The 115,343-nt window shown below is 45.8% G+C and carries 98 protein-coding genes, 2 tRNA genes and 1 pseudogene; 49 read left to right on the top strand and 52 right to left on the bottom strand.

Annotation, left to right across the window (positions count from 1 at the left end):
• Positions 1–178: 178 nt before the first annotated feature.
• The 4 genes from QUA99_RS04705 to QUA99_RS04690 all read right to left on the bottom strand — a co-directional run bounded on the left by QUA99_RS04705 (position 179) and on the right by QUA99_RS04690 (position 1,953).
• Positions 179–252 (bottom strand) — tRNA-Pro (locus QUA99_RS04705).
• A gap of 37 nt (positions 253–289) precedes the next feature.
• The gene (locus tag QUA99_RS04700; protein WP_333243229.1) at positions 290–658 is read right to left on the bottom strand and encodes a DUF1818 family protein; all 369 of its coding nucleotides are present in this window, start codon (positions 656–658) and stop codon (positions 290–292) included.
• A 141-nt stretch (positions 659–799) separates the two neighbouring features.
• On the bottom strand, positions 800–1,468 hold the full coding sequence (locus QUA99_RS04695) for a hypothetical protein (protein WP_333243232.1): 669 nt from the start codon (positions 1,466–1,468) through the stop codon (positions 800–802).
• A 254-nt stretch (positions 1,469–1,722) separates the two neighbouring features.
• The gene (locus QUA99_RS04690) at positions 1,723–1,953 is read right to left on the bottom strand and encodes a DNA-directed RNA polymerase subunit omega (RefSeq protein WP_172188796.1); all 231 of its coding nucleotides are present in this window, start codon (positions 1,951–1,953) and stop codon (positions 1,723–1,725) included.
• Positions 1,954–2,033: 80 nt separating this feature from the next.
• Here QUA99_RS04690 and QUA99_RS04685 point away from each other — a divergent pair, with 80 nt between their 5' ends.
• Positions 2,034–2,726, top strand: coding sequence for a GDSL-type esterase/lipase family protein (locus QUA99_RS04685; RefSeq protein ID WP_333243235.1), 693 nt, complete (start codon positions 2,034–2,036; stop codon positions 2,724–2,726).
• 320 nt (positions 2,727–3,046) lie between these two features.
• On the top strand, positions 3,047–4,300 hold the full coding sequence (locus QUA99_RS04680; RefSeq protein ID WP_333243238.1) for an S-layer homology domain-containing protein: 1,254 nt from the start codon (positions 3,047–3,049) through the stop codon (positions 4,298–4,300).
• Positions 4,301–4,566: 266 nt separating this feature from the next.
• Here the strand turns inward: QUA99_RS04680 and QUA99_RS04675 are convergent, their stop codons facing one another.
• The 7 genes from QUA99_RS04675 to QUA99_RS04645 form a co-directional block, all read right to left on the bottom strand.
• Positions 4,567–5,091 (bottom strand): pentapeptide repeat-containing protein, encoded by a 525-nt coding sequence (locus QUA99_RS04675; RefSeq protein WP_333243240.1) that lies wholly within the window; start codon positions 5,089–5,091, stop codon positions 4,567–4,569.
• Between the two features lie 20 nt (positions 5,092–5,111).
• Entirely contained in the window at positions 5,112–6,329 is a 1,218-nt protein-coding gene (locus QUA99_RS04670; RefSeq protein ID WP_445250980.1) for an LCP family protein, read from the bottom strand.
• 146 nt (positions 6,330–6,475) lie between these two features.
• Positions 6,476–6,823, bottom strand: coding sequence for a DUF6717 family protein (locus tag QUA99_RS04665; protein ID WP_015175132.1), 348 nt, complete (start codon positions 6,821–6,823; stop codon positions 6,476–6,478).
• A gap of 526 nt (positions 6,824–7,349) precedes the next feature.
• Complete coding sequence (locus QUA99_RS04660; RefSeq protein WP_333243246.1) at positions 7,350–8,525, bottom strand: aminotransferase class V-fold PLP-dependent enzyme; 1,176 nt, start codon at positions 8,523–8,525, stop codon at positions 7,350–7,352.
• Between the two features lie 77 nt (positions 8,526–8,602).
• Entirely contained in the window at positions 8,603–9,208 is a 606-nt protein-coding gene (locus QUA99_RS04655; RefSeq protein ID WP_333243249.1) for a molybdenum cofactor guanylyltransferase, read from the bottom strand.
• 298 nt (positions 9,209–9,506) lie between these two features.
• A complete protein-coding gene (locus QUA99_RS04650; protein ID WP_333235475.1) occupies positions 9,507–10,571 on the bottom strand; it encodes an anthranilate phosphoribosyltransferase family protein in 1,065 nt (354 codons plus the stop codon).
• Positions 10,572–10,767: 196 nt separating this feature from the next.
• Entirely contained in the window at positions 10,768–11,742 is a 975-nt protein-coding gene (locus QUA99_RS04645; protein WP_333235473.1) for a LysR family transcriptional regulator, read from the bottom strand.
• Positions 11,743–12,004: 262 nt separating this feature from the next.
• Here QUA99_RS04645 and QUA99_RS04640 point away from each other — a divergent pair, with 262 nt between their 5' ends.
• Positions 12,005–15,421, top strand: a complete 3,417-nt coding sequence (locus QUA99_RS04640) for a PAS domain S-box protein (protein WP_333343178.1) — start codon at positions 12,005–12,007, stop codon at positions 15,419–15,421.
• A gap of 112 nt (positions 15,422–15,533) precedes the next feature.
• Here the strand turns inward: QUA99_RS04640 and QUA99_RS04635 are convergent, their stop codons facing one another.
• The gene (locus tag QUA99_RS04635) at positions 15,534–16,850 is read right to left on the bottom strand and encodes a HEAT repeat domain-containing protein (RefSeq protein ID WP_333235471.1); all 1,317 of its coding nucleotides are present in this window, start codon (positions 16,848–16,850) and stop codon (positions 15,534–15,536) included.
• 223 nt (positions 16,851–17,073) lie between these two features.
• Here QUA99_RS04635 and QUA99_RS04630 point away from each other — a divergent pair, with 223 nt between their 5' ends.
• On the top strand, positions 17,074–17,943 hold the full coding sequence (locus tag QUA99_RS04630) for a lipid kinase (protein WP_333235470.1): 870 nt from the start codon (positions 17,074–17,076) through the stop codon (positions 17,941–17,943).
• Between the two features lie 301 nt (positions 17,944–18,244).
• Here QUA99_RS04630 and QUA99_RS04625 read toward each other — a convergent pair whose 3' ends face one another.
• The 3 genes from QUA99_RS04625 to hemW form a co-directional block, all read right to left on the bottom strand.
• Positions 18,245–19,810, bottom strand: coding sequence for an FAD-dependent oxidoreductase (locus QUA99_RS04625; RefSeq protein ID WP_333235469.1), 1,566 nt, complete (start codon positions 19,808–19,810; stop codon positions 18,245–18,247).
• Positions 19,811–20,064: 254 nt separating this feature from the next.
• On the bottom strand, positions 20,065–20,337 hold the full coding sequence (locus tag QUA99_RS04620) for a DUF1830 domain-containing protein (protein ID WP_333235468.1): 273 nt from the start codon (positions 20,335–20,337) through the stop codon (positions 20,065–20,067).
• Between the two features lie 588 nt (positions 20,338–20,925).
• Positions 20,926–22,293, bottom strand: a complete 1,368-nt coding sequence (hemW, locus tag QUA99_RS04615) for a radical SAM family heme chaperone HemW (protein ID WP_333235467.1) — start codon at positions 22,291–22,293, stop codon at positions 20,926–20,928.
• Between the two features lie 376 nt (positions 22,294–22,669).
• Here hemW and QUA99_RS04610 point away from each other — a divergent pair, with 376 nt between their 5' ends.
• From QUA99_RS04610 to QUA99_RS04595, 4 genes are all read left to right on the top strand, one after another.
• A complete protein-coding gene (locus QUA99_RS04610) occupies positions 22,670–23,749 on the top strand; it encodes a PIN/TRAM domain-containing protein (RefSeq protein WP_333235481.1) in 1,080 nt (359 codons plus the stop codon).
• Between the two features lie 506 nt (positions 23,750–24,255).
• Positions 24,256–24,399: a hypothetical protein gene (locus tag QUA99_RS04605; RefSeq protein WP_333343180.1), complete on the top strand. Its 144-nt coding sequence runs from the start codon at positions 24,256–24,258 to the stop codon at positions 24,397–24,399.
• Between the two features lie 69 nt (positions 24,400–24,468).
• Positions 24,469–24,771: a hypothetical protein gene (locus tag QUA99_RS04600; protein ID WP_333235466.1), complete on the top strand. Its 303-nt coding sequence runs from the start codon at positions 24,469–24,471 to the stop codon at positions 24,769–24,771.
• Positions 24,772–24,780: 9 nt separating this feature from the next.
• Positions 24,781–25,119 carry a hypothetical protein gene (locus tag QUA99_RS04595; protein ID WP_333343182.1) on the top strand — a complete coding sequence of 113 codons (339 nt, stop codon included), beginning with the start codon at positions 24,781–24,783 and terminating at the stop codon, positions 25,117–25,119.
• A 28-nt stretch (positions 25,120–25,147) separates the two neighbouring features.
• On the opposite strand, the gene QUA99_RS04590 is transcribed toward QUA99_RS04595, so the two are convergent.
• Positions 25,148–26,221 carry a radical SAM protein gene (locus QUA99_RS04590; RefSeq protein ID WP_333235464.1) on the bottom strand — a complete coding sequence of 358 codons (1,074 nt, stop codon included), beginning with the start codon at positions 26,219–26,221 and terminating at the stop codon, positions 25,148–25,150.
• Positions 26,222–26,669: 448 nt separating this feature from the next.
• Between QUA99_RS04590 and QUA99_RS04585 the strand changes: the two genes are divergently transcribed.
• The 3 genes from QUA99_RS04585 to QUA99_RS04575 all read left to right on the top strand — a co-directional run bounded on the left by QUA99_RS04585 (position 26,670) and on the right by QUA99_RS04575 (position 29,428).
• On the top strand, positions 26,670–27,464 hold the full coding sequence (locus QUA99_RS04585; protein ID WP_445250979.1) for an ABC transporter permease: 795 nt from the start codon (positions 26,670–26,672) through the stop codon (positions 27,462–27,464).
• 222 nt (positions 27,465–27,686) lie between these two features.
• Positions 27,687–28,550 carry an aldo/keto reductase gene (locus QUA99_RS04580; RefSeq protein ID WP_333235463.1) on the top strand — a complete coding sequence of 288 codons (864 nt, stop codon included), beginning with the start codon at positions 27,687–27,689 and terminating at the stop codon, positions 28,548–28,550.
• 113 nt (positions 28,551–28,663) lie between these two features.
• Positions 28,664–29,428, top strand: a complete 765-nt coding sequence (locus QUA99_RS04575) for a GIY-YIG nuclease family protein (protein WP_333235462.1) — start codon at positions 28,664–28,666, stop codon at positions 29,426–29,428.
• Between the two features lie 324 nt (positions 29,429–29,752).
• On the opposite strand, the gene QUA99_RS04570 is transcribed toward QUA99_RS04575, so the two are convergent.
• A complete protein-coding gene (locus QUA99_RS04570) occupies positions 29,753–30,601 on the bottom strand; it encodes a DUF3598 family protein (protein WP_333235461.1) in 849 nt (282 codons plus the stop codon).
• A gap of 18 nt (positions 30,602–30,619) precedes the next feature.
• Between QUA99_RS04570 and QUA99_RS04565 the strand changes: the two genes are divergently transcribed.
• Positions 30,620–31,429 carry an SAM-dependent chlorinase/fluorinase gene (locus QUA99_RS04565; RefSeq protein WP_333235460.1) on the top strand — a complete coding sequence of 270 codons (810 nt, stop codon included), beginning with the start codon at positions 30,620–30,622 and terminating at the stop codon, positions 31,427–31,429.
• On the opposite strand, the gene QUA99_RS04560 is transcribed toward QUA99_RS04565, so the two are convergent.
• Together QUA99_RS04560 and QUA99_RS04555 are read right to left on the bottom strand one after the other, a co-directional pair.
• The gene (locus QUA99_RS04560; protein ID WP_333235459.1) at positions 31,419–32,345 is read right to left on the bottom strand and encodes an alpha/beta hydrolase; all 927 of its coding nucleotides are present in this window, start codon (positions 32,343–32,345) and stop codon (positions 31,419–31,421) included. The two genes, QUA99_RS04565 and QUA99_RS04560, sit on opposite strands and share 11 nt — an antisense overlap.
• A gap of 71 nt (positions 32,346–32,416) precedes the next feature.
• A complete protein-coding gene (locus QUA99_RS04555) occupies positions 32,417–33,367 on the bottom strand; it encodes a site-specific DNA-methyltransferase (RefSeq protein WP_333235458.1) in 951 nt (316 codons plus the stop codon).
• Positions 33,368–33,592: 225 nt separating this feature from the next.
• Here QUA99_RS04555 and QUA99_RS04550 point away from each other — a divergent pair, with 225 nt between their 5' ends.
• Complete coding sequence (locus QUA99_RS04550; protein WP_333235457.1) at positions 33,593–34,396, top strand: helix-turn-helix domain-containing protein; 804 nt, start codon at positions 33,593–33,595, stop codon at positions 34,394–34,396.
• Between the two features lie 82 nt (positions 34,397–34,478).
• Here the strand turns inward: QUA99_RS04550 and leuS are convergent, their stop codons facing one another.
• The 3 genes from leuS to aat all read right to left on the bottom strand — a co-directional run bounded on the left by leuS (position 34,479) and on the right by aat (position 38,702).
• Positions 34,479–37,034, bottom strand: coding sequence for a leucine--tRNA ligase (gene leuS, locus QUA99_RS04545; RefSeq protein ID WP_333235456.1), 2,556 nt, complete (start codon positions 37,032–37,034; stop codon positions 34,479–34,481).
• 249 nt (positions 37,035–37,283) lie between these two features.
• Positions 37,284–38,006, bottom strand: coding sequence for a Uma2 family endonuclease (locus QUA99_RS04540; protein WP_333235455.1), 723 nt, complete (start codon positions 38,004–38,006; stop codon positions 37,284–37,286).
• A gap of 99 nt (positions 38,007–38,105) precedes the next feature.
• Positions 38,106–38,702: a leucyl/phenylalanyl-tRNA--protein transferase gene (gene aat / locus QUA99_RS04535; RefSeq protein ID WP_445250978.1), complete on the bottom strand. Its 597-nt coding sequence runs from the start codon at positions 38,700–38,702 to the stop codon at positions 38,106–38,108.
• A 46-nt stretch (positions 38,703–38,748) separates the two neighbouring features.
• Here aat and QUA99_RS04530 point away from each other — a divergent pair, with 46 nt between their 5' ends.
• On the top strand, positions 38,749–39,078 hold the full coding sequence (locus QUA99_RS04530) for a hypothetical protein (RefSeq protein WP_006633845.1): 330 nt from the start codon (positions 38,749–38,751) through the stop codon (positions 39,076–39,078).
• A 202-nt stretch (positions 39,079–39,280) separates the two neighbouring features.
• On the opposite strand, the gene rpsN is transcribed toward QUA99_RS04530, so the two are convergent.
• The 4 genes from rpsN to rseP all read right to left on the bottom strand — a co-directional run bounded on the left by rpsN (position 39,281) and on the right by rseP (position 42,808).
• Positions 39,281–39,583 carry a 30S ribosomal protein S14 gene (rpsN, locus tag QUA99_RS04525; protein WP_015175060.1) on the bottom strand — a complete coding sequence of 101 codons (303 nt, stop codon included), beginning with the start codon at positions 39,581–39,583 and terminating at the stop codon, positions 39,281–39,283.
• Between the two features lie 364 nt (positions 39,584–39,947).
• Positions 39,948–40,592 carry an endonuclease III gene (nth, locus tag QUA99_RS04520; protein WP_333235454.1) on the bottom strand — a complete coding sequence of 215 codons (645 nt, stop codon included), beginning with the start codon at positions 40,590–40,592 and terminating at the stop codon, positions 39,948–39,950.
• A gap of 35 nt (positions 40,593–40,627) precedes the next feature.
• Positions 40,628–41,386, bottom strand: a complete 759-nt coding sequence (locus QUA99_RS04515) for a Uma2 family endonuclease (RefSeq protein ID WP_333235453.1) — start codon at positions 41,384–41,386, stop codon at positions 40,628–40,630.
• Positions 41,387–41,707: 321 nt separating this feature from the next.
• Positions 41,708–42,808, bottom strand: a complete 1,101-nt coding sequence (gene rseP / locus QUA99_RS04510) for an RIP metalloprotease RseP (protein ID WP_333235452.1) — start codon at positions 42,806–42,808, stop codon at positions 41,708–41,710.
• Between the two features lie 240 nt (positions 42,809–43,048).
• On the opposite strand from rseP, the gene QUA99_RS04505 reads away from it, so the two are divergent.
• The 6 genes from QUA99_RS04505 to QUA99_RS04480 all read left to right on the top strand — a co-directional run bounded on the left by QUA99_RS04505 (position 43,049) and on the right by QUA99_RS04480 (position 50,349).
• Positions 43,049–43,726 (top strand): ATP-dependent Zn protease, encoded by a 678-nt coding sequence (locus QUA99_RS04505; RefSeq protein ID WP_333235451.1) that lies wholly within the window; start codon positions 43,049–43,051, stop codon positions 43,724–43,726.
• A gap of 120 nt (positions 43,727–43,846) precedes the next feature.
• Positions 43,847–44,401 (top strand): hypothetical protein, encoded by a 555-nt coding sequence (locus tag QUA99_RS04500; RefSeq protein ID WP_333235450.1) that lies wholly within the window; start codon positions 43,847–43,849, stop codon positions 44,399–44,401.
• 59 nt (positions 44,402–44,460) lie between these two features.
• On the top strand, positions 44,461–45,018 hold the full coding sequence (locus QUA99_RS04495; protein ID WP_333235449.1) for a Uma2 family endonuclease: 558 nt from the start codon (positions 44,461–44,463) through the stop codon (positions 45,016–45,018).
• A 499-nt stretch (positions 45,019–45,517) separates the two neighbouring features.
• Positions 45,518–46,963: an MFS transporter gene (locus QUA99_RS04490; protein WP_333235448.1), complete on the top strand. Its 1,446-nt coding sequence runs from the start codon at positions 45,518–45,520 to the stop codon at positions 46,961–46,963.
• Positions 46,964–47,515: 552 nt separating this feature from the next.
• Positions 47,516–47,662: a hypothetical protein gene (locus QUA99_RS04485; RefSeq protein ID WP_333235447.1), complete on the top strand. Its 147-nt coding sequence runs from the start codon at positions 47,516–47,518 to the stop codon at positions 47,660–47,662.
• A 329-nt stretch (positions 47,663–47,991) separates the two neighbouring features.
• Positions 47,992–50,349, top strand: a complete 2,358-nt coding sequence (locus QUA99_RS04480) for a polysaccharide biosynthesis tyrosine autokinase (RefSeq protein ID WP_333235445.1) — start codon at positions 47,992–47,994, stop codon at positions 50,347–50,349.
• Positions 50,350–50,542: 193 nt separating this feature from the next.
• Here QUA99_RS04480 and QUA99_RS04475 read toward each other — a convergent pair whose 3' ends face one another.
• Positions 50,543–53,002, bottom strand: coding sequence for a CBS domain-containing protein (locus QUA99_RS04475; RefSeq protein ID WP_333235443.1), 2,460 nt, complete (start codon positions 53,000–53,002; stop codon positions 50,543–50,545).
• 268 nt (positions 53,003–53,270) lie between these two features.
• Here QUA99_RS04475 and QUA99_RS04470 point away from each other — a divergent pair, with 268 nt between their 5' ends.
• The 13 genes from QUA99_RS04470 (at position 53,271) to QUA99_RS04410 (ending at position 65,359) form a co-directional block, all read left to right on the top strand.
• Positions 53,271–53,945, top strand: a complete 675-nt coding sequence (locus QUA99_RS04470; RefSeq protein ID WP_333235441.1) for a HEAT repeat domain-containing protein — start codon at positions 53,271–53,273, stop codon at positions 53,943–53,945.
• A gap of 177 nt (positions 53,946–54,122) precedes the next feature.
• Positions 54,123–54,377, top strand: coding sequence for a hypothetical protein (locus tag QUA99_RS04465; protein WP_333235440.1), 255 nt, complete (start codon positions 54,123–54,125; stop codon positions 54,375–54,377).
• 232 nt (positions 54,378–54,609) lie between these two features.
• Entirely contained in the window at positions 54,610–55,725 is a 1,116-nt protein-coding gene (locus QUA99_RS04460; RefSeq protein ID WP_333235438.1) for an inorganic phosphate transporter, read from the top strand.
• 139 nt (positions 55,726–55,864) lie between these two features.
• Positions 55,865–56,206: a metalloregulator ArsR/SmtB family transcription factor gene (locus tag QUA99_RS04455; RefSeq protein ID WP_333235437.1), complete on the top strand. Its 342-nt coding sequence runs from the start codon at positions 55,865–55,867 to the stop codon at positions 56,204–56,206.
• 104 nt (positions 56,207–56,310) lie between these two features.
• Complete coding sequence (locus tag QUA99_RS04450; RefSeq protein WP_333235436.1) at positions 56,311–57,015, top strand: MIP/aquaporin family protein; 705 nt, start codon at positions 56,311–56,313, stop codon at positions 57,013–57,015.
• 7 nt (positions 57,016–57,022) lie between these two features.
• Entirely contained in the window at positions 57,023–57,679 is a 657-nt protein-coding gene (gene arsH / locus QUA99_RS04445; RefSeq protein ID WP_333235435.1) for an arsenical resistance protein ArsH, read from the top strand.
• A 36-nt stretch (positions 57,680–57,715) separates the two neighbouring features.
• Positions 57,716–58,111 (top strand): arsenate reductase, glutathione/glutaredoxin type, encoded by a 396-nt coding sequence (gene arsC, locus QUA99_RS04440; RefSeq protein WP_190732266.1) that lies wholly within the window; start codon positions 57,716–57,718, stop codon positions 58,109–58,111.
• A 201-nt stretch (positions 58,112–58,312) separates the two neighbouring features.
• Positions 58,313–59,299: an arsenosugar biosynthesis radical SAM (seleno)protein ArsS gene (arsS, locus tag QUA99_RS04435; protein WP_333235433.1), complete on the top strand. Its 987-nt coding sequence runs from the start codon at positions 58,313–58,315 to the stop codon at positions 59,297–59,299.
• A 120-nt stretch (positions 59,300–59,419) separates the two neighbouring features.
• A complete protein-coding gene (locus QUA99_RS04430) occupies positions 59,420–60,145 on the top strand; it encodes a TVP38/TMEM64 family protein (RefSeq protein ID WP_333235432.1) in 726 nt (241 codons plus the stop codon).
• Between the two features lie 295 nt (positions 60,146–60,440).
• Positions 60,441–63,002: an ATP-binding protein gene (locus QUA99_RS04425; protein ID WP_333235430.1), complete on the top strand. Its 2,562-nt coding sequence runs from the start codon at positions 60,441–60,443 to the stop codon at positions 63,000–63,002.
• A 259-nt stretch (positions 63,003–63,261) separates the two neighbouring features.
• Positions 63,262–64,161, top strand: a complete 900-nt coding sequence (locus QUA99_RS04420; protein WP_333235427.1) for a methyltransferase domain-containing protein — start codon at positions 63,262–63,264, stop codon at positions 64,159–64,161.
• Positions 64,162–64,437: 276 nt separating this feature from the next.
• The gene (locus tag QUA99_RS04415; protein WP_333235425.1) at positions 64,438–65,166 is read left to right on the top strand and encodes an HAD family phosphatase; all 729 of its coding nucleotides are present in this window, start codon (positions 64,438–64,440) and stop codon (positions 65,164–65,166) included.
• Between the two features lie 120 nt (positions 65,167–65,286).
• Positions 65,287–65,359, top strand: a tRNA-Ala gene (locus tag QUA99_RS04410).
• A 68-nt stretch (positions 65,360–65,427) separates the two neighbouring features.
• Here the strand turns inward: QUA99_RS04410 and QUA99_RS04405 are convergent.
• The 3 genes and pseudogenes from QUA99_RS04405 to QUA99_RS04395 form a co-directional block, all read right to left on the bottom strand.
• Positions 65,428–67,335, bottom strand: coding sequence for an ATP-binding protein (locus QUA99_RS04405; protein WP_333235423.1), 1,908 nt, complete (start codon positions 67,333–67,335; stop codon positions 65,428–65,430).
• A 149-nt stretch (positions 67,336–67,484) separates the two neighbouring features.
• Positions 67,485–68,375 (bottom strand): phosphate/phosphite/phosphonate ABC transporter substrate-binding protein, encoded by an 891-nt coding sequence (gene phnD / locus QUA99_RS04400; protein WP_333235420.1) that lies wholly within the window; start codon positions 68,373–68,375, stop codon positions 67,485–67,487.
• A 126-nt stretch (positions 68,376–68,501) separates the two neighbouring features.
• A pseudogene (locus tag QUA99_RS04395) lies at positions 68,502–68,977 on the bottom strand (7-cyano-7-deazaguanine synthase); the annotation flags it as partial.
• Here QUA99_RS04395 and QUA99_RS04390 point away from each other — a divergent pair.
• From QUA99_RS04390 to QUA99_RS04355, 8 genes are all read left to right on the top strand, one after another.
• On the top strand, positions 68,946–69,083 hold the full coding sequence (locus QUA99_RS04390; protein ID WP_333235482.1) for a hypothetical protein: 138 nt from the start codon (positions 68,946–68,948) through the stop codon (positions 69,081–69,083). The pseudogene QUA99_RS04395 and the gene QUA99_RS04390 sit on opposite strands and share 32 nt — an antisense overlap.
• A 501-nt stretch (positions 69,084–69,584) precedes the next feature.
• Positions 69,585–70,907, top strand: coding sequence for an urea ABC transporter substrate-binding protein (gene urtA, locus QUA99_RS04385; RefSeq protein ID WP_333235419.1), 1,323 nt, complete (start codon positions 69,585–69,587; stop codon positions 70,905–70,907).
• A 309-nt stretch (positions 70,908–71,216) separates the two neighbouring features.
• Positions 71,217–72,371: an ABC transporter permease subunit gene (locus tag QUA99_RS04380; protein ID WP_333235478.1), complete on the top strand. Its 1,155-nt coding sequence runs from the start codon at positions 71,217–71,219 to the stop codon at positions 72,369–72,371.
• A 27-nt stretch (positions 72,372–72,398) separates the two neighbouring features.
• Positions 72,399–73,541, top strand: coding sequence for an urea ABC transporter permease subunit UrtC (urtC, locus tag QUA99_RS04375; protein WP_333235417.1), 1,143 nt, complete (start codon positions 72,399–72,401; stop codon positions 73,539–73,541).
• Between the two features lie 312 nt (positions 73,542–73,853).
• Positions 73,854–74,582: a TIGR00266 family protein gene (locus tag QUA99_RS04370; protein ID WP_333235416.1), complete on the top strand. Its 729-nt coding sequence runs from the start codon at positions 73,854–73,856 to the stop codon at positions 74,580–74,582.
• Between the two features lie 130 nt (positions 74,583–74,712).
• Complete coding sequence (gene urtD, locus QUA99_RS04365) at positions 74,713–75,459, top strand: urea ABC transporter ATP-binding protein UrtD (protein ID WP_333235415.1); 747 nt, start codon at positions 74,713–74,715, stop codon at positions 75,457–75,459.
• A 113-nt stretch (positions 75,460–75,572) separates the two neighbouring features.
• Entirely contained in the window at positions 75,573–76,271 is a 699-nt protein-coding gene (gene urtE / locus QUA99_RS04360; protein ID WP_333235414.1) for an urea ABC transporter ATP-binding subunit UrtE, read from the top strand.
• Positions 76,268–76,420, top strand: a complete 153-nt coding sequence (locus tag QUA99_RS04355; RefSeq protein WP_333235413.1) for a hypothetical protein — start codon at positions 76,268–76,270, stop codon at positions 76,418–76,420. Before urtE ends, QUA99_RS04355 begins: the two co-directional genes overlap by 4 nt.
• A gap of 151 nt (positions 76,421–76,571) precedes the next feature.
• Here QUA99_RS04355 and QUA99_RS04350 read toward each other — a convergent pair whose 3' ends face one another.
• The 3 genes from QUA99_RS04350 to QUA99_RS04340 all read right to left on the bottom strand — a co-directional run bounded on the left by QUA99_RS04350 (position 76,572) and on the right by QUA99_RS04340 (position 81,403).
• Positions 76,572–77,297 carry a pentapeptide repeat-containing protein gene (locus QUA99_RS04350; protein WP_333235411.1) on the bottom strand — a complete coding sequence of 242 codons (726 nt, stop codon included), beginning with the start codon at positions 77,295–77,297 and terminating at the stop codon, positions 76,572–76,574.
• A gap of 62 nt (positions 77,298–77,359) precedes the next feature.
• Complete coding sequence (locus QUA99_RS04345) at positions 77,360–77,836, bottom strand: chemotaxis protein CheW (RefSeq protein ID WP_333235410.1); 477 nt, start codon at positions 77,834–77,836, stop codon at positions 77,360–77,362.
• A 729-nt stretch (positions 77,837–78,565) separates the two neighbouring features.
• The gene (locus QUA99_RS04340; RefSeq protein WP_333235408.1) at positions 78,566–81,403 is read right to left on the bottom strand and encodes a hybrid sensor histidine kinase/response regulator; all 2,838 of its coding nucleotides are present in this window, start codon (positions 81,401–81,403) and stop codon (positions 78,566–78,568) included.
• A gap of 117 nt (positions 81,404–81,520) precedes the next feature.
• On the opposite strand from QUA99_RS04340, the gene QUA99_RS04335 reads away from it, so the two are divergent.
• Positions 81,521–82,708: an RNA-guided endonuclease TnpB family protein gene (locus tag QUA99_RS04335; RefSeq protein ID WP_333235476.1), complete on the top strand. Its 1,188-nt coding sequence runs from the start codon at positions 81,521–81,523 to the stop codon at positions 82,706–82,708.
• Positions 82,709–83,031: 323 nt separating this feature from the next.
• Here QUA99_RS04335 and QUA99_RS04330 read toward each other — a convergent pair whose 3' ends face one another.
• The 4 genes from QUA99_RS04330 to QUA99_RS04315 all read right to left on the bottom strand — a co-directional run bounded on the left by QUA99_RS04330 (position 83,032) and on the right by QUA99_RS04315 (position 90,827).
• Entirely contained in the window at positions 83,032–88,824 is a 5,793-nt protein-coding gene (locus QUA99_RS04330; protein ID WP_333235407.1) for a PAS domain S-box protein, read from the bottom strand.
• A 90-nt stretch (positions 88,825–88,914) separates the two neighbouring features.
• Positions 88,915–89,415, bottom strand: a complete 501-nt coding sequence (locus QUA99_RS04325; protein ID WP_333235406.1) for a chemotaxis protein CheW — start codon at positions 89,413–89,415, stop codon at positions 88,915–88,917.
• A 261-nt stretch (positions 89,416–89,676) separates the two neighbouring features.
• Complete coding sequence (locus QUA99_RS04320; RefSeq protein ID WP_333235405.1) at positions 89,677–90,042, bottom strand: response regulator; 366 nt, start codon at positions 90,040–90,042, stop codon at positions 89,677–89,679.
• 257 nt (positions 90,043–90,299) lie between these two features.
• Positions 90,300–90,827: a hypothetical protein gene (locus tag QUA99_RS04315; RefSeq protein WP_333235404.1), complete on the bottom strand. Its 528-nt coding sequence runs from the start codon at positions 90,825–90,827 to the stop codon at positions 90,300–90,302.
• Between the two features lie 610 nt (positions 90,828–91,437).
• Here QUA99_RS04315 and QUA99_RS04310 point away from each other — a divergent pair.
• Together QUA99_RS04310 and QUA99_RS04305 are read left to right on the top strand one after the other, a co-directional pair.
• Complete coding sequence (locus QUA99_RS04310) at positions 91,438–92,172, top strand: phosphoadenylyl-sulfate reductase (RefSeq protein ID WP_333235403.1); 735 nt, start codon at positions 91,438–91,440, stop codon at positions 92,170–92,172.
• A gap of 203 nt (positions 92,173–92,375) precedes the next feature.
• Entirely contained in the window at positions 92,376–93,353 is a 978-nt protein-coding gene (locus QUA99_RS04305) for a class II fructose-bisphosphate aldolase (RefSeq protein WP_333235401.1), read from the top strand.
• 171 nt (positions 93,354–93,524) lie between these two features.
• Here the strand turns inward: QUA99_RS04305 and QUA99_RS04300 are convergent, their stop codons facing one another.
• Entirely contained in the window at positions 93,525–94,364 is an 840-nt protein-coding gene (locus QUA99_RS04300) for a Uma2 family endonuclease (RefSeq protein WP_333235399.1), read from the bottom strand.
• 162 nt (positions 94,365–94,526) lie between these two features.
• Here QUA99_RS04300 and QUA99_RS04295 point away from each other — a divergent pair, with 162 nt between their 5' ends.
• Complete coding sequence (locus tag QUA99_RS04295) at positions 94,527–96,737, top strand: Tex family protein (RefSeq protein ID WP_333235398.1); 2,211 nt, start codon at positions 94,527–94,529, stop codon at positions 96,735–96,737.
• A gap of 513 nt (positions 96,738–97,250) precedes the next feature.
• On the opposite strand, the gene ndk is transcribed toward QUA99_RS04295, so the two are convergent.
• Positions 97,251–97,700, bottom strand: a complete 450-nt coding sequence (ndk, locus tag QUA99_RS04290; RefSeq protein ID WP_333235397.1) for a nucleoside-diphosphate kinase — start codon at positions 97,698–97,700, stop codon at positions 97,251–97,253.
• A 303-nt stretch (positions 97,701–98,003) separates the two neighbouring features.
• On the opposite strand from ndk, the gene QUA99_RS04285 reads away from it, so the two are divergent.
• A complete protein-coding gene (locus QUA99_RS04285) occupies positions 98,004–98,759 on the top strand; it encodes a hypothetical protein (RefSeq protein ID WP_333235395.1) in 756 nt (251 codons plus the stop codon).
• Between the two features lie 4 nt (positions 98,760–98,763).
• Here QUA99_RS04285 and proB read toward each other — a convergent pair whose 3' ends face one another.
• The 9 genes from proB to QUA99_RS04240 form a co-directional block, all read right to left on the bottom strand.
• Positions 98,764–99,936: a glutamate 5-kinase gene (proB, locus tag QUA99_RS04280; protein WP_333235394.1), complete on the bottom strand. Its 1,173-nt coding sequence runs from the start codon at positions 99,934–99,936 to the stop codon at positions 98,764–98,766.
• A gap of 68 nt (positions 99,937–100,004) precedes the next feature.
• Complete coding sequence (locus QUA99_RS04275) at positions 100,005–100,526, bottom strand: YqeG family HAD IIIA-type phosphatase (RefSeq protein ID WP_015174714.1); 522 nt, start codon at positions 100,524–100,526, stop codon at positions 100,005–100,007.
• Positions 100,527–100,675: 149 nt separating this feature from the next.
• A complete protein-coding gene (mltG, locus tag QUA99_RS04270) occupies positions 100,676–101,800 on the bottom strand; it encodes an endolytic transglycosylase MltG (RefSeq protein WP_333235393.1) in 1,125 nt (374 codons plus the stop codon).
• 247 nt (positions 101,801–102,047) lie between these two features.
• Complete coding sequence (locus tag QUA99_RS04265) at positions 102,048–102,629, bottom strand: DUF3727 domain-containing protein (RefSeq protein WP_333235391.1); 582 nt, start codon at positions 102,627–102,629, stop codon at positions 102,048–102,050.
• 312 nt (positions 102,630–102,941) lie between these two features.
• On the bottom strand, positions 102,942–103,400 hold the full coding sequence (gene ruvX, locus QUA99_RS04260) for a Holliday junction resolvase RuvX (protein WP_333235390.1): 459 nt from the start codon (positions 103,398–103,400) through the stop codon (positions 102,942–102,944).
• 261 nt (positions 103,401–103,661) lie between these two features.
• Positions 103,662–104,993 carry a GNAT family N-acetyltransferase gene (locus tag QUA99_RS04255; RefSeq protein WP_333235388.1) on the bottom strand — a complete coding sequence of 444 codons (1,332 nt, stop codon included), beginning with the start codon at positions 104,991–104,993 and terminating at the stop codon, positions 103,662–103,664.
• A gap of 191 nt (positions 104,994–105,184) precedes the next feature.
• A complete protein-coding gene (locus QUA99_RS04250) occupies positions 105,185–106,366 on the bottom strand; it encodes a F420-0:Gamma-glutamyl ligase (protein ID WP_333235386.1) in 1,182 nt (393 codons plus the stop codon).
• Between the two features lie 252 nt (positions 106,367–106,618).
• Positions 106,619–107,707, bottom strand: a complete 1,089-nt coding sequence (locus QUA99_RS04245; protein WP_333235385.1) for a flagellar assembly protein H — start codon at positions 107,705–107,707, stop codon at positions 106,619–106,621.
• 182 nt (positions 107,708–107,889) lie between these two features.
• Positions 107,890–108,630 (bottom strand): SIMPL domain-containing protein, encoded by a 741-nt coding sequence (locus QUA99_RS04240; protein ID WP_333235384.1) that lies wholly within the window; start codon positions 108,628–108,630, stop codon positions 107,890–107,892.
• 286 nt (positions 108,631–108,916) lie between these two features.
• Here QUA99_RS04240 and QUA99_RS04235 point away from each other — a divergent pair, with 286 nt between their 5' ends.
• From QUA99_RS04235 to QUA99_RS04225, 3 genes are all read left to right on the top strand, one after another.
• Positions 108,917–109,300 carry a YkvA family protein gene (locus tag QUA99_RS04235; RefSeq protein WP_333235382.1) on the top strand — a complete coding sequence of 128 codons (384 nt, stop codon included), beginning with the start codon at positions 108,917–108,919 and terminating at the stop codon, positions 109,298–109,300.
• Positions 109,301–109,506: 206 nt separating this feature from the next.
• On the top strand, positions 109,507–111,855 hold the full coding sequence (pcrA, locus tag QUA99_RS04230) for a DNA helicase PcrA (protein ID WP_333235380.1): 2,349 nt from the start codon (positions 109,507–109,509) through the stop codon (positions 111,853–111,855).
• A gap of 192 nt (positions 111,856–112,047) precedes the next feature.
• Positions 112,048–112,653: a hypothetical protein gene (locus QUA99_RS04225; protein WP_333235378.1), complete on the top strand. Its 606-nt coding sequence runs from the start codon at positions 112,048–112,050 to the stop codon at positions 112,651–112,653.
• A 227-nt stretch (positions 112,654–112,880) separates the two neighbouring features.
• On the opposite strand, the gene QUA99_RS04220 is transcribed toward QUA99_RS04225, so the two are convergent.
• The 4 genes from QUA99_RS04220 to QUA99_RS04205 all read right to left on the bottom strand — a co-directional run bounded on the left by QUA99_RS04220 (position 112,881) and on the right by QUA99_RS04205 (position 115,217).
• Complete coding sequence (locus QUA99_RS04220) at positions 112,881–113,081, bottom strand: hypothetical protein (RefSeq protein WP_333051533.1); 201 nt, start codon at positions 113,079–113,081, stop codon at positions 112,881–112,883.
• Complete coding sequence (locus tag QUA99_RS04215; protein WP_106146328.1) at positions 113,078–113,422, bottom strand: hypothetical protein; 345 nt, start codon at positions 113,420–113,422, stop codon at positions 113,078–113,080. Before QUA99_RS04215 ends, QUA99_RS04220 begins: the two co-directional genes overlap by 4 nt.
• Positions 113,423–113,527: 105 nt before the next feature.
• Positions 113,528–114,802 (bottom strand): FGGY-family carbohydrate kinase, encoded by a 1,275-nt coding sequence (locus QUA99_RS04210; RefSeq protein ID WP_333235377.1) that lies wholly within the window; start codon positions 114,800–114,802, stop codon positions 113,528–113,530.
• A 205-nt stretch (positions 114,803–115,007) separates the two neighbouring features.
• A complete protein-coding gene (locus QUA99_RS04205) occupies positions 115,008–115,217 on the bottom strand; it encodes a type II toxin-antitoxin system HicB family antitoxin (RefSeq protein ID WP_333235376.1) in 210 nt (69 codons plus the stop codon).
• Positions 115,218–115,343: the final 126 nt, after the last annotated feature.

The raw sequence follows: 115,343 nt of genomic DNA, 5'->3' as shown, positions 1-115,343 counted from the left end.
CCTGATAGATTCGTATAGATTCGTTGGCGAATGGTACTGTGACACACTCGTGTCAGACATCCGCAAAAGTATCTACAGAAAGGATTTGGGAATTTTCGGAGATGTCTATTGAGAATGACAATATGCTGCGAAATCTACCAAAAATAATGGAATCCTTAGTGTATAAGGATTCCATCTATCGGAGCGGCGGGATTTGAACCCACGACCCCTACTACCCCAAAGTAGTGCGCTACCAAGCTGCGCTACGCCCCGACAGCTTTAACAGCTTAGCATAGAATTCCCGAAAAAGTCAAAAAACTTTAAAAACTTTTGCGGCCTGCACCAAACTCGGAACCGCAGCCGCAGGCCAAAAACCCTCGCACCTCCTGCCAGCATTCAAGATCAACTGCACGCTGTAAGTTTCGGGATAGCCTTCCACCTGGACCCACAGCAAGTCGCTTTCGGCTTCAATGGCGATTTTTTCCTCGTCCATTAACTCAGAGGCCATGTGACTCATTGTGCCGGCTAATTGCCCCAACAATCGGCAAAAATCGTTCAACTCAGCCTCCGTGAGTTCGATCGCCCAACCGTCGCCAGCTACCAAACCCTGAAACTCCTCCGCCTCCGGGTTCCATCCCAAACGCCATCCGCTACCCGTCTTAATTACACGTTCCACCATTGAAGGATTTTAGATTTTAGATTTTGGATTTTAGATTAGTAGGACTGACCCATAAATACGAAAGAAACTGGGTTTTTTACCCGTGTTAAAGGCTCAACAGCAGTATTTTCATAAAAAACCCGGTTTCTGCATCCCTGAGTATTACGGTAGCAACAACTTCGCATCTCCCGGCTGCGGCTGCGGTATTTCCGGGGAATTCGATCGCCCTTGTGGTTTTTCTCCCGCCGCCGGTGTGGGCCCACGCCCGGAATTCTCCGTAAAAACATCAACCAAAGCTTGAACCAAAGCATCCCGCTGTGCTCTATTTAACCTTTGAATAGCAGCACGATCCTGTTCCATTGGATTTGAGCGCAAAACGTCTTTTCCCGGATACACGCTTTCCACCAAATAATCGGGAGTCGCCCCCAAATAGTCAGCTAAACTCAACTTCCAATCAAAGCGGTAATTGGGCGGCCGTCCTTTGACAAATACGTGATATCGAATCAACCGCCCGACTAAAGTATTAGTAGGATCGACTTTTCCTGTTTCCTTAGAAATGTAGTTATTTTCGATCGGCAAATCCGGCAATTTTTCATACACCAATTTCCACGCATCTTGCACCCTCACTTGCGGCGGCGCAGATTGTTGAGCCACCCGCTGCACGGACGCAGAGTCAGAACTCTTCTGCTGCGAAGGTTCCAAAGCCGACATACTCAATTCGCCCGATTCCAATACCCAACTCAAAAGCGTGAAAATCGCCACAATCAAAGTAACGAACAGAAAACTTAAGCCCTGCTTTAATTTATTCACAGTTTTGACACTTTCAAACATAGAATAATTTCATAATCTTACGGCGATCGGAGTCATACTTTCTAATTTTATGAATTAGGAAAATCAACCCTGTTGGCAGCCTCCCGATTTTGTAAAAAGCGTTTTTTATAAGTGCGAGCTTCCGGCTCAGTTGCGTATATAAAATAAACCGAGTTTTTCGCGGAGGCGCGCCAGTCTAGTTTGAAAAAGTTTTGGGTTTTGAGTTGACAAAAATTGCTGGCAACTCTCCACTCAAAACCCAAAACTCCCGAAGTCTAGATATCTCCGATTATTTCCGGCTGAGTCAGTTCGTCCGACATCTCAAATATCGCCCGCATTACAGGTTTCATTTGATGGTCGTCCATATTGTCAAAATCTTCATAGCGACGGCGTTTTGCGCGGTTCGCCACCTGTACCGTAATCCGATAGCGGTTGGATGCAGCACCGATCAACTCTTCCGCCCGACGGGTTAGCTGAGTTGAATCGAAGGTTGGACGCTTAACCATGAGACTACCTACTTTATGTAATGTTACATTCTAGTCTAGTATGTCAAGATTAATAATTTATTAACTGAGTATCATTGCTTATGCAGGTAGCAACAGCCTATTCCTTTGGTCACTTGCATCGGGGAAATTCTCATCCCCTCAAATTGGTTGCTTTCGGTGACAGCTTAATCTACGGTTTCGGTGACGGTGTAGGCGGGGGTTGGGTGGAAAGATTGCGGCGCCAGTGGATGTTACCGGAGAGTGCAGGACACGTTTTATACAATTTGGGCGTTCGGGGCGATCGCACCTATCAAGTCTCCCAGCGACTCGAAAACGAGTTTCGCCACCGTGGCGAGCTCAGAAACCGCGTCCCGGATGCGATTATTCTTTCGGTAGGCCTCAACGATTCGGCGAGAGTGCAGTCGCCTACGGGGCGCAGCTACACTGAGTTTGAACATTTTAAAACTGTTTTGGATAATTTATTAGACACTTCCAAACAACTTTGTCCGGTGATATTTGTCGGGATGGTGCCGGTGGATGAAAGTAAAATGCCTTTTCAAGATTGTTTGTATTACAGTCATGCTGACCAATATCGATATAAAGAAGCAACGAAATTAGCTTGTCAGTTGCGGGGAATTCCCTATTTAGATATTTTTGATAAATGGGTAAATCGGGGCAGTGATTGGTGGCGATCGCGCCTGATTGCAGACGGGCTACATCCGAATGCAGCGGGGTATCAATCTTTATTTGAAGATGTGACAAGTTGGGAACCGCTAGCCTCCATTAGTCATTAGTCATTAATCAAATCGAGCGAGGGCGGGCACTCTTGGCACTGCCCCTACATAATACAGGTTCTGCATCCAGGACTGTATAAATTCAAGGTAGATAAGGGAGATAAGCAACATAAGGATTTTAAGGAATTTAAGCATTTTAAAATTCCCCAATCACCATAAAAATATTTATTTTAAAAGACCGTATCTTCCCCCCACAAAAAATAAAAACATTCAACAATGATTACATAACTGAGGAAAGAGCAAGTTCGGCAGAAATAAATCAGCCAATCAAAAGCTTACTTCTCCTCAATAAAAAACTTGTGTAAATTGGAGAATCAAAAATGTCTGTATTACATCGCATTAAATCCGGTACATCTGTTTTATTAACTCTGGGAACAGTTGCTGGAACCGCAGCGCCGATGCTAGTTCCCGCGCCTGCTTTTGCTCAGACAGCTTTTTCGGATGTTAATAATAACTACTGGGCAAAAGATTTTATTCAAGATTTGTCAGAAAGAGGAATTATCAAAGGATTTCCCGATGGCAGTTTTCGCCCGGATGCACCGGTAACGCGGGCTGAATTCGCGGCAATGGTGCGTTCTGTGAAAAAAGCCAAAAGTCGCGCTGCAGTAAGGTTTGCCGATGTTCCGTCTAATTTTTGGGCAAGCGGGGCGATCGCCGAAGCTTACGAAATGGGATGGATGTCTGGCTATCCCGGCAATGTTTTCAGGCCGGCACAGCAGATTCCTCGCGTTCAAGTTGTAGTCGCTTTAAATAACGGCATGGGCTATGAGCCTACGTGCGATTTTCAAGATGTTCTCAGCTACTATAATGATGCGGGTGAGATTCAAACTTATGCTGTCAAAAGTGTTGCTGCTGCTACTGAAAAACAGTTGGTTGTCAGCTATCCCAATCCTAAATCTCTCAAACCGAACAAATCAGCAACGCGAGCTGAAGTAGCTGCTTTTATCTATCAAACATTCGTGAGTACCAATCAAGCAAGAGCAATTAATTCTCCTTACATTGCCAAGATTGATGTTAGCGAGTCTGTTGCTGTGAAAATTCCCAGCGGCGTGACTATCCCCATCGAGTACACAAAAGGCAAGATTTTGCTCGGCCCCAATGACAAGTCTCCGATTACGCTGACTGTAGCTGCGGATATCACGGGCAATAACGGCCAAGTGCTGATACCGGAAGGCTCGAAAATTAGCGGCGAATTGCGATCGACTGCTTCGGGCGTTCAGTTTGTGGCTCAAGAATTAAGTATCATCAACGGCAGCAGAGTGCCTCTCAATGCGACTTCGCAACTGATTACTAGGAAAGAAACTGTTACCAAGGGCGTTAATGTTGGTAATCTGATTAAGAATACGGCGTTGGGTGCAGCAGCAGCGGCGGCGATCGCAGGTGTTACGGGCGATCGGGCGATCGCGACTGAAGAGGTGCTCGGCGGTGCGGGAATCGGGACTTTGATCGGGGTATTTTTGGGTCGAGATAAAGTCGATTTGTATGCTGTTAATCCCGACACCGATTTAGATTTGCTGTTGAATTCCGATTTGGTAGTTGGTACTGCCAGCACAGGCATTTGTAGCGCTCGATAGAGCCGATACTTGGAAATTTCCTCAAACCCCTCGCCTTGCAGGAGAGGGGCTTTAATGTGTGTATTTTACCTCGCTACAGGTACATCTAATCAAATAATTATATCAACTCCGGTAGCGTCAGAATTAATATTACTCACAGTCAGGACACGGCAGTGCCATGTCCCTACAATTAATGGGGGTAGGGACACGGCACTGCCGTGTCCTCGGTATCATTCCGATGCAACCGGAAACAATATTACCCAGGGAATTTTTTAAATTGTCAATTCCTACGGACATCCCAAACTTTCTCGGGTAGAAACTCCCGTCACGGGATTGACACCCTCTGCTTTCTCGCACAGGATACTCACTTGATAAGCGTCGATAATCGCGTCAGTAAAATCAGCCCCGGAAATTGCAGCGTCAAAAAACCGAGTTCGAGTCATAATTGCCTCTGAAAAATTAGCATTCGTCAAATTAGCGCCGTCGAATGTAACTCTATCTGCCAAAGCACCGGAGAGGTTGGCACCTGACAAGTTGGCATTCAGCAAAACTCCCTTAGTCAAAATCGCATTAGTTAAATCAGCACCTTGAAAATTGGTTCCCCGCATTTCCGCAGCGACAAATGTTCCCCCCGCTAAATCCGAGTTGGAAAAATCGCGATCGGACAAATTAATGTTTGTGTAATTAATATTTGTTTTCGGCAGGGCAAATGCCGGAGTAGCACTCAGCAGCACCCACGCACAAGCCAACACTAAACTTAAAACCAGGCTCAGGAAAATTCGGAAAACACTTTTCACAGATATTGCACTCATGGTAATTGACTCATGACTAATTAAAATCGCTTTACCCAATCCTCGCCGACGCGAAGTGTCAAGTCAGAATTGATTTCACCGGTAGAAGATGCTTCAATTTTACCGCCGCCTAACTCTTTTTGCAGTAGATTCGCTGCCTCTAAATCGCCTTGCTGAACAATAATTTGACTTTGACGCTGCTTCTCCGGCGAATCCTGCACTACAGATACATTAAAAAAGCCCTTTTTTGTGAGAAATTCACCAACGGTTTTGGCTGCTGTCGGTTTGCTAGAAGCATTTTGGACAGCTATTTTGAGGTTTTTGGGCAAAACGGACTCGGTTGGGTTGCGAAATCGTCCTTGTGCAAAATCCGGCACGCTCTGGTTGAAATATTGTGTCATAATGCGCTCCAGCCCGATCGCATCTACAATCCAATAACTCCTCAAATCGGCTTGTTCTGAACTAGAACGTCCAGGCAACATTACCATTTTAAAATTCTCTCGCTCCAATTGCAAACCGAAATTTGCCAGGGTCAATATTTCCTCATAATTTAGGTTTGTATCCACGTATTTTTGCATCAATCGAACAATTTGTGGCAAGCGCACCAATACTGATGGACTTGTGAGGCGGTTCCGAATAGCTTGAATTAAAGATTGCTGTCGCTGAATGCGGCCGATATCTCCTAAACCATCGTTGCGAAATCGAGCAAATTGTTCTGCTTGTTCTCCGTTGAGAGTTTGCCATCCCTTGGCTAAGTTTATTTTTAACTTTTGGGCGCTATCTGTATACGACATGGCGCGAGGTACAAATACCTCAATTCCGCCCACTAAATCGACTAATTCCCGAAACGCATTGCTGCTGACTCGCACGTATCGTTCTATTTTCGTATTGTTCAGCATACTGCTAACCAATCGCGTCGCCAAAGCTGCTCCTCCCCTGGCATTGGCTTCGCTAATTTTGCTGAAGCTAATTCCGGGAACTTCGACTTTAGTATCTCGCGGAACAGAAAGCAAACTAATAGATTTATCTCTAGGATCGAGGTGGAATAAGAGGATTGTATCGCTGCGACCGTTAAACATCTTAGGGCCATTGGCTGCTGCTTCCGGCACGCGGTCAATTCCCAATATCAAGATATTAACTGGCCGCGACAGGCGGTATCCAGAGCGGTTGGAGGATAGATAGTCAAAGCCGGTAGCCTCTAATACTCTATTGATAATTGGCGGTTCTACGGGAGCTAACAGAGCGGTAATTGCCCCCATTGTGGCAGAGATTGCCGCTGTGAAAACTAGGAAAAATAGCCCCACTATATACAGGAATAACTTAGGCTTTTTTCTAGATGTTCTATCGACTGGTTTAACAAAGTTTCTTTTAAAAATTGACAAGTTTTTCATTGACTTGCTGTTGATTATTGCAGTTTTTCAGCTTTGCAGTAAAACTTGGGCGGTGCTTCTGGAAAGTATTTGAACATAGCCGGACACAGCCAGCCTTCGAGATTTTTGGATTCCCACCGATACCAGTTACCGCCGTATTCTGCTTTCAACCACAGCATTTCTGCTTGATATCCGGGAAATGGATTGGCTGAAAATAAAAGTCGGAAACCTTGAGCGGCATTGGGAATGTCTGCGACAAGCGCGTTAATCATTTCGGGGACGCCCTGAACAAATGGTTCTCGGACAAGTCCGACTCGCTCGTCGTCAAAAACCCAGGTGTACTGTTCGCGATAGGGGTAAATTACCATCATGGCATTGGACATGGTATTCGCCTCTTTTGATTTCGTTTGTTTTGTCTGCGAAAATGCAAGTGTTGATACATTATATTCTGTGGCGCGGAAGTTGTGCGCTATCCAATTTGACAACCCTGTTTTAACTTAGGAAATTTTGCCAGTTATTTACAAACTTTATTCGGCTTGGGCGGATTGGCGAAGTCTAGGGCGATCGGGCTTTAAAAGCATTTTTTGAATTTGGGGATTTTAGGTAAATTGTAGCTATTTTAAAGATGGTTAAAGGTGATTTTTTGCAGGAGTTTTCGCTTTAATTGTACCTGTTTTTATACCATTATTACGTTTGTAGTAAGCAATGCAAGTCCTTATTCATTCCTGGGGAGAGGACGGTGCTCTCACTACGAACCTATGACTGTTTTTAGTTGGGTGTTACAGCAGATTCTACGTTTATGAAGTACACCCGCCTATCGTTCGATTCCCGTAGGAACACGGCACTGCCGTGTCCCTACACTCCATAAACCTGGAATATGCTGTATGTTTTTTGGGTGGAATACCCAGGTCAAATTCTCGTCAGCTCAACCAGCGCCTTAGCCAAATATTGATACTGTGGCAAAGTATTGTACAACTGAGCCGAAATCCTCACCAACTGCTTACTAGCATTCGGCCAAGGAATCACCGGAACTTCTATTTTAAAAATCTCCCACAGCGCCTCTTGCAAAGGTGGAATTCCTCCCTTTGCAACCTCATCAGACTGGCCGTCTGCCAGAGGCACAACAGCCATCGAACCCACCATTTCATCAGGACAAGGCAGCACCAAATCTAATTTGTCCGCCAATATTTTTCTCCCCGCCAATGCTAAAGCATGATTCTTTGCCCTCAATTCCGGCCAGCCGCCGCTCAACAAAGAACCCATAAAATCAATAGCTACAGGTACGCACAAATAGGGGCTAGGATCGACTGTGCCCATCCAGTCAAATTCTAATTGAAAGCGCGATTTATCAGCGCGCGGCGAGTTAGCACCGTGACTGATCGTAGTTGGGCGAATGGCATTTTGCTTGTCGCGCCGCACGTACAAAAAGCCCGCACCTTTGGGCGCGCACAGCCATTTGTGGCAATTTCCGGTATAGTAAGCCGCGCCAATTTCATCTAAATTCAGTGCTACCATTCCCGGCGCGTGAGCTCCGTCTACCAATACATCCACGCCACGGTTAGCTAACTCACCAACTAACTGTTTGATGGGAAATATTAAACCTGTTTGGCTGACAACGTGGTCTAATAATGCTAACTTTGTTTGTGGTGAAACGCACTTAATTATTGCTTCAATAATTTGGTCGGGTGACTCAATGGGAAAGGGAACTTCTGCTACTATTACTTTAGCGCCTGTACGCTCGGCTACAAAATTAAGTGTATTGCGGCAAGCGTTGTATTCCTGATTTGTAGTTAGCAATTCGTCGCCCGGAGAAAAACAGAGCGATCGCAAAACTGCATTTACTCCTGTCGTCGCATTCGGCACAAACGCCAAGTCCTCGTCAGCCGCACCAATAAATGCTGCTAACTGATTTCTCGCATTGTCCAACAAGGGTTCAAATTCCCGCATTAAAAAGCGCAAAGGTTCTCTTTCCAGTTGTTCCCGAAAAGCGGTTTGCGCTTCCAGTACGGGAATCGGACAGGCCCCAAAAGAGCCGTGATTGAGGAAAGTTATATTGCGATCGAGCAACCAATATTGGTTAATCATTAGTAATTAGTAATTAGTAATTAGTCATTAGTCATTAGTCATTAGTTAGTCAACCGTCAACAGTCAACCGTCAACAGTCAACCGTTACTCATTTTACCTTTTAATTGCTCAAACTCTTCTAATGTATTGCAATTCGATAACATTAGTGCTTCTCGTTCCCCTACAGGTAGAGGGATGGCGGGGATTTGATTTAACCAAACTTGAAAGGAACGTCCACCTTGGTCAATAAAACTTTGCAAACTGGGCAGAGATTGTTGGCGGTAGAAGCCGCACAAAGGCTCCCAGCGCGAATTTTGATAAGGCACAACTGCTAAAGTAGATGGGGGAAACTCGGTTAACTGACTTGCCCAATTTTGAATAATCTGGGCATCCAACAAAGGCAAATCGCAAGCTAACAGTAAAATCCACTCGGCAGCAATTTCTGTCAATCCCTGAGTCAATGCAACCAAGGGCCCGGAGCCCGGATTGTACTCTACCAGAAATTGGGATGTTTCGGTTAAGGTCGATCGATAGCGATCGGGCCAAGCAGTCAGAACATAAACTTTGGGGGTTACAACTGCGGCAACTTCCAACGCCCGCTGCAATAGGGATTTGCCCTCAATTTCCAGCATAGCTTTATCCCTACCCATCCGCGAACTTTGACCGCCTGCAAGCACAATTACAGCAATTTGATGATTAGTCATTAGTCATTAGTCATTAGTCAGTAGTTATCGCAAGAATTGCCTGTTTTGAACAGGCAAGATGCCTCTTCCACAATAATTATTGGAGATGTCTAGTAGTCAGTAGTCAGTAGTCAGTAGTTAACGGTCAGGGAGCATCTCACTTTTGCAGTTAAGCTAGAAATTGGAGTTTTAAGGCAGGAGGCAGGAGGCAGGAGGAAAGAGGAAGAAGGAAAGAGGAAGAAGGAAAGAGGAAGAAGGAAGGAGCCAGAAGAAGTGTTTTTACAAATATGAGATGCTCCCAACGGTCAACAGTCAACGGTCAACTCAAAACACTAACGGTTTTGCTAACTTCCTCAAGTTTTTGCACGACTTGACCGCTACTCAATAAAGTTTCTGCCTCAATCAAACCGGAGTTCATATCCAAACAAACTCCGCTGCGCCACAGATAAAAGCCGCCGTTCCAGATAGCGGACTGCATCAATTCCGATGGTTTTCCCAGCAATACTTCCTGCATATGTTTGAATAACTCAGGTCCTGATTGAAAGGCCGGATTTGTGCTGCTAAAACCGTAATCTCCGTGGGCCAAAAGCACTCGCTCGAACTCAGCGTCCGGCTTAGCAATGCCGATAATCGCAGTACGATCGCGCGGCAAATCGCAGCTTCCCTCCAATCCTTTGACTGTGGTATAATTTTTGATTCCCCGCAACTCAAAAGCTTTTTGAAACATACCTTCTGTGGGCGGGTGGACGTAGCCGGAGATGACGTTAACGTCGCCGGCACAGGGACACCAGATCAACTCCATTGTCGAAAAAGGCGGCCGTTTGCCGATTTCGCGGCGGTAGGGAACTAAAGCGGCGGCTTGAGGAAAATGCTTGGGAAGGTAAACAAAACCCAAACCCGTATTGTCAAAAACTTGCTGGACTTTTTCTAAACTGAGTTTTCCCCAATTCACTCCCAAACCGCGCCAAATTTCAATCAGGGGAATGCCTTCTTTCGTTGGCATGGTATCCCCCCCGTGCATGAGAGTGGGGACGCCAGAGGCGGCTAAAATTAGGGCTGTTAAAGGGCTAATTGGAGCCGTGCGCGATCGCCCGTCGTAAGCAACGCCAAACACGGCGACGGTAGAGACGGAAAACCCTTTTTCTCGGTTTGGGGGGGCAAGCACAGGGCCCAATTCTTCATAAGCATCGAGCATTCCGGCTAATTCTTCCCCAGTGGGCCGTTTAATGCGGTGGGCAATCATAAAAGCTCCGATTTGAGCCGGTGTTGCTTCCCCCAGCAGCATCATCCGCGTGGCTGCTGCTGCTTCGGAACGAGTTAAGTTTTCTCCTGTGTGTACTCCGCTGCCAATTTTTCGCAGCAATTCTCTAAATGCGTCACTCATAACTTTTGAAGTTGGTAATTGGTAAGGGGTAATTGGTAGTATTTGAACCGTTTTAAATTTAAATTTCAGAACTATCTATTCAAAATTATCGAATTATACCAGTTCCCAAAAAGAAGGCAATTTTTGGAAATATCCAAACCCTTATTTCATCAGTCATTCCCAATCTAAAATCTAAAATCTAAAATCTAAAATGGTATTAACTGCCTGATTTTTCTAGCTTGATTACATCAAGTGGCGGCACAAATTCGCGTACCAGATTCCAGAAATGGGCGATCGGCGGAATTTGCATTCGATCGTGAGTTGTCACCAACACCACTTCGCGAGTCCAAGTGGGATCGGCGGCCAATTGACCGATCGCCGAAACCTTGGAATTTGAGCGCTCTTGGGCGATCGACCGCACTGCTAAAGTGCGATCGGTTTTCGCCTCCACCAAAGCTGAATGCGGCAGCAAAGCAATCAATTCTCCCTGTCGCACCACACCCCGAAAAGCATCAAGAGTGTTGAGTTCCAAAACAGCATGAAGTTTAGCACCGATGCGTCCAAATTGTTCTTGCACCATCCGCTGCATTCCGTACCCGTCCTTAAACACCACTTGCGGGTAACAAATCAATTCCGGCCAAGGTACTCGTTCGTACTGAGCCAGGGGATGACCCGCCGCCATCAACACCTCGATCGGCTCATTGTAGAGCACCTCAACCAACATTTCCGGGGCTTGAGTAAAATAGCGGTTGTTCATCACCACCGCGATGTCCACCAAACCGTCTTTGAGGACTTTTAGGGCTCTATCGCTCCCGAGGGAAGTCACCCGCAACTGCACGTCTGGATAGTCGCGGCAAAACTTTTGCAGCACAGGCGGCAAATAAGCAGCGCAAACCGAGTGAATCGCAGCCACGCAAAGTTCTGGCTGCTTTCCCGCCAGTAAGTCTCCCAATTCTTCTGCTGCATTTTGCCAAGTCTGACAGATTTTGCGAGCGTGAGGCAGCAGGCATTCCCCTCCCACAGTCAGCTTCGCGTGGGCCGTGCGGTGAAACAGCGACAAACCCACTTCCGCTTCGAGCCCCTGCACTTGACGGCTGATAGTCGATTGGGTAACGCCGCACTTCCGGGCAGCTTGCTGAAAGCTACCGGTTTCAGCAACTGAAAGAAATGCTTGAAGCTGCTCTAAGCGCATGGATGTTTAATTCGAGATGGTTTCAGACATTTTCCTCGAAGATCATCAGTGACATTAACCGATTTACTAGAAGAATTTAGTAGACGTTGATACACGTACAGATTAGTTTTGATTCCGGAGCGATAAAAGCGCAGGCATTAGCAATTTACACTCCCCCGCAAGACAGATGCGGGGATATTTGGCTGTTTTTTTGTGTATAAACTAGGAATTAGCGAATCAGCAACAAAAGTGCAACTGCGATCGAGCGCACACGAAAGCCGAAATGCTGGAATTTCTTAAGATTATGTTATTTAACCACAATTTTATTCTGCAAGGTGGATGTTGCCAGTGGCAAACCCAGTTGATGGGACTGCACGCGGTCAGCGATTTGTTAATTGCCTTGGCTTATTACTCAATTCCAGCAATTCTGACATACTTGGCCCGGAAGCAGCGAGACGTGCCTTTGAGCAAGGGGTTTCTCTTATTGGGAGCCTGGTTTTTCTGCGGCGGGACAACTCATTTGATGCAAGTTTGGATGCTGGTGCATCCCAGCTACTGGCTGTCAAGTTCGATCGCGGCCGTTACCGCTATCATCTCTCTGTGGGCTGTAGCGGAACTGATACCCTCGCTTTCTCAAGTGTTGGTTTTGGCTGGGGCGGCCTCGGGAGCAGGAAATACGGCGCTGGGAACTCAAAAGGTCGATCGACTGCAAGCCGGCTCTGTTATTACAAATTCCGTCGCCCCCCCCACAACCGAACTCCAGCAAATTAACCAGCAATTGCTTGCAGAAATAACGCAGCGCGAGCGAGTCGAAGAACTCCTGCTTGACGCTTTAGGCAAGCTGCAAGAAAGTGAAGAACGCTTCCGCGTTTTTCAGGAATTATCTCTAGACGGATTTAACGTGTTTCGCAGCATTCGCGACGAATCCACAATTGTGGATTTTGAATGGGAATACGTCAATCCCGCAGCGGCAAAAATGCAACACCGCACCCCTGAAGAATTAATCGGCAAGCGATTGCTGCAAGTGCTGCCCGGCCATAAGGATAGCAGTTTGTTCGACCGTTACGTGCAAGTTCTAGAAACAGGAAATCCCCTCGATACTGAAATTTATTACAACAGCGAAGGCATTGTCGGCTGGTTTCGGGTTATGACCGTTAAATTGGGCGACGGCATTGCTATTTCTTTTGGCGATATTAGCGGGCGCAAGCAAGTAGAAGCATCCCTGCGCGAGGCGCTGCAAAAACTCACTTCTCATTTTGAAAATACTCCCCTAGCGGTGATAGAGTGGGATGAAAATTTTCGGGTCAGCCGGTGGTCGCCAGCAGCCCAGAAGATTTTTGGGTGGGAAGCAGCAGAAGTTTTAGGCAAGCATTTTAGCGAATGGAACTTTATTTGTCATGGCGATTTTGAAGATGTACAGTCGGCAATTTATAGTTTAAAAAAACCACGCGATCGATGTAATGTAGTTTGCAACAGCAATTATACTAAGGGCGGTTCGCTGGTACACTGCGAATGGTACAATTCGGCTTTTTACAGCGATTCGGGACAGTTGATATCGGTGCTGTCTCTGGTTTTGGACGTGACGGAACGCTTTAAATTTATGGAAGTGCTGCGACAGTCTGAAGAGCGGTTTCGGATTGCGGCAGAAAGTGCCAGCGATTTGATTTACGAATGGGACATCGAGACCGGGATCGTGCTGTGGTTCGGTCACGTAGACGAACATTTGGAGTACGAAAAAGGCGGATTTCCGAGGACGAGAGCAGCTTGGAACAGTATCTTGCACCCGCTCGACCGCGATCGAGTCCTGGCCGCGGTCGAGCGGTATTTGAGCGCGCCAGACAGTTCTGCGGCCCCATTTTTTCAGGAATACCGCGTGCAGTGCCAGCGGGGCGGCTTGCTCCACTGGATCGATCGGGGCAAAGCAGTGCTTGACAAACAAGGCAATCCCTACAAGTGGATCGGCGTGATTAGCGACATCAGCGATCGCAAACAGGCCGAAGAACAGCGGAATCTAGCGTTGGCGCGGGAACAGGCAGCCCGCCGCGAAGCCGAAGCCAGCGAACAGTTGTACCGCGTCCTCGCTGAAGCCATCCCGCAAATAGTTTGGACTGCCAGAGCCGACGGCTGGCTGGACTACTACAGCCGGCGCTGGTTTGAATATACTGGCTTGACGCTGGAGGAAACTCAAGGCTGGGGGTGGCAGCTAGCCTTGCATCCAGATGACGTGGAAGATGCCGTAGAACGCTGGAAGACCTCGGTGCAGACGGGGAATACTTACGAGGTGGAATACCGCTTTAAACGGGCATCTGACGGGGCTTACCGCTGGCATTTGGGTCGGGCATTGCCCGTGCGGGACGCTGAAGGGAAAATTCTCAAATGGTTCGGGACTTGTACTGATATTGACGATCGCCAGCGATCGGCCCAAACAGCCAATTTTCGCGCTCGCTCCTTGGCTTTGCTGTCGTCGGCTTCCCTGGATTACGAGGAGGCGCTGCAAGGTTTGGCAGATTTAGCAGTACCGGGGCTGGGCGATTGGTGCTGCGTGCATTTGATCGAGACGGACGGCTCGATCCGCTTGCAAGCAGTTGCTCACTCCGATCCGAGCAAAGTCGCTCTGCTGTGGCAAATCGACCAGCGCTTGCCACTAGATCCCCAGGGACGGCACGGAGTAGCAAAGGTGCTGCGGACTGGAGAGTCGAAGCTCTACCCGGAAATACCGGACTGGGTGATCGAGGCGGTTGTGCCGGACAGGGAACTGCTGTTGGTGCTGCGAGCCCAGGCGCTGTCGGCAATCTGCGTGCCGCTGATCGCTCGCGGGCGGACGCTGGGAGCGATTTCGCTGCTGTGCGGGGAGTCCGGCCGCCGCTGCGGGGAGGGGGATTTGCTGTTGCTGGAGGATTTGGCGCGGGATGCGGCGGTGGCGATCGACAATGCGCGGCTTTACCGGGAAGCAGCCCTGGCCAACCGGATTAAAGATGAGTTTTTGGCAACGCTTTCTCACGAGTTGCGGACGCCTCTGAACGCGGTTGTGGGCTGGGCTCAGATACTGCGGCAGCGCAAGTTGACTCCGGAAAAAACGGCTGTGGGTTTGGAGACTATTGAGCGAAACGCGCGGTTGCAGACTCAGATGATTGAGGATTTGCTGGACGTTTCTCGGATTGTGAGCGGCAAAGTGTGTTTGAATCTGTGCCCGGTGGATTTGGCACGGATTGTAGAAACGGCCGTGAAGGCGCTGAGCCCTGATGCTGAAGCTCGGGGAATTGAATTGCTGAGTTTTTACGGCGAAGGGGTGAGCTTGGTGAGGGGCGATGCTACTCGTTTGCAGCAGGTGGTGTGGAATTTGCTCTCGAATGCTATTAAGTTTACGCCGCCGTCGGGCCGCGTGGAAATCAGGCTCTCGGAGGATGGGGAACCGGGAGCGGCAGGTGGCGCTATGTTGTCTGGGCCGTCTCCGGTTCACTCTGTTTCGATCGCCGTCAGCGATACGGGAATTGGCATCAGCAAGGAGTTTTTACCGTTTGTGTTCGATCGCTTCCGCCAAGCTGACAGCACTTCTACGCGCCATTACGGCGGGCTGGGACTGGGATTGGCGATCGTCCGCCATCTCGTGGAACTCCACGGCGGCACTGTCTGGGCCGAAAGTCCCGGGGAAGGACTCGGCTCGACTTTCGGAGTGCGGCTGCCAATTGAGCCCAGCTAAAGTTTTGATTTTTCAGTTATCGAGTTCAAAATTCAATATTTAAGTTCTACGTAAGGTGCTTATGGCGCACCCTATATTTAAATGTTCTCCGCAAATCCGCTCGCTCTTAATTTTATTGCCATTCTTGCAGGGCGATCGCAATTCCCTGTTTTAATTTTGGTTCGAGACTCTCTTGGTTAACTAAAATTTCTAATTGCTGTCTGGCCTCAATAGCATTTAGCTGTTTGAGCGCAGCCGTACAGTGCAGCCTGATGCTGTTATCGGCATCTGCTAACAGTTGAATCAGCACATCTAGCGCTCTAATATCTCCTAATTGCCCTAACCCTAAAGCTAAAGATTGTTTGATTGCAGCAGACTGCACGGCGGGATGATTGCTTTCGAGTAAATCGAGCATAATTTCTGCGACTTTGGCTTTTAATTCCGGCTTTTCCACTCGCCCTAAAACAGTGACAATCTCTTGACAAATAGGAGAGTTTGTGTTTTTTAATTCGGCAATTAAGGTTTGCTGCAAATATTCTAAAGCGGCTGCGGTTTCCATCCAGCTTAGGGCGCGCACAGTTTCGATTTGCAATTCAACCGGAGTTGTGGGCGATCGCAGCAATTCAAATAAAGCAGCCGCTGCAGCATCGGTTTTCACTCGCCCGATCGCGATCGCCGCTTGCTGACAAACTTCTAATCGGATGTCCGAAAGCAAAGGTTTGAGCAAGTTCACTAAATCTAATTCTGCGTCTAAATAGGCGCGCGCGCCGAGAGCTCGCACGGCTTCTTTTCTAACTGCTGTCGCCGGATCTTTGAGTGCTGCTATCAGTACCGGCGGGATGCGGGAGTCGTGAAAGCTGCTCAGGGCCTCGATTGCGTGCGCGCGCACCGCAACTTGAGAGTCTCCGACTACGCTCAACAGCGGTGGGATGGTTTCGGTGCGCCGAATTTGGGCGAGTGCTGCTGTTGCAAACTGTCGCGAGTCTTGTTGCTGCAAGAGAGTTGCTAGGGATTCTATTGCTGTCGGGCCCAAATTCCCTAGGGTTTCGGCGGCGATTTGGCTCAATTCTTCGTCGGAATTTTTGACCAATTCTACTAAAGCTTGAATCACTTCCGGGCGATTCCCTACGGGATAGCTACGCTTCACGAACTTTCCGAGAATGCGGGCGGCGAACCACCGGGATTCGGTGTCAGCGTCTTCGTCTTCGAGCACGGCAATTAAAGGTGCGATCGCGCCATTTCCCAGATTCGGCAATACTTTAGCAATTTCCCAGCGGTCTTGAAAATCCCCCCATTCCAAGGCTTGTATTGCTAAACTGACAGCTTGCTCTAAAATGTGTTGTTCCTGCGGCTTGCTACCGTCGGCTGTCACTTGCTGCAAGCATTCGACTAACAAGGGCCAGTTTTGGCGATCGGCAGCGACTTGCGCTTCTTCTAAAAAATTAGACATAATTTTAGTTTTACTTCTTTAAAGAGCTAGGTAGAGGGCAGCTAGCGGAAAACGCAAGATACTTTTTAGCAATCTTTTGTTACAATTATCCATTTTTTGACATTTTTGTCAATCCAGCATAATTGGTAAAATCGAAATCAAGGATTAATTTGATCCAGTTAAGCCATCAAGCTATACTTTTGGTAATTAAAAACACTGAATATTCCCCATTAAAAATCAACAAATGAAGAAAGCTCTACTTTTAGTAAACCAGCACTCCCGAAAAGGGCAAAAGCTATTATCTCAAACCACTGTAGAATTAGAAGCACTGGGTTTTGAGTTAATTGTAGAATCTACCGACCACGCCCGCGAACTTCCCGACACAATTCGCCGCTACCAAAATCGAGTTGAATTAGTAATAATCGGCGGTGGCGACGGCACTCTCAACGCTGCCATAGAAGGTTTGATAGACACCAAGTTACCCTTGGGTATTTTGCCCATGGGAACAGCTAACGACCTAGCACGCACTCTGGGAATTCCTACAAATTTATCCGCAGCTTGTCAAGTAATCGCCAGCGGTAAAGTTCGGCTCATAGACTTGGGTTGGGTGAACGGCAAGCATTTTTTTAATGTGGCAAGTTTGGGATTGAGCGTGGAAATTACCCAGCGGCTGACTAAAGACGTAAAGCAGCGTTGGGGAGTTTTAGCTTATGCTTTTACTGCTTTGCAGACAATTTTTTCAGCGCGACCGTTCCGAGCAGAAATTAGGGTTGACAACCAATCTTTTCATGTTAAAACTATTCAAATTGCCATTGGCAACGGTCGCTATTATGGGGGTGGCATGACAGTTGCCGAGGATGCCACAATCGACGACAGGCGACTGGATTTGTACAGTTTGGAAATAAAAAAATGGTGGGAAATCATTGCTTTGCTGCCGGCCATGAGGCAAGGAAATCATACGAGTTGGCCTAACGTTCGCGCCTTGCACGCTCAAGAATTTGAGGTTAATACTAGCAAACGCCGTCCGATTAATGCCGACGGTGAAATCACAACTCACACGCCTGCAACATTCCGAGTGATTCCCCAAGCTTTAGCAGTTATATCTCCTTCATAACTCATGATTTATATAATTATCTTGTGTGGTGGAACAGGCCGGAAAGCCTGTTCATATATTAGCCACGGGCAAGATGCCCGTGCCACAATTAATTAATTAATTAATCAATTATCTTGTGTGGTGGAACAGGCCGGAAAGCCTGTTCATATATTAGCCACGGGCAAGATGCCCGTGCCACAGTTAATTAATCAATAAATTATCTTGTGTTGTGGAACAGGCCGGAAAGCCTGTTCATATATTAGCGCATCTTGCCTGTTCATGTATTCGCCACGGGCAAGATGCCCGTGCCACAATTAATCACTTAATAATCGCCTCCAGCGCCGTATTGCCACGCTTCAATTAATCGGTGCAAATAGTATTGCTGTTCGGGTGCTAAATTTTTTACCTGCGGTTCTACGGCTTTCCCCACAGGCTGCAATCCCGTATAAATTCCTAAATTCACATAATGAACCATCCAATCGAGCAAATTAGCTATTCCTACCTGCGGGATAATTTTCATAACTAATCCGGGATGGCTAATTGCTGTTTTAAACAAGGTTTTTGACAAAGCCGGAAACAGCACGATATCCTGAAGAAACGGTTTGAGTACAGGTTCTCCCAACTCTTCCATAACCTGAAATACTGCCGCCAAAAGTTGATTGATTTGATTGGGGTCTATTTTTTGATTCATCGCAGCACTCATCGAACGCTGAAACAACCAGGTGACAGATAGATTCGGCTGGTAGGGTTGCAAAAGTGCCAGGGAATTTTTGTCGAGACTGTCGCTTGTCAAAGCTTCGTCAATTCCTAGAGTCAATCGTTTGAGGTGGCGCACCATTGCCCCGAAACCGCCGAAGCTGAGGGGAGATTGGCTACCGCTGCTGTCTCCGACTGGGAGTATGCGATTCCAAGGGGTTTTTAGAGGACTTTGGCGATAGCAGGGGAAGAATCCGTAGAGTGCTCTTTGGAATTTTAACTGTTCGATTTCGACGTTTTGATATTGGGGAAGCAAGCGCAAATAGTCTTCAAATAATGTTTCTAGACTGAATCTTTCTGTGTCGGCGTCTATGTAGGTAAATAAGTAGGTGGTGCGGCCGTCTCTGGCTGGAAATGCTTCCCAAAAATATTGGCACTGATTTTGCATGGGGGTGAAGGATGCAAATATGTCGCCAGTGTCGTTTTTGGGAAATCCTCGAGCGCAACTGCCGACTACTAAACATACGGCGTCGGGTTTTTTTCCTTGTCTTGCTTGGCGGACAATGGGGGAAAAATGTCCCATTGCATCTAAAAATAATCTGGTTTTAAATATTTTTGTAGCTGATTTTTCGTCGGTACTTGCCGATTCTACCAAGACTCCATCAGGGTGAATTGTTGCTTTTTTAAATGGTGTATTTTCAAATAGTTTTCCTCCTGCTTTTAGGAATCGCTGTTTGAGGGTTTCGAGGAGGTAAACTGGATCTATTCCGATGTTGAGTACGCCAGAAATCCAGATATCTGGGGTGTTGGCAAAGCTGATGCGGGCTGGGTTGTATTCGGTGGCTATGGCTTTTTCTATCTCTGCAACAGATAGCAGATTTAGTTCTAAGAATGCGTCTAATTCTTTGCGAGAAATGTTCCATTCTTGCTCGCGTCCTCGCAGGATACCGCGTTCGAGCAAGGCTACTCGCCAACCCCGCAGGACTAAGGCTGTACCGATTAATATTCCTAGGGTTCCGCCGCCGATAACTATGTCGAAGTCGAGGGTTTCTAGGGGTTGTTGGCTGTGCTTGACTGCTTGGGGTGCTGGTGCAGTGTTTTGTTTGAGGTTTTCCCAGAGTCGATCGACTTTTCTCAGGCCTCCCAGGGCGTCTCCTGGCAGTTGGGAGAGGATTTGTTCGGTGAGGGACATCGGGTTTTAATATTGAAGAGTGGTGGATTTTATCTAATTTAGCTTACATCAACACTTCCCACAGTTTCAGGGCTGACGCATGGGGGTTATAAACCCGGTTTCTACGAATTTTGCGACGAGGAACCAGAAGTATACGAAGAAACCGGGTTTTTGAGGTCGCGAGTGCGTAAGCCAACTGAGTTTTTATCATCACACAGAGAAACCCGGTTTCTGAAACAACCGGGTTTCTCGTTGGTCAGTCGGGAGAATTATCTTCAATCAGCCTTGCTTAATTCTTCAACTCGCAGCCGATCGCACAAAATTCGCTCGCACACAATAGCACCCGTCTCCGCACTCCTGCAAACTTCTAACTGAGCTTCCGGCAACGCTTCAAACAAAAAACGCTCTCCCGGAAAAACCGTCCTCTCAAAATACCAATTAGGAATATTAGTAATCCGAGCAATTTGCACTTTGTTAGTATTATTAAGATACCAACACAAAATGCGCGCCTCACGTTCGGAAATTACCTGATTCATTGTAAAATTCATGTTTTTAACTTGTTGGTGAAATTGTGCGATCCATCGACTACTGGCATAAGCTCAATATAGCATATTACCAGTTAAAACAAAATTTATTCAACATTTTTTTGTTAATTAATAAATGATCCCGAGGAAACATTGGCGCATTCCACCTGTTCCCAAGAAGGTGCAAAAGCAGGCCTTGCTAAAGTGCAAGATTTCCATCCTGCCCTAACAGGTGCGTTCAACAATTGACAGTGACCGACTGAACCTCTTGACTGTTGGTAATGACCGCAAAAATTACACTTGGAAGCCGGATTGCAAACGCGATCGCTAATTACAAGGCAGGGCTGGTTTTGGGTTTGGTTACGCTCGATAGTTAAAGTATTCATTAAATTACTTTTTAAATGTTCAGTCTTAAGTATGACGGCTTGAGTGCAGTCGTGGCGTCTATCTCAAGGCTTAGTTCGCCTTTAAGTTTTGTTGAGGGATCGATATAAAATATATTATTTTTGAGACGATCGAGCTAGGGAGCAATTGAATTTCCTTTCATCGTATTGGCGGCCCCGGCTTTAGGGTCGATCGCGCTTGCCTGGGGGTATACTTCCTCAGACAGAGCTAATTATCCTCGCCTAACTTGCTAAACAAATCGGCTAAAATTGTATTAGAAAATAAAAAACCTTCGGGATCGCTTAACCTCAAATTTCCCGAAAGCGGCAGTTTCGCGGCCTCACCTAAAGTTGCGTGAAGCGGAGCTATCCCGTAGGGAATCGTCCTATCCTCCGTCATAATTTCCACCCATCCTTGCTGCCAGTAGGGCTGCAAACAACGCCAAATTTTATCAACCGTTTGTTGAGTAAACTTTTCAGTCAGCCGCGACAGGCTAACTCCTTCTGCTAAACGCAAGCCTAGCATCAGGGTTTCTAACAAAACGTCATTTTCTGAGACTTGAAAATTTTGCTCAATTGCTGGGTAAATATCCGGCTGGGTTTCCCCTCCAAGTTTTGGGGTAGCAGGGGAATTGAGGCGAGAGATCGATCGCACCCACTGATAATATTCTTGAGTTTTGCGAGGCCTTGTTAGCCTCCGGCCTTCCACGTAACTCGCCGCCCCCATGCCCAAGCCGTAATAAGGGCGATTTTCCCAATAAACGCGGTTGTGGCGGCACTGATAGCCATCGCGAGCGTAATTAGAAATTTCGTAATGTTCGTAGCCAGCACCAGTCAGAATTTCCCGCGCCAAACGGTACATTCCAGCAGCGGTTTCATCTGCTGGCAGCGGCTGCGCGCCTGCTTCAAAGTAGCGCCCGAAAGCAGTTCCCTGCTCAACAATTAAGTCGTAACTCGACAGATGAGTCGGGCTAATTTCCACCGCCGATGTTAGGGAAGCTTCCCACTGTTCTAAAGTTTGGTGCGGTAGTCCCGAAATTAGGTCTAAACTGAAATTGACAATACCAGCCGATCGCACTATTTCCACTGCTTCAAAAATATCAGCGACAGAATGCGATCGCCCGCAAGCTTGCAGCAATTCATCCTGAAAAGCTTGCACTCCCAAACTAACTCGATTTACTCCCGCCGCTGCATATCCCCGCAACTGTTCTAAAGTAAACGTACCCGGGTCTATTTCTATAGAAATTTCTGCCCCAGCAGCAATGCCAAATTTGCCGTCGAGAGTCTCTAAAATATTGCTCAACTGACTGACAGAAAGCAGCGAAGGCGTGCCGCCGCCAAAAAAAACTGTTTTCAGAGATGCGCCTAAATTTTTAGTTTCTTCAATTTCTTGACACAGTACGGCAACGTATTGGACTATGGTGCCGGAATTCTCGCCATTTTTGCGATCGCCCACCACAAAAACCGGAAAATCGCAGTAGTAACAGCGGCGGCGACAAAAAGGTATGTGCAAGTAAGCCGAACTGGGAATGCCGGAATTTGCCGCTTGCACACTTTTTTTTAATTCAAATGTTAAATAATCTGTGGTAGGGTTCATTACATCTGACGCCGAAAGCGCCACTTCAAATCTAAAGTTTTAATTAAACCATCATGAATAATTATGTATATTATGACATTTTCTTACCAAAAAAGCGCTGCGAACGATCGGCTCTTTACTGTTTAACCTTGTACTGGTTGCCAGCGGCAGCAATTCCCGAACAGCTCGCAGGGCGGTCTATTGACACTTATTGCCCGGACTCGGCGGGGCGGGCTAAATGCCGATCTGCTCGATCGCACAGCCCGCACAGGGTACAACCGCGAAATATAAGTTTATGAAAATTCCTCAGTATATATAGCGATATCCGACCGCAACTAGGAAAAAACTATCAGCACTGGAAAGATATAATGTGAATACATTCATTAACCTAGAACTAATGCTAGACGCAATCATAATTATCTCATTCATAATCGCAGGCGGAGGCATCGGCTATTACGGAGTCGAACTGCTGCCGAGCAATCTGCTGCAGCAAGTTACAAATATACAAGGCTTAAGTTCTGTACTAGGCTCCTTTGGAGCATTAATCGGCTTCGTGATGGGATTAGTGGCTCAAACAACCTACCGCCGGCTGGAAAAACAAGTCCGCGATATGCCGGTGGAAATGCTGCTGACGCGGGCGATCGGCTTAATCATCGGACTGCTAGTAGCGAACTTAATGCTGGCTCCGCTTTTTCTGCTGCCAATTCCCCGCGAGTTCGGCTTCATCAAACCTCTAGTCGCAGTCTTGGGAAGCGTCATGTTCGGCTTCACAGGCGTAAGTTTGACCGACACCCACGGCCGCGCTTTCTTACGGCTGATCAACCCCAAAACCTTAGACACGGTGTTGGTAGCCGAAGGTACCTTCAAACCAGCCAGTGCCAAAGTTGTCGATACTAGCTGCATTATTGACGGCCGGATTGAAAACCTGCTAGAAACAGGTTTCCTCGAAGGTCAAATTATCGTGCCGCAATTCGTGTTGCAAGAACTCCAACTGGTAGCTGATTCAGCCAACGATCAAAAGCGAGTGCGCGGGCGCCGCGGCTTAGATGTACTCAACCGCATCAAAGAAACATATCCAGAACGGATTCAAATTCACTCGGCTGACTACGAAGATCTTGCCACAGTCGATGCTAAATTAGTCCGCTTCGCCTTGGATATCGACGGCATTTTGCTCACCAACGATTACAACTTGTCGAAAGTAGCTACCGTCCAAAAACTGCCGGTTTTGAATATCAACGATTTGACTCATGCGGTGCGCCCGACTTATTTGCCGGGAGATACGATCGAACTAAAAATCCGCAAAGAAGGCAAAGAACCCTCTCAGGGAATCGGTTACTTGGATGACGGCACAATGGTTGTCGTAGAAGCCGGCAGCAGCTATGTCGGCGGCGAAGCCCGAGTCGTAGTCACCAGCGCCCTGCAAACTAGCGCCGGCCGCATGATATTCGCCCGCCCTCAAGAGTCCGTTATTGTTTGAAACTGAGTAACAATGCCCAGGCCAATCAGAATCAAATATTGCGATCGTTGTTCCCAATCTGCCCCGACTCTCTACCGCGCCCGGTATGACGAGTCGGGGCAGTGGTTTTTTTTGTGTCTTAAATGTTGGGAATCGGTAAGTCAAAACAATCCTTTTTACTTCTACGGCGGCACTTGGAAAGCCACCAAGAAAAAATAGCAATTACTAAGAAATGAGAATTAAATAAAATCCACTTTTCATGACTGTTGTGGGATGGGCGTCCCGCCCGTCCCCGATAGACGGGCTACGAGAGCCCATCCCACAAGAAAAAAGGGAAATTATTTAATTGACGATCCTAAGTCCCTACCTCGATTAATTGTAGGGACACTCTTGCTCTCGCGGTGTCCTCTACATCATTCCGATGCAACCGGAAACGATATCAGATGGTAAAATTTTGAATCTTCAGCCAAGAAATCCAAAGTTGCGTGTTGCCAAAGGCAATTCAACCGTCCCTTGGACAAAAGTTATTGTTATATGCAGAACCAAAAGTTTATGATACTTACCCGAAGCTAGCTGACCAATCTGTTAAAGCTTTTGTACATGACAAACAGCAAGCATCAGTAGACTTTCGCGCCGAAGCAAAGTTATTCGGTAGTCCGATTTGTGAGTAGGACAGCCGAGAAGATAATGCGCGTCAGCGGTGTCACACTCTAGTATGGTTGCAAGAGAATTCCCAAACTTTGAAATTCGCAACGCTGGCGTTTAACTCTTGCTTGATGAATCTGCTGTGTTCTGGCGTTAAAATGGTATTTGTCTATCGCGAAGCTAGGAAAAAGTATCGCAAAGCACAGCCAATAGTCAGCGAGTTAGAAAAGAAGCTTCCGGAATTCAGTCGAATAGAAAGCGAACTTGATAGACAAGTTAAGTTGCACAAGTTAAAGCAATTGCTGGCTGAAATCCGAACCAAAATGTTTGGTTGCGCTCAGCAAGTGGAGTATTTGCAAGAAGACAGAAATACCATTAATACTAATGCTGAAAATTAGGGTGAGGGCTTGACAAGAATTAGAAATTTGTGCATCCCAGGCGATAATCGGGATTTTTTGCAGAGGTTTCAGGATTTGGCTGAGAATAAATATCAGCGGCAAATTGAAGTCGATTTAAACTACTTGATTGCTAGTCAAGATTTGTTCCAGCAGTCGATATCTGCTGTGGGGGGATGGTGGAAATCTAACAGGTGGAATCGGAAAGGGAACAAGAAGAAGGGGAAAAAAGCGATCTCGCCAACCGGAGAATATCATCTTTTTTGTCTGAAGTGCGATCGGCTGCGGATCGAATTTTTTCCGTGTATCAAACAAAAAACCGGGTTTTCGATCGAACCCGGCCACCATTAACACAAGCACTATTCACACGGCTCAAACCTCAATTCTTTAATAACTTCATCCCCATTTTCACTTTGTCCAAAATCGTCTTTTGCGAGACACAAGTAATCAGACAAAGCTTGCCGCAATTCAAAGTATCCCGGCGGACTTCCTGCGCTTTTTCGCCGTACCAAATCTCGCGGGCGCTGGCGTTTTTCACATTTCCAATCACCGGAAACTCATCGCACAATTTCACATCGCCGCGCGTATCAATCCAGTAATTTCGCAGTCCAACGCGACAAGGACGAGTTGAATCAGGAGCTTTTTCTTCCGCAAAGTGAGGAATCATCAATCGCAACACTTCATCGCTGTTCATAATCGGAGCACCGTTGTTCTTCATTTCAATTAGGCGCTCGATTACTTGTGAAAATTCATCAATGTCTTCTTTTTCAATCCACAATTCCTCGTATGTTTCTGGCGTCCAGCGGTTGACCGGTTGGAAGTTCACCGTCGTCGCCCCAATTCCCTGAGCCCAGGTGACTATTTCGGGGAGGTGGCGGAAATTGAGTCGGTTCATCGTCGGTTTGACGTTGATCGGAAACAGGACGTTCTGTTTTTCTTGTTCTTCGCGCAGATAACCGATTCCTTTAGAAAGCCGATCGAACAATCCCGGTTGACCCCGCAAATAATCGTGCAGTTCTGCATTCGGCCCGTCAACGGATATATTCACATTAAAAGGACGCGCGGCCACAGTTTTCGCCGCATTTTCCCTGGTCATGCAATAGCCGTTTGTGGTGACGCCTGCGTGAATGCCATTTTTATTCGCAAAGGCCAGTAAGTCTAGAAAACCTTTTTTAATATAAGGTTCGCCGCCGCTAAAGTTGATGGAAAATTCGCCCACAAATTCTTTGACGCTTAAGAGAGCATTTTGCCATTCTTCGATCGTCATTTCGTCTTTATATTCTTTGAGCCGCCAATACTCGCACTGGCGGCATTTAACATTGCAGCGCTCGTTGACGATTCCGTAAAAAGTGACTGGGCTGGTCATGTCGTATCCTGTATTGATACGCAGCGATTCGGCTACTGCACTCTTGGTGTGCTTGACGCCCAGTCTCGATAATGTTAAAGCATCCATGTTGTTTTTCCTTACGTGTTGTTATTTAAGTCAATTTCTCGAACCTTCTTTTGTACGTAGGATTACGTATTGCTGCTTACATATTCCTTTTAAGTACGTATGCACCATCCTAAGAGTTCGGTTTGGGTATGGCTAGATGTTTTTCAAACATTTATAATGTTAATATGTGTAACATATTAGTATTCCTAATCTATTAAATTTTTTTTTATGGAAACATGAATCCTGCTTTAATACGTGGCAAATAATAGCGGATTGAGATTGACTTAAATCAATAAATTGTAGTTTTTGTTTAACTTTTGTTAACTAACTTAATAATTTAGCTAAGTAAAAATATTTATGTAAGCTGTCTCAATAACTTAAAGTTATAGTGAAGTGAGCGGCCCGTACAGCAGTTGACTTCACCAAACCTTTACAATATGAGGGAATTTAAGTATTTCAACGGTGAAAAATGGCTATAAACATGGGACGATATTTGGACGTAGTGAAATTGTTCTGGGGTGCGGCCATCGCAGCGGAACTAGAATACCGAATTAACTTTGTTCTCGCGGCCCTCAGCAGCCTCGGAAATCTTGCTGGCAGCTTGTTTGGGTTGTTTTTGTTTTACCGTACAGGCTACACGTTTTCGGGCTGGAAATGGGAAGAGGCTTTAGTTGTACTCGGTATTTTCACGATTTTGCAGGGGTTTGCGTCAACCTTTCTCGCGCCCAACCTCAGCCGTATTGTCGATCGAGTCCAGCAAGGCACTCTCGATTTCGTACTCCTGAAACCCATCAGTTCGCAATTCTGGCTGTCTGCAAACACAGTTTCCCCTTGGGGAATACCCGATATCATCTTCGGTGTGGTATTGTTGCTGTACTCAGCTAACAAACTCGGATTGGGAATCGGCAACTATTTCCTAACAGCAATACCGCTGTTATTTGGCATGGTGAGTCTTTACAGCATCTGGTTTATGTTAGGTGCTATGAGTATTTGGTTTGTCAAAATTTACAACGTTACCGAAGTTCTCAGAGGATTATTAGAAGCAGGTAGATTTCCCATGGCAGCTTATCCGGCAGCTTACCGATTTTTCTTCACATTCGTAGTCCCCGTTGCCTTCTTTACCACAGTACCGGCAGAAGCAATGCTCGGCAGAGGTGATATAGTTTGGATAGGAGGGGCTGGAATATTGGCGATCGGGCTTTTGTGCGCTTCCCGCTACTTTTGGCAATTTGCACTCCGATTTTACACCAGCGCTTCGAGCTAGTGAAGCAGCTAGATACACATACACATCGCGTGGGGAGAGGGGCGTGCGTGAAACGGTTAACTCGATTCTACAAGAGTTCCTTGCCTTACCAGCTATTACAACTTTATACAAAATATTTTATTCATATCTACTTATATACTTTAAAAAAATGTAAAATTTAAACAGAGCCTTATATTCTTGAAATTTCAACAGTAAATAAACCACGCAAACGAGGGCAAATAAATGAAAAGAAAACAACTGGGAAACACTAATTTTACTATCAGCGCGCTCGGTCTTGGATGTATGCCGATGTCCTTAAGCGGCCGGCCACCAGAATCGCAATCTATTGCGGTAATTCACCGCGCCCTCGATTTGGGTGTCACCCTAATTGACACCGCAGATTCCTACTGCCAAGATCAATCCGACAAACACCATAACGAAGAACTGATTGCCAAAGCTTTACAACAGTATACTGGAGATATTAGAGCTGTCACTGTCGCCACTAAAGGCGGCTTAATGCGGCCTCAAGGTGGATGGACGCGCAACGGCAACCCCCACCATTTACGCAAGACAATACGCGAAAGTTTTGAAGCACTCGGCGGCCAGGAACCGATCGACCTTTGGCAATATCACTCGCCCGATCCTGCTTATACCATCGAAGCAGCCCTAGCACCCGCAAAAGAAGCAGTAGAAGCAGGAATGATTCGATTTATAGGAGTTTCCAACTTTTCTGTAGAGCAGATCAAACGCGCCCGCGATACAGTAGAAATTGTCTCTGTTCAGAATCAGTACAATCCTTGGCACAGACAGCCAGAATCAGACGGCGTGCTCGAATATTGCGAAACCGAAAAACTGACATTTTTTCCCTGGAGTCCTCTGGGAGGAAGCCGCCGCGCCACAAGCTTGCAAGATCTGCCCGCGATCGCCAAATTAGCAGAAGAAAAAAACGTTTCTGTTTACTGTATAGTATTAGCTTGGTTGATGGCCCAATCGCCCTGCATCGTTCCGATTCCCGGTGCGACAAAAGTATCGAGTATTGAGGACTCTGTGCGGGCACTCGAAGTTAAATTGACTGACGAGGAATTGCAACAAATTGCCGTAAGTTAAGTAGGTAAGCCTAACAAAATAATAGAACAGGCAAGATGCCTGTTTCACAAACAAATGATTTGATTGTGGGGTGGGCATCCGGCCCGCCCTAACAAAATAATAGAACAGGCAAGATGCCTGTTTCACAAACAAATGATTTGATTGTGGGGTGGGCATCCGGCCCGCCCGTAAAAACGACATTTTTTGAGGAATTGAATTTAATGGAAGCTAATCAAGTGAATGCCGATAGAGACGTAGCAATTGAACATCAAAACGTACCTGTCGCCCATGAAGGACTGCACAACTTTTTATACAGTTCCGACTCAGAACACAGCGCAGCAGATGCTATTTCTGAATTAGAAAATGACGGCACGCAAGTAATGTCGATCGATACGTGGCGTGCTCTAGCAACTAACGCGAAAGTCGCCGGCGTTTACGCTGTAATGGACATTTCCCGCAACACTCAGTATGTAGGTTATTCGCGAAATATCCTGCTTTCCATCAACGGTCACATCGCCCAAAATGGCGCCGAAAATTGTGCTTTCCTGCGCGTGCAAACTTTCAAATTCCCCAAGCGGGAAGAAATGGAAAGTTTGCGCGATACGTGGATAGCCGAACTCGGCAGCATTCCGCCTGGAAACAGTGCAGACAGCGAAATGTGGGCAGCTACGGTAGGCCAAGCTGCGCGCGCTGCTATGTCTGCTGAGGAACAAAAAGCTTATGAAGAAAAGAAGCTAAAATTACGCAAAGCAATGGCCGATTCCACTCTTACCAAAGAGTTAGAAACAGCAGCAAAAATTGACGGCGAACGACACCAGCATCTGGAAGCTGCTGTTAACAATGATGACTGGAGTGCCGTGATTCAGTCGCAAACCCAGGAAACAAAGTCCGGTTCCTAAATCTGAAAAATGTTTGTAGTGGTGATATCTTGTACTATTTTTAGAACGGGCAAGATGCCCGTTCCACAATACATTAGGTTTATTGTGGGGTGGGCTTCTAGCCCGTCCGCAAGATGCCCGTTCCACAATACATCAAGTTTATTGTGGGGTGGGCTTCTAGCCCGCCCGACTCAATCTTAATCATCAACAACCGAACATTAGGTTTATTGTGGGGTGGACTTCTAGCCCGTCCGCAAGATGCCCGTTCCACAATACATCAAGTTTATTGTGGGGTGGGCTTCTAGCCCGCCCGACTCAATCTTAATCATCAACAACCGATCGGGATTAATGACTAATTTTGCGTTCAGTAACTAAAGTCAAACTTACCCATTCACCCCGATCGTTGTAACTGCGAATCATCCGAAACCGCAAGTCAGGTTCTACCAACCAACCGGCCTCGAAAAATATAGGTTTTCTGAATTCAGCTTTGACAGGTAAAGTGCAAGAACCGCCGTCAGGAAGCAGCACAACTTGCACGGGCGAAGCACCTTCGTTAAAATTTAATACAGAACCGTCAATGCTGGCGCTAGAACTGATAACAGTACCATTACTGCCAAAAGTAATTTTTTGAATTAGGCGATCGGCTCCATCCAAATGCAATTGTAAATTGGTAGAATAGGAATCAGGATGACGATAATCTGGATACATTGTCACGGCCTCGCCCTGCCATTCTCCCAGCAAATCGTCAACAGTTAAAGGCGGACGTTCGGGGACATTTTTATCAAGCTGCTTTTCCCGAATTAAGGTAAGTTTGGATAAATAGCCGTCGATATTGTAGAGCTGAACGAAGCGCAACCGGCGATTATTGTAGATAAAACCAAACTCGGCACCGCATTGAGAATAAGGCGCTAGTTGAATAGTTCCCTGACAAAAAGCTCCATTCTCAAAAAACAGGATATCTCGTCCCAAACCCTGATATTCTCGAACAATTTCGCTCACTTCAGGTTCGCCGACACCGCTGGGATTTGGGGAAAAGCGACGGAGTTTTAATCTCACAGTTTTGTTGTCATTTAGACCTTCGAGAGAAAGAATGCTAGGAGTATCTTGAAGTACCTCTCCCCGCGGCGATAACTGGGTAAAGGAACCGTGCCATTCTCCCAAGTTTTGCAGAAAGTTTTCCCATTGTGATACCATACTTTTACCTTTGCATATATGTCTAAAAATAGAATTATAACTCTGCTTACGGATTTTGGATTAAGCGATGTTTATGCAGGAGTAATGAAAGGTGCGATCGCCCAAATTAATCCCCAACTCAAAGTCATTGACATTACGCACCAAATACCTTCTCAAAATATAGCAGCGGCGAGGTTTTGTTTGATGACTGCTTTTGCTTATTTTCCCCCGGAAACCGTACATATTGCGGTCGTCGATCCGGGGGTGGGAAGCAAGAGACGCCCTGTTGCGGTTAAATGTGCTAATTGCTGGCTTGTGGGGCCGGATAACGGGTTGTTTAGCGGGGTGTTGAGTCGCGAAAGCGCGAGATCCTCTGTCGAACTCACCAACCCCAAATACTGGCGCACACCTCAACCCAGCAGCACTTTCCACGGTCGCGATATTTTCGCTGCAGCGGGCGCTCATTTGGCCAACGGGGTGGCGTTGGAAGAGTTGGGAGATGCGATCGACCCTGCAAGTTTAGTGCAGTTAGAGATACCAAATTGTGGCGTTACAGCCACAGGTGCAGCGGGCTGCATTCAATATGTCGATCGCTTCGGCAATCTAATTACTAATATCCCCAATAATTGCATTATAGGTAGCAATTGGTCAGTAACAATTAGCAATAGTTCTGATGCAATTCGCATCCCCAGCGGTAAAACCTACAGCGACACCGAACCGGGCGATTTAATTGCCATAACTGGTTCTGACGGTTGGGTAGAAATTGCCGTTAATGGCGGCAGCGCTCAATCGGTATTAAAATTGGAATGCGGAGCGATCGTGCAATTGCTTTTTGAAACTAACAATTAAAATCATCTCTTTCAGTCCGCGCAGGCGGACTTTGTTTGTGTAGAAGCGATTTCAATCGCCGTTTGATATTATTTCCTTTCTCTGCAAAATCAACAATAGTTTGGCGGTATTCGCTACTGTTAAAAAAAGCATCTCCATTATTGTGCTTAGCATTAGGAACAAGTAAAATTTTCTTAGGTTCAGGAGAAGCAGCATACAACTGTTTACTCATCGCAGCGGGAATCAAAGGGTCAGCAGTCCCGTGGGCGAACAAAACCGGAATTCGCAACAATTTAACCTTAGCCAAAGAATCAAATTTTTGCGTCAGCAGCAGCCGCATCGGAAACAGCCGCATCAAACTGTAGCGTTCTACCATATCCAGCATTGAAGTGAACGAACTTTGAACAATTAATCCCGCAGCTTCCGGATGTGCGATCGCTAATTCCACAGCAACAGCACCTCCCATTGAATGACCGTACAAAAATATTTCGCTGGGCGACAATTGCCGCTGTTTCACTAAATAATTATAAGCTGTTTCGGCATCTTCATATATCCGAGCTTCGCTGGGAAAACTGCCTTGACTGCGGCCGTAACCCCGGTAATCAATCAGCAATACCGAAAAACCCAATTGCCGAAAGCGGTAAGATTGAGTGATATTCGCACCGATGTTAAAACCCCTGCCGTGCAGGTACAATAAAGTTCCTAATGATTGTCGATTTGCGGCGGGCAGCCACCAACCGTGCAGTTTTTCAATTTTGGGCGATCGACCCTTAACTGGCAACCAAACTTCTTGGTAAGGGATGTTAAAAGCATCCGGTGTTTTGGCGATTGTAGGTGTTGGCTGAAATATCAAACGAGTTAGCAGAAAAAACAAGAGTATACAGCAAGCAATGTAGGCGATCGCCAAAATTTTCACTAAAGACGATAAAAGCTTCAAACAATGTCTGTATCTATTTTGTATTTCGAGCATTGTGGTAAGTCAAATAAAAAGTTGACGATTGAGCAAAACTAAAAACAATAATTATTAACTTCAAAAAGTAGCCTAGTTTGAGGTAAAATCAATCCTGATGCTTCCTCAGTTAACAATTGGTTGTATATTGTATCCGCTTCGCCAAAGGATTCTTGAGGCAAAAATCTAAATATTGAGGCAGCAACATATTGTTTTTCTTTTTCAAAGCTTATCCAGTTTCTTGATAATTGTTCTGCTGCATAACCCGTAGTATTAGAACCCGAAAAAATATCTACTACCAAGTCTCCCGGTTCAGTAAGAAAATTTATAAAAAATGTCGGTAGTTTTTGGGGGAAACGTGCCGGATGAGCCTTAACATTAAACTCTTTGCACCAACGCAAGTATTGAGAATTACTTTCCGAATTAGAAATTTCTAGCAAATTAGATGGAATAGCACCTCCATTATCTTTGGAAAATCGATCGCTAATATTGTGACCGGAAGGGCGTTCTTTGGGCGTGTAAAATTCATCAGCATTTTTCAAAAGTTTTTTCATTCTCTCAGAATACTCTACTTTGACTTTACTAATATTCGCTTGAGGCTGATTCGTTTTGGAAAGCCACCAAACAGTATTCACAGAATCTTTAGCCCGGATTTTCTTTTTATTCACCCACTCTATAGGAGATGGAAGTTTGGAAGGATTAAACCAGAAAAACTCTTGAGCAAGTTTAAATCCATACTCGTCGCATAACCTAATAAGCACGCGGTAATTATACAGCGATCGTACAGGGATTCCTTTTTGATAAGCACCTCCAAGGTCTATAACAAAACTTCCAGTATCCTTGAGAACTCTTTTAATTTCCGGAGCAAAGCCCAGCAGCCAATCAACATATAAATCTTGATCTTCATTTCCATAACTCTTTTGGCGTTGCAATGCAAAAGGAGGGGATGTAATCACCAAATCTACAGAATTGCTAGCAAGACTATTCAGGAGATGAAGAGAATCTCCCAAATAAGATTGACCGTATTGGGTGGTGTAAATTGGGGCGGGCAAAATGTTACTCATGTTTAATTGAGATTAGTTTAAGGTACAAGAGACACAGCCTACTGTCATTATATCTAAATCCGTACTTTTAGTTATACTCAATCCGTACTTTCAGTACGTTGTGTTCTGTATAAATTCTTCGTACCATTCAAAAAGCGAACTGAAAGTTCGTTTTTATCAATTGTGAGGGGTATGAATTACAAAGAAGCCAGACAACAATTTGCGGCCAAGGTAAGTCAGTTACGCAGAGAAAAAAGGATGACACAGGACGAGTTAGCAGAACTCATAGACAAGACTACTGACTATATCAGCTTATTGGAACGCGGTGAACGATCGCCATCCTTTGAAGTTATTTTCGCTCTAGCGGAAGCGCTTGATGTACCCGCTACTTATTTAATCAGTTTTAGCCAAAGTGGCGAGAGTACAGCTCTCATTAGCACCCTGATAGCTGAACCAGTTTCTCCGTCAGTTGTGGAGCCTGTTGAAGAAGCTGTTACCACGGAAGCAGAACGCATTTCAGATGCTAAACGGCTAGAAAATGCTATGAAAAGCATCCAAGAATTGCAAAATCTGGCTAGTGAATATGGTATTGCGGATATTTTTCAAGATAACGGGGGAAAGACTTTACAGTTATTAATCCTTTTAGGGCTGCGGATATCACCTGGACGTGAAGGAAACGATGCTATTGATGCTGAAGGAAAAGAATACGAACTTAAAACAATAAATATTGCTCTCAATAGAAGCGGTGGGGTCACTACTCACCATCATTTGAATGAAATTATACTTGACAAATATCGCAGAGTAGAAGCTTGGTATATTGGACTGTATGAAGGCATAACTCTCAAAGAGATTTATAAACTTACACCTGAAATGCTGGAACCTAAATTTAAAGAATGGGAAGAAAAGGTGAGGCTAAGAAACGAGCCACTAAACAATCCTAAAATTCCATTGAAGTTAGTAAAAAAAGGGCAACTTGTCTACTCTCACAGTAAATAATAGTTGCCCGATAGTGTTTAAAGGGGATTAGGTTGTGTGTGTGTATAAACGATACGTTGCATACAGGTAGCGACTTTTACACTCAAGCTACCACGAAATTAACCAACTTTCCAGGCACCACAATTACCTTTTTAATCTCCTTACCTTCCAGGTGACGCTTGGCTAATTCCGACTCGCGAGCAAACTTTTCCAAAGCAGCTTTGTCAGCACCCGAAGGCACTTTAATTGTGCCGCGAGTTTTGCCCATAACTTGAATTACCAGCGTAATTTCATCGGTAATTAAGGCAGAAGCATCCACACTCGGCCAAGTTTGCACGTGTACCGATTCACTGTTACCAGTATTGTGCCACAATTCATCAGCAATATGCGGCGCAAAAGGCGCTAACAAGCGAATCAAAGTGTTAATTCCTTCTGCATAAATTGGCGAATCTTTACATTTAGCATCATTCAAAGCGTTGCTGAGTTTCATCATTTCAGAAACAGCAGTATTGAACTGATAATCGCCCTCCAAATCTTCGCTCACTGCCTTAATTGCAGTGTGAATCGCCCGCCGCAAATCCTTCTCAGGTTTACTTAACACCTCTTTCTCCCCCCCTTGGCAAGGAGGGGCAGGGGGGGGTGGAGCAAACTCTGTCACCAAACGCCAAACGCGATTTAAAAAGCGAAATTGCCCTTCCACATCGGCGTCGTCCCACTCCAAATCCTTCTCTGGCGGTGCTTTGAATAAAATAAACATCCGCGCCGTATCTACCCCATATTTGCCCATAACTTCCAAGGGGTCAACGCCATTGTATTTTGATTTGGACATCTTCTCGTAGAAGACTTGCAAAGCTTCGCCAGTTTGAGGATCTTTGGGATTTGCGGGGTCTATATCTGCTGGGGGAAAGTATTTGCCAGTAACGGGGTTTTTGTAGGCCATTGCTTGCACCATGCCTTGAGTTAACAGGCGTTTAAATGGTTCGTCACAATCGATCAAACCCCGATCGCGCAAAACCTTGGTAAAGAACCGCGAATACAGCAAGTGCAAGATTGCGTGTTCGATGCCGCCCACATATTGGTCTACGGGCATCCAATCATTTGTCTTCGCCGAATCGAAGACTTGCTCTTGATTTTGAGCATCGGGATAGCGCAAGAAATACCAGGAAGAATCGATAAAAGTATCCATCGTGTCTGTTTCCCGCTTCGCCGCAGTGCCGCAACTCGGACAAGGAACGTTTACCCATTCTTCCATCTTTGCCAAGGGCGAACCTTTGCCCGTAAATTCTACATTTTCGGGCAACAATACGGGCAAATCCGATGCGGGTACGGGGACTGTGCCGCAGGTGGGACAGTGAATTACGGGAATCGGAGCGCCCCAATAACGCTGTCTAGAAATTAGCCAATCTCTCAAGCGATATTGCACTCGCGCTTGGCCGCAACCTGCATCTTCGGCCGCTCTAATAATTGCTGCTTTGCCTTTAATTGAATCCATGCCGTTGAAGCTTTGGGAATTAATCATAATTCCGGGTTCGGTGTAAGCTTCCGTCAGCGGCAGCTCATCATCATCTACAATTACTACTTTAATTGGCAGTTGATATTGATTGGCAAATTTGAAATCTCGCGTGTCGTGGGCGGGTACTCCCATGACTGCGCCGGTGCCGTATTCGTACAGCACGTAATCGGCTATCCAAATGGGAATTTCTTCGCCGCTGAAAGGATTGATTGCTTTGCCGCCTGTGGGGATGCCGCGCTTTGGTTTGTCTTCGGCTGTGCGATCGATCTCGCTTTGGGCAGAGACTTCTTTGGCAAAGGTTTCGACGGCCGCTTTTCTGTCTGGTGTAGTAACGCGATTAGTTAATGGATGTTCCGGTGCCAAAACAACATAACTAACGCCGTAAACTGTGTCTGGGCGAGTGGTGAAAACGGCGATTTTTTCATCCATTCCGACAATCGGAAATTCCAAGTAAGCACCGACTGATTTGCCGATCCAGTTGGCTTGCATTAATTTGACTCTTTCAGGCCAATCTGGCAATTTCTCTAAGTCGTTTAATAACTGTTCGGCGTAATCGGTAATTTTGAGAAACCACTGCCGCAATAATTTGCGCTCGACTTTGGCACCGGAACGCCAGGAACGACCTTCGTTATCTACTTGTTCGTTTGCTAAAACTGTTTGGTCTATAGGGTCCCAATTAACAGCGGCTTCTTTTTGATATGCTAATCCTGCTTCTAAAAATTGCAAGAAAATCCATTGAGTCCACCGATAATAATCGGGAGAACAAGTTGTAACTTCTTTTGTCCAGTCGAAAGAAATACCCAGCCGGCGAAATAAGCCTTTCATTTGGGCAATGTTTTGATAAGTCCATTGTGCGGGGGGAATTCCTCGCTCGATGGCTGCATTTTCTGCGGGCAAACCAAAAGCATCCCATCCCATCGGATTCAATACCCGATAACCTTGCATTCGCTTGAGTCTGGCAATTACATCGATGATTGTGTAGTTGCGGACGTGGCCCATGTGCAGGTTTCCCGACGGGTAGGGGAACATGGATAAGGCATAAAATTTAGGCTTTTGGGTATCTTCTGGCATCTGGTCTAAGTTTTGCTCAGCCCATGTCTGCTGCCATTTTTCTTCTATGGATTGGGGGTTATATCTGGAATCCACAACAATTTCTCCTTGTATAATTTACTAATGTTTGCTTGAATATTTTTGCACATTCAAGGGGCCTCGATTAGGATTTTTCTGAGTACCAAGGATTTTGGCTCGAATATCTGTATTATATATTGTAGTATATGTAATTTGAGCTGGGGGCGATCGACCAAATATCGCCGTTCGCCCTGAAAAAAGTAAATAACTGCAATCCCCAGAAACCCGATTTCTTTGACAAACCGGGTTTATTCTCCTAGTTCGAGCTTAGATGCTATCAGGCTCAATGTTCAATTCCCGCAGTTTGGCAGCTAAACGTTCCGCTTTTTGAGCTTCTTGTTCGGCACGCTGCGAGGCTTCTTCGGCCCGCTGCGAAGCTTCTTCGGCACGCTGAAATTCTTGTTCGGCGCGCCGTCGCTCTAATAGCCGCTCTGCATTTATTTCGGAATAGGAAAGAAACTTTTCTCCATCAGGGCGATAGATTTCTAACCCTTCTTCTGGTAACTCAAACCGCACTCCCAGTCTGGGACTTATCCATCCCTCCATCGGTTCAATTGGTTCTAAGATTCCTTCAATTCTTTGCCAACCTTCTAACTGATTTTTTTCTGGATCGTAAAGGTAATACTCCTCGACTCCATAACGATAGTAAAATGAAAGTTTCTTGTTCATTTTTGTGTTACTATCGTTGTGGGAGCGAATTTCAAAGACGACTTGGGGAGCAATATTATCTTCGCGAAATTGTATGTATGAACGTCGCTCGCCTTTTGGTCTACCAAATATCACCATCGTATCAGGTGCTTGAGAAATATCTATTCTTCCCTCAACGGGATACCAAAGTAAATCGGCGGCTACAAACACGTTGGGGTCATCTTCAAACAGCGATTCGCAACCTTCTTTGATTGTGACAATTAATTTGTATTGTATTGTGCTGTCTGCCATTGGTTGACCGTCGCTGGATGGATAAATAATTTCTTCGGTTGTGACTTGCATTGTGGTTGTCTCCGAGAAGTATCTGAGCTTAATTATACTATTGTTGGAAGCAACTACCCGCGCCGAACACGGCAGTGCCGTTTCCCTACTGACAGAATTTCAAAATAGCGTGCAGCGGCGCTTCAAAGCTGCTTGCAAAAGAGTGTTGTACAGTTTTTCCTTAACAGTATAAGCTCCGAATCTTTCCAAGTGCGGATTGTTCATTTGAGCGTCGAAAAGCAGATAAGATCGATCGCGCAATCTCTCCACCAACTTCACCATCGCCACCTTAGAACCCTCGGGAATTCGGTAAAACATCGACTCCCCAATAAACGCACCGCCGATCGACAATCCGAGAATACCGCCCGCCAATTCGTCCCCGCACCAAGTCTCGAAGCTGTAAGCCCAACCGGCCTCATACAAACCCCAGTAAATCTGCTTGAGCTGCTTAGAAATCCAAGTCGTTTCGCGATCGGCACAACCCTCAACCACCGCCCCAAAATCGCGGTTCACAGCCACCGAAAACCGATTTTGATTGAGTTGGCGGCGCAGGGATTTCGGATAGGTAAATCTTTCATCCAGCGGAATCAGCGCCCGCTGACGGCTCGAATACCACCCCAAACTTTCCTCGCCGTCATTTGCCATCAAGAAGTAGCCTTGCGCGTATCCTTGTATAATTGTCGGTATATCATATTGCATATATTTATCAGTTCTCATTTGTCAGTTGACTTTTCAAAGTCAACATTAGCAATTAGGAATAATCATGTCTGAAACCATCGAACCTATTACCTTACCGCCCGCCAAAAACCCCGAACAAGAAGGCCAATGGCTCCAACAAACGCTGCTGGCATGGCTAGACTCCGAGTTTATCCCAGAAGCAGCCAACCAGCAAATAGCTAAAAGAGCTGCCCAAATCTATGTCCGCCAGCGCATGGAAGGGGAAAACGACTTGGGCAGCCTCGTAATTGCGATCGTCACCGAAATGCAGGCCTATGATTTTTCTAAAAGCTTCTACGGCGAATTTGCGATCGCCAACGCCGTCAGCGACTTGTTACTCGAAAGTCTCGGCATCGATAAATGCTGCGGCCAGTGAAGCAAGAAGGAGGAAAATTTAACTCATAAGTCTGAAACAAAAATCTACCCCAAACCTAATCCTGCCGATTAATTGTGAGTTTTTTTCTTCCTTCTTCCTTCTTCCCTTTTCTTTAGAATAAATCTCCAGAAACACGACAATTTCAGAAAAACATCATCCGTGTATCCGTGTCATCATCCGTGTCGTGCCTTCTTCCTTCGTGCTACCAGCTAGACTTCACAACACCGGGCAAAAGACCTTCGTGAGCCATTTCTCGCATCATGTTGCGAGACAGTCCGAAGTCACGATAGTAACCTCTGGGCCGTCCTGTTGCCCAGCAGCGGTTCCGCAAGCGAGTCCGCGAACTGCTGCGGGGTAGCTGTTGCAGTTGGCGGTGAATCGCCATTTTGTCCATCTGATTGCTAGCTTGGTCAAACTGCTCTTTCAGGTCTTCCCGCTTGTCGGCGTACTTGTCTACGAGTCTCTGGCGTTTTTTCTCGCGCTCGACCATGCTCTTCTTAGCCATAATCTGTTGATATCCTTAGATAAATCACAATCTACTATTTTACTATATTTTTGTCTTTTTGGATAACTTTTATTTGAATTACTTCTTTTGTTAACAAGATTTTTAGCAACAGGCAAGATGCCTGTTCCACAATAATTCCACATTTTTAGCAACAGGCAAGATGCCTGTTCCACAATAATTCCACATTTTTAGCAACAGGCAAGATGCCTGCACCACAATCACTCAACATTTTTGTGGTACAGGCATCTTGCCTGTACTTAACCTTGGTGCAACACCTAACTATTAGCAGAACGGTAAAAATCTGCAATAACTCAATTTTTTTGTGGTACAGGCATCTTGCCTGTACTTAACCTTGGTGCAACACCTAACTATTAGCAGAAGGACACAAATCTGCAAGTTCGCAAATATTGCAAGCCGGATTTCTCGCATTACAAACTGCCCTGCCGTGATAAACCAACCGAATCGACCAATTTTCCCAATCCGGCTGTGGCAACAATATCATCAAATCCCGCTCGATCCTTATAGGATCGGTATGTTCGGTCAATCCCAACCGCTGAGTCAAACGTTTGACGTGAGTGTCTACCGTCACGCCCATATTAATACCAAAAGCGTGGGCGAGAACGACATTAGCTGTTTTGCGGGCAACTCCGGGCAATTCTAGCAGCAGTTCCATCCGCTGCGGTACTTGATTGTTGAATTTATTGACGATCGCCTGACAAGCACCTTTAATATTTTTAGACTTATTGCGGTAGAAACCAGTCGATCGCACGAGACTTTCGAGTTCTTCTAAATCAGCATTTGCCAAAGCCACCGCATCGGGAAAACGCTCAAACAAAGTCGGCGTTACCAAATTTACCCGATCGTCCGTACACTGAGCCGAGAGAATCGTCGCCACCAGCAACTGCACGGGAGTTTCGTAGTTGAGAGTACAAGGAGCTTCTGGATAGAGGCGTTTGAGGCGAATCAGAATTTCGAGCGATCGTTGTTTTAAACTTAACTTTTTAGTCATCAGTCATTAGTCATCAGCCATTAGCCATTAGTGATTTACAAAATATTGGGGTCGATTCCCATTTCGCGGAGTCGAGCTTCTAAAGCTTCCGATCGCGATCGTTCTTGTTCCAGCAAAGTTTCTGCTTGTTCGGCTCTTTGGCGTTCTTGTTCTGCCCTTTGCTGTTCTTGTTCAGCTCTTTGCTGTTCTTGTTCAGCTCTTAATTCTGCTTGCTCTCGCAGTTGAGCGAGTTCCACAAAACTTACAAATGGCGCTCCGTTAGGTCCGAATATTTGTAGTGCGGTTTCTGATAGTTGAAACCGCACTCCTAGTCTGGGACTTACCCAACCATCCGCCGATTCTACAGCTTCTAATTCTTGGTCTCGACGCTGCCATATAGTTAAATCCACTTGTTCCGGGTTGTACAAGTAATATTCTTCCACGCCGTAGCGTTCGTAAAATTTGAATTTTTGAATCATCGGAGTTAGACGGTTCCCCGGCGACAAAATTTCAAACACGACTTGCGGCGGAATGTTATCTTCGTTCCACTGTTGGTAGGAACCTCGATATCTTTTCGGTCTGCCAAAGGCTACCAGCACATCTGGTGCTTGAGCAAGTTTATTATTTCCTTCTACTGGATACCACAGTAAGTTACCCGCCACAAAAACATCAGCAACGCTCGCAAATAAAAGTTCTAAATTTTCTTTAATCCAGACGATTAATCGAAACTGTTCGGTATTATCTGACATGGGTTCTCCGTTGTCATCTGGGTAGACGATTTTTGATTTCTCGGGAGATTGCAGTTGTGTAATCATTGCTTTTTTTACTAAATTTAATGAGCGAATATTAGTCATTAGTCAAAAGTGCTGTCATGACTAATGACTATTAATTTTTTTAAGTGTTGACTAATCTTATTGGTTATTATAGCAATCCTTGCAGGAGTCGTAAATTTTTGACCCCACCCCAACCCTCCCCGATGCCTTGGGGAGGGAGTAAGAAATTCACAAATGATGCGAGGATGGCTATAGTGGCAACCAACAAATAACAAATAATCAATAATCAATAATCAATAACTACCAACTACCAACTACTGACTACTGACTACTGACTACTGACTACTGACTACTGACTACTGACTATTGTTGACGAAGATTGCCCATCAAATCGAACCCAGCCAAATTAGCTGTATCCCGAATAATCAAGAAAATTCCCAAACCCAGCAACAGCATCAAACCAGTCTGCATAACATTTTCCTGAATACGGTTCGGTAAAGGTTTACCCCGCAGTCCTTCGATTAACAAAAAAGCTAGCTGGCCGCCGTCCAAAGCAGGTAAAGGCAAGATATTAATCACAGCCAAATTGATGCTAATTAGCACAGCATACTGAAACAAACTCGCAGCATCCGATTTGGCAATCCCTGCACCAATAGCCACAATCGCTACAGGCCCGGACAGCTTGTCGGCAGTCTGGCTGAAATTGCTAAGTAACTGCCCGAAACCTTGCACCGTCAGCACCACAATCCGCTCAAATTCTTTGGCTGCCTTGCTAAACGCCTCTACAATTCCGGCCCTCTGCCGCACGACAGTGCCGTTAGAAGTTAGTTGCACGCCAATGCGACCTTTGCCGTCGGGCGACAGTTCAGGAGTTACTGTCACCACAAATTTTTGTTCTTGGCGCTGAATTTCCAACGCTAGGGGTTGGTTGGGACGATCTTGGATTGCTGTTACCAATAATTTGATTGCTTCGCGGGAAGCGCCCAATTCCTTGCCGTCAACAGACAGAACAACGTCACCAGATCGAATTCCCGCTTGTTTGGCGGCCGAACTGACTTCCGCGGCGACTTCCGGGACTTTAACTCCCGGTAGGTAGTTGATTTCTGTCGCGCCGACAGTGCCCAATTGCACCACCAGCAGGAAGTAAGCAAAAATCAAGTTGGCAATTACCCCTGCACTAATGACAATCGCCCGATCGAGCACGGGGCGATTTTTGAGCAAATTCGGGTCATTTGGGGGAATTGTACTGTCTGGATCGTCGTCGGGAAAACCCACGAAACCTCCCAGGGGAAAGGCGCGGAGGGCATATTCAGTTTCCGGGCCTTGGTACTTCCAGAGGATGGGCCCGAAACCGATAGAGAAGCGGTTGACGTGGATGTGTTGAAGTCTCGCCGCCAGGAAGTGGCCGAGTTCGTGAACGACAATCAAGATACCTAAAACTGCGATCGCTGCCAAAACTGACATGAAGGATTCCACTAACACTTTTATTTGACTTTGACTTATTTTAATATCTTTTTAATATCGGTGGCTTCGGAGCGGCAATTTTCGGTCAAACTGGAAGATGGTGTTTTTGTCGGAAGTCCGGGGCGCTGCGATGACCCGACGCTGCCAAACCGATCGCGCGATCGTACCTGAGTTTACCTCTAAAACCAATTCCCTATTACAAATTATCCATTACCAATTCTCAGTTACCCATTTCCAATTATGAAAGACACTTCTTTGAATATTATCGCTATTTCTATCTTTGCCATCACCGTTTCAATATTGTTGGGCCCCGCCTTCAACTTGCCAGAAGCCGTACCTGCGATCGCCACTTTTTGCCTGTTGGGGCTAGCCACCCTCGACAGTTTCCAGTGGCAAGGTCAAGGCGGTACCATTTTATTAGATTGGCTGGGAGGAACTTCCAAACAAAAGCGCGATCGTATCCTTCACCACGAAGCCGGACACTTCCTAGTCGCGTACCTGTTGGGAATTCCCGTAACCAGCTACGCCCTCAACGCTTGGGAAGCATTTAAACAAGGCCAAACAGCCCAAGGCGGCGTCCGATTTGAAGACGAACAATTAGCATCTCAACTGCAAAACGGCACTCTTTCCTCCCAACTTTTAGACCAATACTGCACCGTGTGGATGGCCGGAATAGTCGCAGAAAAATTTGTTTACGGCAGCGCACAAGGAGGAGCAGAAGACCGCACAAAAATCAGCGCAATCTTAACACAACTGCGCCGTCCCAGTTCCGAAATTCAACTCAAACAAAACTGGGGTTTGCTGCGAGCAAAAAACCTGATTGAAAGCCACAAATTAGCTTACGAAGCCCTAGTAGCAGCAATGGAAAAAAGAGCAACCGTCCCTGAGTGCTGCGAGATAATCCAGCAAAATTTGTAGGACAAAACTTAGGCACTCTCGCCTTCATAAACCCTGTTTCTTTGTATATTTGTTACTACAACCCAGATTTTCCGTAGAAACCGGGTTTAAGAGTGTAAATTTTATAGGGATTAAAAATTCATGTCAGAACCAAAAAATTTGGCAACAACACTGCAAACCGCGAACCAAAATCCAGAAAAATTGCTGTGGCTGTTCGGTTTCCGCATCGACCCCGAAACCGAAATACCGAATCTATATACTCTAATTGTCTATGGAGAACAAGAGCCGCCTTTAGTAGCCGGCGGTCAACTTGTATTTTTTAACCGTCCAGAATTAGCGATTAACGCTCTCCAACTGTGCGATATCGATGTCAGCGAACTGGAAAAGTTACCAACACAAATAGACGCTATTTGTGACATAGCAGAAACGCTTTACTTGCTTGATGCCGAAGATTTTGACGAGTCAGCTACTATCCTCAACTGCTTGAACCCGCTTTTAGATTTAGTGAAAGCTACTTTAATACCGATGCCAACTGAATACAAGCGCATACTTTATCATTTTGCAGACCATTTGAATATTGAGGAAGAGTTTGCAAGTTTTTTAGATGAAGAAGATATTCAGCGATCGGAGATTGTCAATGCTATTTTGTGGTGTGTGGGAGCAATTACAGCTAAATCTAGATTGTTGACCGAGTAATTTAAGAAAAACTAGAATGTGAATCGATAATAGATAATATCGCCCAAGGAAATTGTGCCATGACTGTAACAGATTTACGCTTGTGGAGTGTAGAGGAATATCGCCGCATGACCGAAACAGGCATTCTCAATCCCGATGAACGAGTCGAATTAATTGACGGGCAAATTATTTCAATCAGTGCAAAAAATCCTCCCCACGCAGCCACTAACCTCTGTGCAGCCGACTATCTCAGAAGTCTGCTGGCAGGACTTGCTTTAATTCGCATCCAAGACCCGATCGCTCTAAGTTATAATTCAGAACCAGAACCGGATATTGCTGTAGTGCAAATCGACCCTCGGCTGTACCAAGATTTTCATCCCGCACCAGACAATATTTTCTTATTAATAGAAATAGCTGACACGACTTTAGAAACAGACCGCAGGCGGAAAGCACCGGCTTATGCTAAGGCGGGAATTACAGATTATTGGATACTTGATGTTAACACGCGGCAAGTTTATGTTTTTCGCGAACCGATGGGCGGAAATTACAGGCAAGAAACAGTATTTAATGAAGATGTAATTTTGTCAATGCTGGCATTTCCCGAAATAGAAGTTCAGATTTCGCAACTGTTTCCTTAAGTCTGTGGGCGGCGGGTTTATCGATATCTTTAGCTGCGGATCGATATTTCGGGTACAACCCGCCCCTTGTATGGTGCGTAGCTGCTAGATTTTCGACATTGGAAAGTAGATTATCTGTGGCGGCGCACCCTACGGTATCTACGGGTATTGTGTATATTGATGTCGCTGGAATTACCACAACGTTGTAGGGGCGGGTTCACAAACCATACATAACAATGACCGACAATTCATATAAACCCGCCCCCACCCCACCGTAAATCTGAACGTACATTTGGCTTGTTTGTTGGGTAGGGGCGGGTTTTTGAGATTGTTTGTTTTGCGGCGATTATTGTTGGTGAACCCGCCCCTACAAATCTATCGATTCCCAATTCCCAATTATCAATTACCAATTCTTCAGAATAATCCCGATCGCTACAAAAAACTTAGTATTAGAGCGTAGCATGAGTTATACTCCTACTGGAAAGACTGTGACTGCCAAAAAATCCCGAAATCAAAGTTTATGAGCAACACTTCCCCGCCTCAACCAGCCGCCAACAATCCCGCAACACAAAAACTCAGTTTATCGACAAAATTAGCTTACGGTGCCGGCGACCTCGGCCCGGCAATTACCGCTAATGTGTTGGCATTTTACCTGCTAGTTTTCTTTACAAATGTCGCTGGTTTACCTGCTGGCTTAGCCAGCAATATTTTGGTAGTTGGCAAGGTTTGGGATGCCATAAACGACCCAATTGTGGGGGTTTTGAGCGATCGCACTTCTCACCCTTGGGGCCGCCGATATCCTTGGATAATATATGGTGGCATTCCCTTCGGCATATTCTTCTTATTGCAGTGGATTGTACCTAGCACGGATCACACAGTGTTATTTTGGTACTATGTTGCGATCGGCATTTTGTTCAACACCGCCTACACGGCTGTCAATCTTCCCTACACAGCCCTGACTCCAGAACTTACTCAAGACTACAACGAACGCACTAGCCTTAATAGTTTTCGATTTGCTTTCTCCATTGGCGGCAGCATCTTTTCATTGATCTTAGCTCTAATTATCTTTCGTGTATTTGAAAAGGACCCGAATCAACAATATTTAGTATTAGGTGCAATCAGTGCAGTTATCTCTGTCTTGCCTTTGTACTGGTGCGTTTTGGGAACTCGCAAGCACGTCGCAGCCCAACTATTAGAAAACGCAGAACTAGATAATTCTACTTCCTTGCCGCTGAAAGAACAGTTGCAGATTGCATTTAGCAATCGCCCTTTTTTGTACGTAATTGGAATTTATCTTTTTTCTTGGCTGGGAGTGCAGTTGACTGCTACTATTATTCCCTACTTTGTTGTTAACTGGATGCAACAGCCACAGTACGTTTTTAGCTTGGTGGCGATCGCAGTTCAAGGTACTGCATTAATCATGCTATTTGTTTGGAGTAAAGTCAGCGAGAGATACGGCAAAAAAGCCGTATATTTTATGGGCATGAGTTTGTGGATTATTGCCCAAGCTGGACTATTTTTCCTGCAACCAGGACAAGTATTGCAGATGTACTTATTAGCAGTCATGGCAGGTGTCGGAGTTTCCACGGCTTATCTCATACCTTGGTCGATGATACCGGATGTGATCGAACTCGACGAACTGCAAACAGGAGAAAGACGCGAAGGCGTTTTCTATTCGTTTATGGTACTGCTGCAAAAAATCGGATTGGCAGGGGGTTTGTGGTTGGTAGGCCAAGCATTAGAAGGAGCTGGATTTCTATCTACAGTTCCGGGACAGCCTGCACCCGTACAGCCAGAGTCTGCACTGTTTGCGATTCGAGTTGCGATCGGGCCGCTGCCCACAATTGCTTTAATTGCTGGCATGATTCTTACATATTTTTATCCTATAACCCGCGAAGTTCATGCAGAAATATTGTTGAAACTTAGAGAAAGAAAAGCACAAGCAGTAAGCGCTAATAAGCAGTAGTTGGTAATTAGTAAAATCCCAAAACAACAACTACCGATAGCTAATCCGAGCGAGATCGATAGCAATCCTCCCATCCTGTGCGAACTCTTTTTTTTCTTTGACAATGTGTCATCTTCTTATTGCATCGGTTAATTCCCATAAAAGCCCGTTGCGTTTTTACCGAAAGGATTGCTATAGCTTGCTCGGAGGGCGAATCAAAGCGATAGTTTTAGTAATAGCCCCGGAACGCAGAAACCTAGTTTTTTTACGAAAATACATAAATCGCGCAGCGCCATCCGCCCCGCTAGAAAAACCCACAAGGCTTGAGTTGTTCGAGATGTCGATCGAGTTTGACAACACAAATTATTAATTTTTATGTCTGTAGTACAGTATTGAGAGTAGTTTGTGATAAAGTCGCGGCGATGAGTAAGTAATATAGACTTAAGCAGCCATCCAGCTCGTTAAAAAGTTTATAATTAAAATAAGAGACAGATTTTTATCGGAAATTGATTCGATTAGTTGCAGTTCCAAATATCTACTGAATTCTGCTAATTATATCTACCTAAATGGAAAATGCAAAACTTTTTAGCCGATCGGTTAGCGGGTAAGTTAACAAGTGTCGCTGCCGTTGACCGCGAACAGAAAAATGGCATAAATTACAAAGCAATACCACCGCAAGCGGCGGCTGAGGTGTTACCGCAAATTGTAAAATTTTGGTAAAGTTATTGAACGACTTGGGACGAAGCTCAGCCACACCCTAAAAAGTTGCTAGAGTCCCCCTGAGACCCTAAATACAAGCACAACACAGCAGACAGAAATGCAGTCGGATACAACTCTCTCTTCAGTTAGTAAAAAAAAATTGCAGCCGACATAACATAGGGATTTAGTTATTTTTGTATACTAGGTGAAAGTTGTGAGAACTATTAGAAGGAAGTGGAACCGACCAACCAAGAATTTCCTGTGATATCCTTAAGTCAATGGTGAAAGTATCAACCAGAAAGTCCGCACAACTGAGCTGATTTTACCAACAAAATCTCAAAGAGGTCAACATGGAAAGAGAACAGGACGCTCATATCGTACCAATTAGCAGCCAGAGCAGACAGGTGCAGCAATTTTCCGTTGACGAGGGAGAAGAATTAAGCGCGCAGCCTCAGAAAGGATTGAATCTAAAGCCGTTGTTGAGGACTTTTCAGCGAAAAGCCCTAATCATTATTGGGATTATAGGTCTAGCAGGCGCTGGAGTTACTTATCAGATCAAGGGAGGTAAGCAAACATATCAAGGCGATTTTCGGATGCTAGTGGAACCCGTGACAACGGAGGCAAGAATTGCTGACCCCTCTGCCCTAGCCAATCGCGGCGAGGGGGGGGCAGTGCCTAGTCGAGAATTTTTTAGTTTGGACTACGCAACTCAACTTCAAATTCTCCAGAGTCCTCAGATGCTGTCGGCTATTGTTAAACAAGTCCAAAAACGATATCCAGAATTTACCGAGGAACTTCTTCAAAAAGGATTGCTCGTTTTGCGGATCGGACAAGATGAGATGACGATTACTAAAATTTTGGAAGTTCGCTTCATGGGGACTGACCCTAAATTAGTTGAGTTTGTTTTACAAGAAACTAAAAAGAAATATTTAAAATACAGCCTTGACGAACGCAAGACTCGCATTGGTGAAGGTGTTAAGTTTATTGAAGACCAGCTTCCGGGACTCAACAAGCGCGTAAACGATCTGAAGTCGGAGTTACAGGTTATACAGCAGCAGCAACAGATTAGCGATCCTAAAGAACAAGGCGCGCAATTGATCCAGCAAGTTCGCACCGTAGAAACTTTAGAGTTAGAAACTCAAAGGCTGCTGCAGGAACAGAAAACGCTGTACGCTAACTTGCAAAAACAATTAGATTTTACACCAAATGAAGCTATTGCTGCTTCAGCTTTAAGCGAAGAACCTCAATATAAAGATTTGCTGACCAAGGTTAAGGAAGTAGAAGGTCAGATTGCTGTAGAAACAGCTCGTTTTAAATCTGCTAACCCTATAGTGGAAGCTTTAGAGCGCAAGCGGGCAAATTTAGTAGCTTTGCTCAACCAGCAAACCGATCGAATTTTGGGGCAAAATTTAGTAGGCACGGCAGCCAATCCTAAAGTTCAGAATTTTCAAAATTCGATTCGCATAGGCTTGATTAAACAATTGGTTGATACTGCCAACCAAGTTCAAGTCTTAGAAGCTCGCAGTCAGGCAATCGCCCAAACTAAAAATGATTTGAACCGCCAAGCAAGAGAATTTCCCAGCATAGCCCGCCGCTACAACGAACTGCAACAGCAATTAGAAATAGCCTCCCGCACCCGCGATCAACTTTTAAGTCAGCGGGAAACTCTCCGCATCCAAGCAGCTCAAAGCCAAGTACCTTGGGAAATAATTTCTGAACCCCAGATACCGCGAGATCCTAAAGGCAAATTGATTCCAGTTGCATCAAAAAATAAAAACAAATTGATGATGGGAGTTGTTGGGGGGCTAGTGTTGGGTCTGGGAATGGCTATCCTCATTGAAAAAATTCGCAATATTTTCTACTGTGCTGATGACGTTAAAGATGCGATCGAAGCGCCTTTATTGGGAGCAATTCCTCTGGACAAAAATGCTAAAAGATTTCCGCCTTCTATTGCTAATTCCTATGCTTATCTTGAAGGAAAAGAGGGTAATAAGAAAATTGCTTCGGAATTTATAGAAGCTTTTGACTCTCTTTATACTAATATCCGCTTTCTTTCTTCAAACCGAACAATTAGCTCTTTGGCAATTGGTTCGGCTACAGTTGGCGAGGGCAAATCTACCGTTGCTTTAAACTTAGCTCACGTGGCAGCGCTGGCGGGTCAGCGAGTGCTGTTAGTAGACGCGAATTTGCATTCGCCCAGCCTGCACTTGCTGTTGGAACTGCCTAATGTCAAGGGATTGAGCAACTTGCTCGACAATCAAAACGAACCCGATGAAATTATCCAGCGATCGCATCTAGCAGATAATCTTTTTGTATTAACTGCGGGTCTCCCTCATGCCGGTACAGCCAGACGGCTGGCGTCATCTCAGATGCAGTATTTAATGGAAGAACTTCAGGCAACATTTGACTTAGTTATCTACGATACACCGCCGCTGGCGGACAGTAAAGATACGAATTTTTTAGCAGCGCGCACAGATGGAATACTGCTGGTTGTAGCAATTCGCCAGGTCAAGTTTTCTGTAGTCAAAAAAGTTGTCAGTCAATTAGAAAATTTTGGCATACCGTGCTTGGGCACAGTTGCTAATCATGCCACCAAAGGCAAGAAGTATCAAGCACCTAAATCCTCAGTTGTTGAAGAGAAAAATGAATATTTGAACTTTTCACCAGCAGCGTCTGGCATCCGCAAACTAGCTCCCAAAAAAGAGTGAGAGCAAAAAAGATGACCCCACCCCAAAATGGATACCGTGCCACGTACTCCTGTCGTGGAGATCCCAAAATTTTAGACTCTTGTTCAAGCTCCAGATTCACTGCGCTGCAAGTAAATCTAAAATCGTTCTCCTCTAGCGCTCGCGCCGAAGTCTAAAATCTAAAATCTAAAATCTAAAATCGACTGACGGCGGACTAATTCCCCTCCGGCTTGGTAGGAAATGTGACAATAAAATTAGTCCAGCCATTGCTGCTTTCAACCTCAATTTTTCCCTGCAACTGTTCGACAAGTTTTTGAACCAAAGCTAAACCCAAACCTGTACCTCCTTGTTTCCAGGGGTCGGCGTTGGGAACGCGATAAAATTTCTCAAAAATTCGAGGTAATTCCTGTATCGCAATCGACGATTGATTGCTGAGTGTAAATTCGATTTCGGCAGGGACATCACTTGCTTGTCGCGGATTTTGCCCTTGTCCTCCATCTTCCCCGACTCCTTTTTTGCACTCAACTTTCAGAGAGATTTCGCCGTCATTGGCAGTATATTTGCAGGCATTGTTGAGGAGTTCTGCAAAAATTCGTCCCAAACTAGCGCGGTTGGAACTGATCGTGGGGAGGTGGCGCGAGCACTCTACTCGCAAATGCTGGTGACGGTTGTGGGCGCGGGTGTAAAACGGGTCGATAATAGTAGGCAGCCAGACTTCTAAGTTTACTGGTTCCAGATCGATCGGACAAGCTGCTGTTTCGAGCCGCTGCAAATCCAGCAAAGCATTAATTAAATCTGTTTCTCTAGTACATTCTGTTTCTAAAATTTCTAAATAAATCTGACGCCGCTCTGGTGTGGGAGAAATTTTCAGCATATGAATAGCCATTTTCATATTAGCTAAAGGCGTCCGCAATTCGTGAGAAACTGTGCTGAGAAATTCATCTTTTAGGACGTTTAAATGCTGGAGTTCGTGAACTTTTTGCTGCAATTCGGCGGTGCGTTCTTGCACTTGGCGTTCGAGGTCGGTGTTGAGGTTTTGGACTTGCTGATAGAGTTGGGCTTGCTGAATGGCGATCGCGATTTGAGTTGCCAGTTGCAGCAGCAAATCCACTTCCGAAGGCTGCCACTGCCGGGATTCGGAACACTGATGGACACACATCATCCCCCACAAATTGCCGTCTTGCAAAATTGGTACAATCAAATAAGCTTTGATTTGCGCTTGCTGGAACCGCGCATATTTTTCGGCGCTCAAACAGGCTTGGTCGATGTCGGGGACGGCATAAATTTCCTGTTCGATCGCCGAAGCAGATTCTTGCCAAATATTATCAGGCAGGATTTCTCCCAAGATAGAAGGCCAATTTTCGGCAACGGATTCTGCCACTACAATGCCGGAATTGCAGGACTCTAAATGCAGGATTGCTACTCGGTCAGCTTGCAAAACTTGGCGGACTTCATCGACGCTGGCGTGGAGAATTTCTTCGAGGTTTAAGGATTGGTGAATCCGCAAAGAAATGTGAGTTAACAGCCGATCGCGCTGCAATTGTTCGTGGAGTTTGGCTGTCCGTTCCCGCACCTGCTGTTCCAGCTTGGCGTTGCGGCTTTGCAGCAGTTCCACTTTTTCTGCTTGCAGTTGATAAACCGACTGCTGCAACTGTTTGACAACTCGGTACATTTCTGTCGGGTCGAGGACTCTGAGCAAGCTGGTTTGAGTAATAATTCCCAACAGTTCTCCGCGCCCTCCGCACACGACCAACCGCTGCACTTGTTGCTGCTGCATTTCTTTGTGCGCCGTCCACAGGGAATCGGAAGGTTGAAGAACTTGCAGGGGAGTTCTCATGACTTTTTGAGCAGGGGTTTGGTCGAAATTTAGTTCGAGAAACTGTGCCTGCACGATGTCGTATTCGGTAATAATTCCCAAGGGTTTGTGAAAGGAATAGTGAAAAATGGAGGTATAGTCATCTTTGGGCTTCTCCATTGTTAATTCTGTGTTTTTTGTAATGACTACGCAACTGACTTGATGCTCTGACATCAGTTCGGTTATTCTTTTGAGCGAAGCGGTGTGGGGCGCTGTAATTGGCGCAGTCATCAATTCAGCTACCCGCCGCAGTTTGAGAATGTTTGAAGGCTGCAATACTTGGCGAATTCTTTCCCGCGTCAGCACTCCTACCAAGTGGCCCAATTGATTGACTATCGGCAAATAGCGAATCTTGTGCTGGCGAAATAAGGATAAAGCGGCGAACACGTCTTGGTCGTCGGATTCTGTGAGGGAGACCGACACTGGGGACATCACTTCGGAAAGTGGTATTTTGTGCAGGGCTACTTTGTGCTCGCTGTCTATTTTGCCAGAAGCTATCAGCCTCACTAAGTCGGCGGGAGTTAATATGCCGATTAACAGCCCGCGGCTGGGGTTGTCGGATAAGTTGCCTGCGGTAATAGTCTGCTGGTTGTGCACGACGATCACGCAGCGCGCCCGCACCTTGTCCGGCGCGGACGCTTCGTTCATCGATCTGCGGTCTGAGGGTAAAGGTGTTTTGACTAGGGGACAACTGTTTTGCAACTGACTCATCAGGGCGATCGCCACTGCTAAGGAAGTTTCTGGCCCGGCAGTTAGGGGGTACCGGTCGATCGCTTGTTCTAAGGCTGAGGAGTAAAAGGGCGGGTGGTAAAAGGGCATAGTTGATTGCAGGTTGTCAGAGGGCGGCTAACTATCGGGCAAAGCCTTGGGGAACGGCAGAAACACCTCGCCTGTGCTTGGGATTTAAATAATAGACTTTCTAATTTATTATTTCCACGCAATCTCAGCTTTAGATTAATGGTGTCACTAATTCGCCATCTCACCGATCTCAAATCCTTGGGCGGTTTTTACTGCCTCTTTTTCTCCTGAGACTCCCCTATAATCAAAATAACCCGAATGTAAAGTTTTACTACAAGATTTATCCATAATGACAACTTTAAGCTTAGAGCAAATTGCCGCCAAGTTAGAAAGCGAAAATTCAGCCGATCGAATGGTGGCTTTGGCCAACTTGCGGAACGTGCCTGCTGCAGAGGCGGTGCCTTTGATTAAAAAGGTGTTGAACGACGAAAGTTTGCAAGTGCGATCGATGGCTGTGTTTGCTCTCGGGGTCAAACCGACAGCAGAGTGCTATCCTATTCTAGTCAAATTGCTAGAAACAGACCCCGATTACGGCATTCGCGCTGACGCTGCAGGTGCTTTGGGCTATCTCGAAGATATCAGAGCTTTTGACGCTTTGGTGCGCGCTTTTTATGAGGATACGGAATGGCTGGTGCGCTTCAGCGCTGCTGTTTCTCTGGGGAATCTCAAAGATCCCCGGGCTCGCGACGTGCTGCTAAAAGCTCTCGAAAGCGAGCAAGTGGTGATCCAGCAGGCGGCAATTTCGGCTTTGGGGGAAATTAAAGATCTTGGGGCGATCGATCGCATCCTCAATTTTGCTCAGTCGGAAGATTGGCTGATCCGCCAGAGGCTGGCTGAAGCTTTGGGCAATTTGCCGAGTGTTAAGAGCGTTTCGGCTTTGAAATACTTAGAAAAAGATAGCAATTCTCAAGTATCTGAGGCGGCAACAATTTCTCTCGATCGCCTGTCAAAAGCAGAAGCGTGACATAAAACTTTTAGTATGTTGAGAAACCCGGTTTCTTCAATAAACCGGGTTAATCCTTATTTTAGCAATCTTAATAAAATTTATAGAGTATTGAGTAAAACCAGAATATATTATATAAGCTGCTACGGCAAATCGCAAGTTAAAATAGTTCTTTATATCCTTTAACCAAAACTAGCCATGAATCAAGCACCCAATCCTTTTAACTCAAATCCCTCCAATCCGCTAGACCCGTTGGAGCAAGAACTGAACGAGCAAGGTGAAGGTTTGCCGAGACAGTACCACCCGGCTACCAAAAAAACTCTGCAAAAAGTCTTTATTATCCTGGTAGTTGTCGGGGCAATTATTGGGGGAATTCTATCTATAGGGGTGATTTCGCTGATGCAGAAGGCGGGACTGACAGATGTGCCGGCAAGGGTACAAAATCCTAAGTGAATCGGTGGGCTGAGCGTACCGTCCGCGATCGCCGAGCCTTAATTATAGTATCGTTCCATATCGCGCCCGTGTTGCGCGAAATTAAGACGCGATCGCTCGCCTAGCCCCAAAGAAATCTTAATATTTTCATTATTTTATTTGATGCAACTGTGTCTATAAAATCCAATTCGGTGCTGTAGGGGCTTCGGCAAAAAACAGTTTCAAATAAACCACACTTATTCTGACTAAGAGAATGTTACTTATTGCGCTATTTGTCGCCACGTTTTTTTTAGCATACTGCAATGGTGCTAATGATAATTTTAAAGGAGTGGCGACACTATTTGGTAGTCAGACGACGAACTATAAAACAGCAATTGGTTGGGCAACGCTCACAACTTTTGCAGGTTCAGTATTGTCTATTTTTCTAGCAGAAACCCTGGTAAAAAGCTTTTCGGGAAAAGGGCTAGTTCCAGATGCGATCGCCAATGGGTCAGATTTTCATTTGGCAGTCGCGATCGCTGCGGGTTTAACCGTTATTCTTGCTACCTTAACGGGATTCCCTATTTCCACAACTCACGGTCTTACAGGTGCTCTTGTCGGTGCAGGTTTAGTAGCAATTGCTACTGAAGTTAATTTTACAGCATTGCAGAAAACTTTTCTAATGCCCTTGTTGCTGACTCCCATGATTGCGATTCCATTAGCAGCTTTAATTTATGGGCTGTCTCGCTACCTGCGAGTTTATTTAGGAATCCAGAAAGAATGGTGTATTTGCGCTGGCAAAATTCAACAGATTATTCCCATTCCCCAGCCCGATGCAACTAACATACTTAAGTGCATCACAACCGCTGATGTCGCGGTCGATTCTCTAGATAAATGCACGCAAAGGTACCTGGGAAATTTCTTACAAATTCCCAGCCAAAAGTTAGTGGATGTTTGCCATTTTATGAGTGCGGGAATCGTCAGTTTTGCCAGAGGATTGAACGATACTCCGAAAATTGTTTCGCTGATGTTAGTCGGTGAAGCGATATCTGTTCAATGGGGAAGTTTAGCAGTAGCTTTGGGTATGGCGATCGGCGGTTTATTGAACGCTCAAAAAGTGGCCGAAACAATGAGCAAAAAGCTGACATCAATGAATACCGGTCAAGGACTTGTGGCAAACTTAGTGACGGGTTTTTTAGTTATTGCTGCCAGTCGCTATGGGCTTCCAGTTTCTACTACCCATGTTTCGGTAGGTTCAATTTTTGGTGTCGGATTGATTTCAAAAAAAGCTAATGTGCGCGTTTTTTATCAGATTCTACTATCATGGATTTTGACCTTGCCAATTGCTGCGGTAATCAGCGGCGGCGCTTACTGGGTGTTGCATCGGTAAGAGAATTAATCGTTAGTCCTAGAAGATAAAGATTTCGCAGTTGATTTGGGATTGCCATCAAAGGATAACCATATCAAATCTAACGGTAAAAACAAGAAATCGCGCCTGGAGTTGTTGAATAAAAATTTAAGGGTAATTTATGGTTAAAAATTCTCCGATCGCGCCTCCTGTTGCAGATAAATCGATCGCTGCTGGCTTTCACGCTCTTTCTGACCCCCTGCGGATTCAGATTCTGGAGTTGCTGCGGGAACAGGAGTTGTGCGTTTGCGATTTGTGCGATCGGCTTTCTGTCCCTCAGTCTAAACTCTCTTTCCACCTCAAAACCCTAAAAGAAGCCGGTTTAGTTCGCAGCCGCCAAGAAGGGCGCTGGATATACTACAGCCTCAATTTAGCTCAGTTTGTCGCCCTCGAACACTACCTCGCCGAATACCGCCGCTTCAGCCAGATCCTGCCGGCGCGCCCTTGTTCCGACGCGGGTTAACCCATCAACATTTCTTAATCACTCAAATACTGATATGGCTTTTTTGATGATTGACATATCAAATTTTATTGATATGATGGGAGGGAAACAATTAGTTGAGAGCAATGGATGCAACAGCCCATAGGTTAGCTTGTGCTCGACCCGATTGCAGGCGAGAGGCGATCGCGGAATTTCTAGGTACATTTATTTTGGTTTTTGCAGGCACCGGTGCGGTGATGGTTAACAAAACTAGCGCTGGTTCCGTAACTCATTTAGGCGTCAGTTTTGTATTTGGTGCAGTAGTATGTGCCATGATTTACGCCCTAGGACACATCAGCGGTGCACACTTTAATCCGGCCGTAACTTTAGGGTTTTGGGCGAGCGGTTTTTTCCCAAAATACAAAGTTTTACCCTATATTGTGGCGCAGTGTGCGGGGGCGATCGCAGCTTCCGCATTGCTGCTAATTACCTTAGGAAAAGTGGCAAATCTCGGTGCTACTCTCCCTCTTAACGGCAACTGGTTGCAGTCTCTAATTTTAGAAACTGTTCTGAGTTTTATCCTAATGTTTGTGATTCTGGGTTCGGGACTTGACAGGCGCGCTCATATCGGTTTAGCGGGGATAGCAATTGGTTTGACTGTAGGGTTAGAAGCTGCATTTATGGGGCCGATTACCGGAGCTAGCATGAATCCGGCACGATCGCTCGGCCCGGCTTTAGTTGGCGGAATTTGGGAACACCATTGGGTTTACTGGGTGGCTCCAATTTGGGGAGCGCAATTAGCAGTCGCAGTTTATCGGGAAATATCTAACGGATTTCGGGACTTTAATTAAAACTATCATGACAAATTTTACGCACAAACCGAGAATTTTGTTTCTATACGGCTCTTTAAGAGAGCGTTCTTACAGCCGCTTGTTGGCGGAAGAAGCGGCGAGAATTATTGAGGATTTCGGTGCAGAGGTTAGGTTCTTTAATCCTCTAGAACTGCCGATTTATGGCAGCGTTCCCGATACGCATCCGAAGGTTCAAGAATTACGGGAATTGAGCCTGTGGTCTGAGGGTCAAGTGTGGTCTAGTCCAGAAATGCACGGCAATATTACCGGCATTATGAAAAACCAAATTGACTGGATTCCTTTAAGTATTGGGGCTGTCAGACCGACTCAAGGCCGAACTTTGGCGGTGATGCAAGTCAGCGGCGGTTCCCAGTCTTTTAATGCTGTCAATACTTTGAGAATTTTGGGCCGCTGGATGCGGATGTTTACGATTCCGAATCAGTCTTCGGTTGCTAAGGCTTATCAGGAGTTTAACGAGGATGGGACGATGAAGGATTCGCCTTATCGCGATCGCGCGATCGACGTGATGGAGGAACTGTACAAGTTTACCTTGCTGTTGCGGGAGCAAGCTGACTATTTGACCGATCGCTACAGCGAACGCAAGGAACAAGCAGCTAAAGAGGCGATCGACGTAGCAAATCGCGCCCTTGAAACATCTAACTAACAACTAACAACTAACAACCAACAACCAACTAATTCCATGAAAAAAGTAATGTTTGTTTGCAAAAGAAACTCCTGCCGATCGCAAATGGCAGAAGGATTCGCTAAAACCATCGGAGCCGGCAAGATTGGAGTCACCAGTTCCGGGTTAGAATCAAGCAGAGTTCATCCGACAGCAATTCAAGTCATGTCAGAAATCGGCATTGACATCACCGATCAAACATCAAACCCATTAAACGAATTCAATGCAGAAGACTACGACGCCGTAATTTCTCTCTGTGGTTGCGGCGTGAATTTACCCGAAGCGTGGGTATTGCGAGAAGTGTTTGAAGATTGGCAACTCGACGACCCCGACGGACAACCCATCGAAACTTTTCACCGCGTTCGAGATGAAATTAAAGCACGAGTTGAAACATTAGTTGACTCTCTAAAGTAAGATTAATAGTCCTACACGCACGGGTGGTCAGAAACCGGTTTTTTTTCCCAGAAGAGGCGTTACATCCCGCAAAAACGGCAAAAAACCCGGTTTCTTGGGTTTTGATGCGTCCAGAACTATTAGAATTAGTGCTAAATTATGAGAGGCGTTCCGGCCGAACGCCTCTACATTCGTTGCGAGCAAAGACCAAAAGGTTAGCACATGATTCAGACAGCAGTCACCCCTTTCAAAAACAAACTTCACTCAGCTTTAACTAAAAAGCAGATTACAGTTTTACAAATTAATCTCGGCAAACGCTGCAACCTCGCTTGCACTCACTGCCACGTAGAAGCTAGCCCGACACGAACCGAAGAACTTTCCCCGGAAATTTGCGACCAATTAATTGAAATCATTCGCCGCTTTCCTCAAATTCAAACTGTTGACCTCACCGGCGGTGCTCCCGAAATGCTTTACGGTTTTAAACCGCTGGCGGAAGTTGCCAGGGCGGCAGGTAAAGAGGTCATTGTTCGTTCTAATTTGACGATTTACTTTGAAAAAGGTTTTGAAGATATTCCCGAATATTGCGCGCAGCAGCAACTCAGAATTGTGGCGTCGCTTCCCTGCTACCAAGCTGACAATGTGGACAAAATGCGCGGTAACGGTGTTTTTGACAGTTCGATTCGGGCGCTGCAAAAGCTAAATCAGTTGGGATACGGGAAAAATCCAAATTTAACTCTGGATTTGGTGTACAATCCGCAAGTGCCGGCAACAGACAAGTTTTCGCTAGCACCGGAACAAGGCAAGTTAGAGCAAGATTACAAGGTTTATTTAGCCGAACATTTTGGGATTTGTTTTAATCAATTGTTCGCGATTACTAATTTGCCGGTGGGACGGACTAAGTTTCATTTGGAACATAAGAAACTTCACAAGCCTTATCTGGGGTTTTTGGAGGATAATTTTAATCCCGGTACTCTGGAACATTTAATGTGCCGTAACGAATTGTCGATCGACTATTTGGGCAATGTCTACGACTGCGATTTTAACCAAATGGAAAATCTGCCGGCGAAAACTGGCAGCGGGGAAAAGATCACTGTTGCTAAATTGCTCGAATCTGGCAGTTTAGATTTGATTCAAGAGGTGCAAACTGCTGCTTATTGTTACGGCTGTACGGCTGGTAGCGGTTCTAGCTGCGGCGGTACTTTGATTTAATTTAAGGGAAAAGTTGCGGTTTATATCATCAATGGGATGAAATACAGTAGGGACACGGCACTGCCGTGTCCCTACCCTGGAAACGACGGTGTATGCAATTTAGACTGGGGAGTTTAGGTAATGAATGATTCGCGATCACCCGATGAAAATCCGCCGCCATCAAATAGGTGGAAGCTGATTTTAGGGATTGGTTTAGCTGTGGCTTTGATTGTGGCGGCAAAGTTTTTTAACTTTCAAGGAATTCTGAAAAATGCCTTGGAGTCGATCGCGAGTCTCGGCCCTTGGGGCCCGGCAGCTTTTATTCTAATTTACATTGTCGCAACGGTTCTATTTATCCCCGGTTCTTTGCTGACTCTCGGTTCTGGCGTTTTGTTCGGAGTCGTTGGCGGTTCGGTTTGTGTTTCAATCGGCTCAGTTTTAGGCGCAACTTGCGCTTTTTTAACAGGAAGGTATTTAACTCGCGACTGGGTTTCCAAACAGATAGAGGGCAATCAAAAATTTAAGGCGATCGACTCCGCAGTTGCTTCGGAAGGATGGAAAATTGTGCTGCTGACGCGGCTTTCTCCCATTTTTCCCTTTAATTTGCTTAACTATGCTTTTGGAGTCACGCAGGTATCTTTAAAAGACTATTTTTTGGCATCTTGGATCGGCATGATTCCCGGAACAGTCATGTATGTTTATATCGGTTCCCTGGCCGGGAGTTTGGCTGCACTCGGATCTAGCGGGCGATCGCGCACTGCTGCTGAGTGGGCTCTCTACGGCATTGGTTTGCTAGCAACGATCGCCCTCACCGTTTATGCAACCCGCTTGGCAAAAAAAGCTTTAGATGAAAAAATTTCCCCTTGAACCTACAGCGCAAATTAGTAAAATTGTCAATAAGTATTTACCCTTAAGTTAGAATACATTGCTAATTTAAAAAACTCCGTGTTTTCTCTGTGTTATTTACAATTATTTTGTTATACAAACGAGATAGATATTAAAGATATCGTAAAGCAAAAACCTCAAATAGGTAAACCGAAGGTCGAAATATAAAATTGATGCCAAAATAGAATGCGAGTGCCCAACCATAAGAAAAATTGTTTGCAGTCAGGAATGCAAGTCCTACAATTTTTAATTTTAGATTTTAGATTTTAGATTGGGAATGACTGATGACCACCAGGGTTGGCAGCACCGGTCTACAGTTGCATTATTTTCTGAAACTGGTCTCACGACTTGGCTGATATTAATTCTGCCGAATGACCAATACAGTTTGATGAATTTGATTCGGAGAGAACATTTGATGATGCAAAACCCAGCAAATCAAGCCGGATCTGTGTCTGCGCCGCCGCACCAAACAAAAAATCTGCGCCGCTTTTGGCAAAACATCAGCAATTCTGCTCAATCGCGGTGGCAGCAAGCGCAGAGTCTTTGGCAACACAGACGGCAGCGCCGCCATTTGCTGACCCTGCTAATTCTTGGCACCACCGCTTTAACCATTAGCACAACTGCTTGCATCAGCTATTTTTTTGTGCGCGGACTAATCCTCGACAATTTAAAGGAAATAGCCCTATTAAAACTAGAAAAAGGCACTGACGAAATCGACCGCTGGCTTAGCAGCCGCAAAGCAGAAATAGAAACCATTGCTTACGATCCTACGGTTGGCACTCTCAATTGGAAATTAGTCGAGCCCCGGTTACAAGGAGAAATATACAGATTAAAAGAGTATTTCGTCCTGTCATTAACTCAACCCGACGGCTCATTTATTAACACTTTAGGCAACCACGCGAACAGCAAAGACCGCCAACACTTTAAAAAAGCAATGGCCGGGCAGCTCAACGTTTCCGACCCGCTGATCGGCCGCAGTACAAAAGTTTCGACGATCATCATTTCAGCTCCTATTTGGGCTTTACCTCCGGCTCCCAATCAAGTAATTGGAGTCCTATCGGGCAGCATTAAATTAGACAGAGTAACATCGGTCGCTAACAGCTTGCTGTACGGTTCCGACAGTTATGCTTTTGCGCTCAATTCACAAGGAGTGCCAATTGTTCATCCCAACAATAACTTAATCGGAAATACCGACCGCCCCGCCCCAAGCTTTTTACAGTCAAAAGACCCCGCACTCTCCACAATTGCGCGGCAGATGATCGACCGCCAGACGAACATCGAACTGGTAAAAATAGATAACAAATGGATGTATGTGGCCTATGCTCCCCTCAAGGAAGTTAACTGGTCGATGGCTTTAGTAATTCCCCGCGAAAATATTGAATCCCAACTGCAAGCATTAAATTTGCTGACATCCGTAGTCGCCGGACTGCTCGGCCCGGCAATGCTAGCAGCAATTTGGCTAATTTACTCCTCTGAAAACAATCGGGCTCAAGCGGAGCGAGAAGCCATGCTCAACCGGATTGCCGGACGCATTCGCGCTTCCCTAGAATTAGACCAAATCGTGCAAAGTACAGTCGAAGAAATAGTAAGTTTGCTGCACCTAGAACGGGCGGCTTTTGGTTGGTACAAACCACAAGAAAAAATGTTACAAATCCTGTGGGAATGTTCCCCATCTGATGGTTCGACACAACCTATAAAGTTTGATGCTTACTTTGTCGAAAATGTGTTATTGCGGAGCGGTCAAGGCGAGCCAATTATTTTTTCGAGGGACACTTTGGCTGAGGGTGCAGCTCAACAGATCGAACTTAAAGCTAATAGCTATTTAGCCGTGCCTGTCCAGACTCAAAACCAGCCGCAGGGTTATTTAATTTGCAGCCACGCTATTCATTGGCTGTGGAGCGGGGAGGAAATCCAACTGTTAAAAGCTGTGGCAGACCAATTGGCGATCGCAATTACTCAAGCTCACCTTTACAGTCAAACCCAAAACCAAGTAAAACTGCTCAATAGTGCCTTAAATGAACTGAAAAAAACTCAAACTCATTTAGTGCAGAGCGAAAAAATGTCATCCCTCGGTCAAATGGTGGCCGGGATAGCGCACGAAATCAACAACCCGGTTAACTTCATTTCGGCTAATTTGCCTCACACCAGCAAATATACAAAAGATTTATTAGAGTTGGTGAGTTTATACAAACAAACATTCCCAGAGGTGCCCGCGCAAATAGCAGAGTTTGCCGAACAAATCGAGTTAGAATTTATCGAGGAAGATTTACCGCATATGTTGGATTCTATGAAAATAGGAACCGAACGCATTCGCAGCATAGTTCTTTCTTTGCGCAACTTTTCTCGCCTCGATGAATCTGACAAAAAGCTGGCGGACATTCACGAAGGTATCGAAAATACCTTGCTGTTGCTCTCCAACCGCCTCAAAAATAGAATTTATATAGTCAAGAAATACGGGAAAGTGCCTTCAGTCGAGTGCTATCCCTCTCAGCTCAATCAGGTGTTTATGAACTTGCTGAGCAATGCGATCGATGCCTTGAACGATATCGATCGCCTGGATAAAATTATTACAATTTCCACGGGAGTAGTTCGCGAAAATGGCGGAAAATTTCTGAAAGTGGCGATCGCCGACAACGGACCCGGCATTCCCGACAGCGTTAAAGACCAAATTTATAACCCATTTTTTACTACCAAACCCGTGGGCAAAGGCACTGGTTTGGGGTTAGCAATTAGCTACAAAATTGTAGTGGACGGACACGGCGGCAGCATCGAAATTTCTAAACCTCCGGGCGGCGGCACACAGTTTTTAGTAAAAATTCCTATTAGTAACGGAAAGTAAGATTATTTTAGATTTTAGATTTTAGATTTTAGATTTTAGATTTAGGAAGGACTGATAAAATAAGAGTTGAGAGCTTGTCTACAGTTGCCTTTTTTAAACTCGTACAAGCAGGAAGTGGGAAAGGAAGCCTGCAGATTTTGTAACGTTGTAACGGAGGTAAGGGATAGAGGGAAGAGGGAAGAGGGGCTCAACAGTTTTAATTAATGCTAAATTTACGCCCGTTGGCTAAAATTAGAAGAGTTTTTGTTAAAGGAGTTTTATGGCTGTTGGCAAGGATACAATTTTCGAGCGCTTTTTGTCGCCCCTGATTCGACTGGCGATCGACGAAGAAGCACTGAAACGACTCTACGAAGGTATCGACTGGGAAACAGCGGGCGATCGCTACCGACAACCCAACTTAGTTTATCCCGAATATTACAGCAGCCAAAACTTTCACGGCATTAAAGGTGGCTACCTTAACCCCGGTGCCGCCGTTTCCTACGATCCAATTACCCAATATGTTTTGCCTCCCCACGAAACAGTCGTCAGGCAAGGCTTAATTGACGCTGTGCGGGTGAAACCGCGCCGAATCATCGATTTGGGATGCGGCACCGGTTCGACAACCCTCATGCTCAAGCAAGCCTTTCCTGAAGCGGAAGTTGTCGGCTTGGACTTGTCGCCTTATATGCTGGTAGTTGCCGAAATGAAAGCCCAAAAAGCCGGCTTAAATATCCAATGGTTGCACGGAAATGCCGAAAGCGTTGCTTTTCCTGACGCTAGCTTTGATTTAGTCGCAGCTTCCTTGCTGTTTCACGAGACGCCACCTCCTGTATCGCGGGCAATTTTGCGAGAAAGCTTCCGACTGCTGAAGGTTGGGGGACAAGTGGCAATTTTGGACGGCAATCAAAAAACTTTGCGGCAGACAGAGTGGCTGACTGATATGTTTGAAGAGCCTTATATTAAGTCTTACGCGGCTGGCAGCCTCGATGCTTGGGCGGGGGCGGCAGGATTCGCGGCGGTGCAAACTCACGAACACTGGTGGGTGAATCAGGTGACGCAGGGCGTGAAACCTTTGCCTGGGGAAGATTTGGAACAGGCAAAGGTGGCGAGGGGGTGGAATTGGGGCGATCGAACTCCTGATTTTGATGGCGATTTACCGGGCATTCCAGCTCCCGCTTGATTTATTGTTACTAATACCAATTTTAAAAAGTGTTGCTACAATCCTCAAATCTTATACCAATTATTAAAAGTCGAAGCGGACGGTAAGGACATCGCATTGGCGTGTCCCTACAGATGCTCGCGTACAATTTATGTGTCACCTTACTTTTAATAATTAGTATAAATTCTTTTTTTCTTCTTCCTTCTTCCTTCTTCCCTCTTCTTTCTTCCTGAAATCCGTTACATCCGTTACATCCGTTACATAATCCGTTGCCGAACTTCTTCCTTCTCTATTCTAATGACTCTAAAAGCAGTTTTATTTGATTTTAATGGCGTGATTGTTAATGACGAGCCAATTCACGAGAAAATAATCGATCGATTGATGCTCGATGAAAATCTCCAGCTCAAACGCGGGGAGTTTCGAGAAATTTGTTTGGGAAAGAGCGATCGCGCTTGCATTACCGGACTCCTCGAGCGCCGGGGACGATTTGTGACAGAAACATACCTCGATCGGCTGCGGCGGCGCAAGGCCCAAGCTTACAAAGCTCAAATAGATACTTTGGAGAAACTGCCGATTTATCCGGGTTTGGCAGAATTTATTGACAAAATTCGGGCCGCCGGACTGAAAATGGCCGTAGTTAGCGGGGCAATGCGATCGGATATAGAATTGGTGTTAGATCGGGCCGGTTTGGCAGCAAACTTTGAGTTAATTGTCGCAGGCGACGACTTGACGGCGAGCAAACCAGCGCCCGACGGCTATCTCTTGGCTGTGGAACTTTTCAACCAGAAATATCCCCACTTTAACCTGCAACCGATCGAGTGTTTGGCCGTTGAAAATACTTTTGCGGGGATTGAAGCGGCGAAAAAAGCCGGGATTCAGGTAGCGGGGGTGACTCACACTTACCCGTTTCACATGATCCAGCGCCAAGCTAATTGGACGGTGGACTATTTTGCGGATTTAGAGTTGGACAGAGTGGCCCAACTTTGCTCGATTGCCCCCACTGAGCCGGCTGCGCGAAACACTTGACGTTTTTAGCAGTTACGTGCTAAGGTAGGTGACGGTCTGCGAACGTGAGAGCAAGCAAGACCTGTAAGCCTTTTAGATTCGGCAATCCCGCATCTAAAATGCTAAATTAAAAGTCAATCAGGGGAATTAGCTCAGTTGGTAGAGCGCTGCGATCGCACCGCAGAGGCCAGCGGTTCGAGTCCGCTATTCTCCATATGTCAAATAACAAATTATGTGTCGTCGTTAACACATTAATGTCCTCATAATAGACAATATCTAGCTTCAAGTTTGAGAGGAGGCGGGGAGTGCGATCGCAAACTCTGCTCCACCTCCCAAAGATGAAATTATCTTTATTTTTCCCCGATGTTTTTCCACAATCTGGTAGCAAATTGCCAGGCCAATACCCGTGCCTTTTCCTGGTTCTTTAGTTGTGAAAAATGGGTCAAATAATTTACTTTGAATTGCGGGTGAAATACCAGGGCCGTTATCGCAAATTCGCACCAAAATTTGGCTACTGTCCAACTTTTTCGTCTGAATTAAAATCTGAGGATTTTTCCCTTTTTTAGAGTTACCCCATGACTCTTCTAGTGCATCTATCGCATTTACTATGATATTCATAAATACTTGATTTAGCTGCGCTGGATAACACTCTATTTCGGGCAATTGTCCATAGTTTTTGACCACTTCAATTCCCTGCTTGAGGCGACTGTTCAAAATCAATAGTGTGTTGTCAATGCCTTCATGGATATCAACTAATTTCATTTGAGCTTCATCTAAACGAGAGAAGTTTCGCAAAGACAAAACTATTTGCCGGATGCGTTCTGAACCTATTTTCATAGATTCCAGCAGTTTTAGTAAATCCTCTGTGAGAAATTCTAGTTCTATCTCTGCGATTTTTTCTGCGATCGCCTCTGTGGGTTGTGGGTATTCTTGCTGATAGAGACGAAGTAAATTCAGCAAATCTATAATATACTGGTTGGCGTATTCTAGGTTGCCGTAAATAAAGTTAATAGGGTTGTTTATTTCATGGGCTACGCCTGCCACCATCTGCCCTAAGCTGGACATTTTTTCGGTTTGAATTAACTGGGTTTGGGTGTGCTTAAGTTGGTAAAGTGCTGCTGTAAGTTCTTCTGTTCTTTCTTCGACTCGCTCTTCCAAAGTTTGGCGAGCCTGTTCTAATTCATGGGTGTATTCTGCTACCCATTCAACTAATTGATTGATGGATTTGGCTAAGGTTCCCACTTCATCTTCTGTGGTGACAGGTACTTGCAAATCAAAATTTGCTTGTTGAGTAATAGTTTTAGCTACGGTGGTTGCCGCTTGGAGAGGAAGGGCGATCGCGCGGCTGGTACAGATGGCTAGAAAAATAGCGATCGCGACTGACACTAACATACTCACTACGATGATTTGCAGTCGCAAGTCCTCAGCTTTATTAAAATTAATGTAAGCTTGTCTCTGCTGTGCCTTAGCTACTTGTGTCATCAAGCTCAAACTCTCTGACAGCCGATCGAACTTCACATCGATCCTAACTGCTTTATCCCCTCTAATTAAATCCAATACTTGCTGCTGTGCATCTTTAACTTCCTCTGGTTTTAGTGAGGAGGTATCTATTTCTTGCCAAAAAGATTTGAGCAATTGAGAATACGAATCGGTCGCAGTTGTGTAACCATTTAAAAGTTGCTTTAAGTCAGCCGAATTTACTGCTAATTCTGTTGAATGTTCTTCCGTAAAAAATGCTAGTTCTGCAATATTTTTTTTGACTACATCCACATCTTTCAAGAACTTAGCAGTTTCATATTCAAACCAGATTGAATCTCCCAAAACAGAGATTAAGCGTTTGGGATGCGACTGCACTGTCTGCACGGAATATTCTAAATCCCTGAGCAAATGTTGTTGCTCATCAGCGAAGGTTAGAGCTTGGAAAGCTTGCTTTTGGTAATAGTCTCCACAGATCATTCCCCCTGTGGTTCCTAGTATGGCTATTCCAATGGCTAGCGAGTAGCCATAAGTAATTTTTTTGGCAATGCTTAAGCGAGAAATGAAGCGGTTAATTGACCTGAAGGGAGTTTTTTTGATAGGACTTTTCAGGTCGCGATCGCCTTCAGTGACAGCGGCATTATTTTTTCGTCTATTGAGGGTAAGATTGTTGAAGCTTACAGCCCCATTTTTTCCCTGTTCAAATTTTTGCATACTGGCAACCTGAGCTAAATTTTAACAAGTGTATTTAGTAAATGCACATAAATAAAGTCTCTTATTTGTAGTAGGGGCAATATTCCCTATAGTTTATGGATTAACGGCTAAAGCCCTACTACAAACTAGGCATTAGATAAAATTTAACCTTAAAAGACATTTCCCTGACCAATAGCTTGATAAACTTCGCGAATCATGTTATAATCACTGTCGTTTGCTGGCATCATTTTAGCTCCTTTATACTTGGCATTGAATTTGCCGACCAAAAGCGCTTCAATCAGTCGATCTTGATTTTTTACCAGGCGCTCGCGCATTTTTTTAACAAGGGTATTAGGCAGATTGCTACTAGCAACAAACAAGTCACTAGGTAAGGGTTGCCCTGTGGCAATAATCCGAAAATTACTTGCCGATAAACCGTCTCTTTCGAGTGAATCTTTGTATCTATTAAAACCAATTGCTAAGGCATCAACTTGGTCATTTTTAAGAGCCTGCAAACCCTTTTTCCCCAACATTGAGATTTTGAAGTCGGATTGGGGATTTAAGCCAGCTTCGAGTAGGATTTTAGTAGGCCCTAGATGACCACCAGTTGAACCTATTTCCCACATAGCTATTGTTTTTCCTTTCAATTGTGCTGCTGATTTAATCTCGCTATTGGCAGGAACAAGAATAATTGAGTGATAGTCTGGGCGGGTGATGGCAATGATGGGAACAGCATTTGTCCGGGCCCGCACAATCACATATTCAGATGGTCCTGTTAGAGCTAATTTTAGCTGACCCGACTGGAGAGCTACGGCTGCTGCTATATAGTTATCTACTGGGAAAAATTCAATTTTTTTCTCCAAAACTTCCCCAAGAACAGTCCGAAACGTTTGATAATTTTGTTGCAAATCTTCTGCTCCCTGAATATCAGTTACGGCAAATTCAAGGGTTTCTGGTTCACTGTCGGGCAAATTGGAAAAACTGCGATTAGATTGATTTACTGTTGTCGAACAGCTTGCTACAAACAATAGGGAGAACCCAACAAAATGCCGCCTCTTCATAATTTTTAGGAGTTTTAGTGGCAGTTGAAAATTGCATAACTATTATAAGCTATTTGGAATAAGCTTTGATTAAAAGAGATTATCTATTGGTTAAAATTCTGTGCGGAAAAATCTTTAAGAAAATTTTTATCGAGCGGTGTTCGGGTTGGGAGCGTAAGGCAGCGGATATTGTAAACCTAACTCCTTAAACGCTGCCCGTGGTAACTGACATGAATCGCAAACGCCACAAGTAACTTCACCGTCGGCGTCACAAGACCAAGTTTTTTCCCAACGCACTCCCCAATTATTTCCTAATTTTTCCTAATTTAATGATTTCTGTCTTTTTTAGCTCAATCAGCGGTGTTGAGATAGAAATTGCCTCGCCTTCTCTCCCTTGTTTTGTCCCTAGCTGAAATACTTCTTTCATGGCTTGAATATAATCGGGGCGACAGTCCCGATAGCCGGAATAATCTCAAGCGTTGAGGCAAATGCAAATGCGATCGGCGTTAAGACTTTCGGCCCAGGCAAGGCAAAAATTTAGGACAATTGTATAGGAAAATTGTATGGCGAGTGAGAATGTAGGTGATGGGGATGTTTTCGGACATTCGATCGAGGGTGCGATCGCGCCAAAAAAGCGTCTGGGTGTCCTGCAACGGTTTTCAAGGCAGCGATCGCCTCAACGGAGATGGATCGATCGGGTACAATCCCGTATCACGAGCACGCCTCTAGAGCAGTTTGATTTTATAATCAACCTTCTAAGCTGTTTTTTCAAAAAACGATGCTTAATTGGTTAGACGCTGCCCTAATTTTTGCCAGCCCCGTTTTTTAAGAAGCAACACAGAATTTGTGAAAAGTTTAAATAGCGACAACGAGCGTGTTAAAGTCACTGCTGTACTTTTTGGGTAAAAAATGCTACAATGCTTATCTAGCAAGGACTTCAGATCCTCGAAATGATACGGCATTAATTTTTAAAAGCCACAAATAATTTGTTATGCGACAATCAGGGTGATTTACACAAATCCGATCGTACTCAAAGCACAGTGCGATCGCCACGCGTTTTGAGAGACTGTACTGTAAATTGTCGAAAATTGTCCTTAAACTTTAATTTACTTAATAATAAATTTTGTATCCAAAAATACAACTCTCTGATTAAGGGAGTCTTAATATCAAGTCGCTATGTGTTATTATTCTCAATCATCTGACTCATCTATTCAAGAGTAACAAGAAAAAATGACAAAGCGATTCGATCGGCGGAAATTTATTTTATACAGTTCTGCTACCCTGACATCAAGTTTATTTCTCAAAGCTTGTAGAACTCCCACTCCAACAGCAACTCCAGCCGCTTCTCCCACATCAACAGGAACTACACCAGCAGTCGCCGGGGGGGGAAACACGATCAAAGTAGGAATTTTGCATTCCTTGAGCGGCACGATGTCAATCAGCGAAAAAAGCGTTGTCGATGCCGAACAATTAGCGATAGAAGAAATCAATAAAGCTGGCGGCGTCCTCGGAAAACAAATCGAAGCAATAGTAGAAGATGGAAACTCAGACTGGCCGACTTTTGCAGAAAAAGCCAAAAAATTGATCGACCAAGATAAAGTTGTCACAGTCTTTGGCTGCTGGACTTCCGCCAGTCGCAAAGCAGTATTGCCGGTATTTGAAGAAAAAAATCATATGCTCTGGTATCCCGTACAATACGAGGGTCAAGAGTGTTCCAAGAACATCTTTTATACGGGGGCGGCGCCGAACCAACAAATCGAACCAGCAGTGGACTGGCTGCTAGAAAATAAAGGGAAAAAATTCTTCTTGGTCGGGTCTGACTACGTTTTCCCCCGCACGGCAAATACCATTATCAAGGCACAGCTAGCAGCCAAAGGCGGCGAATTAGTTGGGGAAGATTACATTCCTTTGGGCGGCACAGAAGTCACGCCAATTATTACTAAAATTAAGGCAGCTTTGCCTGACGGCGGCGTCATTTTCAATTCCCTCAACGGCGACAGCAACGTAGCATTTTTCAAACAGTTGCAGGGTGCAGGTTTGGGGCCGGACAAATATCCGTCAATGTCGGTCAGTATTGCGGAAGAAGAAGTAAAGGCGATCGGCGTAGAATATCTTAAAGGCCATTACGCCGCCTGGAATTACTTCATGACTGTGGAAACTCCCGAAAATACAAAATTTGTGGAAGCTTTCAAGGCAAAATACGGCAAAGAGAGAGTGACTAACGACCCGATGGAAGCAGCTTACATCATGGTTTACCTGTGGAAGCAAGCCGTCGAAAAAGCAGGAACAGCCGACGATTTAGAAAAAGTGCGGGCAGCAGCTTTAGGTCAAACCTTTGACGCGCCTGAGGGCAAAGTTACGATGGAAAACAACCACCACATCTCTAAATTTGTGCGCTTGGGCGAAGTGAGAGACGACGGTTTGTTTAACATCGCTTATGCTACGCCACAAGCAGTGCAGCCAGTTCCTTGGAATCAGTTTGTCGCTGAAACAAAAGGCTTTTCTTGCGATTGGTCAGACCCCGCAAAAGGCGGAAAATTCAAGAGTTCATAATTAAGTTAATTTAAAACTCTTTCCGGGTGCGCATTGCGCACCTTTCCCCTTACATAACTGTACAGGTAAAACGTCGCTCCGGGTGCTTAGGGCGCACCTTCCCCTCATACAAAAACTTGCGTCTTTATGGTGGTGGCGCAATGCGTACCTTTCCCCGATTTATTAGTTTACCTAAAACATCGCTCCGTGCGCTGATGTCGCACCTTCCCCTCATACAAAAAATCGCGTCTTTAGGGTGTGCATAGCGCACATTACTTGTTACATAATTGCACCAAATATTATAGAAAAATAGGAGGAGAAAAAGTGGCGATCGGCTTATTAGACGGTTTATTTAACGGCATTAGCATCGGCGCTGTTTTACTAATTGCAGCCCTGGGACTAGCAATTATTTTCGGGCTGATGGGCGTGATTAATATGGCTCACGGCGAGTTGATGATGCTGGGGGCTTATACAACTTTCGTGGTGCAAAATGTCTTCAAAGGTATCGGAGGATTTGCTTTTGAAACCTATATTTTATTTGCGATTCCCCTAGCTTTTTTAGTAGCTGCGTTGGTAGGATTAATTCTCGAACGCGGAGTAATTCGCTATCTTTACGGGCGGCCCCTAGAAACTCTGCTGGCAACTTGGGGCGTAAGTTTAATTTTGCAGCAGTTTGTCCGCAGCGTCAGTTGGGTGCTGGTAATTGGGATTGCGGTGTTTTGTTTGCTGTTTTTTGGCGGTTTGCGAGTGCTGAAGCAGCGATCGGATTTCGATCGCATTCGCAGCAAAATTATCGCCGTAATTTTGCCTTTATCTTTGGGTATTTCCTGGGCGGCGAGCGCGTTTTTAGGGCAAACTTACAAACTGGTAGTAACTCAACCTTGGTTTGGCGCTCAAAATGTGGACGTAACTGCACCTGCATGGTTGCGGGGCGGCATCCCGCTGGGCACTTTTCAGTTGCCCTACGCCCGAATTTTTATTATTGTCCTGACAGGAATTTGTTTGGCGGGAATTTACCTATTTTTGCAAAAGTCTGTGTGGGGATTGCGGATTAGATCCGTGACACAAAATCGCAGCATGAGTGCGTGTTTGGGAATTCCTACCGAACAAGTAGACGCGCTGACTTTTGCTTTGGGTTCGGGGCTGGCAGGTGTCGCCGGGTGCGCGATTAGTTTGATCGGTTCCGTAGGGTCAAATACCGGACAAAATTATATAGTCGATACTTTTATGGTGGTGGTTGTGGGCGGTGTCGGCAAGATTGTGGGGAGTGTAGTTGCTGCGATCGCGATCGGTACTGCAAATTACCTGATCGGTTCTGGAACCTTAGCAATAATGTTCGCTCCTATCAAGCCTTTAGCCGATTTCTTCACATTTTTCGCCACAACCAGTATGGCAAAAGTAATGGTATTCGCTTTAATTATGGCTTTTCTGCAAGTGAAGCCGGGAGGGATTTTCCCGCAAAAAGGGCGGACGGTAGAAAATTAAAAATTACAACTGCGAGTGTAGCGAAAAATGCAGAACAAACATCAAAAACCCTGGCTAAAAGAAGCGGCAATTGTCAGCGCGATCGCCTTCACATTCATATTGCTCATCCCAGGAATACTCCCCGACGTTCGTCTCAACCAACTTGGGCGATTTCTAGCTCTAGCAATTGCCGCCCTCGGCATAGACTTGATTTGGGGATACACAGGTTTGCTTAGTTTAGGGCATGGGGTGTTTTTTGCGATCGGCGGCTACGCCTTAGCCATGCACCTAAAACTGCAAATTCCCCCAACCGCCAGCAGTCAATTGCCAGAATTTATGAATCTCTACGGCGTTACCGAACTCCCCTGGTTTTGGCAACCATTTTATTCATTTCCTTTCTCAGCATTAGCAGTAGTTCTCATCCCCGCTATCTTGGGTGCACTTTTAGGTTATTTAGTATTCCGCAATCGAATTCGAGGCGTTTACTTTTCAATTCTCACCCAAGCAGCAACCATTGTATTTTTCAACTTCTTTAACGGTCAGCAAAAACTGATTAACGGCACCAACGGACTTACCGACTTTAAAACCCTGTTCGGAGCCACAGTAAATGACCGAGATACTCAATATATTTTCTACATTCTTACCATACTATTTCTAGCAGCAACTTACGCCCTCTGCAGGTGGCTGACCAGCGGGCGTTTCGGCCGCCTGCTAGTAGCAATTCGCGACGACGAAATACGCCTGCGTTTCTCAGGTTACAATCCCACAGGATACAAAGTTTTAGTCTTTGCAATTTCCGCCGGTTTAGCCGGGATTGCAGGCGCATTATTTACCGTACAAACCGGAATTATTTCGCCAAAAGCAATGGATATTGCCTTTTCAATTGAAATGGTAATCTGGGTCGCAGTGGGAGGTCGCGCCACATTATCGGGAGCAATATTGGGAGCGCTGCTAGTCAACTTTGGCAAGAGTTTCTTGAGCGAACAATTCCCCGAAGTGTGGCTATTTTTCCAAGGCGCGCTATTCCTAATAGTAGTCACAGTGCTGCCCGACGGCTTAGTCGGATGGCTGCAACATCAAGGTTTCGACCAAATCCGCAGCTTGTTCAGAAGACCCAAGTACGCATCTACTTACCCCAGCCTGGAACAAGACCCCCAAGTGCAGCGCGAAAAAGAAGAACTTGAACATTGAGTCCAAAAATATCGTGTAATTTAGAAGTAGGCTGACATAAATAAATTTCGCCAGGCAGCGAGGAACGAAGTAATCGCCATAGACTTGGGAAAAGCTGCGTTTTTCTCTGAGAATATGCAATATATATGTCCACCTACTTAGGAATGAGAATTAAATAACCTGCAATTTTAATTGTTCTTGTGGGATGGGCGTCTCGCCCGTCCCTTATAGACGGGCGAGACGCCCATCCCACAGGCTTAAGCAAATTATTTAATTCACGATCCTTAGATATCAGTAGCAAGCAGCTTAATTCTTTAACTTGAGGAAAAAAATATGGCAGATATTATTGACTACAAAATTTACGGCGACGATTTGCAACTCATCGAAATTGAACTCGACCCCAAAGAAGGGGTGAGGGCTGAAGCTGGAACCATGACATACATGGAAGGCGACATCCAAATGCAAACATCCACAGGCGGCGGCTTATTTCAAGGTTTCAAACGGATGCTGACAGGAGCGGGTTTTTTCATTACCACCTTTGTCAACGCCGGAAACCGCAAGGCCCGCGTCGCTTTTGCCGCCCCTTATCCGGGTAAAGTAATTCCCCTCGATTTAGGCCAACTTGGCGGTAAATTTTTGTGTCAAAAAGACTCATTTCTCTGTGCAGCGAATGGCATTGAAATTGAGGTAGCTTTCACCAAGCGCCTCGGTGTCGGTTTCTTTGGCGGAGAAGGTTTTATTCTGCAAAAATTGCAGGGTGACGGGCTAGCTTTTGTTCATGCGGGAGGAACAATAGTTGAGAAAAATTTGGGAGTTGGTGAAGTGTTGCGAGTAGACACCGGCTGTTTGGTAGCTTTTGCTCCCACAGTAGACTACGATATTCAGTTTGTTGGCGGGTTTAAAAATGCTTTATTTGGAGGTGAAGGCTTGTTTTTGGCAAAGATGACTGGGCCTGGAAAAGTATACGTGCAAAGTTTGCCACTCTCGAAGTTAGCTGAACGCATTTTAGCTGCCGCTCCACCTCCAATGTCGAGCAGTTCTAGCAGTTTTAGTTTAGAGTAAACTGCTAGAAAAAAGTAGAAAGTATGGTGCCACGAGAGGTGATAAAATCGCCTTAAGAAGGGAGAATATTTGCGCTTGGCACATACAAAATGTATTGGTTTATTGTCCATTAGTGAGTTAATGACTAATTATGAATGGCAAAGTATTAGAAATAGAAAACCTAACGGTTAGTTTTGATGGTTTTAAAGCTATCAACGGTTTAAATTTCAGCATGGATGCGGGCGAACTGCGAGTTATCATTGGCCCCAACGGTGCGGGGAAAACAACTTTTCTCGATTCGATTACCGGGAAGGTGCAGCCGACAGAGGGCCGGGTGTTATTTAAGGGACAAAATTTACGCAAGTTGTCGGAAGATAGGATTTCGCGCTTGGGAATTGGTCGCAAGTTTCAGACGCCGCGAGTTTACTTGAATTTAACGCCGCGCGAAAATTTGGAATTGTCTTGCAGCCGCCATAAAAATGTTTTTTCGACTTTATTCAAGCCTGCTTCGGCTGCTGAAAAACGCACGGTTTCCGGTTTGTTAGAAACAATTGGTTTAGTTGCTAAAGCTGATGTTTTGGCTGGTTTGCTTTCTCACGGGGAAAAGCAATGGTTGGAAATTGGAATGTTGGTGGCTCAATCTCCTGATTTGTTGTTGGTAGATGAACCTGTGGCTGGTTTGACGGATGAGGAAACGATGTTAACTGGAGAGTTGCTGATTTCGCTGGCGGAAAGTCATTCGGTGTTGGTAATTGAACACGATATGGAGTTTGTGCGGCAGATTGCACGGCAGGTGACGGTGTTGCATCAGGGTGCGGTTTTGTGCGAGGGGACTATGGATGAGGTGCAAAATGACGATCGGGTAATTGAGGTATATTTGGGAAAACCGGAAGAGTAAGAGGAAGGAAGAAGGAAGAAGGAAGACGGAAGACGGAAGACGGAAGACGGAAGAAGGAAGAAGTTATTTGTTAGTTGCTACCAATTTCTAGACCCAATTACCAATTAAAAACTATGCTGCAAGTCTCTAATTTGAATGTTTATTACGGCGAAAGTCACATTTTGCGCGATGTCGATTTAAGCGTAAATGCGGGGCAAATGGTTTGCTTGATCGGCCGCAATGGTGTGGGGAAAACTACTATGCTAAAAACGATTATGGGGTTGCTGCAACCGCGCAGCGGCACTATTGCTTTTGGCGGAGAATCTATTGCTTCAAAGTTGACTCACCAGCGGGCTAGATTGGGAATTGGTTACGTACCTCAAGGGCGCGAAATTATTCCCCGTTTGACGGTGAAGGAAAATCTATTGTTAGGTTTGGAAGCGAAACCAACCAAAATCAAAAATCCTGAAGTTCCTGATGAAATTTTTGATTTATTTCCGGTTTTGAAAACTATGCTCGATCGCCTGGGAGGTGATTTGAGCGGGGGACAGCAGCAGCAGTTAGCTATTGCTAGGGCTTTGATGGGTGAGCCGCAGTTGCTGGTTTTGGATGAACCTACGGAAGGAATTCAACCGTCGATTATTTTAGATATTGAAGCTGCTGTGCGCCGCGTAGTTGCTACTAGGGGAATTTCTGTTTTGTTGGTGGAGCAACATTTGCATTTTGTGCGGCAAGCTGACTGGTATTATGCTATGCAAAAAGGGGGAATTGTGGCTTCTGGAAGCACTAGCGATTTAAGTGATGAGGTGATTCAGAGGTTTTTGGCTGTTTGATTCAGAGGGAAGTTTGGCAACGGATTCGCTCGACGGATGTAACGGATGTAACGGATGTAACGGAGGGAAGGAAGAAGGAAGAGGGAAGAAGGAAGAGGGAAGAGGGAAGCAGGAAACGAGGCAACGAGGCAACGAGGCAGAGCCTCTAGATATTTATTCCCAGGCAGAGCCTGGGAACAAGGAATCAAAAAACTTGTATTCAGTCCCCGTAGGCGGACAAAAGTTTGACAATAAGCGATTTCAATCGCACAGGAAACGAGGCCTTTTCCTTCTTCCTTCTTCCTTCTTCCTTCTGCTATATTATTGATTTTTCCGGCCGTCGGGCATTGTGGTGCCGGCCATACTTGCTCGATCGATACTAGCGCCATCTATATTAGCATTGCGGAGGTTGGCATCGGAAAGATTGGCATCTCTCAAGTCGGAAAATCGCAGGTCTGCACTGTCTAAATTTGTCTTTGTCAAGTTAGCTTTTCTGAGGTTAGCGTTGCTGATTCTCGCTCCTACTAATTCGGCTCCGCTTAAGTTTGTGCGAGCTAGATTGGTGTTGACAAAATCTGATATCTCGAAGCGACTACCGCTGAGGTTGGCATCTGATAAATCTGCTCCTGTAAGGATGGGATTTTTTAAGTTAATGTTAACTAATTTTACGGCTCGGAGGTCGCAGCGGGAGCAGCTTTGAGTTAGCAGCAGCGTTTCGACGTTGGCGTTGATTAGGTCGATTTGTTGCTGGGAGAAATTTTCGGCAAATTCTGGGGAGACGTAGCCGAGGTTTTTGGGGTCGGCTGCTTTTGGTTGGGGTGTTTGGATTGGTTGGGGTGTTGGGATTGGTTGGGGTGTTGGGATTGGTTGGGGTGTTTGTGGTTGGGGTGTTGGGATTGGTTGGGGTGTTGGGATTGGTTGGGGTGTTGGGATTGGTTGGGGTGTTTCTATTTGCCCGATCGCACTTAGTTTTAGCCCCACTTTCGGCAGTTCGAGAGTTGCTGCAAAAATTAGTAGGGCGATCGACATTATTGTGAGTTTTTTCATAAATAACTTTTTGTTTGCGAAAATACCATTTATATTGTATGGTACCTGGAAAAGTGAACACCCTACATTTCGCTAAATAGATCCAAATTCAGATAAAAGACTTCGGAACCGTCAGGTGCGCGAATTAACTTTTCTATTACCGGAGGCAGTTGCTGTTGACGGTACAATTCGGGAATTTCGCAGAAGCTTTCTTCGGAAATTTCTAAAACTTTGGGCATATTAGGAATGGGAATTCCCAACCGATCGCTCTTATTTAAGCTGCAAATAATCAGGTATTTGCAGTCACCAATGCTCCGACTGCTGGGAAATATTTTGGATAAATTAATCAAGGTAATCAGTTTTTCTTGGTGTCGCACTAAACTTTGACCGTTATTTAAAAAACCGTAGGCATCAAAGTCTTTAATAACGCACTGTACCCTTTCAATAGGAACTGCATAGTAAATGTTCCCCAGCTCAAAGGAAACAAGTTTTCGAGGAGGCGTTCTGGGAGAGCCTTGTTTCTTGCTGCGAAAGCGGCGATTGTAATTGGCGTGAGTCATTCTATTTTAGATTTTAGATTTTAGATTTTAGATTGTAGATTTTAGATTTTAGATTGAAGATTGTAGATTGTAGATTTTAGATTTTAGATTTTAGATTTTAGATTTTAGATTTTAGATTTTAGATTTTAGATTGTAGATTGTAGATTTTAGATTTTAGATTTTAGATTTTAGATTTTAGATTTTAGGTTGTAGATTGTAGATTTTAGATTTTAGATTGTAGATTTTAAATTTTAGATTGTAGATTTTAGATTTTAGGTTGTAGATTGTAGATTGTAGATTGTAGATTTTAGATTTTAGATTTTAGATTTTAGATTTTAGATTGTAGATTGTAGATTTTAGATTTTAGATTGTAGATTTTAGATTGTAGATTTTAGATTTTAGATTGTAGATTTTAGATTGTAGATTTTAGATTTTAGATTTTAGATTGTAGATTGTAGGTTGTAGATTGTAGATTGTAGATTGTAGATTGTAGATTGTAGATTTTAGATTTTAGATTTTAGATTGTAGATTGTAGATTGTAGATTTTAGATTTTAGATTGTAGATTTTAGATTTTAGATTGAAGGTTGAAGGTTGAAGGTTGAAGGTTGAAGATTTTAGATTGAAGGTTGAAGGTTGAAGATTTTAAATTTTAGATTGAAGGTTGAAGATTGAAGATTGAAGGTTGAAGATTGACAAATATTTGATTTGAGTAGGTTGGCATTAGGCACGTTACCGTTATTGGGGATTATTTAATGTTTGATTAATTTGGGGATGGCTTCTAAAAGTTGGGCTTCGCTGTAAGGTTTGGTGAAATATTGGTTAGCACCTAATTCCATTGCCATTTGCCTGTGTTTTTCGCCGCTGCGCGAGGTCAGCATGGCTACGGGAATATTAGCAAACCGGTGGGTCGATCGGATCGATCGCAGTAACTCAAATCCATCCATCCGGGGCATTTCAATATCCACAATCGCCAAACTGCAATCGAGACCGTTTTGCAACTTTTCGAGGGCCTCCATGCCGTCTTTCGCCTGCACCACCCGGTAGCGAGCCCGAGTCAGCGTCATAGAAAGCAATTGACGAATAGTATAAGAATCGTCCACCACCAAAATCTGGGGTGCTTGACTCGAACTCGGTGGTAACTGGGACGCTGTACCGGAAACAGGCGCTATCGAAGTATTTGCTGAAGATTGACCCACCAAATCGTCCACATCCAAAATTGTTACGACTCGGCCGTCTCCCAAAATCGTACTCCCCAAAACCCCGCGAGGCTTAGACAGAGGAGGTGGCAAGGGTTTTACCACAATTTCCTGCTGACCGATCAACCGTTCGACAGCCACCGCCAGGATTCCTTCGCTAGAAGCCAAAACCAGCACCGGAATGTGGTCTTGGGTCAAAGGGTCAGGAGAGGGTGCATCCGGCCCCAAAATGGTGTATTCGAGCAAATCTTGGAGTCGCACCAAACGAATAAATTCCTCGCGCCACCACAGCATGGGCTGATTCCCAGCGGTGTGAACTTCCGAAGCTTTAATGTGGAGAATTTCCTCAACTGCATCCAGTGGCACCGCTATTTTATTGCGATCGGTCTTCACCATCAAGGCATCAGTAATCGACAGCAGCAGTGGCAGTTTGAGGATAAAACTCGTACCCTTTCCCAAGCGAGAGTCAACCTTCACAGTTCCGCGCACCGTCCGCAAATTAGCCCGTACCACGTCCAGGCCGACCCCCCGGCCTGAAAGGTTGCTCACTTCTTCGACTGTGCTGAAACCCGGCCAAAATAGAAAATCGTAGAGTTCGGCAATGGAAAATTCTTGAGCTTGTTCCTCCGTCGCCAAACCCTTATTCACAATTTTGCGGCGAATCATTTCCGGGTCAATGCCTTTCCCGTCATCGGCGACAGTAATAATAGTTTGGCCGCCTTGGTGGCGGGCTTCAATTTCAATTTGACCGCTTGGCGGCTTGCCTATTTCCTGCCGAATTTCGGGCATTTCGATGCCGTGGTCGAAAGCATTTCGCACTAGATGTACTAAGGGGTCGCGCAAGGCGTCGAGCAAACTTTCATCAATTTTTGTATCGCGTCCCAGCAGCAGCAGGTTGACATCTTTATCGTATGTGAGACACATATCCCTGAGCGCTCGTGGCAAGTGATCGACGGCTCGGCTGAAGCTAACTACTCGCAACTGCATGACGCGGCTGCGGAGTTGTTCGGTGATGCGGCGCAGTTGGTCGGTACTGCGCTCGAATTTGATCGCTAAGGTGTCTAATTTGGTGGCGGATTGAGAAATTGCTTCGGCAGTTTCGATGACTTCTGCTGCTGTAGAGTGGAACTCTGTATAACGATCCATCTCTAAGAGATCGAAGTGAGAATTTTCCTGAGAAGATTTGCTGTTAGCAATCACTGGGAATTCTGTTTCTGCTGCTGAAAGTTTCCCGATTTCTGGGGGGGGATTTCCCAGCTTCCAGTCTCCAAAACTCAGTCTGTCGTATTCTTCTCGCAACTGACCGCCGAATTGATTTAAATCTACGATACTGCGGCGGATGCGCTTGACTTCGCCGCGCAGTTCGGATTCTTGAAGTTCCAAATTTGTACGGTTGATGACTAATTCTCCGACTAGATTCACTAATTCTGTCAAGCGTTCCAAGTCTACTCGGATTGTTGGCCTTTGCGGGTTGGGGAGTGGAGGAGTGGAGGAGGGAGAGAGGGGGGGAGTGGAGGAGTGGAGGAGTGGGGGAGTCGAGGAAAAAGGGGTTTCCGATGTTTCCGATGTTTCCGATTCTTCTGATTCCTGTTCGGGGGCGGGGGAGTTTTGAGGGATTTCGATCGCCTTTCCTTCCAGTAGCTGCTGGCGTGCGGTTTGCAAGTTTTGGGCGATCGCCCAACCCTCGGACTGCAACCGTTCTAAAGTCAAGTCTGCAGAGTCGATCAAATCTCTGAGGGGTTCGGCGACTTTCCCAAAATCGTGAAATTGCAGCATTCCAGCCAAACCGGAGAGTTGATAGTAAACCTGGTTGAGGGCGGTCACGCTTTTTGCCAAATCTGCCTCAGAAGCTTGGGAAAGCTCGGTTTCCAGGCGATCGAACACTGGCGGCAACTCATGTTCAAAAATCAATTTTAGGGTTTCCGGGGCCGCCGACTTGCTCATTACCGGAACTGGCGGTGGTTGTGGCGGGCCGTACTGACGCTCGAACTGAGCTTGGATTTGGGCGATCGTCTCCAAGTTTTCCTTTCGATCGGGAGTGCTGGCATCCGAGTGGTGAATTGAATCGGCTGCAATTCTTTTGAGAGCATCCACCCCTTGCAGTAAAACCGTCACAGTTGCAGGTTCCAGGGCCGACAAGTCTGTGCGATCGCGCAAAATGACAAAACAGTCCTCCAGCCTGTGAGCCGCCGCCGACAGGTTGTGAAAGCCCAACATCGAACCCGCACCTTTAATCGAGTGAGCCGCCCGAAACATTTCTTTAACTGCCGCTTCTCGCTCTTTCAACCCGGCAGCTTCCATCGCCAATAAGTTCGTCTCCATCGACTGGAGAAACTCTTGGGTTTCTGCGGTGAAAGCATCTATTAATTCGTTTAACTCGTCATCATTCATCAAAAAAATGGGTTAGAAACCCCGTCCTTTTAGGACGGCTTTACTTAAATTTTTGTTAAGACCTACCATTTCACACAAGACGTGCTAGAATGTGAAAGTAAGGCCCTCAAGGTGAGTATGACACTAAAAGCCTTCAGCTACCGATTCTACCCAACGCCGGAACAAGAAAGTTTGTTGCGACGTACATTGGGTTGTACTCGCTTGGTCTATAACCGTGCTTTAGCTGCAAGAACTGAAGCTTGGTACAAAGACCAGAAACGGGTAGGCTATGCTGAGACTTCTTCAATGTTAACCGAATGGAAGAAAACCCAAGAACTTGATTTTCTTAATGAAGTTAGCTGTGTGCCATTACAGCAATGCTTGAGACATTTACAAACGGCTTATACCAACTTTTTTGATGGACGGGCAAAATATCCTAACTGCAAAAAGAAACGCAATGGTGGTAGTGCTGAGTTCACCAAATCTGCTTTTAAGTTTAAAAACGGACAGGTCTACTTAGCAAAATGCACTCAAGCGTTGCCTATTCGCTGGAGTCGGATGCTGCCTGTCGGTGCGACACCATCAACGATTACGGTGAAGCTTGCACCATCTGGCAGGTGGTCAGTCTCTCTGTTGGTAGATGTTGAAATCGAAGCACTACCCAAAACAGATAGTCAAGTCGGCATTGACTTGGGGATTGCGAGTTTACTCACTCTAAGCACTGGCGAAAAGATTTTCAACCCCAAAGGATTCAAGGCAAAATATCGCAAGCTCACAAGAGCGCAAAAAGCGTTAAGTCGGAAACAGAAAGGCTCTAACAACCGACACAAAGCACGACTTAAAATAGCGAAAGTACATCAATCCATTGCCGATGCAAGAAAAGACAATCTTCACAAGTTAACAACGCGGTTGGTGCGTGAAAACCAAACCATCGCCGTAGAAGACCTAGCTGTGAAGAATATGGTTAAAAACCGGAAACTTGCTTTAGCGATAAGTGATGCTAGTTGGGGTGAACTGGTCAGACAACTTGACTACAAATGCGACTGGTACGGTCGCACTTTAATCAAGATTGACCGATGGTTTCCGAGTTCAAAACGATGTTTTGAGTGCGGACACATAGTTGAAAAGATGCCGTTGAATATCCGGGAATGGGATTGTCCTAGCTGTGGGACGCACCACGACCGAGACATCAATGCAGCTTTGAATATTTTGGCGGCCGGGCTTGCCGTATCAGTCTGTGGAGCGACTGTAAGACCCGAACAGAGTAAATCTGTTAAGGCTGGTGCGAAAACCCGCAAGGGACGGAAGCAGAAACCTAAATCGTGAGGTTTGGGAATCCCCGTGCGTTTACGCCGGGGTGGATGTCAAATATATGAGTCTGTTGTCTGTTGGCAGTTTTTACATATAGCTTTTCTCAGTAACATGAGGTGCGCGCTCGATAAGCGGCCTCCGTGGGGATAGGGCATACCTCACCAAGATTGAGAACTGCTATATATGATGTCCCGTTAATTGAGTGTAATTGTTGTAGGGGCCGGTGCACGATTATCTATAACTTGACATTCAGGATAATCGCGAACCCGCCCAAACCCCAATGATAGTTATTAGTGATTCGTATAACAGTTAACTGTCAATAGTTAACTGTCAACTGACTAACTGCGGAAATTCGCCACCGACTTTTGTAATTTACCAACTGAACCGGAGAGATCGTCCAAAGATGCTTTTACATCCGAACCTTTTTGTGCAGTTGTATTCGCAATCTCACTCACTTGCTGCATGCTGTTAGAAATTTCCTCAGCCGAAACAGTTTGCTTCGCCGCCGCACGGGTAATGTTCTCCACCAAAGAATTCATTTCCCGGCTCACTTCAATGATAGCATTCAGGTGAGTTTTAGCTTCGCTGGCGAGCTTTGTACCTTCCACAACTTCTTGGGTTCCAGATTCCATTGCCTTCATGACACGGCTGATTTCTTCTTGAATTGTACCGACAATTTCAGATATTTCCTCAGTAGCGCCCGCCGATCTTTCTGCTAATTTCCGCACTTCTTCGGCAACAACTGCAAAACCTAAACCTTGTTCGCCGGCTCTGGCAGCCTCAATAGTAGCATTCAGAGCTAATAAATTAGTTTGCGAAGCAAGTTGAGAAATCGAAGTCACAATTTTCCCAATTTGTTGGGAAGACTCGCCCAAACGCTTCATCATTTTCGAGGTAGAGGCGATCGTCAACCTGAGCCCGTTAATGCCTTCGACAGCTCGATCGACAGCCATACCGCCGACTTCAGCCGTGTGAGAAGACTGCTGGGCAACTGTTTCGGCGCGCACCGAAACATCTCGCACGTCGCGGATCGAATTCACAATCCGCTCGATTTCCAGCATGATGGCAGATATTTTTGCTGCTTGAATTTCCGCCTGTTGGGTGAGTTGACTGGTATTGTTAATCGACTCGCCGGTGGCAGATGTTACCTGTTCGGCTAAAGTTTGAATTCCCGTTACCACCTTCCGCAGAGAACAGATTAAGAAATTGAAAGAGTCGGCGACAGCACCTAAAACGTCGTTAGTAACTTCCGCCCTGACTGTCAAGTCTCCTTGAGCCGCGCCTTTAATTTCTCCCAACAATTTGAGGACTTGCTGCGTCAGAGAATCGGCTTCAGCTTTGCGTTCTGCGGCCAATTTTTCCAATCGTTCTTCTGCCTCTTTGCGCTCGGTGATGTCAAAGCGGATGGCGATATATTTGACTATGGTGCCGCTGGTATCAAAAATGGGGGATATCGTGGAATCTACCCAGTAAAACGAGCCATCTTTGCGCCGATTTTTGATTTCCCCTTTCCACGCCAAGCCGCGAGAAATTGTCACCCACATTTCTTGAAAAAATGATTTGGGATGGTAGCCGGAATTGATGATGCGGTGGTCGCGGTGCAGGAGTTCTCCCATGCTGTAACCAGATATTTGACTGAATCTGTCGTTGGCGTAGGTAATCATGCCTTTGGGGTCAGTTTCGCTGACGATCGCAGATTCGTCGAGAGCATTTTGCCGCGTTTTGAGTTCTTGCAGCAAGCGTTCCTGTACCTCGGCCAACTGCTGCATCTGCTGCTGGGATGCTCTTTCCTGGGTGACGTTGCGGCAAACTATTACGCCGCCTTTGAGTGCGCCCGTTTCGTCTTTGAGCGGCCGACCGTTAATTTTGATCCACAGGCCCTCCGGCTTGCCTCGATGGCGGGTGAAAACCTCTACGTCGTCAGGGGATTCTCCTCGAATTGCCCTCGTTAAGGGGATGTCGGCTGCGGGATAAGGAGTGACTCCATCGGGCAAAAATAAACCGTATTTTGCCGACCACTCGTCGGGGAGAGTATCTGTAGAACCCGTGCCGAAGATTTCTTGGGCGGCGGGATTGAACAACACAAAATTGCCTTTTTCGTCGGCAGCAATTATGCCGTCGCCAATGCTGTCTATTAGCAGTTGCAAGAGATTGCTTTGCTGCCGAAATTGCTCTTCGGAACTGGCTAATTGGGCTGTTGTTTGTTGCAGTTGCACCATCGCCTGTTTGCTTTGGGTAATGTCGCGAGCGACTGCATACATCAGCTTTTGTTCGGTTTCAGGTCGCACTTTCCACGACAGCCACTTGTAGGAACCGTCTTTGCAGCGGTAGCGATTTTCAAAGAACTGTACTTCGGCGCCATCGTATACTTTTCCCGCTTCGGCTGTGGTTTCTTGGCGATCGTCTGGATGGACGAAATTGATAAAAGGTTGGTTTTCGACTTCTTCTAAGGTGTAGCCGAGGGTTGTTTCCCAAGCGGGATTGAGGCGCTTGAATTTGCCTTCAAAATCTACGATACAAACCAGGTCTAGGGAAAGGGTAAAAAATCGATCGCGCTCTACTTCTGCTTTTTTGCGATCGGTAATTTCGATCGCCACACCGCCGACACCGATGGGTTTGCCGTCAGATCCTGGTAAAGGAAAGTAAGAAGCCAACCAATCCCGCACGATACCGGGCTGTTTGGAAGTTGAACAGGATACTTCGATATTCAAAACTGGTTGGTTGGTCGCGAGAATCTGCTGCAACATCGGCTCTAAGGTATCGACCCTTTCTGGTACAACTTCCCTCAAGGTCTTGCCGAAGTGTTCGGTAACTGAGGCACCGGTGGTTCCCGCTAATTTCTCGTTGACTTGCACGAAGCGCAAATGCTCGTCAACAATAAACATTGAAGCCGGGGCGGCTGCGAAAAATGCGTCAAAGCGGGTTTGACGCAAAACTAATTCTCGTTCTAAGGCTTTGCGGTCGCTGATGTCCCGAGCTTCGGGAATCAGCAGCACGACTTTGCCGCTGTCGTCTACGATCGGCTTGAGGGAGAAGTCCACAGTGATCGCAGCACCCCCAGCCACGAGTACGTCGGCTTCGTAGCGGACTACCTCGCCGGCGGCGGCTTTTGCGAGCGCATCTTGCACTTTTTGCTTGGCTTCTGGGGAAATTTGCCACCACAGATTATCTGCAAACTGCGTGCCTACGAATTCTTCGCGCCCCAGTCCGGCGACGGCGAGGGCTGTTTGGTTGACTTCCAAAACGGTGCCGTCTGGTTTGAGCAGCCCCACTAATTGGAACGATTGATCGAAAATGGCTCGGAACAGTCTTTCGCGATCGCGCAGCATTTCTTCTGCGCGTTTGCGATCGCTGATGTCGCGAGTAACTGTTGCCAACCCCATAGGCTCGTCGGTTTCTGGGTGTTTGACTGTAAATAGGGTGAAGTCAACCGGAAAGTTTTCGCCGGTTTGAAAGTTCCTCAAGCGGAATTCACCATGCCAAAAACCGTCTCGCACAGTAGTCGGCACGATTTCTTCTTTGAAAATCTTAGCATCTTCTGCACAGAAGAAGTCATATATACTTTTGCTTTTAACTTCTTCAATATTTCGCAATCCTGCTAGTTTCATTCCAGCGGCATTCAGGTATGTTGCCTCTCCCTCCAGGGTTGCTGTTCCGATAAAATCCGAGCTGCTTTCTACGATCGAAATCAATTTTTGCTTTTCGATTTCTGCTTGCTTGCGCTCCGTGATCTCGTTGTTGGTTTCTAAAATAGCTTTCGGTTTTCCCTGTTCGTCTCGCTGCAAATTCCAGCGGCTGAACGCGGTGATTTTAGTGCCATAATTGGTGGTGTGAATTAGTTCTCCTTCCCAATAACCCTGCTCTTCTAACTGTGCCGAGATAGCTGCTAAAGGCTGGGGAAAAATGCTGTGCAATAGAGTATGGGTGAGTTTCCCCAAGGCTTCTTTTTTTGTCCAGCCGTACATCCGTTCGGCTCCTTGATTCCAATAATTAATCGTGCCGTCAATATCCCGAACGATCAAGGCGTCGCTTGCCAGGTCGAGCATTTGCAAGTTCTGCTGCAAGGCTTCTTCTGTGCGCTTGCTTTCTGTAATGTTGCGGGCGATCGTTGACAGAAATTCAATTTCTCCATTCTCGGATTTGTGAGCAATAATTACTTGAGAAACTGGTATTTCTTTGCCGTCTAAAGTTCGCCACATTGCCTCGCCGCTCCACGCCCCCTCCCGGCAAGCTGCGGGGATGCCGACGTTGATAAGAGTGTCGATACTTTTGGGCGATGTCAGGTCGGAAATGCTGAATCCGGCTAAATCTGCGTTTTCGCCAACTCTCAAAATTTCTCTGGCTGCGCGGTTGAGATAAATGGTGCGCTGTTGGGAGTCGGCGATGCCTACCCAGTCTGTTGTGGTTTCTAAAATTGCTTTGAACCGCAATAGTTCTTGTTCGGATTTGCGGCGCTGTGTGATGTCGCGCGCGAAGCCGACCATTCCTAAAATGTTGCCTTCTGCATCTTTGAGGGGCAATTTCTGGGTGTCGAAGGTGCGTACTTTGCCGTCGGCTAAGGTGGCTAAGTCGTTGGAACCGGGCGCTAGGTGGTTGCCGGCCCGGAAGTTTTGGATTTGGTTCTGGGAATCGGTTTCGGCGTCGAAATTGGGGAAGATGCGATCGACCGATATGCCGATTTCTGCGTCGTCTTTGCCGATAATTTCTGCTTGAGTTTTGCCGAAGACGGCGGCGAAACCTGCATTGACTAGGGTGTAGCGCAAGTTTCCATCTTTGACGAAGATGCAGTCTGGCGTAGCGTCAATGACTGTGCGCAGCAAGCTTTGGGAGCTTTCTGCTTCTGCTAGTGTCTGCAGCAGTTGTTCTTCGACTTGCAGGCGCTTGGTGATGTCTCTAATGGCGCAAACGAGAAATTTTCTGCCGTCGGCATCTACAAAGGTAGATTTTTTGGCGGAGAAAAAGCGGGTGTTTCCTGCTGCGTCTGTGATGGTTTCTTGGATTGCGCTGTTGGTATTTGCTAAGAAAACTAATTCGTCTTTTTCTGTATATGTATCTGCTTGCTCTTTGGGCAAGAATTCGTTGTAGGATTTGCCAATTAGTTCTTCTCGGCTGCGACCTATGTATTGACAAAAAGCATCGTTTAATGTTAAATAGCGGTGCTGTTCGTCTTTGACGTAAATCGGGTCGGGGATGGTGTTGAGGACGTTGTTTAAGAATTGTTCTGAGGCTTTTAATTGCTCTTCGACTGCGGTGCGATCGCGAATTTCTTCTTGCAATTGTGCGTTAGTTTGCAGGATCTGCTCGGTTCTTTCATTTACTCGCTGCTCTAGTTCTGCGGTTAGCTGCTGCAATGCCACTTCTGTCTGTTTGCGCTGGGTAATCTCGCGGCCTTCGGCGAGGATTTGAAATACTTCTCCTGTTTTATTGAACAGCGGCTTAAACGACACGTCAATTACTATTACCTGGTTGTTGGGGTCGGTAATTTCGTATTCTTCCCGAACAAACTTGCCGGTCGAGACTTGTTTAATGTTCGTTGTTAGGCGCTGCTGGTTGGTTGGGGATGATGCCCACCAAGGTGCCAGCCAAAATTTCTGCCCCAGCACTTCTGATGCTTGGAAATCTCCCAATTCTAGCGCTGTCTGATTTGCTTCGATCACAGTACCGTCTGGCTCCAATAATGCGATCAGTTGAAAAGCTTGGTCGAAGATTGCCTGAAATCGCTGGGTACTTTCGCTGAGGGCTTGTTCTGTTTCTTTTTTAGAGTTAAGGATTTGGGTGGAACCTACTAAGAAGTCGTAGCGGTTGGACAAACTCAAAAAAGCGATCGCCGGAATTACAGTTATCCAATCGGACACGGTTTGCACCACCGGGGAGTGTGGCAGTCCCAGGTATTCGGCGGCGTGGCCGCTGTGACCGAATGCGCAGCTCCAAAATATGCCGGCTGTGACTGTGGCGAAGATGTCGAACCCGAATTGACGGTTTCGCCACAAACCTAAGGTGATCAGCCAGGCGATGGCAAAGTAACAGAAACAAATGATGCAATTAGCAACTCCAGCTATCAGCGATTGGGAGAAGTCAGGCAGTGTCAGGGTGAAAGTCGTGGCGATCCAAGTATAGAGAAGTTCGATCATAAAATTAAGAATGGGCAAATAAGCGGAGGGCGATCGTTAGTTAAAATTATTGATGGAAAGCGGTTGCTGATTTATCTGTATTCTGGATTTTTACCAGCGTTCGGAATGGGCGATCGCTTCTACATCGACAATCATTAGCAAGCGTCCTTGGGAATTGTACAGACCTTTTAAGAATCGAGCTAGGTCGGGACTGACATCTAGTGCTGAGACGATGCGATCGGGATTGAGAGCTAAAACTCCTTCGACGCGGGAGACGGCCAATCCCATCCGCATTCTCGACAATCTCACGTCTCGCGGATCGAGCGCTTCCACCACTAAGATGCGGCTGCTTGAGTGGTGGGGGTCAACCGGCTCGAGCCCTGTAAACCGTCCGAAGTCTGCTGCTGCTAAGATTTCGCCCCGCAAGTTGGTTAATCCCAGCAAAAATGGCAGGGTGTTGGGAACGGGGGAAATAGGTTGTTCTTTGAGGGAAAGCACTTCTCGCACTGCGTCTAACTCTACGCCGAACAGACTGCTTCCTTGACCGAAGAGGAGAAATTGCTTGGTTCCACTTGCCTGAGTCTCCGCAGCGGGGGGAGCCATTATTTTCATTGCTGATTTTTAGTTTCTAGTGTAGCTGACAAATGAGGATGTTGCTTTGGCCAGAAAGCGGAGGGCTCGCGAGAATTTTTCAGCATCACTTGTTGGGCATCAAATGCTTGGGTGAAATAAATCCCGGGTTTGGCAACGGGGTCAGTCGCTATCATTAAAGGTAAAACTTGTAGGGAATTGTGAAACCCAATTCCTTCAAAAAAATGGGGTTGCTCGCTGTTATGTTTTTCGGTGAAAGCTGGCGATCGCTTTATACTCTGTTTACGCTGAAAGCAGGCGCTGCACGATTTTGACAAGTTGCTGAGGTTGAAAGGGTTTGCCGAGGTAAGCGTCAGCGCCTAAATCGGTTCCCCAAGCTTTATCGATCTCGGTGTTTTTATGAGTACAAAATACTACTGGCAAGTGTGCCGTTGCGCGATCGCCCCGCAATTCTCTAATCACTTCAAATCCATTCATTCGCGGCATCACTACATCTAAAACGACCAGAGCCGGAGGGGTTTTGCGGATCGTGGCGATCGCTTCTTCGCCATCGCCTGCCCGGATCACTTCAATTCCCGCATCTAGAAGAATCCGGCAGATGATTTCCAGTTCGCTGGGCACGTCGTCCACTACTAAAACTTTTGACATAATTCCACACTTCCTTGCTGTTGTTGACAGCGACAATCTTGGTTCGGAACCAGGCGCGCTCGACTGTTTGACTGCACCGCGAACAAATTAATATACTTCTAAATACAATATAGCCGATCGCCTGGTCCAAGGGAAGAAGGAAGAAAGATTTGGTTATCTAAGAGAGAAGGAAGAGAAAAAACTGCGAGCCCTGTATCGGCGACTCCCGTGTCGTGAATTTTACTAATTTGGAATAGGAAATTCCCCATTCCCAATTATCAAAACTCAATCTTCGACAATAACCGTAAATTCCCGCGTTTTTTAGTAACACCACAAGCGCTTGAGGAACCCGACCCCTCCAATTCCAAATCGAGCCAATTTGAGCCTATCCTTAAGGTGTTTAGCGACAGTTGTTTAATCGATTCTGGCAATACCGTAACGATAGTTTGCAATAGCTTTTCTGGAGTGTCAAAAACTAAATTTAATATCATTTGCAAGAGTTGAAAAATACTGCCTGTTGCCCAAGCTTGTGGCGAGCAAGCTACAGGATACTGCACGGGACGATCGCTCTGGCTGTTGCGTTCGCAGCCGCAGAAAAGTTCGGGGGGACGCTCGTAGGGTTGGAGCAATGTCATGTCAAATAAGCCTTGAGCTACTTCTAGGGCTTGTTCGACACGGCCGAGCGATCGCAGTCCAATAGCTGTCAAAGCGTTGTCGTGCTGCCAGACTGAGCCTGTGTGATAGCCGATGGGATTGTAGGCGGGAGATAAGGACGACTGGGTGCGAATTCCCCAACCGCTAAACATATCTGGAGCTTGCAATCTTTAGTATCGGGCATTCTTACTAAAACTGCGTTCCCATCTTGTCAAAACTTTAATTTTCTTGATTTTTTGACTTTTGACTTTGATGTTATATTTTGATGTCAAGCGCCTTCATCTAATGCTTCATTCTCGGCGCGCAAGTCCCAAAGATGTAAGTTTAAACGGGTATGGCGATTATATTCTCACGACCTCGAAAGATTTATAGTAAATTCGCGTAGCGCTGTTAATCTTCGGTACAGATTGGAAGTTTTTCCAGTGGATAGATAGCACGATATCTATAGATAAGCCAGATTATTTTATTGATGAGGAGAGTCAAAAATTAGGAATTTTAACAAGGCCATTTAAAAAAACTTATTCTCTCTAATTTATAATTTGGGCGCAGATTCAATTGACCGCGCGCCAGTCCAATTTTACTCAGTAGAGGAGTGTTGGGTTCACGAAAACTAGGACAAGCGGGCGATCGCCATCCTCGATCTCGATTGTGGGCCCAGCCGAAAAGACTGCTGCAAGATCCAGTCAAATTCATCAGTGAGAGAGATGCTGCGAGCTGCTATAATAAAGGGTTAGAGGAAAAGAACACCGATAACGCGAAAATATGGTTGCCATCCAGAACAATCTCAACATTGCCGCCCTAGAAGCAGAATACAGTCAAAAAACACCGCGAGAAATTCTCAAATTTGCCCTAGAAAAATTTGAAAATATCTCAATTTCTTTCAGCGGTGCCGAGGACGTAGTTCTGATCGATCTTGCCTCAAAAATCACGAAGAATTTCCGCGTTTTCACCCTAGACACCGGACGATTGCACTCTGAAACTTATCAGTTTTTGGATCGAGTCAGAAAACATTACGGCATTAAATTAGAAGTAATGTTTCCCGATGCAGCAGAAGTACAAGCCCTAGTAGATGAAAAGGGATTGTTTAGTTTTTATCAAGACGGTCACAAAGAATGCTGCGGCGTGCGGAAAGTCAAGCCGCTGCGCCGCAAATTAAATACTCTCGATGCTTGGATTACAGGTCAGCGCAAAGACCAAAGTCCCAGTACCCGCAACGGTATTCCGGTCATTGAAGTTGACAGTGCATTCTCAACTGCCGACCATGAATTAATTAAATTCAACCCCTTAGCAAACTGGTCTTCGGCAGAGGTTTGGGAATATATTCGCGCTTTGGATGTGCCTTACAACAAGTTGCACGAACGCGGTTTTGTAAGCATTGGTTGCGAACCTTGTACGAAGCCGGTATTGCCGAACCAACACGAACGCGAAGGTCGCTGGTGGTGGGAAGAAGCGACCGTAAAAGAGTGCGGTTTGCACGCTGGTAACGCACAAAAATAGTAAATCACTTAGTCGTAAGGTGCGCTAGGCGCACCAAACAAACAGTAAGGTGCGCTAGGCGCACCTTACCCAAGAATAGATGCACTTCACATAAATCGTAACGGAAGAATTCGCAATTAAAATAAACAAAAATTAAGCTGAGCTTGCTCTTAAACTTTGTTAGAATGATTGACATTCAGAAAAGTTTTTAAACTAGGTACTATATGCTCGCCTCAACTAGCGAATTGCTGAACACGGCTTTGAGAAATGGTTATGCCATCGGCGCTTTTAACGTCTACAACCTCGAAGGAGTAAAAGCCGTCATCAATGCGGCCGAAGCGCTGAACAGTCCTGCTACACTGCAACTTCACCCCAGCGCCCTCCAATACGGAAAATCGCCTTTAGTCGCGCTTTCCATGGAAGCAGCCCGGAAATCTTTAGTGCCGATCGCAGTACACTTAGATCACAGCACCTCAGAAAAAGACATTCACCTCGCCCTAGCCGCCGGTATCAAATCAATTATGGCAGACGGTTCTTTTTTGCCCTACGAACAAAACTTAATATTTAGCCGGGAAATGACTAAATTAGCCCACGCTAACGGTGCGGCAGTTGAAGCAGAAATCGGCAGAATTAGTGGCAGGGAAGACGGTTTGACAATCGATGAGAAAGCTGCAAAAATGACCGATCCCGTAGCAGCAGTAGAGTTTATCAAAGAAACTAATGTGGATTTTTTAGCCGTAACAATTGGTAACGTTCACGGCAAATATTTAAGCGAACCAAAACTAGATTTTCCGCGTCTGGAAAAAATCCGGGCTGCTGTTTCAGTGCCGTTAGTGATGCACGGGGCTAGCGGTTTGCCGGAATCAATGATTCATCAATGTATTCAATTCGGAGTATCGAAATTCAATGTGAATACAGAAGTTCGCGAAGCTTATATGGACGTGTTAAAAAGTAGCATTTCTTTGTCAGAGCCGGATTTGTTGGAAATAATGGAAAAAGCTATCGATGCCATGCAATCGGTTATTTATGACAAATTGCAACTTTTCGGTTCTGTCGGTAAAGCTTATTTGCATTACTCTCCCTACGCGGATGACTTGACCGCAAAGAGTACCAGCAACAAACAAACAAGCCGCAACCAATCAAGTTTCGATCAAATGTTAAAGCCTGTGTATAGTGAGGCTTTCTGTCTTCTTGTGAAGTAAAAAAAATTAAAGTCCTGACTGCGAACCAGTTTTTATATCATGTCCGATCGAGCGATTAAAAGGGCGGGTTTTTGAGATAGTCAATTATTGGCAGATATTTTTCGTAAACCCGCCCCTACCGTATTAGGGGTAATCGACCGGACATAATATTAGTCAGGACTTCAGTCTTCTCTAACCGTTTAAAAATCGATCGGGATCGATGCCAGATTCCCGCAGCCGCCGAATTAAAGACTGCAATTGAGCTTCCGCTGACTCAGCCCGCTGCCGTTGCTGTTCCGCTTCAGTGAGAATCCAATTGCCATCAACATCATACCAGCGCAACCACAGTCGATCGATTCCCTGAAACTCCCCTTGCCACAAACCCAAGCCCAAACTTAGGTCAGCAATCCACACTCGCGACTCGGGCAATTCTAATTCTTGATAGTGTCCGCCCTTCAATTCAAATACTCGCAATTTGTTAGTATAGCGGCTGAAAACGGCATAAATAGGAACCCGCAAAATTTGCTCGTAAACCTCCCATTTTCTAGGCGGTTCCTCCTTCCTCTCCGACTCCAAAACTTGCCCGTTACCCGCAGCGTTTGCCGACTGAGGTGGCAACTTTTCGTCATCGGTATTGTCGCCTAAATCTTCTTTTTCCGTTCCCGGCGAAAGCAGTTCTACAATTACAAAAGGATTCACGCCTTCCTGCCATGTAACATAACTCATCCGCAGTTCGGATCGATCGTAAAGTCGGGGAACTCCCACAACTCCAAACCAATCCGGCCGCTTGTGCCGCAAAGTGTGATGCACGGCATAATAAAGGTTCATGTCGGTGCCGCTAAATATCTCAGAAGCTGGATAATTCCGAGGTCGAAACGTCAGGCTCAACAACTGCGGCTGCAAATCGTGAAATTCGTCAGGCAAACCAGGTTCCTCCGGGTCTTCGCTGGGTAAATCGTACATCGTCGGCAGCGTTTCTCTGGGCGATCGCGGCGGATCGGTTTGCGGCACAGGATATTTAAAAGGCAACATATAATATTGAGAAATGACTGCATTTATGCTAACATCATTTTAATACTGGCAGGACGAGCGCCAACACCCTGTAAAACGTTAATTTTCAACTTTTTTTCCTCTCTTTTTTGAAGTAAATCTCACCTCTAAAATCTCAAATCGACTGTTCCGAACTTCTGCACTATGATCGACATTCCTCAACTAATTGCTCAAGAACTTTCCCTTACTCTGTCTCAAGTCAATAATGCTCTGGAACTTTTCGCAGAGGGAGCAACTATTCCGTTTATTGCCCGCTACCGCAAAGAACGCACGGATTTACTGAATGAAATTCAATTGCGAGACATCTCCGATCGCTTCACCTATCTGACGGAAATTGAAGACCGCAAAAAGTCGATTTTAGACACGATTAGCTCTCAGGGGAAACTCACTGAAGAACTGCAAGCTAAAATCGAATCGTGTTTGCAAAAAAACGAACTCGAAGACCTTTATCTGCCTTACAAACCGAAGCGGCGGACGCGAGCGACAATTGCTAGGGAAAAAGGTTTGGAACCGCTGGCGAATTTTATCAAGTCTCTGAACTTACCGACGGCTAAACCAGCAGATTTTGAGGCGGAAGCAGCTAAATACATTTCGGAAGAAAAGGGAGTGAAAACAGCAGAAGAAGCTCTCAAAGGGGCGGCGGATATTTTGGCGGAAGCGGTTTCGGAAAAAGCAGAATTGCGGGCTTATTTGCGAGATTTCTTGATGAAAACAGGAGTTTTTGTCTCGAAAATTAAAGATGATTTCCCGGAAGGAAGCACTAAATTTGAAATGTACCGCAATTACCAAGTTGCAGCGAGAAGCGTTCAGTCGCACAATATGTTAGCGCTGTTTCGCGGGGAAACGGAAGGGGTTTTAGATTTGGAACTGGCGTTTGATGAATCCGCCGTGATGGCTTATTTGGAAGGTCAGGAAATTAGAACTAGGATACCGGAAGTTAAAGAGTTTTATCGATCGACTTTGAAGGATGCCTTCAACCGACTGATGAAGACTTCGTTAATTACAGAAGTACGATCGCACAACAAAGCCGTTGCTGATATCGAGTCCATTGCCACTTTTGAAACCAACCTCCGCGAGTTGCTGCTGTCAGCGCCGGCGGGAATGAAACCGACACTGGCGATCGATCCGGGATTTCGCACGGGGTGTAAAGTTTCCGCCCTCGATGAAACCGGGCAATTTTTAGAATATCAAGCAATTTTCCCCCACCAAGCGGCCGCTCAGCGACAGCAAGCTGGTAAAATTGTCAAGCATTTAATTGAAAAGTATAAAATTGAATTAATCGCGATCGGCAACGGTACAGCTTCCCGGGAAACAGACGAATTTGTTTCGGAAGTTTTGGCAGAAATGGACAGGAAACCGATTAAAGTCATGGTGAATGAATCGGGTGCATCGATTTATTCAGCAAGCGAAGTGGCGATCGCCGAATTTCCCGATCTCGACATCACCGTTCGCGGCGCAGTCAGCATCGGACGGCGCTTGCAAGACCCCCTCGCCGAACTCGTGAAAATCGACCCGAAATCAATAGGAGTCGGTCAATACCAGCACGATGTTGACCAAAAATTGCTCAAAAAGAAACTCGACGAAACAGTCGAAAGCTGCGTTAATTATGTCGGAGTAGACTTAAACACAGCATCGAAAGAACTGCTGACATTTGTATCAGGAATGACGGCAACAGTTGCCAAAAATATTGTCAATTACCGCAACGAAAACGGCGCATTTAAAAATCGCCGTCAACTCCTGAAAGTTCCCAAACTTGGCCCAAAAGCTTTTGAACAAGCAGCCGGGTTTCTCCGCATTCGCGGCGGCGAAAATCCTCTGGACAATACAGCAGTTCATCCCGAAAGTTATCCTGTAGTGCAGGCGATCGCCAAGGATTTAGACTTGCCGCTGACAGGAATAACACAAATATCGGAAAAAATCAAGACGGTAAATATCAAGAAATATGTCACAGAAAAAGTCGGTGAACCGACACTCAGAGACATTATTTCCGAACTAGAAAAACCGGGAAGAGACCCGCGAGCCGAGTTTAAATATGCCACTTTCCAAGCTGGAATCAAAGAAATCTCCGACTTGCAAGTTGGGATGGAATTAGAAGGCATAATCACGAATGTAGCTAACTTTGGAGCCTTTGTTGATGTGGGAGTTCACCAAGATGGTTTGGTTCACGTTTCTCAATTAGCCGATCGATTCGTGGAAGATCCGAAACAGATTGTTAAAGTCGGACAAGTTGTGAAAGTGCGGGTTTTGGAGGTGAATGAGAAGTTAAAGCGGGTTAGTTTGACGATGAAGCTGCAAGAAAAACCGCAACCGCAAAATGGCAATAGCGCGAGGCTTCCCGCCCCGCGCCGACGTTGAAACTAGGGCTAAAAGCTCGATTTTTAGGCAATCTCAGCGGGTTTAGGGGCTAAGGGCGATCGGCGATAATATCGTTTCCGGTGGCATGGGAATGATACTGAGGACACGGCACTGCCGTGTCTAAAGCTGCTGTTAATAAACCGGGGATACGCTGTAATTTCAGAGGTGGGAGAACTAGATGAATTGTAAAAATTTATTGGCTGACAAACAACTTGCCTTTAGTTGTGGACAGCATCTGAGCAATTAGTTAATATAATTAAATCATCAAACGACCATTTATTACCCACTAATGGCAAAATTCTTAAACATACAGCAGATTCCACGTTTATGAAGTACACCCAGATTGCTCTTCTATTGCCGTAGGGAAACGGCACGGCGCCGTGTCCCTACCTCTGTTGTGTACCTCACTAACCTGAAAAGTGCTGTAAAACACTAAAACAAATATTTTAACTTCAATATCTTAGCCTCAAACTAAGATAATCTCCCGATTAATCAATCGGGAGAATCTCAAAACTACTCCACAATCCAAGGAGTTAAACAAGGCGTCCAAGAACTCAATTCTTCTTCCTTGAACCAGAGACGAATTTCCTCATTGGCAGTTTCCACAGCATCAGAACCATGAATAATATTGCGGCCGACATTCACAGCCAAATCGCCGCGAATTGTCCCCGGTTCTGAATTCAGAGGATTTGTTGCGCCAATGATTTTTCTCGCCGACGCCACAACGCCGTCGCCTTCCCACACCATCGCCACCAGGGGCCCGGAAGTGATGAAGTCTACCAGTCCCGCAAAAAAGGGTCTTTCTTTGTGTACGCCATAATGCTGTTCGGCAAGTTCGCGACTCGCCGTCATCAGCTTCATGCCAACTAGCGTAAAGCCTTTGGCTTCAAAACGACCGATAATTTCGCCAACGAGTCCGCGCTGTACACCATCGGGCTTAATCGCTAAAAAAGTGCGTTCCAAGATTAACTCCTACAATTTTCTTAACTGATACAAAAAATAGATTAACCCAGAACGCACCCAAAGGCAATTCGCCCTGGAAATTTGTCATCTATACTCATTGCCACACAAGTAAATCTCACTAAGAGTACACTAACTCTCAACCCCGATTTAGTTGTGGAACACAATATGATGCAAATCACACTTGACCCTGACTACAAACACAACTAAACATGATATCAAATACAAAGATATTCCCTAAAAAGCCTCGATAATCAAGCAAGGTGTGAAACCCCAGTTTAAATAACTTAGTGAGGGTGCGATGCTATGAAAGAAGTTCTAGAATTTATTCAAACACAAAAGCAAGAATTTGCACGCTTACCCTTATTTGCATTTCTAGCCAATCAAAATACTTACCTGAAACAAAGACTAATTTTTGCACCTATTCTGGCTCCTTTGGCTGTCGGGTTGAGCGATTTAAATAAATATGTAATCCGAGACTCTTCTAGTAACAACAAAGTTCAGGAACTAATTAATAAATATACTTACAACCAAAACTATTACTGGCACGATTATCTAGAATACCTAGAGGAAGTTGGCTTTAACCAATCAATGACTTATGGTGATTTTAGACTGCTTTGGGGTGAAGAAACTAAAAAAACGCGATCGCTGTGTTCAGTGCTCGAACGCTACGCTTGGAAAGCCTCTCCCATTCAGAAACTGGTGTTAGTGGAAGTCCTCGAAGGAACGGCGACAGTTTTTTTTGAGGCGGCGCTAGCAGTGGTAATGGAATTACAGCAAATTACCCAAAAAGAATATGTTTATTTTGGAGGAGGTGATGTCGCTTTAGACAATTATCACCTTTTAAACACGCCAGAGATGTTGCAAGTTGTAGCAGAGATCGAACTTACTAATGCGGAACGCCAAGCAGCTTTAGAATTAGCACGCAATGTATTTGAATTGTTTACAGAAGCGATGAACGAGCTGTTCCAACACAGCCAAACAAATTCTTGCAATACTGTGGTGCAAGTATCCTCAATTTCTGCGTTCGCTCATTGCGCGATCGAGTGTCTCGATATGTAGTAGTTTAAACAATCACTAAGTTATCTCGGTGTACCGCCGTTTCTACACCCGCATAGCCTAAAATTTCAGCAATTTTATCGGACTTGCAGCCCTGGATTTGTCTCAATTCTAAACTGCTATAATTCACAAGTCCTCTAGCAATTTGCTTGCCTGCTGCGTCGCACAACTCCACGGAATCATCAGCTTGAAATTGTCCTTCTACTTGAGCAATACCCGCAGCTAAAAGCGATTTTCCGCCGTGGGAAATTGCCTTGACAGCACCCGCATCTAAATATAGTTTTCCTGCTGGAATTAGCACGTTAGCTATCCAGTGTTTGCGAGCGTTTACAGGGCGCGGTTGAGGCTCGAATTGAGTGCCGATCGACTCTCCGTTGAGTATTTTCTCGATATTACCAGGAAAGCAGCCGTCAGTGATGACTGTGCGCACTCCCGATGCAGTTGCTATTCTCGCCGCTTCAATTTTTGTCACCATTCCGCCGGTTCCCCAACCGCTGCGGGAATCTCCTGTTTGCACCTGAAATTCTGTGAGCTGTGCCATACTTTGGACTAGGGCGATCGGCTGCGCGTCTGGATTGCTGCGCGGATCTGCCGAATACAGCCGATCGACATCTGTGAGTACAAACAACCAATCTGCTTCTACCAAACTCGCCACCAGCGCCGAAAGCGTGTCGTTATCGCCAAATTTGAGTTCGTCTACCGCCACAGTATCATTTTCATTGACGATCGGAATCACGCCCAATCTGAGCAGTTGCTGAAAAGTATTGTAAGCGTTAACATAACCGTTACGCTGCACTAAATCGCCCCTGGTGAGCAATACTTGAGCGATCGGCTGTTGCAGAGTAGTAAACAAGTCATCGTACACCCGCATCAGCCGCCCTTGGCCCACAGCCGCCACAGCCTGTTTCAGAGCGATATTTCGCGGGCGTTCCGTCAAACCCAAGCGCGCGCAGCCTACCCCAACCGCACCCGAAGAAACCAAAACTACTCGATGGCCTTGCTGCCGCAAATCAGCTAAAATTTCGACTAATGCAGCAATAGTTGAAAGAGCTAAGTTTCCCGTAGTCGATCGAGTCAGGGTCGAAGTTCCAATTTTAACAACAATAGTTTGAGTCTGTTGTCTGTTGACTGTTGACTGTTGACTGTTGACTGTTGACTGTTGACTGTTGTCTGTTGCCATTAGTTACCAATTCCCAATTCCTAATTACCAATGCCCAATGCCCCATGCCCAATGCCCCATGCCCATTTTTAATCTTTAATTTTCAGAGATGCCCCCAAAGCTTGAGAAACCCAAACTTCAAAAGAGCGCACCGGATACTTCCGAAGCGCATACCCAGCATCAACCATTGGTTCTACTAAAATAGTGAACATACCCAAACGATTGCCGGCCAAAACATCAGTAAAAAGTCGATCGCCCACCATCGCCACCTGTTCCACCGGCAAATTCATTGCAGTCACTGCTGTTCGCAACTTGCGGCGCGACGGTTTAGCAGCACCCGTAATGTAAGGTAGATTCAAAGACTCAGCAATTCGACCGATCCGATTTTGACTTAAATTATTGCTTGCCAACCATAGCGATACCACGGGTTTAATTTCTTGCACCCACAAGCTGAGTTCAGGAGAAGCATTCATTGCCGTAATGGGAACGAGTGTTTCGTCCACATCCAAAACTAATCCTTTTATCTGATATTTTTGCAGAATATCCGCCGTTAAATTCACGACCGAATTGCCTAGAACTAAGTCAGGCTGTAGTAGTTTACCCCAAGTCATAATGATTTTAGGTTTTAGAGTTTAGAGTTTAGATTGAGAAATAATAAATTGGGAGTTAAAGATTCAAAAAGTAAAAAATCAAAAGTGAATAATTATGGCTTTTGCTTTGTGACTTTTGACTTTTTACTTTTGTATTAGTCATTACCAATCTATGGAGTCGATCGCAACTGCTGGTCTACTTTAGCAATCGCAGCATCGTGTTCCGCCTGCGTGCGGCTAAAAATGTGAGTGCCGTCATATCTAGCCATAAAATACAGGTATTCTGTATTTTCCGGAGTCAGAGTCGCTTCCAGACTTGCGATTCCCGGAGATGCGATCGGAGTTGGGGGCAGCCCTACATTGATATAAGTATTGTAAGGAGAAGGCGTTTCCACCTGCTTGAAAGTCAAAGGCTTCTCCTTAGTTTGCCTAATGCCGAGGGCGTATTCCACTGTCGGGTCAGAACCCAAGGGCATACCCTTATTCAGACGGTTGTTGAATACCCCAGAAATACGATTGCGCTCGTCCGCCACCACGGCCTCTTTTTCCACAATACTCGCCAGCGTCACCCACTCTTTCAAATCCAGCTTAGTATTCTTCTGATTTTTTTGATATATCGGCAAAGCCAACTGCTCGAAGCGACCGAGCATTTGCTTGATGACAGCTTCCGGGCTAATTGCATCGCCGTCTAGCTGATAAGTATCCGGGTACAAAAACCCTTCCAAGTGAGGCAATCCGCTAGGTAGCCAAGGGTATTGAGCGTAGGGAACTTGACTCGCCACCGCCATAAAATCCTTAGCCGGGAAAAAACCTTGCGCTTCAAAATAAGCGCTCATTTGTTGCAGCGACCACCCTTCTGGAATCGTGAAACTCTGCTGTACGACTTCGCCCTTCCAAATTTTGTCAGCGACTGCACTCAGAGGTTGAGTCGGCGACAGTTGGTAAGTTCCCGCTTGAAAACCTCCCTCGCGGTTTTGCAGAGTCAGCCAGCGGGCCCACATATTCCATGCCGAACTCGATCGAATCAACCCCGCAGCCTCTAAATCCCGCCCGATTTTTTGACTGGGAGTACCATCCGGGATTTGGATCAAAACAGCAGCATCCTCTGGCGGGGAAGTTGACGATTCAGCTATTTTAGGCGGCGCGGAAGCCCAGCTCCACCAAGCCCAGCCTTGCCAAGCGCAAACCCCCCAGATTGCCGGCAGCAACGCCAGATAAAACAACCATTTAGAGAGTTGCGGAGTACCTTTGCTTGCCTCGCGCGCGTTGCTTTTTGTCATTTGTTCTTTATTCATAGTCCGTTGTCCTCGATAAGCGGCGGTTAACTAGCGACTAATGACTGATGACCTGCGATTGATGACCGAAAAGTTACAAATACAAGCCCTTTAAAAGACCCAATTCACGCGGCCCAATTCAAAAGCCCGATCGCGAAGGCAGAAGCGGCCATCTCGAAAAAGTTCGATCGGGCGAGCAGTTTACTTTTTTATAAAATAGTAAAACATTCTGCTTTTTGCCGTCAGGTCTTCTGCCTTCAATTAATATTTAATCAAGCTCGTCAAAGAACTGGTCTTCCAGCATAGGCAACATCGGTTCCAGCCTTTGGAACTCTTCTTCTGAGAGCAATTCTGGCTTGCCGTCATCATTCATTCGAGCCAAGATAAAGAACGGGTCGAGAGGCGTATAAATGGCATATTCCTGTTCTTCGTGGTAAAAGCTGGTCAGCCACATCAGCTCCTCAAACTCCGACTCCTCATCGGGATCGTCGGCATCGGACGCCAAATCTTCGTCGGGAAATTCCGGCAATTCGCCAACGACAGTCAGCGTCACCGCCGTGCGCCGGAGTGTCAAGTTCTGCTCTTGCAGGACAACTTTAGCAGTATCAAAAATTTTGTCAATTTCGGTCTCGTCTTCTACAGGAATTGCTGCTTCGTCGGCATCGTCTCCATGCCAGGTAAAAATTTCTACGGGTGAGTCAATCGGAAGCAGCAAAGCGTATTCTTGACCTTCTAGGTTCATAGAATATTCTATGTTGCAAGTCAGCGATCGCCCAACTTCATCCGTCAGGGTGACGGACTCTTCGTTGGAATTGCCATTCTCTTTTTTGCGGTATGGGGATGAGGACATCGCGTGTATCTTATTTTCCGTCAATAATTCAGTAACGTTTGCTTGACAAGTGGGAATTTTCGTGGCGATATTCTGGCTAAGTGGGCGATCGCCAGTCCACAAGCTTAAACCGCGAGACTCGCGACCTTTTCCACAGGCGAGGAGTGCAGCGTTTAAATCTCAGTCGAGTTAGCAAGCGACACTGAGGACAAATCACGATTTTGTGCTTCTTCAGTACCGAGGGTACAGCAGAATTTTCTCCAGTTTGTCAAGGGTTACAGGTGTGCGTAGCAAACTTGCACAACCAGGATATCACGCCTTTGTTACCACCTATCAAGGATTGGGAAGGGCGGAGATATTTTGCCTCCGCTCGTCTAGCCACTGCTGCAAAATCAGGGCCGCTGCTTTGCGATCGATCGCACCCTTATTTTGCGACACCGAAATCCCTTGTGTTTTCATCAATTCCTCTGCCTCAACCGAAGTCAGGCGCTCGTCCACGTATTCTAGCGGGAGCTCTAAGGCTGCGGCGATGCGGGTAGCATATTTCTGCACTTGTCGGGCTTGAGCACCCAATTCTCCGCTCAGCGAGTAGGGCAAGCCGGCCACTAAAATTTGCACTCTCCGCTCAGAGACTATCTTTTTGAGATAAGCTACGTCCCGATCGAAGGACGATCGTACCAGAGTTGTAATGCCCGTAGCTATTAAACCAGTGCCGTCACACCCGGCGATGCCGACTCGTTTGAGGCCGATATCTAATCCCAGTGCTGAAATCCATAATTTATCGTTGGACATTATCAATCAAGCAATTTTAGATTTTAGATTTTAGATTTTAGATTTTAGATTTACTGTTTTTTTAGGAAATAATCTTATTTGACGAACCGCGAAGATGCGAAGTGCGCGAAGGAATAAGAGAAGAAGATAGGTAATCTCAAGTTGAGTTCAATCAAAAGCAGAAGGGATATTTTGGGATTGTGACCGACAAAAAAAGGAATTTTTTGGATGATTAATTCTCTTTTTTTCTGCCTTCTACCTTTTACCTTCTGCTTTCAATTATTAAGAATTGAGTTCTCCTGGCCAGCCACCGTCTAGAGGCAAGTCCGACAAATTTAAAGGCAAAATGCTGCTGTCATCAGTTGCTGCAGATTCGGAATTTTGGCCGCCCAAGGGGTTAACTTGATTCGTTTGGCTGTTTCCTGAGTCAGCCAACAGAGGTTTAATCTCACAGGACGGGTGCCCTGCTGTCGCTTCCCCAGCCATCGGGCCGAGCCAGGACATCCTGCCCGGTACGGGTTTGCGAGTTGGCTGGAAGCTTTGCAACATTTCTGATAGCTGGAGTCCTTCGAGAGAGACTAACTTTGACTCCCGCAATTTGTGCCACACAGATCGAGACATCAGCAAACTGTGTTCCACGCGCACTGCTCCAAATTGCTCTAAATAAGCTTCCCGTTCCGGCTGATAGTCAGCGGAAGCCAGTTGCAGGCTTTGAACTGGGAAATCTTGAACGAGGCGCGCCATCTGGGACAGCAGTTCTGGGTAAAGCCAAGTGTAGGCCGGGTGTACCGTCAACTGGGCGACGTGCGGTTGCTGGCCGTTGCGGGATAGCTGCACCTGAAAATAGCCGATCGCGGCTTTGCGCTGCGGTTCAAACACGTAGCCGCTGACTACCTCGGTTTTGCCCAGCCACTGTCTGACACCTTCGACTAAAGCGCCGAAAAAACTGGTTTTGAAATCTTGAATGTGCCGGTCGAATACTTGGCGCACCAGGGGCGGCATAGACGCGGTATCCAGTTGGTAGAGCAACTGAGCGTCTGCGTTGCTGACGGGCAGCAGGTTGGGCAAATCTGGGGTCGAGTTTGCCATTTCTTGCAGGCGTTCTGGGGCGATCGTCCAGTATGTCATCTGCGCCAAAGGCTGAAACCCGTTTTGCCGATACAAAGCCAGGGAAGTTTTGTCACCGACATTCACCTCCAACAGCCATGTCCGCGCCTCCCAGACTGCCTCAAAGCAGTACCGCAGCAGCATGGAACCAATTCCTTTGCTGCGGGCTTCCGGGTCTACTCCTATGCGATCGATCCGCCAAGTGCTGCGGGTGCGGTTGAAAGGAGAAATCTGAATTATGCCCTTAACGCTCCCCTCTTCTTCGGCAACATGGGCCCGGAACAGGGACTGACAAGGGTTGGGAAACAAGCTCAAAATCTTTAGTAGTCCGTACCAGCGACGAATCTGCTGCAACTTTCTACCTAGTACCACGTCGCAGCTTGCGCCCTTGCGGTTTTCTGGCTCTTCGGCTGTTTCCGCGCACAGTTGTTCCATCACCTCGATATCGCGATACTGAAACGGGCGAATCACAACCTGGTTTGGGTTTTGGGAGGGAAATGAAGTCATAGCATAAAAGTGGAGAATGGAAATTTAAAAATAAAAATTCAGAAAGGGGAAGAGTTAGATAAGTTTGGAGTTTTGAATGGGTAAATTTTGAGTTCAAAACTTATAACTTTTGATTCTTCTCCCTTTCTTGCTCGATCGAAAATTAAAAATTGCAAATCATCTTTTTGAATTTTTAATTTTCTGTTTTCAACTCAAGATTTTTGTGGCAGAGGTCGAATTACAACGACTGGTGTTCGCTCGTCAGCATTCCCGGCGGGGTTGCTACGTAAGGCTTGCTCTAAAAATGTTACCGATAAATCGGAGGTCGCTGCTAATATCTTAACTGCTTTCAAGTCATTAGCGTCTACGATCGCCGCCGCAAGCCCGGTTTCTCGTTGAATTTCTTCTACAACTTGCTGGGGATTGTCCGGGCCGAGGACAATAAATTGGTCGAAGGGAGGCAAAGTCCCGGTAACGTCGTCGATCAGTCTGGCTTGTTCCCCTGCTAGTTGGTAAAAGACTCCCGGTTTGCCAAATATTTTGGCCACAGCGCCGATCGCAAATGCTGCTACTACGCGCCAAGGGCCAACTACATCAACCAACGTCTGCATCCCGCAAGCCGTGGCCAAACTCGACGTGGGCAAGAAAAACAAGCACACTCGCTTTGCCGCCCATCCTGGTTTAACTTCGCTGGGATGGCGGTAGCGTCCCTGCATCAAAGCTAGGGGAGTTTCTGCCAGGGCGACAATATCGCCTTTCTGGGCGCGCGGCAGCACGTACCGCTTGACAATTTCGACGGGATCGTCTAGTTCTGCCAGTATGTGAGTGCGAATCGGCAAGACTTCTGCAACGCCGACATTTCTGGCTGTGGGTACGGTGTCCGAGTTGGGAAATTGCAGCGGTACTACTACGTTACGGACTTTCGGGATGCGCCCGCCCGGGCCGTAGGTGACGAAATGTATTTGCACCCAAGCCGACTGCAATTTGGTTAAATCTTGCCCTTGAATGTCTACAGAAACTTTAATTTTCGTGGTTTTTTGGGCTTTAACAATATAGCCGAACCAGTAATCGTCCGATCGGGCTGCTGCGTCTTTGTGGCAAGGAATCACCTTTGTCTGGGAAGTAACGCCATCCAAACTTCCGTCTGACAGCAGTTTCACCTGTGCCCGCACTTCCGGCAACATAATCTCAAATCGCTGTGTCAGGTTGCGGAACTCCATTTCCCCGACTAAAAGATAGCGGTTGGGTTCCGAGATGGCTAAGTGCCATTCTCCGGCTGTTAGTTCTAGTTTATTTGCACTTCCAGTCCGGCGATAGTTCAACTCTAGGCCCAATCCGCCCAATGCTAGCAGCGAACCGGCTGCTGCGATTCCTGTTGCTAAAGTCTCAATCACTCTAATTACCGCCAATAATATTTTGTGTTTACTGTAGTCGATATCGGGTACTTCGATCGCCGATCCGGTAGTAATTGGATTGTGCTGAGTTTGTTGAGGGCGATCGAACTTATGCCCAATTACACGTAAGTGCGATCGGGCGTCTGCGGTGGCGGGATAGGCGATCGAAATAGATTTTTCGGATGACTTTCACGGGATGGCGGGAAATTCGGGTAGAGTTTATGACTACCCGAACAGGTATTATCGCGCTTTTTATCCCAACCTGGCTCTCAATTCATCAGCCGATAACTGAGGCAATTGTTCTACAAACAATGTCAATTGATCGACAGGCATTGCTAGTAAATTGGTAACGGCGGTAGGTAGAATCTCCCCCAATTCATTTTGGCGAATTCTCAAAATATTTTCTGCTAATAATCTGACCGCTTGTTGTTTTCCTGATTCATCTACTGTTAGCATGGATATTGCCAGCAACAGCATCGTAAATTCCGCAGCGGGTAACTTTGATATTGGAGACAAGAAAACAGTCATTTTTGAGTTGATTTCTCCAAATCGTACTTGTAGAAAATTTTCTAAAATTAAGCGCTGTTGTACTTGTCTTCCTTGTTCAATTCCTTGTTCAATTCCTTGTTGCTGTGCGGCTTCTAACTGTTCTCTAAAAAGTGATGGGATCGCCATAATTAACTCTCGCTCTTCTGGCTGTAAGTCTTGTTGGGTATCGGTTACTAAGTTTGACTGTAACTGATACAACAATTCTAGCGCGATAATCCGTAACGGATCGTCCGTTGCTAAAGAGCTCAACTGGGCGATCGCCCTTTGCTGCACTTTCCCTTTCCCTAAAATCCTCAACCACATGGTTTCGGGAGTTTCGGGCAATTGGTGAATCACCACCATTGCCGATTTCAAATGCCTCGGCAAAAAATAAATGCCCTCCATCCAATGCTCAGGCTTGGGTATCGCGCCGAAACCCTCCAGCATTGCTTTCGATGCTGTAGGTGTCAAAATCCAGAGTGTCGGCAACTTAGCATCATCATAGCGAGTATTTTCTCTTCTGGCTTGCCGCTCCAATTCACCTCGCAAATCCCATAACTTACTCATACAGCTAATGACTTCGCCGACAGTTACTGGATTGCGAAACGGTTCAAAAATTGCCGCCGTCTCAGCCATTTTTCCCAACAATCCTAAAGTTGCTGAGTATTCAGGAATTACAGTCATTGGAATGAAATAAACATCGATTTCTCGGACTTCGGCAGTAACATCATGCCCGATATTCACCGTCCCGATGGGAGACAGCAGTTCTGTTAACAAGTCTTTGGCAAAGCGATCGTGAATAAATCGCGTCATAAAAATTGCTTGTCATATTTTATGATTAAATTTTCTCATGTTATCGTCGCATATTTAAGATATTTTATCTAACAACCAGCAGACAAACATAAAAAATAAAACACTCAAATACCCGACTTCTTAAAGGAGTCGGGTATCTAACAGATATCGCATTTTACGTTCAATTAGAATGCAGCCCGCCATCAATACGCAATTTGCAAAGTCACAGAAGCTTCAATCTCCTGTTCCCCTCCCACCACAGGCGTTGCAGCATCAGCAGCAGCAGCGCGAGCACCAGCCAATTGCCGGTACATAGGAGGCGGCGCGATCGCACCGTTGACTTGAATGCCCAGAATCTCTCCCCGCTTGAGGTTGAGGGCGCTCAAGACTGCATCCGCTTGCGATTGAGCATCTTGAGTTGCTTTGCGGAGTGCTTGTTTTCGAGCTTGTTCGATCGCACTTTCGGCAGCGGCAAAACTCACGCCGTCGATGCGTGTGGCTCCGGCATTCACCGCATCGTCGAGCAAAGTGCCGGCAGATGCAGTATTAATCCGAAAACTGACGGTATTCGTGGCCGTATAGCCCGTCAAGCGCTGTTGGTTGTTATCGTAGTTATAAATGGGATTGAGGGTGATGCCGGCAGTTTCGAGTTTTTCGACTTGGCGCGATCGCAGCAACTCTACCACAGCGGACGATCGTCTCGCCGCTTCCTGCTGCACCTCGGCCGCCGTTTTCCCCTGCACCTCAACCCCCAGCCGCACTTGAGTCTGGGTTGTGGGAATCGCTTCCACACCCCGCCCAGTAACACTCAGCGTTCTGATCCGCTGTTCTTGAGCCACCGCCGGATCTAATCTCACAAAACTCACGAGAGTTAAGGTTAAACACAACGCTGTTACCAGACTGCGGAAATTAATGCGATCGCCACGTTGCAAATTTGAATTCATAAACTTGATTCTCCTCACATACAACAGATGCTATACTTTACCTTCCCACTAAAATTGCTAAATATCCGGGTTGTTACATTTTTAGCAACTAAAAAAATAGTCAGTAATTCTGAAGAAATCGTGAGTTATTATAATGTCCGCAGGACGCTCCACTAAAAAATTGGTGTTCTGGGCAAAATAAGAGGTTTGGCAATGATAAATATAGAAACCCACCCAGTTTATGACACTCCGAGGTAACTCCTATTTCATTTTAAATAAGATTTAAAAATGATAAAATTGTTAAAAGATGCAATTCTTCAAACAAGCTGCCCGCAGACTCAAAAAAGAGACTTACGCAGTTTATTTAGCAAGTACAGACCAGAGAGTACCTTGGTACGCCAGAATTTTAGCAGGCATTACGGTTGCCTACGCTTTTAGCCCGATCGACTTAATTCCTGACTTCATACCGATTCTCGGCTACTTGGACGATTTGATAATTGTACCTTTGGGAATTTGGCTGGTACTGAAGATGATTCCGCCACAGGTTTTAGCCGAGTGTCGGGAAAAAGCAGCCGCAGAAATAGAGCGAGGAAAACCGATAAATCGGGCTGCCGCTGTTGTGATTATTGCCATCTGGATTGGTTTGGGAATATTAGCTGCCATGTGGCTGACACGGATATTTAAACGTTAAAAAAAATTACTTATCTATTTATAGTGTAGGAAGCGCGCAGAGCACCTTACCTGAAACAACTCGCTTGACAAAAAAATATTTAAAGTTTAAAAAATTACCGTTCTAGTTATAATATAGAGTGCGCTAGGCGCACCTTACCTTAAAAAAACTCGCGGTATCGCCTCCCAGTATTATTTACCTTAAACAATAAAATTAACTTTCTAGCTATGACTCAAACCACTGATTTCCTCAGCCACCTCAACCCATCTCAGCGCCAAGCAGTCGCCCATTACAACGGGCCGCTGTTAGTAGTAGCGGGCGCTGGTTCGGGCAAAACCAGAGCTTTAACTTACCGAGTTGCTAACTTAGTTCGCACGCATCGAGTCGATCCTGAAAATATTCTGGCGGTGACATTTACGAATAAAGCCGCTAGGGAGATGAAAGAAAGAATTGAAAAATTGCTAGCAACTCAGCAAGCTGAAGCGGAATATGGCAAACCTTTGGTAGACTTAGCCCCAGATGTGCAAACGAAATTGCGATCGCAAATTTACCAAAGAATTACCAAACACATTTGGATGGGAACTTTTCACTCTTTGTGCGGCCGCATTCTCCGCTACGATATAGAAAAATACCAAGACGAAAAAGGCCGCAAGTGGCAGAAAAATTTTTCGATTTTTGATGAATCAGATGCTCAAAGTATCGTCAAACAAATCGTCACCAAAACACTGAACCTCGACGACAAGAAATTTGACCCGCGCAAAGTCCGCTATATCATCAGCAACGCTAAAAATAAAGGTTTGTCGCCTCAAGAATACCAAGCAGCAGAACCGGATTATCGAGGTCGCGTGATTGCGGATGTTTACAGTCGCTACCAAGACGCTTTAGCAGCCAACAATGCCCTCGATTTTGACGACTTAATCCTCGTTCCCGTTAAACTATTGAGCCAAAACGAGCAAGTATTAAGTTACTGGCATAAAAAGTTTTGCCATATTTTAGTTGACGAATACCAAGATACTAACCGCACTCAATACGATTTGATTCGGATGTTGGTGACAAATAACGCCGACCCGAAAAGCTTCGATAAATGGCAAAACCGCTCGATTTTTGTCGTGGGCGATGTCGATCAATCAATTTACAGTTTTCGGATGGCAGATTATACCATCTTGCTGGAATTTCAAGAGGATTTCGGAGATGGTTTGTCCGACGATAAAACTCGGACAATGGTAAAATTAGAGGAAAATTATCGATCGCGCGAAAACATCCTGCAAGTCGCGAACCACTTGATCGAACACAATACCGAACGGATCGAGAAAATTCTGCGCCCGACTCGCGAACCGGGAGCTCCGATTGTTGTCTGGCGGGCCGACAACGAATTAGATGAAGCGGAATTTGTAGCCGGTCAAATTCATTCCTTGAAGCGCCAAAATTCCGAATACGAAAACGGCAGTAACTTTGCGGTTCTCTACCGCACAAACGCTCAATCTCGCTCCTTTGAAGAAGCGTTAATGCGTTTAGACATTCCTTACAATATTGTCGGCGGCCTGAAGTTTTACGATCGCAAAGAAATCAAAGATATCCTAGCATACCTGCGGACGCTAGCCAATCCCGACGATAGCGTCAGCCTCAAACGCATCATCAACACTCCCCGCCGCGGCATTGGCGATACCACATTTTCCAAAATCGAAGACGCTGCAACTCAATTGGGCATTCCGTTGTGGGAAATCCTCAGCGATGAATCTTCTGTCAATACTCTCGCAGGGCGATCGGCAAAAGCTATTATTAAGTTTGCCGAAATGATTGGTCGTTGGCAATCGCAAGTCGAAACTCTGCCCGCTTCGCAAATTGTCCAAGGAATTATCGAAGATTCAGGCTACATTCAAGATTTGAAAAATCAAGGAACCGAGGAAGCCGAAAATCGGATAGAAAACGTCAGAGAATTGTACAATGCTGTCCTGCAATTTGAAGAACAAAACGAAGAACCGACGCTGACATCATTTTTAGCAAAAGCCTCTTTAGCATCCGATTTAGATGACTTGCAGGAAGAAGATTCCCGCGTATCGCTGATGACGCTGCACTCAGCCAAAGGGTTAGAATTTCCCGTGGTATTTTTAGTCGGAATGGAACAGGGTTTATTTCCCAATTTCCGCAGCTTGGACGACCCGAAAGCGATCGAAGAAGAACGCCGTTTGTGCTACGTCGGCATCACTCGCGCCCAGGAATTGCTATTTCTCACGCACACTCGCGAACGCCGCCTCTGGGGAGGCTTCCGGGAACACTGCACTCCTTCGCTATTCTTAGGGGAATTGCCGCCACATTTGCTGGCTGGAAGTGCGAAGAAAACTAAGACAGCTAAAACGGCTGTTTCCAAGGGAAAAACTAATAATTCAGCAGCTAATTCTGGGAATTCTCAATCGGCAGAGTGGAAAACGGGCGATCGGGTTTTTCATCATGCTTTTGGAGTTGGAGAAATTACCCACGTCTTGGGAGAAGGCGATAAAACTAATCTGGCAATTAAGTTTTCGGGTTTGGGCAGAAAAATTATCGATCCGAGAACAGCTAAGTTGCAGCGAGTGTAATAGAAAATCCGGCGGTTTAAACCGCGTCTATACAGACAAAACCCTAGAATAGCGGGTTGAAGAAGGGGCGGTTAAAATATGGTAAAAATTACGTTTTTATCTTTAGTCCACGTCGGGAACTTCGTTTGTGTAGACGCGGTTTCAACCTTCGTTTTATCTAAGTAAAAAGTAGAAATAAAAACCTAAACTCTTATGTCTTACAGTCAATTTACGACCATCAGCAAGGTTAAAGAAGCCTTCAATCTTACAGTAGTGGAAGGAATCAGATTTCTGCCGGAAATCGAACCGATCGCACCCGCAATAGCATTGCAGACCATGCTGGAGACAAATTTGCCTTGGGCGATCGCCACTAGCACCGAAAAAGCCCGTTCTGAAGCTATTATTAATCCTGTATTGCTGGAAGTTCGCAGGATTCTGAACCAACAAATCAGCGTGTTTTCGGGTGAGGAATTTAATGTTGATGTAGCTGTTGGACTTACAGGAGTTTGCGATTTTATCATCAGCCGTTCCCCGGAACAATTAGACGTTGAGGCCCCGGTAATTGTGATGGTGGAAGCTAAAAAAGGAGATTTGAAAGTAGGTTTGGGTCAATGTATTGCTGAAATGGTGGCGGCCCAGAGATTTAATGAAGCCAAAGGGCGATCGATTTCCGTCATCTACGGCAGCGTTTCCAGCGGCACAGCTTGGCGGTTTCTCAAGCTGGAAGGGCAAATAGTGACGATCGATCTTACCGATTATCCGCTACCTCCAGTAGATAAAATATTGGGATTTTTAGTGTGGATGGTGCGCGAAAATTAGCCTATATCAAATCTGCGTTGAAAACTCGCGATAGGAGTCGGCTGTTTCAACCGCTACTAAACAAACGAAGTCCGAGGAGAAGGGGACTGAAAAGAAATGATTCAAGGCTATCCCTAGCGTGAATTGCCCCTAGATCGATCTTATCTCACATCTTGCACCATTCTCAAGAACAGGCCGGAAAGCCTGTTCATAAAAGACTTATTAACAATGATGCAACATCTCATATCTTATTCGACTACTTGAGATTCCACACGCCTGTATTTACCCGCCAAACGTTCTCGACGCTGGCGGCGGTTATCAGCTTCAAATATGGCAATCGCTTCATCTAACTTCAAATTGAAAGCGTCCAACTGTCGGCAGACTTCACGCATCTTTTCAACGTGTCGCTTTCTGGTTTCAGCGTCGGGGATTCTAGGTTGTTGATTCATCGTAAGTTCCAATCCATTTTGATTTCTTGAATGCTTGCTGCTGAGGCATCGACAATTGCCTCTCCGTCTTCTATCGTTCCATACAGAAAGTTTAACGTATCCGCAGTCGCAGCGGGTTGAGATTCTGCCACCTGCTGCAAAAGCCTGTACAAACGATTGTAAGAGGTTCTCAACCTTTCCTTAATATTATCCAGGGATTCTAGTTCGGGGAGTGTCGCTTCTGTCTCGCCAAACTGCTGCATGAATATATATTCTGTGGCGGTTGTTTCGTTGAGGATTTCCACTAGCCGCCGCTGCAATGTGAAAATTGTGTTCAGGATGTCATCAGGTAGCTTTGCCATTGTCCTTAATTTTTAGGGATAACAACTTAACACAATATATCAGAATGTTTGCTTCCTCTCATTTTAGTTTTAATCGAGAGCGATATCAGTCCAAATTTACCACCTTTAAATTTGCGTTCCATGCTTCGCCAATAACGCAGTCCCATAAGCAGCCGCAGTATGAATTGGCGTTTCAACAGGCACTTTTAAATAACGCTTTCTAATCGCACTCCAAACCGAATTTTTCGCCCCGCCACCAGCCGTATAAACTTTGGTCAAAGGAGTTGCACCCAATTCTTGCAATAATTGATATCCCCGCGCTTCAATCCGCGCGATGCTTTCTAGCAAACCGTGCAGAAATTCCACTGAATCAGTTGGACGCGGTTCGAGTCTGGGCGGCAAATTCGGGTCATTAATCGGAAAGCGATCGCCCTTTTTCAACAATGGGTAATAATCAAACAAACTCTCTTGTTCTGGATCAATTTGTGTGCTATAATTAGCCAACTCAGCATCAGTAAAAAAATGCCGCAGCACCGCACCTCCGGTATTAGAAGCACCTCCAACTAACCACAAATCGCCTAATTTGTGACTGTAAATCCCGTATCTAGAATCATCTACGCGGGTATGACTTAACAGTTTGACTGCTAGTGTAGAACCGAGAGAAGTTACTGCTTCCCCTGGTAAATTGACACCGCTTGCTAAAAAAGCTGCGATGCTATCGGTTGTACCAGCACAAACCATACAATCGCGGGGAAAACCGAAGCGATCGCCCACTTGAGTTCTCACTTCCCCCACAGGCGTACCCGGTGCGACAACTTGCGGCAATTCAGGCGTTGCAGCGCCCGCAATTCCCTGTGTCAGCCAATTCGGATAGCACAAAGTATCAACATCGAAACCGAGTTTCAAAGCATTGTGATAGTCGCTAATTCCCAATTTCCCGTGCAGCAAAAACGCCAGCCAGTCAGCTTGATGCAGGAAAAGCGTAGGGGCGGTGCCCCCGTGCCCGCCCTCCTGCCACCACAGGAGTTTAGCCAGACTGGATGTAGCGCTCAATACTGTGTGGTTGGCAGGCGCGATCGCCCGCAACTTCTCTGTCACCGCTGCACCGCGCGCATCATTGTATAAAATGGGTTCGCATACTGGTATACCGTCGGTATTGCACAGCATGACAGTGGAGGATGTGCCGTCAAGGGCGATCGCCCTTACCTGATTGCGGATTGTTGGGGGAATTTGCTCGATCGTATCCCACAGCGCATTTTGCCACACCGAGGGCAATTCAGGCGGTTGTTGCCCGTTGTTGCTAAAAGTATATTCTGTCTCACAATGTATTGTACCCTGGGAGTCTATGACAGTCGATCGGGCGCCAGTCGTGCCGAAATCTATTCCCAAATAAAGATTCATTTGTTACTCCCGCGAATTTTCCTATATCTCAGAAACCGGGTTTTTTTACGAAAATCTTTCGTTGTCACCCACAGATTAGGTAAAAAACCCGGTTTCTTTGGCATTAGTGCGTAAGTTCATCGCTTAAGCATGGGGCTAGAAACCCGGTTTCTACGAGTTTTGCGTTGAGTGACGAGAAATCTAGAAAGAAACCGGGTTTCTGAGATTATCGTGCTTCGACATACTCACAAAGCGTAGTTGGTTCGGGAATCGGTAAACCTTCCTCTCGCAATCCTTCTAAGTGAAATTCGATCGCTTCTTTAATTCGCTGCTGCACTTCCGCAAGGGTAGCGCCTGTGGCTGCACATCTGGGCAAATTGGGCGCGTAAGCTGAATAGTTATTCGGTGTTTTTTCAATGACAATCCCATAACGCATTAGTTGATACCAACGGGTGGTCAGAAACCGGGTTTTTTTACGAAAATCTGGTAGTGCCCTGAAGGGAAGGATCAGAACCAAACCGAATTCAAATTAAAACAGGCATCTAGAGTTGTAAATTAGCAT

It is taken from the genome of Microcoleus sp. F10-B2, from assembly GCF_036704965.1.
GTDB lineage: Bacteria > Cyanobacteriota > Cyanobacteriia > Cyanobacteriales > Microcoleaceae > Microcoleus.
This window is presented reverse-complemented; position numbering and strand designations above follow the sequence as displayed.

What these genes read in the sequence shown, in the direction of transcription:
- QUA99_RS04700 (WP_333243229.1), bottom strand. Translation starts at nt 658, where the DNA reads ATGGTGGAACGTGTAATTAAGACGGGTAGCGGATGGCGTTTGGGATGG.
- QUA99_RS04695 (WP_333243232.1), bottom strand. Translation starts at nt 1,468, where the DNA reads ATGTTTGAAAGTGTCAAAACTGTGAATAAATTAAAGCAGGGCTTAAGT.
- QUA99_RS04690 (WP_172188796.1), bottom strand. Translation starts at nt 1,953, where the DNA reads ATGGTTAAGCGTCCAACCTTCGATTCAACTCAGCTAACCCGTCGGGCG.
- QUA99_RS04685 (WP_333243235.1), top strand. Translation starts at nt 2,034, where the DNA reads ATGCAGGTAGCAACAGCCTATTCCTTTGGTCACTTGCATCGGGGAAAT.
- QUA99_RS04680 (WP_333243238.1), top strand. Translation starts at nt 3,047, where the DNA reads ATGTCTGTATTACATCGCATTAAATCCGGTACATCTGTTTTATTAACT.
- QUA99_RS04675 (WP_333243240.1), bottom strand. Translation starts at nt 5,091, where the DNA reads ATGAGTGCAATATCTGTGAAAAGTGTTTTCCGAATTTTCCTGAGCCTG.
- QUA99_RS04670 (WP_445250980.1), bottom strand. Translation starts at nt 6,329, where the DNA reads ATGGGGGCAATTACCGCTCTGTTAGCTCCCGTAGAACCGCCAATTATC.
- QUA99_RS04665 (WP_015175132.1), bottom strand. Translation starts at nt 6,823, where the DNA reads ATGTCCAATGCCATGATGGTAATTTACCCCTATCGCGAACAGTACACC.
- QUA99_RS04660 (WP_333243246.1), bottom strand. Translation starts at nt 8,525, where the DNA reads ATGATTAACCAATATTGGTTGCTCGATCGCAATATAACTTTCCTCAAT.
- QUA99_RS04655 (WP_333243249.1), bottom strand. Translation starts at nt 9,208, where the DNA reads ATGACTAATCATCAAATTGCTGTAATTGTGCTTGCAGGCGGTCAAAGT.
- QUA99_RS04650 (WP_333235475.1), bottom strand. Translation starts at nt 10,571, where the DNA reads ATGAGTGACGCATTTAGAGAATTGCTGCGAAAAATTGGCAGCGGAGTA.
- QUA99_RS04645 (WP_333235473.1), bottom strand. Translation starts at nt 11,742, where the DNA reads ATGCGCTTAGAGCAGCTTCAAGCATTTCTTTCAGTTGCTGAAACCGGT.
- QUA99_RS04640 (WP_333343178.1), top strand. Translation starts at nt 12,005, where the DNA reads ATGCTGGAATTTCTTAAGATTATGTTATTTAACCACAATTTTATTCTG.
- QUA99_RS04635 (WP_333235471.1), bottom strand. Translation starts at nt 16,850, where the DNA reads ATGTCTAATTTTTTAGAAGAAGCGCAAGTCGCTGCCGATCGCCAAAAC.
- QUA99_RS04630 (WP_333235470.1), top strand. Translation starts at nt 17,074, where the DNA reads ATGAAGAAAGCTCTACTTTTAGTAAACCAGCACTCCCGAAAAGGGCAA.
- QUA99_RS04625 (WP_333235469.1), bottom strand. Translation starts at nt 19,810, where the DNA reads ATGTCCCTCACCGAACAAATCCTCTCCCAACTGCCAGGAGACGCCCTG.
- QUA99_RS04620 (WP_333235468.1), bottom strand. Translation starts at nt 20,337, where the DNA reads ATGAATTTTACAATGAATCAGGTAATTTCCGAACGTGAGGCGCGCATT.
- hemW (WP_333235467.1), bottom strand. Translation starts at nt 22,293, where the DNA reads ATGAACCCTACCACAGATTATTTAACATTTGAATTAAAAAAAAGTGTG.
- QUA99_RS04610 (WP_333235481.1), top strand. Translation starts at nt 22,670, where the DNA reads ATGCTAGACGCAATCATAATTATCTCATTCATAATCGCAGGCGGAGGC.
- QUA99_RS04590 (WP_333235464.1), bottom strand. Translation starts at nt 26,221, where the DNA reads ATGGATGCTTTAACATTATCGAGACTGGGCGTCAAGCACACCAAGAGT.
- QUA99_RS04585 (WP_445250979.1), top strand. Translation starts at nt 26,670, where the DNA reads ATGGCTATAAACATGGGACGATATTTGGACGTAGTGAAATTGTTCTGG.
- QUA99_RS04580 (WP_333235463.1), top strand. Translation starts at nt 27,687, where the DNA reads ATGAAAAGAAAACAACTGGGAAACACTAATTTTACTATCAGCGCGCTC.
- QUA99_RS04575 (WP_333235462.1), top strand. Translation starts at nt 28,664, where the DNA reads ATGCCTGTTTCACAAACAAATGATTTGATTGTGGGGTGGGCATCCGGC.
- QUA99_RS04570 (WP_333235461.1), bottom strand. Translation starts at nt 30,601, where the DNA reads ATGGTATCACAATGGGAAAACTTTCTGCAAAACTTGGGAGAATGGCAC.
- QUA99_RS04565 (WP_333235460.1), top strand. Translation starts at nt 30,620, where the DNA reads ATGTCTAAAAATAGAATTATAACTCTGCTTACGGATTTTGGATTAAGC.
- QUA99_RS04550 (WP_333235457.1), top strand. Translation starts at nt 33,593, where the DNA reads ATGAATTACAAAGAAGCCAGACAACAATTTGCGGCCAAGGTAAGTCAG.
- QUA99_RS04540 (WP_333235455.1), bottom strand. Translation starts at nt 38,006, where the DNA reads ATGCAAGTCACAACCGAAGAAATTATTTATCCATCCAGCGACGGTCAA.
- aat (WP_445250978.1), bottom strand. Translation starts at nt 38,702, where the DNA reads ATGAGAACTGATAAATATATGCAATATGATATACCGACAATTATACAA.
- QUA99_RS04530 (WP_006633845.1), top strand. Translation starts at nt 38,749, where the DNA reads ATGTCTGAAACCATCGAACCTATTACCTTACCGCCCGCCAAAAACCCC.
- rpsN (WP_015175060.1), bottom strand. Translation starts at nt 39,583, where the DNA reads ATGGCTAAGAAGAGCATGGTCGAGCGCGAGAAAAAACGCCAGAGACTC.
- nth (WP_333235454.1), bottom strand. Translation starts at nt 40,592, where the DNA reads ATGACTAAAAAGTTAAGTTTAAAACAACGATCGCTCGAAATTCTGATT.
- QUA99_RS04515 (WP_333235453.1), bottom strand. Translation starts at nt 41,386, where the DNA reads ATGATTACACAACTGCAATCTCCCGAGAAATCAAAAATCGTCTACCCA.
- rseP (WP_333235452.1), bottom strand. Translation starts at nt 42,808, where the DNA reads ATGTCAGTTTTGGCAGCGATCGCAGTTTTAGGTATCTTGATTGTCGTT.
- QUA99_RS04505 (WP_333235451.1), top strand. Translation starts at nt 43,049, where the DNA reads ATGAAAGACACTTCTTTGAATATTATCGCTATTTCTATCTTTGCCATC.
- QUA99_RS04500 (WP_333235450.1), top strand. Translation starts at nt 43,847, where the DNA reads ATGTCAGAACCAAAAAATTTGGCAACAACACTGCAAACCGCGAACCAA.
- QUA99_RS04495 (WP_333235449.1), top strand. Translation starts at nt 44,461, where the DNA reads ATGACTGTAACAGATTTACGCTTGTGGAGTGTAGAGGAATATCGCCGC.
- QUA99_RS04490 (WP_333235448.1), top strand. Translation starts at nt 45,518, where the DNA reads ATGAGCAACACTTCCCCGCCTCAACCAGCCGCCAACAATCCCGCAACA.
- QUA99_RS04485 (WP_333235447.1), top strand. Translation starts at nt 47,516, where the DNA reads ATGCAAAACTTTTTAGCCGATCGGTTAGCGGGTAAGTTAACAAGTGTC.
- QUA99_RS04480 (WP_333235445.1), top strand. Translation starts at nt 47,992, where the DNA reads ATGGAAAGAGAACAGGACGCTCATATCGTACCAATTAGCAGCCAGAGC.
- QUA99_RS04475 (WP_333235443.1), bottom strand. Translation starts at nt 53,002, where the DNA reads ATGCCCTTTTACCACCCGCCCTTTTACTCCTCAGCCTTAGAACAAGCG.
- QUA99_RS04470 (WP_333235441.1), top strand. Translation starts at nt 53,271, where the DNA reads ATGACAACTTTAAGCTTAGAGCAAATTGCCGCCAAGTTAGAAAGCGAA.
- QUA99_RS04465 (WP_333235440.1), top strand. Translation starts at nt 54,123, where the DNA reads ATGAATCAAGCACCCAATCCTTTTAACTCAAATCCCTCCAATCCGCTA.
- QUA99_RS04460 (WP_333235438.1), top strand. Translation starts at nt 54,610, where the DNA reads ATGTTACTTATTGCGCTATTTGTCGCCACGTTTTTTTTAGCATACTGC.
- QUA99_RS04455 (WP_333235437.1), top strand. Translation starts at nt 55,865, where the DNA reads ATGGTTAAAAATTCTCCGATCGCGCCTCCTGTTGCAGATAAATCGATC.
- QUA99_RS04450 (WP_333235436.1), top strand. Translation starts at nt 56,311, where the DNA reads ATGGATGCAACAGCCCATAGGTTAGCTTGTGCTCGACCCGATTGCAGG.
- arsH (WP_333235435.1), top strand. Translation starts at nt 57,023, where the DNA reads ATGACAAATTTTACGCACAAACCGAGAATTTTGTTTCTATACGGCTCT.
- arsC (WP_190732266.1), top strand. Translation starts at nt 57,716, where the DNA reads ATGAAAAAAGTAATGTTTGTTTGCAAAAGAAACTCCTGCCGATCGCAA.
- arsS (WP_333235433.1), top strand. Translation starts at nt 58,313, where the DNA reads ATGATTCAGACAGCAGTCACCCCTTTCAAAAACAAACTTCACTCAGCT.
- QUA99_RS04430 (WP_333235432.1), top strand. Translation starts at nt 59,420, where the DNA reads ATGAATGATTCGCGATCACCCGATGAAAATCCGCCGCCATCAAATAGG.
- QUA99_RS04425 (WP_333235430.1), top strand. Translation starts at nt 60,441, where the DNA reads ATGACTGATGACCACCAGGGTTGGCAGCACCGGTCTACAGTTGCATTA.
- QUA99_RS04420 (WP_333235427.1), top strand. Translation starts at nt 63,262, where the DNA reads ATGGCTGTTGGCAAGGATACAATTTTCGAGCGCTTTTTGTCGCCCCTG.
- QUA99_RS04415 (WP_333235425.1), top strand. Translation starts at nt 64,438, where the DNA reads ATGACTCTAAAAGCAGTTTTATTTGATTTTAATGGCGTGATTGTTAAT.
- QUA99_RS04405 (WP_333235423.1), bottom strand. Translation starts at nt 67,335, where the DNA reads ATGCAAAAATTTGAACAGGGAAAAAATGGGGCTGTAAGCTTCAACAAT.
- phnD (WP_333235420.1), bottom strand. Translation starts at nt 68,375, where the DNA reads ATGAAGAGGCGGCATTTTGTTGGGTTCTCCCTATTGTTTGTAGCAAGC.
- QUA99_RS04390 (WP_333235482.1), top strand. Translation starts at nt 68,946, where the DNA reads ATGTTTTCGGACATTCGATCGAGGGTGCGATCGCGCCAAAAAAGCGTC.
- urtA (WP_333235419.1), top strand. Translation starts at nt 69,585, where the DNA reads ATGACAAAGCGATTCGATCGGCGGAAATTTATTTTATACAGTTCTGCT.
- urtC (WP_333235417.1), top strand. Translation starts at nt 72,399, where the DNA reads ATGCAGAACAAACATCAAAAACCCTGGCTAAAAGAAGCGGCAATTGTC.
- QUA99_RS04370 (WP_333235416.1), top strand. Translation starts at nt 73,854, where the DNA reads ATGGCAGATATTATTGACTACAAAATTTACGGCGACGATTTGCAACTC.
- urtD (WP_333235415.1), top strand. Translation starts at nt 74,713, where the DNA reads ATGAATGGCAAAGTATTAGAAATAGAAAACCTAACGGTTAGTTTTGAT.
- urtE (WP_333235414.1), top strand. Translation starts at nt 75,573, where the DNA reads ATGCTGCAAGTCTCTAATTTGAATGTTTATTACGGCGAAAGTCACATT.
- QUA99_RS04350 (WP_333235411.1), bottom strand. Translation starts at nt 77,297, where the DNA reads ATGAAAAAACTCACAATAATGTCGATCGCCCTACTAATTTTTGCAGCA.
- QUA99_RS04345 (WP_333235410.1), bottom strand. Translation starts at nt 77,836, where the DNA reads ATGACTCACGCCAATTACAATCGCCGCTTTCGCAGCAAGAAACAAGGC.
- QUA99_RS04340 (WP_333235408.1), bottom strand. Translation starts at nt 81,403, where the DNA reads ATGAATGATGACGAGTTAAACGAATTAATAGATGCTTTCACCGCAGAA.
- QUA99_RS04335 (WP_333235476.1), top strand. Translation starts at nt 81,521, where the DNA reads ATGACACTAAAAGCCTTCAGCTACCGATTCTACCCAACGCCGGAACAA.
- QUA99_RS04330 (WP_333235407.1), bottom strand. Translation starts at nt 88,824, where the DNA reads ATGATCGAACTTCTCTATACTTGGATCGCCACGACTTTCACCCTGACA.
- QUA99_RS04325 (WP_333235406.1), bottom strand. Translation starts at nt 89,415, where the DNA reads ATGAAAATAATGGCTCCCCCCGCTGCGGAGACTCAGGCAAGTGGAACC.
- QUA99_RS04320 (WP_333235405.1), bottom strand. Translation starts at nt 90,042, where the DNA reads ATGTCAAAAGTTTTAGTAGTGGACGACGTGCCCAGCGAACTGGAAATC.
- QUA99_RS04315 (WP_333235404.1), bottom strand. Translation starts at nt 90,827, where the DNA reads ATGTTTAGCGGTTGGGGAATTCGCACCCAGTCGTCCTTATCTCCCGCC.
- QUA99_RS04310 (WP_333235403.1), top strand. Translation starts at nt 91,438, where the DNA reads ATGGTTGCCATCCAGAACAATCTCAACATTGCCGCCCTAGAAGCAGAA.
- QUA99_RS04305 (WP_333235401.1), top strand. Translation starts at nt 92,376, where the DNA reads ATGCTCGCCTCAACTAGCGAATTGCTGAACACGGCTTTGAGAAATGGT.
- QUA99_RS04300 (WP_333235399.1), bottom strand. Translation starts at nt 94,364, where the DNA reads ATGTTGCCTTTTAAATATCCTGTGCCGCAAACCGATCCGCCGCGATCG.
- QUA99_RS04295 (WP_333235398.1), top strand. Translation starts at nt 94,527, where the DNA reads ATGATCGACATTCCTCAACTAATTGCTCAAGAACTTTCCCTTACTCTG.
- QUA99_RS04285 (WP_333235395.1), top strand. Translation starts at nt 98,004, where the DNA reads ATGAAAGAAGTTCTAGAATTTATTCAAACACAAAAGCAAGAATTTGCA.
- proB (WP_333235394.1), bottom strand. Translation starts at nt 99,936, where the DNA reads ATGGCAACAGACAACAGTCAACAGTCAACAGTCAACAGTCAACAGTCA.
- QUA99_RS04275 (WP_015174714.1), bottom strand. Translation starts at nt 100,526, where the DNA reads ATGACTTGGGGTAAACTACTACAGCCTGACTTAGTTCTAGGCAATTCG.
- mltG (WP_333235393.1), bottom strand. Translation starts at nt 101,800, where the DNA reads ATGAATAAAGAACAAATGACAAAAAGCAACGCGCGCGAGGCAAGCAAA.
- QUA99_RS04265 (WP_333235391.1), bottom strand. Translation starts at nt 102,629, where the DNA reads ATGTCCTCATCCCCATACCGCAAAAAAGAGAATGGCAATTCCAACGAA.
- ruvX (WP_333235390.1), bottom strand. Translation starts at nt 103,400, where the DNA reads ATGTCCAACGATAAATTATGGATTTCAGCACTGGGATTAGATATCGGC.
- QUA99_RS04255 (WP_333235388.1), bottom strand. Translation starts at nt 104,993, where the DNA reads ATGACTTCATTTCCCTCCCAAAACCCAAACCAGGTTGTGATTCGCCCG.
- QUA99_RS04245 (WP_333235385.1), bottom strand. Translation starts at nt 107,707, where the DNA reads ATGACGCGATTTATTCACGATCGCTTTGCCAAAGACTTGTTAACAGAA.
- QUA99_RS04240 (WP_333235384.1), bottom strand. Translation starts at nt 108,630, where the DNA reads ATGAATTCAAATTTGCAACGTGGCGATCGCATTAATTTCCGCAGTCTG.
- QUA99_RS04235 (WP_333235382.1), top strand. Translation starts at nt 108,917, where the DNA reads ATGCAATTCTTCAAACAAGCTGCCCGCAGACTCAAAAAAGAGACTTAC.
- pcrA (WP_333235380.1), top strand. Translation starts at nt 109,507, where the DNA reads ATGACTCAAACCACTGATTTCCTCAGCCACCTCAACCCATCTCAGCGC.
- QUA99_RS04225 (WP_333235378.1), top strand. Translation starts at nt 112,048, where the DNA reads ATGTCTTACAGTCAATTTACGACCATCAGCAAGGTTAAAGAAGCCTTC.
- QUA99_RS04220 (WP_333051533.1), bottom strand. Translation starts at nt 113,081, where the DNA reads ATGAATCAACAACCTAGAATCCCCGACGCTGAAACCAGAAAGCGACAC.
- QUA99_RS04215 (WP_106146328.1), bottom strand. Translation starts at nt 113,422, where the DNA reads ATGGCAAAGCTACCTGATGACATCCTGAACACAATTTTCACATTGCAG.
- QUA99_RS04210 (WP_333235377.1), bottom strand. Translation starts at nt 114,802, where the DNA reads ATGAATCTTTATTTGGGAATAGATTTCGGCACGACTGGCGCCCGATCG.
- QUA99_RS04205 (WP_333235376.1), bottom strand. Translation starts at nt 115,217, where the DNA reads ATGCGTTATGGGATTGTCATTGAAAAAACACCGAATAACTATTCAGCT.